The 114,474-nt window shown below is 60.4% G+C and carries 104 protein-coding genes, 6 tRNA genes and 3 pseudogenes (2 of these 113 only partly in view); 83 read left to right on the forward strand and 30 right to left on the reverse strand.

All coding sequences use genetic code 11. The annotated features are described in order from the left end of the window. Together G359_RS07270 and G359_RS07275 are read left to right on the forward strand one after the other, a co-directional pair. Window positions 1–649, forward strand: partial view of a TlyA family RNA methyltransferase gene (locus tag G359_RS07270; RefSeq protein ID WP_045835575.1) — the 3' portion only. 83 nt of this gene lie to the left of the window's left edge; 649 of the gene's 732 nt are visible here — the last part of the coding sequence; its start codon lies beyond the left edge, outside the window; its stop codon occupies window positions 647–649. Continuing rightward, window positions 642–1,874: a class I SAM-dependent RNA methyltransferase gene (locus G359_RS07275; RefSeq protein ID WP_045835576.1), complete on the forward strand. Its 1,233-nt coding sequence runs from the start codon at window positions 642–644 to the stop codon at window positions 1,872–1,874. Before G359_RS07270 ends, G359_RS07275 begins: the two co-directional genes overlap by 8 nt. Here the strand turns inward: G359_RS07275 and G359_RS07280 are convergent. The 11 genes from G359_RS07280 to G359_RS07330 form a co-directional block, all read right to left on the reverse strand. Continuing rightward, window positions 1,871–2,575, reverse strand: a complete 705-nt coding sequence (locus G359_RS07280; protein WP_045835577.1) for an NAD-dependent deacylase — start codon at window positions 2,573–2,575, stop codon at window positions 1,871–1,873. The genes G359_RS07275 and G359_RS07280 overlap by 4 nt on opposite strands. 15 nt (window positions 2,576–2,590) lie before the next feature. Continuing rightward, on the reverse strand, window positions 2,591–3,679 hold the full coding sequence (gene aroC / locus G359_RS07285; RefSeq protein ID WP_045835578.1) for a chorismate synthase: 1,089 nt from the start codon (window positions 3,677–3,679) through the stop codon (window positions 2,591–2,593). A 509-nt stretch (window positions 3,680–4,188) separates the two neighbouring features. Then, window positions 4,189–4,806, reverse strand: coding sequence for a histidine phosphatase family protein (locus tag G359_RS07290; RefSeq protein WP_045835579.1), 618 nt, complete (start codon window positions 4,804–4,806; stop codon window positions 4,189–4,191). Then, a complete protein-coding gene (gene fabI / locus G359_RS07295; protein ID WP_045835580.1) occupies window positions 4,803–5,654 on the reverse strand; it encodes an enoyl-ACP reductase FabI in 852 nt (283 codons plus the stop codon). The genes G359_RS07290 and fabI overlap by 4 nt, the downstream gene beginning before the upstream one ends. Before the next feature lie 165 nt (window positions 5,655–5,819). After that, window positions 5,820–6,560 (reverse strand): ABC transporter ATP-binding protein, encoded by a 741-nt coding sequence (locus G359_RS07300; protein WP_045835581.1) that lies wholly within the window; start codon window positions 6,558–6,560, stop codon window positions 5,820–5,822. A gap of 21 nt (window positions 6,561–6,581) precedes the next feature. After that, entirely contained in the window at window positions 6,582–7,796 is a 1,215-nt protein-coding gene (locus G359_RS07305) for an ABC transporter permease (RefSeq protein ID WP_052699245.1), read from the reverse strand. A gap of 108 nt (window positions 7,797–7,904) precedes the next feature. Continuing rightward, window positions 7,905–8,462 carry a hypothetical protein gene (locus tag G359_RS07310; protein ID WP_045835582.1) on the reverse strand — a complete coding sequence of 186 codons (558 nt, stop codon included), beginning with the start codon at window positions 8,460–8,462 and terminating at the stop codon, window positions 7,905–7,907. Window positions 8,463–8,647: 185 nt separating this feature from the next. Beyond that, window positions 8,648–9,070 carry a hypothetical protein gene (locus G359_RS07315; RefSeq protein ID WP_045835583.1) on the reverse strand — a complete coding sequence of 141 codons (423 nt, stop codon included), beginning with the start codon at window positions 9,068–9,070 and terminating at the stop codon, window positions 8,648–8,650. Between the two features lie 22 nt (window positions 9,071–9,092). Then, window positions 9,093–9,311: a hypothetical protein gene (locus tag G359_RS07320; protein ID WP_045835584.1), complete on the reverse strand. Its 219-nt coding sequence runs from the start codon at window positions 9,309–9,311 to the stop codon at window positions 9,093–9,095. 360 nt (window positions 9,312–9,671) lie between these two features. Further along, entirely contained in the window at window positions 9,672–10,754 is a 1,083-nt protein-coding gene (locus G359_RS07325) for an HlyD family secretion protein (RefSeq protein ID WP_045835585.1), read from the reverse strand. Between the two features lie 245 nt (window positions 10,755–10,999). After that, complete coding sequence (locus G359_RS07330; RefSeq protein WP_045835586.1) at window positions 11,000–11,275, reverse strand: hypothetical protein; 276 nt, start codon at window positions 11,273–11,275, stop codon at window positions 11,000–11,002. Window positions 11,276–11,468: 193 nt separating this feature from the next. Here G359_RS07330 and G359_RS07335 point away from each other — a divergent pair, with 193 nt between their 5' ends. Together G359_RS07335 and G359_RS07340 are read left to right on the forward strand one after the other, a co-directional pair. Continuing rightward, window positions 11,469–12,050: a glutathione peroxidase gene (locus G359_RS07335; protein ID WP_045835587.1), complete on the forward strand. Its 582-nt coding sequence runs from the start codon at window positions 11,469–11,471 to the stop codon at window positions 12,048–12,050. Window positions 12,051–12,134: 84 nt separating this feature from the next. Beyond that, on the forward strand, window positions 12,135–13,736 hold the full coding sequence (locus G359_RS07340; RefSeq protein ID WP_045835588.1) for an OpgD/OpgG family glucan biosynthesis protein: 1,602 nt from the start codon (window positions 12,135–12,137) through the stop codon (window positions 13,734–13,736). A 72-nt stretch (window positions 13,737–13,808) separates the two neighbouring features. Here the strand turns inward: G359_RS07340 and sseA are convergent, their stop codons facing one another. Continuing rightward, window positions 13,809–14,699 (reverse strand): 3-mercaptopyruvate sulfurtransferase, encoded by an 891-nt coding sequence (gene sseA, locus G359_RS07345; RefSeq protein WP_045837774.1) that lies wholly within the window; start codon window positions 14,697–14,699, stop codon window positions 13,809–13,811. 211 nt (window positions 14,700–14,910) lie between these two features. Between sseA and G359_RS07350 the strand changes: the two genes are divergently transcribed. From G359_RS07350 to G359_RS07400, 10 genes and pseudogenes are all read left to right on the forward strand, one after another. Continuing rightward, window positions 14,911–14,995 (forward strand) — tRNA-Leu (locus G359_RS07350). Window positions 14,996–15,188: 193 nt separating this feature from the next. Then, on the forward strand, window positions 15,189–16,493 hold the full coding sequence (locus tag G359_RS07355) for a protoporphyrinogen/coproporphyrinogen oxidase (protein ID WP_197077546.1): 1,305 nt from the start codon (window positions 15,189–15,191) through the stop codon (window positions 16,491–16,493). Between the two features lie 13 nt (window positions 16,494–16,506). Beyond that, window positions 16,507–17,355, forward strand: coding sequence for a hopanoid biosynthesis-associated protein HpnK (gene hpnK / locus G359_RS07360; protein ID WP_045837775.1), 849 nt, complete (start codon window positions 16,507–16,509; stop codon window positions 17,353–17,355). A gap of 95 nt (window positions 17,356–17,450) precedes the next feature. Then, window positions 17,451–18,662 carry a bacteriohopanetetrol glucosamine biosynthesis glycosyltransferase HpnI gene (gene hpnI, locus G359_RS07365; protein ID WP_045835590.1) on the forward strand — a complete coding sequence of 404 codons (1,212 nt, stop codon included), beginning with the start codon at window positions 17,451–17,453 and terminating at the stop codon, window positions 18,660–18,662. Continuing rightward, window positions 18,659–19,684, forward strand: coding sequence for a lysylphosphatidylglycerol synthase domain-containing protein (locus tag G359_RS07370; protein ID WP_045835591.1), 1,026 nt, complete (start codon window positions 18,659–18,661; stop codon window positions 19,682–19,684). Before hpnI ends, G359_RS07370 begins: the two co-directional genes overlap by 4 nt. Window positions 19,685–19,778: 94 nt before the next feature. Continuing rightward, window positions 19,779–20,069, forward strand: a complete 291-nt coding sequence (locus tag G359_RS07375; protein WP_045835592.1) for a hypothetical protein — start codon at window positions 19,779–19,781, stop codon at window positions 20,067–20,069. Window positions 20,070–20,254: 185 nt separating this feature from the next. Further along, on the forward strand, window positions 20,255–20,797 hold the full coding sequence (locus G359_RS07380) for a DsbA family protein (RefSeq protein ID WP_045835593.1): 543 nt from the start codon (window positions 20,255–20,257) through the stop codon (window positions 20,795–20,797). Window positions 20,798–20,843: 46 nt separating this feature from the next. After that, on the forward strand, window positions 20,844–22,277 hold the full coding sequence (gene selA, locus G359_RS07385) for an L-seryl-tRNA(Sec) selenium transferase (RefSeq protein WP_045835594.1): 1,434 nt from the start codon (window positions 20,844–20,846) through the stop codon (window positions 22,275–22,277). A gap of 7 nt (window positions 22,278–22,284) precedes the next feature. Further along, window positions 22,285–24,117 (forward strand): annotated as a pseudogene (gene selB / locus G359_RS19955) (selenocysteine-specific translation elongation factor); the annotation flags it as partial. 117 nt (window positions 24,118–24,234) lie between these two features. Continuing rightward, window positions 24,235–24,330, forward strand: a tRNA-Sec gene (locus G359_RS07400). Window positions 24,331–24,360: 30 nt separating this feature from the next. Here the strand turns inward: G359_RS07400 and selD are convergent. Next, the gene (gene selD / locus G359_RS07405) at window positions 24,361–25,407 is read right to left on the reverse strand and encodes a selenide, water dikinase SelD (protein ID WP_045835597.1); all 1,047 of its coding nucleotides are present in this window, start codon (window positions 25,405–25,407) and stop codon (window positions 24,361–24,363) included. A 148-nt stretch (window positions 25,408–25,555) separates the two neighbouring features. Between selD and G359_RS07410 the strand changes: the two genes are divergently transcribed. After that, window positions 25,556–26,623, forward strand: coding sequence for a permease (locus G359_RS07410; protein ID WP_045837776.1), 1,068 nt, complete (start codon window positions 25,556–25,558; stop codon window positions 26,621–26,623). Window positions 26,624–26,630: 7 nt separating this feature from the next. Here G359_RS07410 and fdhE read toward each other — a convergent pair whose 3' ends face one another. From fdhE to fdnG, 4 genes are read right to left on the reverse strand one after another with little or no spacing between them, the layout of a single operon-like run. Next, window positions 26,631–27,560: a formate dehydrogenase accessory protein FdhE gene (gene fdhE / locus G359_RS07415; RefSeq protein ID WP_045835598.1), complete on the reverse strand. Its 930-nt coding sequence runs from the start codon at window positions 27,558–27,560 to the stop codon at window positions 26,631–26,633. Between the two features lie 10 nt (window positions 27,561–27,570). Further along, window positions 27,571–28,245, reverse strand: a complete 675-nt coding sequence (locus G359_RS07420; RefSeq protein ID WP_045835599.1) for a formate dehydrogenase subunit gamma — start codon at window positions 28,243–28,245, stop codon at window positions 27,571–27,573. Next, window positions 28,242–29,174 (reverse strand): formate dehydrogenase subunit beta, encoded by a 933-nt coding sequence (gene fdxH, locus G359_RS07425; RefSeq protein ID WP_045835600.1) that lies wholly within the window; start codon window positions 29,172–29,174, stop codon window positions 28,242–28,244. Before fdxH ends, G359_RS07420 begins: the two co-directional genes overlap by 4 nt. Before the next feature lie 11 nt (window positions 29,175–29,185). After that, on the reverse strand, window positions 29,186–32,257 hold the full coding sequence (fdnG, locus tag G359_RS07430; protein ID WP_082072857.1) for a formate dehydrogenase-N subunit alpha: 3,072 nt from the start codon (window positions 32,255–32,257) through the stop codon (window positions 29,186–29,188). Window positions 32,258–32,743: 486 nt separating this feature from the next. Between fdnG and tig the strand changes: the two genes are divergently transcribed. The 8 genes from tig to G359_RS07475 all read left to right on the forward strand — a co-directional run bounded on the left by tig (window position 32,744) and on the right by G359_RS07475 (window position 40,826). Then, a complete protein-coding gene (gene tig / locus G359_RS07440) occupies window positions 32,744–34,102 on the forward strand; it encodes a trigger factor (protein ID WP_045835603.1) in 1,359 nt (452 codons plus the stop codon). Window positions 34,103–34,200: 98 nt separating this feature from the next. Continuing rightward, window positions 34,201–34,851, forward strand: coding sequence for an ATP-dependent Clp protease proteolytic subunit (locus tag G359_RS07445; RefSeq protein ID WP_045835604.1), 651 nt, complete (start codon window positions 34,201–34,203; stop codon window positions 34,849–34,851). 344 nt (window positions 34,852–35,195) lie between these two features. Continuing rightward, complete coding sequence (gene clpX, locus G359_RS07450) at window positions 35,196–36,446, forward strand: ATP-dependent Clp protease ATP-binding subunit ClpX (protein WP_045835605.1); 1,251 nt, start codon at window positions 35,196–35,198, stop codon at window positions 36,444–36,446. 277 nt (window positions 36,447–36,723) lie between these two features. Next, window positions 36,724–39,150: an endopeptidase La gene (gene lon, locus G359_RS07455; protein WP_045835606.1), complete on the forward strand. Its 2,427-nt coding sequence runs from the start codon at window positions 36,724–36,726 to the stop codon at window positions 39,148–39,150. Window positions 39,151–39,399: 249 nt separating this feature from the next. Continuing rightward, window positions 39,400–39,678, forward strand: coding sequence for an HU family DNA-binding protein (locus tag G359_RS07460; RefSeq protein WP_045835607.1), 279 nt, complete (start codon window positions 39,400–39,402; stop codon window positions 39,676–39,678). A 92-nt stretch (window positions 39,679–39,770) separates the two neighbouring features. Then, window positions 39,771–39,845, forward strand: a tRNA-Val gene (locus G359_RS07465). Window positions 39,846–40,113: 268 nt separating this feature from the next. Next, the gene (locus tag G359_RS07470) at window positions 40,114–40,620 is read left to right on the forward strand and encodes a DUF1993 domain-containing protein (RefSeq protein WP_045835608.1); all 507 of its coding nucleotides are present in this window, start codon (window positions 40,114–40,116) and stop codon (window positions 40,618–40,620) included. Window positions 40,621–40,749: 129 nt separating this feature from the next. Further along, window positions 40,750–40,826: transfer RNA gene (locus G359_RS07475), tRNA-Asp, on the forward strand. Between the two features lie 217 nt (window positions 40,827–41,043). Here G359_RS07475 and G359_RS07480 read toward each other — a convergent pair. Beyond that, the gene (locus G359_RS07480) at window positions 41,044–41,946 is read right to left on the reverse strand and encodes a MurR/RpiR family transcriptional regulator (RefSeq protein WP_045835609.1); all 903 of its coding nucleotides are present in this window, start codon (window positions 41,944–41,946) and stop codon (window positions 41,044–41,046) included. Between the two features lie 485 nt (window positions 41,947–42,431). Here G359_RS07480 and G359_RS07485 point away from each other — a divergent pair, with 485 nt between their 5' ends. From G359_RS07485 to G359_RS07495, 4 genes are all read left to right on the forward strand, one after another. Further along, the gene (locus G359_RS07485; RefSeq protein WP_052699247.1) at window positions 42,432–43,235 is read left to right on the forward strand and encodes a TorF family putative porin; all 804 of its coding nucleotides are present in this window, start codon (window positions 42,432–42,434) and stop codon (window positions 43,233–43,235) included. Window positions 43,236–43,396: 161 nt separating this feature from the next. Further along, the gene (locus tag G359_RS20715; RefSeq protein WP_197077547.1) at window positions 43,397–43,603 is read left to right on the forward strand and encodes a Rossmann-fold NAD(P)-binding domain-containing protein; all 207 of its coding nucleotides are present in this window, start codon (window positions 43,397–43,399) and stop codon (window positions 43,601–43,603) included. Further along, window positions 43,600–43,743, forward strand: a complete 144-nt coding sequence (locus G359_RS20720) for a hypothetical protein (protein WP_197077548.1) — start codon at window positions 43,600–43,602, stop codon at window positions 43,741–43,743. The genes G359_RS20715 and G359_RS20720 overlap by 4 nt, the downstream gene beginning before the upstream one ends. Window positions 43,744–43,868: 125 nt before the next feature. Then, entirely contained in the window at window positions 43,869–44,945 is a 1,077-nt protein-coding gene (locus G359_RS07495) for a hypothetical protein (protein ID WP_045835610.1), read from the forward strand. Window positions 44,946–44,953: 8 nt separating this feature from the next. Here the strand turns inward: G359_RS07495 and G359_RS07500 are convergent, their stop codons facing one another. After that, complete coding sequence (locus G359_RS07500) at window positions 44,954–46,018, reverse strand: DUF2778 domain-containing protein (protein ID WP_245279957.1); 1,065 nt, start codon at window positions 46,016–46,018, stop codon at window positions 44,954–44,956. 339 nt (window positions 46,019–46,357) lie between these two features. On the opposite strand from G359_RS07500, the gene G359_RS07505 reads away from it, so the two are divergent. Continuing rightward, window positions 46,358–46,807 carry a YaiI/YqxD family protein gene (locus tag G359_RS07505; RefSeq protein WP_045835611.1) on the forward strand — a complete coding sequence of 150 codons (450 nt, stop codon included), beginning with the start codon at window positions 46,358–46,360 and terminating at the stop codon, window positions 46,805–46,807. Window positions 46,808–46,898: 91 nt separating this feature from the next. Here G359_RS07505 and G359_RS20400 read toward each other — a convergent pair whose 3' ends face one another. Then, window positions 46,899–47,255 (reverse strand): hypothetical protein, encoded by a 357-nt coding sequence (locus tag G359_RS20400; protein ID WP_156150703.1) that lies wholly within the window; start codon window positions 47,253–47,255, stop codon window positions 46,899–46,901. Between the two features lie 781 nt (window positions 47,256–48,036). On the opposite strand from G359_RS20400, the gene G359_RS07515 reads away from it, so the two are divergent. From G359_RS07515 to lpxB, 42 genes and pseudogenes are all read left to right on the forward strand, one after another. Then, entirely contained in the window at window positions 48,037–48,402 is a 366-nt protein-coding gene (locus G359_RS07515; protein WP_045835613.1) for an NADH-quinone oxidoreductase subunit A, read from the forward strand. Further along, window positions 48,393–48,986 carry a NuoB/complex I 20 kDa subunit family protein gene (locus tag G359_RS07520; protein ID WP_156150704.1) on the forward strand — a complete coding sequence of 198 codons (594 nt, stop codon included), beginning with the start codon at window positions 48,393–48,395 and terminating at the stop codon, window positions 48,984–48,986. The genes G359_RS07515 and G359_RS07520 overlap by 10 nt, the downstream gene beginning before the upstream one ends. A gap of 29 nt (window positions 48,987–49,015) precedes the next feature. Then, window positions 49,016–49,621, forward strand: coding sequence for an NADH-quinone oxidoreductase subunit C (locus G359_RS07525; protein WP_045835614.1), 606 nt, complete (start codon window positions 49,016–49,018; stop codon window positions 49,619–49,621). Window positions 49,622–49,779: 158 nt separating this feature from the next. Next, the gene (locus G359_RS07530) at window positions 49,780–50,079 is read left to right on the forward strand and encodes a hypothetical protein (protein WP_045835615.1); all 300 of its coding nucleotides are present in this window, start codon (window positions 49,780–49,782) and stop codon (window positions 50,077–50,079) included. Window positions 50,080–50,091: 12 nt separating this feature from the next. Continuing rightward, a complete protein-coding gene (locus tag G359_RS07535) occupies window positions 50,092–50,541 on the forward strand; it encodes a thioesterase family protein (RefSeq protein ID WP_045835616.1) in 450 nt (149 codons plus the stop codon). Between the two features lie 2 nt (window positions 50,542–50,543). Further along, window positions 50,544–51,734, forward strand: a complete 1,191-nt coding sequence (locus tag G359_RS07540; protein WP_045835617.1) for an NADH-quinone oxidoreductase subunit D — start codon at window positions 50,544–50,546, stop codon at window positions 51,732–51,734. Beyond that, a complete protein-coding gene (locus tag G359_RS07545; RefSeq protein ID WP_197077549.1) occupies window positions 51,718–52,173 on the forward strand; it encodes an SRPBCC domain-containing protein in 456 nt (151 codons plus the stop codon). The genes G359_RS07540 and G359_RS07545 overlap by 17 nt, the downstream gene beginning before the upstream one ends. Window positions 52,174–52,268: 95 nt before the next feature. After that, complete coding sequence (locus G359_RS07550) at window positions 52,269–52,748, forward strand: hypothetical protein (protein ID WP_045835618.1); 480 nt, start codon at window positions 52,269–52,271, stop codon at window positions 52,746–52,748. Between the two features lie 233 nt (window positions 52,749–52,981). Then, window positions 52,982–54,145 (forward strand): NADH-quinone oxidoreductase subunit NuoE, encoded by a 1,164-nt coding sequence (gene nuoE, locus G359_RS07555; protein ID WP_045835619.1) that lies wholly within the window; start codon window positions 52,982–52,984, stop codon window positions 54,143–54,145. A 5-nt stretch (window positions 54,146–54,150) separates the two neighbouring features. Next, window positions 54,151–55,437 (forward strand): NADH-quinone oxidoreductase subunit NuoF, encoded by a 1,287-nt coding sequence (nuoF, locus tag G359_RS07560; RefSeq protein WP_045835620.1) that lies wholly within the window; start codon window positions 54,151–54,153, stop codon window positions 55,435–55,437. 15 nt (window positions 55,438–55,452) lie between these two features. After that, complete coding sequence (gene nuoG / locus G359_RS07565) at window positions 55,453–57,549, forward strand: NADH-quinone oxidoreductase subunit NuoG (RefSeq protein WP_045835621.1); 2,097 nt, start codon at window positions 55,453–55,455, stop codon at window positions 57,547–57,549. 6 nt (window positions 57,550–57,555) lie between these two features. Continuing rightward, window positions 57,556–58,626 (forward strand): NADH-quinone oxidoreductase subunit NuoH, encoded by a 1,071-nt coding sequence (nuoH, locus tag G359_RS07570; RefSeq protein WP_082072859.1) that lies wholly within the window; start codon window positions 57,556–57,558, stop codon window positions 58,624–58,626. Next, window positions 58,623–59,111 carry an NADH-quinone oxidoreductase subunit NuoI gene (gene nuoI / locus G359_RS07575; RefSeq protein ID WP_045835622.1) on the forward strand — a complete coding sequence of 163 codons (489 nt, stop codon included), beginning with the start codon at window positions 58,623–58,625 and terminating at the stop codon, window positions 59,109–59,111. The genes nuoH and nuoI overlap by 4 nt, the downstream gene beginning before the upstream one ends. 11 nt (window positions 59,112–59,122) lie before the next feature. Next, on the forward strand, window positions 59,123–59,761 hold the full coding sequence (locus G359_RS07580; protein WP_045835623.1) for an NADH-quinone oxidoreductase subunit J: 639 nt from the start codon (window positions 59,123–59,125) through the stop codon (window positions 59,759–59,761). Then, window positions 59,758–60,066 (forward strand): NADH-quinone oxidoreductase subunit NuoK, encoded by a 309-nt coding sequence (nuoK, locus tag G359_RS07585; protein WP_013948504.1) that lies wholly within the window; start codon window positions 59,758–59,760, stop codon window positions 60,064–60,066. The genes G359_RS07580 and nuoK overlap by 4 nt, the downstream gene beginning before the upstream one ends. A 7-nt stretch (window positions 60,067–60,073) precedes the next feature. Next, entirely contained in the window at window positions 60,074–62,032 is a 1,959-nt protein-coding gene (nuoL, locus tag G359_RS07590) for an NADH-quinone oxidoreductase subunit L (RefSeq protein WP_082072860.1), read from the forward strand. Continuing rightward, complete coding sequence (locus G359_RS07595) at window positions 62,029–63,528, forward strand: NADH-quinone oxidoreductase subunit M (RefSeq protein ID WP_045835624.1); 1,500 nt, start codon at window positions 62,029–62,031, stop codon at window positions 63,526–63,528. Before nuoL ends, G359_RS07595 begins: the two co-directional genes overlap by 4 nt. Next, entirely contained in the window at window positions 63,528–64,982 is a 1,455-nt protein-coding gene (gene nuoN / locus G359_RS07600) for an NADH-quinone oxidoreductase subunit NuoN (protein WP_045835625.1), read from the forward strand. The genes G359_RS07595 and nuoN overlap by 1 nt, the downstream gene beginning before the upstream one ends. Before the next feature lie 21 nt (window positions 64,983–65,003). Further along, the gene (locus G359_RS07605; RefSeq protein ID WP_245279958.1) at window positions 65,004–65,762 is read left to right on the forward strand and encodes a biotin--[acetyl-CoA-carboxylase] ligase; all 759 of its coding nucleotides are present in this window, start codon (window positions 65,004–65,006) and stop codon (window positions 65,760–65,762) included. After that, a complete protein-coding gene (locus G359_RS07610) occupies window positions 65,759–67,471 on the forward strand; it encodes a ribonuclease J (protein WP_045835626.1) in 1,713 nt (570 codons plus the stop codon). Before G359_RS07605 ends, G359_RS07610 begins: the two co-directional genes overlap by 4 nt. A gap of 46 nt (window positions 67,472–67,517) precedes the next feature. Beyond that, entirely contained in the window at window positions 67,518–67,922 is a 405-nt protein-coding gene (gene mce / locus G359_RS07615) for a methylmalonyl-CoA epimerase (protein WP_045835627.1), read from the forward strand. Between the two features lie 39 nt (window positions 67,923–67,961). After that, a complete protein-coding gene (locus tag G359_RS07620) occupies window positions 67,962–68,186 on the forward strand; it encodes a DUF1467 family protein (protein WP_045835628.1) in 225 nt (74 codons plus the stop codon). Window positions 68,187–68,533: 347 nt separating this feature from the next. Beyond that, the gene (gene proS / locus G359_RS07625; protein ID WP_045835629.1) at window positions 68,534–70,066 is read left to right on the forward strand and encodes a proline--tRNA ligase; all 1,533 of its coding nucleotides are present in this window, start codon (window positions 68,534–68,536) and stop codon (window positions 70,064–70,066) included. 180 nt (window positions 70,067–70,246) lie between these two features. Continuing rightward, complete coding sequence (locus G359_RS07630; protein ID WP_045835630.1) at window positions 70,247–71,470, forward strand: lipoprotein-releasing ABC transporter permease subunit; 1,224 nt, start codon at window positions 70,247–70,249, stop codon at window positions 71,468–71,470. A gap of 5 nt (window positions 71,471–71,475) precedes the next feature. Further along, window positions 71,476–72,186, forward strand: a complete 711-nt coding sequence (locus G359_RS07635; protein ID WP_045835631.1) for an ABC transporter ATP-binding protein — start codon at window positions 71,476–71,478, stop codon at window positions 72,184–72,186. 90 nt (window positions 72,187–72,276) lie between these two features. Beyond that, complete coding sequence (dnaE, locus tag G359_RS07640; protein WP_045835632.1) at window positions 72,277–75,822, forward strand: DNA polymerase III subunit alpha; 3,546 nt, start codon at window positions 72,277–72,279, stop codon at window positions 75,820–75,822. A 135-nt stretch (window positions 75,823–75,957) separates the two neighbouring features. Further along, a complete protein-coding gene (locus G359_RS07645) occupies window positions 75,958–76,206 on the forward strand; it encodes a hypothetical protein (protein WP_045835633.1) in 249 nt (82 codons plus the stop codon). A gap of 104 nt (window positions 76,207–76,310) precedes the next feature. Beyond that, window positions 76,311–76,655, forward strand: a complete 345-nt coding sequence (locus G359_RS07650) for a hypothetical protein (RefSeq protein ID WP_045835634.1) — start codon at window positions 76,311–76,313, stop codon at window positions 76,653–76,655. Window positions 76,656–77,031: 376 nt separating this feature from the next. Beyond that, entirely contained in the window at window positions 77,032–78,021 is a 990-nt protein-coding gene (locus G359_RS07660; protein ID WP_045835636.1) for a 30S ribosomal protein S2, read from the forward strand. Window positions 78,022–78,126: 105 nt separating this feature from the next. Next, window positions 78,127–79,050 carry a translation elongation factor Ts gene (gene tsf, locus G359_RS07665; RefSeq protein ID WP_045835637.1) on the forward strand — a complete coding sequence of 308 codons (924 nt, stop codon included), beginning with the start codon at window positions 78,127–78,129 and terminating at the stop codon, window positions 79,048–79,050. A gap of 136 nt (window positions 79,051–79,186) precedes the next feature. Beyond that, window positions 79,187–79,918, forward strand: a complete 732-nt coding sequence (pyrH, locus tag G359_RS07670) for a UMP kinase (RefSeq protein WP_045837784.1) — start codon at window positions 79,187–79,189, stop codon at window positions 79,916–79,918. An 82-nt stretch (window positions 79,919–80,000) separates the two neighbouring features. Next, window positions 80,001–80,564, forward strand: coding sequence for a ribosome recycling factor (gene frr / locus G359_RS07675; RefSeq protein ID WP_045835638.1), 564 nt, complete (start codon window positions 80,001–80,003; stop codon window positions 80,562–80,564). A 72-nt stretch (window positions 80,565–80,636) separates the two neighbouring features. Then, window positions 80,637–81,395 (forward strand): isoprenyl transferase, encoded by a 759-nt coding sequence (locus G359_RS07680; protein WP_045835639.1) that lies wholly within the window; start codon window positions 80,637–80,639, stop codon window positions 81,393–81,395. 11 nt (window positions 81,396–81,406) lie between these two features. After that, window positions 81,407–82,279 (forward strand): phosphatidate cytidylyltransferase, encoded by an 873-nt coding sequence (locus G359_RS07685; protein WP_052699250.1) that lies wholly within the window; start codon window positions 81,407–81,409, stop codon window positions 82,277–82,279. 4 nt (window positions 82,280–82,283) lie between these two features. Next, window positions 82,284–83,528: a 1-deoxy-D-xylulose-5-phosphate reductoisomerase gene (locus tag G359_RS07690; RefSeq protein WP_045835640.1), complete on the forward strand. Its 1,245-nt coding sequence runs from the start codon at window positions 82,284–82,286 to the stop codon at window positions 83,526–83,528. A 61-nt stretch (window positions 83,529–83,589) separates the two neighbouring features. Continuing rightward, window positions 83,590–84,732 carry an RIP metalloprotease RseP gene (gene rseP, locus G359_RS07695; protein ID WP_045835641.1) on the forward strand — a complete coding sequence of 381 codons (1,143 nt, stop codon included), beginning with the start codon at window positions 83,590–83,592 and terminating at the stop codon, window positions 84,730–84,732. A 283-nt stretch (window positions 84,733–85,015) separates the two neighbouring features. Next, window positions 85,016–87,400 carry an outer membrane protein assembly factor BamA gene (bamA, locus tag G359_RS07700; protein WP_045835642.1) on the forward strand — a complete coding sequence of 795 codons (2,385 nt, stop codon included), beginning with the start codon at window positions 85,016–85,018 and terminating at the stop codon, window positions 87,398–87,400. Window positions 87,401–87,588: 188 nt separating this feature from the next. After that, window positions 87,589–88,650: a UDP-3-O-(3-hydroxymyristoyl)glucosamine N-acyltransferase gene (gene lpxD / locus G359_RS07705; RefSeq protein ID WP_045835643.1), complete on the forward strand. Its 1,062-nt coding sequence runs from the start codon at window positions 87,589–87,591 to the stop codon at window positions 88,648–88,650. A 49-nt stretch (window positions 88,651–88,699) separates the two neighbouring features. Further along, window positions 88,700–89,203 (forward strand): 3-hydroxyacyl-ACP dehydratase FabZ, encoded by a 504-nt coding sequence (gene fabZ / locus G359_RS07710; protein WP_045835644.1) that lies wholly within the window; start codon window positions 88,700–88,702, stop codon window positions 89,201–89,203. Next, complete coding sequence (gene lpxA, locus G359_RS07715; RefSeq protein WP_045835645.1) at window positions 89,196–90,002, forward strand: acyl-ACP--UDP-N-acetylglucosamine O-acyltransferase; 807 nt, start codon at window positions 89,196–89,198, stop codon at window positions 90,000–90,002. The genes fabZ and lpxA overlap by 8 nt, the downstream gene beginning before the upstream one ends. 20 nt (window positions 90,003–90,022) lie before the next feature. Further along, a pseudogene (locus G359_RS20885) lies at window positions 90,023–90,820 on the forward strand (LpxI family protein); the annotation flags it as partial. A gap of 429 nt (window positions 90,821–91,249) precedes the next feature. After that, window positions 91,250–92,488 carry a lipid-A-disaccharide synthase gene (gene lpxB / locus G359_RS20730; protein WP_045837787.1) on the forward strand — a complete coding sequence of 413 codons (1,239 nt, stop codon included), beginning with the start codon at window positions 91,250–91,252 and terminating at the stop codon, window positions 92,486–92,488. Here the strand turns inward: lpxB and gltA are convergent. Together gltA and gltX are read right to left on the reverse strand one after the other, a co-directional pair. Next, entirely contained in the window at window positions 92,449–93,759 is a 1,311-nt protein-coding gene (gene gltA, locus G359_RS07730) for a citrate synthase (protein ID WP_045835646.1), read from the reverse strand. The two genes, lpxB and gltA, sit on opposite strands and share 40 nt — an antisense overlap. Before the next feature lie 185 nt (window positions 93,760–93,944). Further along, complete coding sequence (gene gltX, locus G359_RS07735; RefSeq protein ID WP_045835647.1) at window positions 93,945–95,486, reverse strand: glutamate--tRNA ligase; 1,542 nt, start codon at window positions 95,484–95,486, stop codon at window positions 93,945–93,947. 112 nt (window positions 95,487–95,598) lie between these two features. Between gltX and G359_RS07740 the strand changes: the two genes are divergently transcribed. After that, a complete protein-coding gene (locus G359_RS07740) occupies window positions 95,599–97,935 on the forward strand; it encodes a ComEC/Rec2 family competence protein (protein ID WP_045835648.1) in 2,337 nt (778 codons plus the stop codon). Window positions 97,936–97,943: 8 nt separating this feature from the next. Here G359_RS07740 and lexA read toward each other — a convergent pair whose 3' ends face one another. Continuing rightward, window positions 97,944–98,672 (reverse strand): transcriptional repressor LexA, encoded by a 729-nt coding sequence (gene lexA, locus G359_RS07745; RefSeq protein ID WP_045837788.1) that lies wholly within the window; start codon window positions 98,670–98,672, stop codon window positions 97,944–97,946. Window positions 98,673–99,326: 654 nt separating this feature from the next. Here lexA and G359_RS07750 point away from each other — a divergent pair. Together G359_RS07750 and G359_RS07755 are read left to right on the forward strand one after the other, a co-directional pair. After that, on the forward strand, window positions 99,327–99,632 hold the full coding sequence (locus G359_RS07750) for a hypothetical protein (protein ID WP_156150705.1): 306 nt from the start codon (window positions 99,327–99,329) through the stop codon (window positions 99,630–99,632). A 471-nt stretch (window positions 99,633–100,103) separates the two neighbouring features. Then, entirely contained in the window at window positions 100,104–101,054 is a 951-nt protein-coding gene (locus tag G359_RS07755) for a tetratricopeptide repeat protein (RefSeq protein ID WP_045835650.1), read from the forward strand. A gap of 607 nt (window positions 101,055–101,661) precedes the next feature. On the opposite strand, the gene G359_RS07765 is transcribed toward G359_RS07755, so the two are convergent. Continuing rightward, window positions 101,662–102,102, reverse strand: coding sequence for a hypothetical protein (locus G359_RS07765; protein WP_045837789.1), 441 nt, complete (start codon window positions 102,100–102,102; stop codon window positions 101,662–101,664). A gap of 195 nt (window positions 102,103–102,297) precedes the next feature. On the opposite strand from G359_RS07765, the gene pdxH reads away from it, so the two are divergent. Together pdxH and G359_RS20890 are read left to right on the forward strand one after the other, a co-directional pair. Beyond that, window positions 102,298–102,954 carry a pyridoxamine 5'-phosphate oxidase gene (gene pdxH, locus G359_RS07770; protein WP_045835652.1) on the forward strand — a complete coding sequence of 219 codons (657 nt, stop codon included), beginning with the start codon at window positions 102,298–102,300 and terminating at the stop codon, window positions 102,952–102,954. A gap of 432 nt (window positions 102,955–103,386) precedes the next feature. Further along, window positions 103,387–103,824: pseudogene (locus G359_RS20890) on the forward strand (DUF1499 domain-containing protein); the annotation flags it as partial. Window positions 103,825–103,912: 88 nt separating this feature from the next. On the opposite strand, the gene G359_RS07775 reads toward G359_RS20890, so the two are convergent. The 3 genes from G359_RS07775 to G359_RS07785 form a co-directional block, all read right to left on the reverse strand. Further along, window positions 103,913–104,821 carry an MBL fold metallo-hydrolase gene (locus tag G359_RS07775; RefSeq protein ID WP_045835653.1) on the reverse strand — a complete coding sequence of 303 codons (909 nt, stop codon included), beginning with the start codon at window positions 104,819–104,821 and terminating at the stop codon, window positions 103,913–103,915. Between the two features lie 80 nt (window positions 104,822–104,901). Next, the gene (locus tag G359_RS07780; RefSeq protein WP_245280118.1) at window positions 104,902–106,065 is read right to left on the reverse strand and encodes an FAD-dependent oxidoreductase; all 1,164 of its coding nucleotides are present in this window, start codon (window positions 106,063–106,065) and stop codon (window positions 104,902–104,904) included. A 116-nt stretch (window positions 106,066–106,181) separates the two neighbouring features. Then, on the reverse strand, window positions 106,182–107,084 hold the full coding sequence (locus tag G359_RS07785; RefSeq protein ID WP_045835654.1) for an AraC family transcriptional regulator: 903 nt from the start codon (window positions 107,082–107,084) through the stop codon (window positions 106,182–106,184). Between the two features lie 180 nt (window positions 107,085–107,264). On the opposite strand from G359_RS07785, the gene G359_RS07790 reads away from it, so the two are divergent. Continuing rightward, window positions 107,265–108,044 (forward strand): SDR family NAD(P)-dependent oxidoreductase, encoded by a 780-nt coding sequence (locus G359_RS07790; RefSeq protein ID WP_045835655.1) that lies wholly within the window; start codon window positions 107,265–107,267, stop codon window positions 108,042–108,044. Between the two features lie 55 nt (window positions 108,045–108,099). Here the strand turns inward: G359_RS07790 and G359_RS07795 are convergent, their stop codons facing one another. Beyond that, a complete protein-coding gene (locus G359_RS07795; protein WP_045835656.1) occupies window positions 108,100–109,107 on the reverse strand; it encodes an NAD-dependent epimerase in 1,008 nt (335 codons plus the stop codon). Between the two features lie 347 nt (window positions 109,108–109,454). Here G359_RS07795 and G359_RS20895 point away from each other — a divergent pair, with 347 nt between their 5' ends. The 3 genes from G359_RS20895 to G359_RS07810 are packed head-to-tail and all read left to right on the forward strand — an operon-like array spanning window position 109,455 to window position 111,911. Next, window positions 109,455–111,350, forward strand: a complete 1,896-nt coding sequence (locus tag G359_RS20895) for a DUF2793 domain-containing protein (RefSeq protein ID WP_052699251.1) — start codon at window positions 109,455–109,457, stop codon at window positions 111,348–111,350. After that, window positions 111,347–111,670 (forward strand): hypothetical protein, encoded by a 324-nt coding sequence (locus G359_RS07805; protein WP_045835657.1) that lies wholly within the window; start codon window positions 111,347–111,349, stop codon window positions 111,668–111,670. The genes G359_RS20895 and G359_RS07805 overlap by 4 nt, the downstream gene beginning before the upstream one ends. Before the next feature lie 25 nt (window positions 111,671–111,695). Then, window positions 111,696–111,911, forward strand: coding sequence for a hypothetical protein (locus G359_RS07810; protein ID WP_045835658.1), 216 nt, complete (start codon window positions 111,696–111,698; stop codon window positions 111,909–111,911). Window positions 111,912–112,212: 301 nt separating this feature from the next. Here the strand turns inward: G359_RS07810 and G359_RS07815 are convergent. After that, window positions 112,213–112,289 (reverse strand) — tRNA-Pro (locus G359_RS07815). Between the two features lie 397 nt (window positions 112,290–112,686). Here G359_RS07815 and G359_RS20900 point away from each other — a divergent pair. From G359_RS20900 to G359_RS07830, 4 genes are all read left to right on the forward strand, one after another. Then, window positions 112,687–112,833 carry a hypothetical protein gene (locus tag G359_RS20900; RefSeq protein WP_245280119.1) on the forward strand — a complete coding sequence of 49 codons (147 nt, stop codon included), beginning with the start codon at window positions 112,687–112,689 and terminating at the stop codon, window positions 112,831–112,833. A 188-nt stretch (window positions 112,834–113,021) separates the two neighbouring features. Then, the gene (locus G359_RS07820; RefSeq protein WP_045835659.1) at window positions 113,022–113,372 is read left to right on the forward strand and encodes a hypothetical protein; all 351 of its coding nucleotides are present in this window, start codon (window positions 113,022–113,024) and stop codon (window positions 113,370–113,372) included. Window positions 113,373–113,487: 115 nt separating this feature from the next. Then, a tRNA-Gln gene (locus G359_RS07825) sits at window positions 113,488–113,562 on the forward strand. A gap of 350 nt (window positions 113,563–113,912) precedes the next feature. Beyond that, window positions 113,913–114,203 (forward strand): hypothetical protein, encoded by a 291-nt coding sequence (locus G359_RS07830; RefSeq protein WP_045835660.1) that lies wholly within the window; start codon window positions 113,913–113,915, stop codon window positions 114,201–114,203. 50 nt (window positions 114,204–114,253) lie between these two features. Here the strand turns inward: G359_RS07830 and G359_RS07835 are convergent, their stop codons facing one another. Further along, window positions 114,254–114,474: the 3' end of a ParA family protein gene (locus tag G359_RS07835; RefSeq protein WP_045835661.1), read on the reverse strand. It continues 442 nt past the right edge of the window; only the last 221 of its 663 coding nucleotides appear in the window; its start codon lies off the right edge, out of view — the gene reads right to left on this strand; its stop codon occupies window positions 114,254–114,256.

Raw genomic sequence — 114,474 nt, forward strand, 5'->3', positions numbered from 1 at the left:
GCGGGTCGGCGGCAGCGTTTGCGATAAGCCGGCGCAGGATGTGAAAGGTTCTCTCGCTATCGAGATTTCTTCCGAAGCTCCCGCCTATGTTTCGCGCGGCGCAGAGAAACTTGTGGCCGCGCTCGCACACTTCGGCTTCGATCCTTCGAACAAAGTTTGCCTCGACGTCGGCGCTTCGACCGGTGGCTTCACGGAAGTTCTGCTCGAAGGCGGTGCCACCCGCGTCTATGCGGTCGATGTCGGCACCGCGCAGCTTCATCCGCGCATGAAAGATGATTCCCGCGTGGTCTCGCTCGAAAACTTCGACGCACGACGGCTGACGCGATCTGAAGTTCCTGAGCCCGTCGCGGCCATCACCGTCGATGTCAGCTTTATCTCCGTCACGAAACTGCTTGCTCCGGCACTACAACTCGCAAGCCCAGGTGCCTGGATGGTCGTGCTCGTGAAGCCGCAATTCGAAGTCGGACGAGACAACGTCGGCAGCGGGGGCATCGTGCGCGACGAGGCGGCGCGTCAGGGCGCACTGCAAAGCGTTCGCGCGTGGATCGAAAACCAGCCTGCGTGGACCGTCGTCGGCGACATGCCGTCGCCCATTCTCGGTGGCTCCGGCAATTCTGAATTCCTACTTGGAGCACGACGTAATGACTGACGCGCGCGAACTCTTGATCCGCCGCATCGGCGCGCAAGGTGACGGAGTGGCCGACCTCGATGGTGAGGCCGTCTTCGTACCGTTTACGCTGCCAGGAGAGTGCGTCGAAGCGGAAGTCGACGGCGAACGCGCGCGCCTGCTGCGCGTGCTTGAGCCGAGCCCGGAGCGCATCGCTCCCGTCTGCAAGCATTTCGGCAAGTGCGGCGGCTGCAGCGTTCAGCATATGGCGTCCGATACCTACGCCGAATGGAAGCGGAATCTCGTCGTCGACGCGTTTCGCTCGCGCGGCCTCGAACCGATCGTCGATCCCCTGCAAAGAACCGCAGGCAAACGCCGCCGCGCTGTGATGAAAGCGGTGCGCACGCCCGAAGGCGTCGCGCTGGGTTTCTACGAAGCAGCGTCGCATGACCTCGTCGCAATTGAGGAATGCCCGGTTCTTGAGCCCAAGATCGTCGCGGCGTTCCCCGCCATCGGCAATCTGATCGCGCCGCTTCTTTCAAAACGCGGAGAAGCACGCGTCGCCATCACGCTGACGAAATCCGGCCTCGACATCGAAATCACCGGCACCGAGCGTCAATTGACGCCGGAAGTTAGAAGCGTGCTCGCGGCGAAGGCCAGCGATATGCAACTCGCGCGCCTCATCGTCGGGAGCGAGCTCGTTGTCGAGACGTTGCACCCGTTCCTGACGTTTGGCTCGGCGGAGGTCGTCTTGCCGCCCGGCGTGTTCGTGCAAGCGGTCGAAGAGGCGGAGGCGGACATCGCACGTCGCGTCGTCGCTGCCGTCGGCAAGGCCAAGGCCGTGGCGGACCTGTTCTGCGGCTTGGGCGCGTTCACGTTTCCACTCGCGGCGCGCTCGCGCGTCTCGGCGTTCGATGGAGACAAGACAGCCATCGCCGCGCTTTCAGCAGCCGCGAAAAAAACGTCCGGTCTGAAGCCGATCACCGCAACCGTTCGTGATCTCTTCCGCGAACCGTTGTCACCGCTGGAACTCAACGAGCACGACGCTGTCGTATTCGATCCGCCGCGCGCAGGAGCCGAGGCTCAGTCACAGAGATTGGTGAGATCGAAAGTCAAAACCGTCGTCGCCGTATCCTGCAATCCGGCAACGCTCGCACGCGACGCGCGTCATCTCGTCGATGCCGGATACAAAATCGAATCCGTGACGCCGATCGATCAGTTCCTCTATTCCGCGCACGTCGAGGTCGTCGCGATTTTCCGCCGCTAGCCGTTGCGGAGAATGCGGTCGACGAAAGCCGGGACGATTTCCGTCGCGCGCCCATAGACCGCTTCGTCGAACAGGCTCGCGCCCTCTGAAGGTTCGAGATTGAGCTCGACCGTATGCGCCCCGCTCGCAGCTGCCTCGGCGACGAAACCGGCTGCCGGATACACATTCCCGCTTGTGCCGATCGAGACGAACAAATCGGCCTCGGAAAGCAGAGCATTGATGCGCCCCATTTCGTAGGGCATCTCGCCGAACCAGACGACGTCGGGCCGCATGCCGCCCGGCAACCCGCAAAACGGACAAGCCGTATCGACGCGAAGATCGTCTCGCCAAATCGTGCGATGAGAGCAAAACGTACAAAGCGCTTTAAACAGCTCGCCGTGCATGTGAATCAGCGACTTTGAACCCGCCGCCTCATGCAGCGCGTCGATGTTCTGCGTGACGACCGTCACGCCGCCGCGCTCAGCCTCGAGGCGGGCGAGCGCCAGATGCGCGGCATTGGGTTTGATGCCACGATGAGCACGCCGCCGCGCATTATAGAAATCATTGACGAGAAGCGGATTGCGCAGGAAGCCCTCAGGCGTTGCGACGTCCTCTAAATCGTACTTCGACCAGGTGCCGTCGGGATCGCGAAATGTCGGAACACCGCTTTCCGCAGAAAGTCCGGCGCCGGTGAGAACGATAATGTTCCGAAAACGCGCGATTGTCTCGCCTCCGGCTTAAACGCCGATCTGTCCCCGATGGCGCAAGAAATGATCGGCGAGCACGATCGCCATCATGGCCTCGCCAACCGGAACGGCGCGGATGCCGACGCACGGATCGTGCCGGCCCTTGGTGATGATCTCGGTCTCATGCCCCTGCCGATCGATCGTCCGGCGCGGTGCCAGGATCGACGAGGTGGGCTTCACGGCAAAACGGCAAACGATGGGCTGCCCGGTCGAGATGCCGCCGAGAACGCCGCCTGCGTTGTTCGATAGAAAGTCCGGAGCGCCGTCATTGCCGATGCGAATTTCGTCGGCGTTCTGCTCTCCGGTCAGTTCCGCAGCGGCCATGCCCGCGCCGATCTCGACGCCTTTGACCGCGTTGATCGACATCATCGCGCTCGCCAGATCCTGGTCGAGTTTACCGTAGAGCGGTGCGCCCCAACCTGCAGGCACGCCCTCGGCGACCACCTCGATGATCGCGCCGACGGACGAGCCGGATTTGCGAACCTTGTCGAGGTAATCGGCCCAGTGCTGAGCCGCCGTCGTGTCCGGCGAAAAGAACGGATTGTTGTTGACCTCGTCCCAATTCCAGTTGGCGCGATCGATCTTGATCTGACCGATCTGGATCAGGGCCGCGCGAATCCTGACGCCGGGAATGATCTTCCTGGCGACCGCGCCGGCCGCAACGCGCGACGCCGTCTCTCGCGCCGACGAACGCCCGCCGCCGCGATAATCGCGGATGCCATACTTCGCGTCGTAGGCGAAATCGGCGTGGCCGGGCCGATAGGCGTCTTTGATGTCGCCATAGTCCTTCGAGCGCTGATCGGTGTTTTCGATTTGGAGCGCGATCGGCGTGCCGGTCGTCACCTGCTTGCCCGACGCATCCGGAAAGACGCCGGACAGAATTTTGACGGCGTCCGCCTCCTGGCGCTGCGTCGTGAAGCGCGATTGGCCGGGCTTACGCTTATCGAGATAGGTCTGGATATCGGCAGCTTCGAGCGCGATGCCCGGCGGGCAGCCGTCTACGACGGCCCCAATGGCAGGGCCGTGGCTTTCGCCCCAGGTCGTCACGCGAAATAGATGGCCGAAGGTGTTGTGAGACATTGCCTGAAAATTCGGAGTGGTGCCCGAAGAGCAAAATTCGGTGGCTCTGCAACGATTGTTGCCGGGCTGCGTCACCGCTCTTCTTAGGAGCCGAAGCCGTAGGCGGCAAGACCACATCGCCCGCAAAGCCGCGTGACAAGTCCCGGCGACGCAGATTAACTCGAGCCAGTATGCGTTCGCCTGCACGTCCTTCAGCAGATGATGGGACGAGGCGAGACCCACGCATCCGTATTGGATCGACAACTCGGCCGAGCCCGCGTCCGCTGCCCGACCGCAGCTCGCGGCGCATCGAAAGATCGCAGGTGGCGGCTATGCGGATCACCCGTTCTCATCGAACGGCGGGCTCACGCCGCGTCGCAATGTTTCGCCAGAAGTCCGCTGCCGGCTCATAAAAGACCGTTCTTCCCGGATTGAGCGTCCGAGGTCGAGGGGCCTTTCATCATGCACTCATGATTGAGTGTCGAAGAGCCGGAGAGCCGCATCTCCGGCTCTTTTTCGTCGGGCTCAATTCAAATCCACTGCATCTTGCCGCCGGAGAGCTTCAGGATCTTGTCCTGAGGAACTTCGAGGAAAGGCACGATCGCCCGGTCGATTCCGAGCAGCGCCCCGCGGGCGACGCGGCTGACCCCGCCGTGGCTGACGGCGATGGTATTGGCGGAAAGGCTCGCCAGCCAATCCGATACGCGCCGCTCAAGGTCTCGGTAGCTTTCCCCGCCAAGGGGGCGCCAGCCGTAAGGATCAGCAGACTTGCCCGCGATGCCTTCGGGATCCTTCGCGGGAAGCTCCGCCGCGAGTTCGCCCTCCCAATGGCCGTAGCTCAATTCCTGGATCTCGGGAGCCCTGCGAAACGCGTCGGGGTCGAGCCCGAGGACCGTACGGGCGAGGCGCATCGTTTCGACGGCGCGTTGAAGCGGGCTCGATACGAAATCGAAGTCCGCGACGGAGGGCTCGATGTCTTTCAGGATCGCGCCGTGACGGCGCGCTTGCTCGCTTCCCCTTTCATTCAGAGGGATATCGCGCTGCCCTTGATAACGAGCTTCCCGATTCCAATCGGTCTCGCCGTGTCGAATGAGATAGAGCGTGAGTCCCGGCCTCAAAGAGACGGTGACCGACGCGTCCGCGCTCAAGCCTCGTCGCTCTTGACGACGGAGATGTCGGGAGCGTCCTCGTTCTTCATGCCCTGGATATGATAGCCGCTGTCGACGTGGTGAATTTCGCCGCTGACGCCGCGCGAAAGATCGGAAAGCAGGTAGAGACCAGCGTTGCCCACGTCGTCGATCGTGACATTCCGGCGAAGCGCCGAATTGTACTCATTCCACTTCAGGATGTACCGGAAGTCCGCAATGCCCGAGGCCGCGAGCGTCTTGATGGGGCCCGCCGAAATTGCGTTGACGCGGATACCCGTCCGGCCGAGATCGGCCGCCAGATACCGCACGCTCGCCTCGAGAGCAGCCTTCGCGACGCCCATGACGTTGTAGTGCGGCATGACCTTCTCGGCGCCGTAATAGGTGAGCGTCACGAGCGATCCGCCGTTCGGCATCAGCTTTTCAGCGCGCTGGGCGAGCGCCGTGAACGAAAAGCACGAGATCAGCAGGCTCTGCGTGAAGTTCTTTTCCGTGGTGTCGACGTAGCGGCCGTCGAGTTCGTTCTTGTCCGAAAAAGCGATGGCGTGGACCAGGAAGTCGAGGCTGCCCCAGGTCTTGCCGAGGTGGTCGAACAAGTTGTCCATGGACGCTGCATCGGTCACGTCGCAGTGCAGGACGTTTTTCGCACCAAGTTCGGCAGCCAGCGGCTCGACTCGCTTCTTGAGGGCATCCCCTTGATAGGTGAGCGCAATTTCCGCACCTTGCGCAGCGCAGGCCTTTGCGATGCCCCAGGCGATCGATCGGTTGTTCGCGACGCCCATGATGAGGCCCCGCTTGCCCGCCATGAGGTTGCCTGGAAGAATGGACGTGTTCACTTGAGGCCCCGCCATGGGCGCTAATTCCTTAATTATTCCAATTTGGGATTGGTAAGTTTGGCCGCATCCTACACAAATGCCCCTCCCGGTCCAGATGCCCGGTTGGCGCGAATGCGCGGCCATTGGCCCGAGGGCGGCCTTGTCCAGTGGGGTTTCTGTCCCGTAACGGAACTCGAAGGCCTAGTGGGCCGCCATCTCGACAGCGTTTCCGGAGACCTTGGGCCGTTCTGAACCCGCAATCCGCCCGTCGTCGATCGTTATGATGCGATCGGCATATTGGAGGGTGCGGTGGTCGTGCGTGACCGCCAGAACGGCTCGCCGCGTGTCCTGAGCGACTTTTGCGAGCAATTCCATGACCGCCATGCCGTTTTTCGCGTCGAGAGCCGCCGTCGGCTCGTCCGCGAGAATGACCGACGGTGATCCTGCAAGCGCACGGGCAATGGACACACGCTGCTTTTCGCCGCCCGACATTTTCGACGGCATGGCGTTGATGCGATGGCCAAGCCCGACGGACACGAGGGCCTCGGCGGCCTGCTCATAGGCGCCCGGGCCGTTGATGTCCCGAAGATCGAGCGCCAGCATGACGTTTTCGACGGCCGACAACGTCGGCACGAGATTATACGACTGAAACACGAACCCGACATGCGTCCGCCGAAGGTTGGCGAGCTGCTCCTTGCTCATGTTTTCCGTCCTGTGCCCCGCGATCGTAAGCTTCCCTTGCGTCGGCGAAAGGATGCAGCCGAGGATCGAAAGAAGCGTCGTCTTGCCGGAGCCCGACGGGCCCATCATCAGGGTCAACTCGCCCGTCTGAAGCTGCAGGTCGATGCCTTTGAGAACCTTGATCTCGTTCGGCGCCGTCCCGAGCACCTTCACGATGCCTTCGGCTTCGACGATCACTTTGCTGTTTCCCGGCTCGGTCATGTCACGTCTCCTGGAAATCGGTTAGCGGCTGAACACGACGGCCGGGTCGATACGGACGACCTTGATGATGGCGCTTGTCGCAGCGAAGATGCACATGCCGATCGTGATTGCAAAAAGCTGCACAGCGAGCGGCATCGTCATGATGATCGTTAGTTTTGTGTCCTGCGCGGCTTGAATGGCGATGAGTGCCAAGCTCATGCCAAGGGCGAAGCCGATGAGGCCCGATAAGATGGCCTGAATGAGAATGACTTTAACGATGTAGCCCGCTCCGGCACCGAGCGCACGCAACGTGGCAAACTCGTTGATGTGATCTTTCGTGCTCGAATAGAGTGTCTGAGCAACGATGACAATCCCAACGATTAGGCCGAGCAGTTTGCCAGCGTCGAGCGCCGCGCCCGCACCGGTCTGCTTGAGCCAGTAATCCTGGCTGCGCGTGCGGAACTGGGCCTGCGTCAAAACTTCTGTATCGGGAAGCCGCGTCTCGATTTCCTTACGCACTGTTTCGATATCGGCGCCCGGCAGAAGGGTCACCCGCTGATAGCTCGCCTGATCTTGATTTGCGCCAGCGAGACGGCGTGACTCTTCAAGCGATGTGAAGACGAAGGGCAGCGTGGTGAACGAGCGCACGCGCTTGGTGATAGCGACGAGCTTGACGGTCGAACCGTTGAGTTCGGCCACGTCATCGAGCTGGCTGACGCCGAGATCGTTGAAATAGCTCCGGTCGATCGCGACGGTATTCGGCGCTTCGAGCGCTTCGCGGCTGCCGTCGGTGATATTCAAAGGCAGCGCTTTCGGGCTGTCGCCGGAGGTGCCGATCAGCAGTACGGTCGTCTCGCCGCCAAGCGGCTTCCGCCAGCGTGCGAATGAAACGAGCATGTCTTCCGAGTCAGCAACGCCGGGCGCAGACAACGCCATGTAGCGCTCGCGGCCTGACAGGAATGACGGATCGTCGTAGCTCTTCGTCCCGAGGGGAACGACCCAAAGATCAGCAGGCGCCGCGTCGATAATGGCCGCGATCTTGTTCGCGGAGCCGAGATAAATGCCGGACTGCACCGCGACAAGCACGACCGAAAACATGATGCCGACGACGGTGACGAAGAAGCTCAAGCGGTCATGGAAGAGATTGCGGTATGCGAGCTTCACCACCATCGGCATTGTACGCTTGCCCGACCGGTGCTTCGGCGACGGTGCAAATCTCGTCTTCGCGAGTACGGGTGCTGAAGCTGCGAGTTCCATGACCTTTTCCCCTCCTTGAGGCAATGGTCGAGATTTCGACGATAGCGACTTGGTTTGAGCTTTCCCAGGGGCGAGCGTGCGGATGGCCCCACTGTTCAGTGCTAGGATTTATTCGCAGGGGACATCGACAAGCCCGGCGACGGCTGGCGAGTAGCGGCGGCAGACGTGTTTGGTTTCTGTCGTGACCGTCTTCGTTTCGGTAATAGACTTCGCTGGGGTGTCGGTCTTGTCCATGGTTGCCGAAGCCTGAGTGATCGAGCCGGTCGTCACATCCTTGGCTGGCGTCGTCGTCGTTTCGTTTGCGGCGGTGGGTGTCTTCTCGATCACCGTTGTCGTCGCCGGATCGGAAGAGAGCTTGTCCTCGAGCTTGGCTGTCTGAACGACCGGAGTTGCGCTGGGCTTCGCCGGAGCCTCGCTAACTTCAGTCTTGGGAGCGCGCTTGATCTTGGCGACTTTGCGAGCGGGGGCATCGTCCTGATAATCGCGGCGCACCGTGCGCGGACGTTCGCTGCGGCGATAGTCGCTGGCGTCATAATTCTCGTTCGAGTGCGCGATGAATGTTCCGAGCGGAAAGCCAAACCCGAGACGAACACCCGCGTTCGCAGCGTTTGTCATCGTGGTGCCGGCCAGTACGGCAGCGGCGAGGGCGAATGCGATCTTGGACATGTGATCCTCCAGCGGCAATTTTTGCTTCTATCTCGTCGCCGGTCCTCACCGGCTATGAGAGGAGAATGCTCCAGAAAATCTCCTCCCGCTGTTCCAGTCGGAACAGTGCCGTCGAAATCAAAATTTCTTGGTTTTTCGCTGTATTAACAGTAGGTTGTGTCGGGGTGCGAGATCGCGGAATCCCGTTACGCAGCGATCTGCAGCGTCAGGTCTTCCCTGACCTCGCGCGCCGTCGTGTTGGTCGCGGCATCAAGCGCCAGCAACAATTGCTGCGCGTTGAATCCGAAACGGATGTTCAGGGGACGCTGCGCCGCTTCGCGCACCGCCGATCGAAGAAGCCGAAAGCCGCGGTCGAGAAACAAAGCCTTGAGACGCCGGCTCGCGAAGACGTCGAGGAGTGCGCGAAAACGCAAGGCGATCGCCAGGCGAGCAGTGTCGGAACCTTCGAACTCGATCCAGAGACGATTTTCAAGGACGCGGATTTCTTCCTCCTTGAGACCGCGGAGTAACGCAAGTCCCTGACCGTTCTCGATCAGCATCTCCATCACGATGTGAAACTCTGAAGCGTCAACCACCGGCACGTCGGCAAGATTGATACACGCACGCATCACACTCTCTCCGGTACGCAGATCAAATGCCGATGCTGCCGAAAGCCGACCACGGCGATCCTGCAAGCACAATGATGTCTCGAGCCTTGAGCTCACCGAGCTGAAAATGGACTTCCTGGCCCTCGAGGTCTTCCAAGCGATTGCGAATGTCCGAGCCTTCGAAGCGATAAGCACGGCCGTCTTCCGCGCGGATCACGCCGACCCCGAGATCAGGTCGGAATTTTTTGATTTCTCCGTACATTTGTTCTCTCCCTGAGGTAGCCTGAGTGGTGGCGTCTTCCATAGCTGCATCATGCAAAAAACCTTGATTCTCCGCTGTTCCTGCAGGGACACGAAGCACGCGGATAATAATTTTGTGGACTCTGCTTCGCGTCTTCGTGAGCCTATGAAGAATTCGGAATGGCTGCCTAAAAATGCCGGCGGGGAGGAGCGCTGGACGGGACCGCATTCCCATCCAGCACTTGCCTCCCCGCCCCAGGACCGGCGACGGCTTCACTAAGGAGGAAGCGATCCGCCGCTGGCCTTTTCAAGTCTCCGTTTCAGAAGTCATCCGCCAACATCACGCGCCGGCGTTTTCCGTCGGGAGCATTCGGCTTTCCCGTCACTTGAAAAAAGCGTCGGCCCGCATTCCAGGCAGCAACGGAGGATTGCCATTGAGATCGACGGTGACTTCGAGGACTTCAATGTCGGTTGGACGGCGAGCGCCGCGAAGCGCGAACTGCGGTGAAGAAAGCGACGGGGCAAGCGCTGCGACCGTGCCTGCGAATTCTTTGCCGGGGTACGCGTTGCTCTTCACGGTCACCTTGCCGCCAACCTTGATCTTCGAGACATCGGTCTCGTCGACCTCGGCCTTGAGACGCACGACCGACATGTCGCCAAGAACCGCGAGAGCCTGGTCGGGCGAAGGCGCAACCATCTCGCCAGCCTTTGCGGGAAGCTGCAGAATGGTTCCGGCGACCGGCGCGCGAACGCGTGTTTTCTCGAGGAGAGCTTCGGCTACGGAGACATCCGAACGAGCCGCCTGCAATGCCGATTCAAGCCGATTGGGCGCGGGAATATCAGCCTTGGATTGTGCCGAAGCATAGTTCGCGCGTTCCTTTTGCAGTTTCGACTTCGCCTTCGCCAGGTAGTTGCGTGCATCTTTCACGCGGTCGGCGCTGCCATTGCCTTGGCGCTGCGCCTGCAGCTCATATTCAAGGCCGAACCGCGCATTCGTCAGCGCCCGCTCGGCGGTGAAGACGTTGTCTTCCGCGGTGCGGAGTTCGTCGCGCGCCTTGTCGAGAGGCTGAGCGTCACGCTCGCGTTTGCGGGACGCGGCCTCCGTCTCGGCCGCCTGCAGACGAGCGCGCGCCTCATCGTCGTCGAGGCGGATCAGCAGTTCGCCTTCCTCGACGGTGTCGTTGAGCTTCACATTGACTTCGGCGATGCGCCCGAGAAGCTGAGCGCCGACGCGCACAAGTCCGGACTTGGGCTCGATCCGGCCGGGCGCTGCGGCCACCCAGTCGATTTTCGGCGCTACTTCCTCGCTCTTGATCGTGTCGTTCTTGTCGGATTTCGTATCCAACAAATCGCTGCGTGAAATAGCGATTGCACCGAATGCGCCGGCGCTGACCGCAACGAGCAGAAAGAACAGCTTCGCGAGGAAGCCTCCTCTGCGCGGATGATAAGTTTCGTCAGTGCTCATGTGACAGTCCTCCTTAAAGATGCAGAGCCGGCCTGGGCGTCAGCTCCTGACCAGCATCACGAGCCACGCTAACGACCCTATTCCGCCTTCGCTGTTTCGGTTGGAACAGGTCTGAATGAAGTGAAGATCATTGTTGGAGTGCGGATGAATTTTTGTAATCCGGAATTGCTGTTCAAGACGAAAAAAAGCTCCGGAATTATCCAGAGCCTTTGATCGCGTCGTCAGTGAAAATTGTATTGGCGGGCCTACTGGCACATCTCGCGAAGTGTCCATCCGACGATCTTGCAGCTCTCCGAACCGTTGCCGTTCGTGATGCACTTGCGAGTCGGTAAGCGCTGATAGTCGCAGTAGTAATTGCCCGAGTGGCCCGAATAGCCGTGCATCGGCTTCGCGAACTGATAATCTTGCACGAAGAATTCCTTGGCGCCCCCGCCAGCGTTTGCGGCTGAGGTGTTGAGCGCCATCGCGCCAGCCAAAATGGCAAAAGCGCCCAGAGCAAACGTGAAGCTGAATTTCGTCATCGCCAATTCCTCCTTGGGTGAGCCTCGGGGCTCGTGAATTTGATGGAGGCAATCTAGACGTGGGTCGCGCTGGCGACTGTCACGAGCGGAACATGGGCTTCCCGTAAGCGTGCGGTTGATCGCAATGCGACACGGATAGTATAAATGCACCCTGACCGAACGTCAGTAAGCATCGGAAATTGCGAGGCAAAATTTGCGGAAACTTTTGAATGCTGCCACCAATATTTGGTCGATCTGGAAGGCGCCGCCGAGCGTGGCGCCCCAGGCAGACGTGAACGGCACAGCCTACGACTTTGAATTCGTCAGTATCGACGGCGCCCCGATGAAGCTTTCGGATTGGCGCGGCCACGCGCTGCTGATCGTGAATTCGGCCTCGCTCTGCGGCTTCACCAAGCAATATGCGGGATTGCAGGAACTGTGGACGCGCTATGAGAAATCGGGCCTCGTCGTCATCGCCGTGCCATCCAACGACTTTGGTGAGCAGGAACCTTCGCCCGATGGAGAGATCCAATCGTTCTGTCAGGGTGTGTTCGGCGTTTCTTTTCCGCTGACGTCGAAGCACTCCGTCGTCGGCCCGGAAGCGCATCCCTTTTACAAATGGGCAGCCGAAACAATGGGCCCGGCCGGTGTTCCGTCGTGGAATTTCCATAAATATCTTGTCGGCCGGGATGGGCGGCTCCTGCGCTCTTTTTCCACCAAGTTGGCGCCAACATCCCCTGAAATGATCACCTGGATCGAGAAGGCTTTGGAGAAATCTTCTTCGCCACCGCACTAAATCGATTCTCGCGCGTTCTGTTCAGGCCCGGTTCAAAGGGCCGAGGGACAAATGGCGCGGATAGATGATCAAAGAGGGCGAACGATGGATACAAACCGCCGTTTGCTTTTGAAGTCTGGTGGAAGTTTGGGGTTGGCGTGGCTGCTCGCTGCCCGCCCACTGAACGCGATTGCCGCAACCGGTATTCCACAAAACGAGTTCAAGGCGCCTCAGCCCTTCTCATTCGACAGTCTCGAGAAGGAGGCGCGGCGCCTTGCTCAGTATAGTTATGAGCCGCCGGTCAACCCGTCGCCGAATGTGCTCGCGGAAATAGATTACGATCAGACGCAGCGCATTCGTTATCGCACGGATCGAACCGTTCATGTCGGCAACGCGGACCGTTACCCGGTTCAGTTTTTCCATATGAACAAGTATGCGTCCGATCCCGTCCGCATCAGCCTCGTGGAAGGCGGCCAGGCGCGCGAGCTGATCTACAACCAGGATCTGTTCGAAATTCCCTCCGGTCATCCAGCCGAAGGACTTCGCTCCGGCGCGGGGTTTGCGGGCTTTCGCATCATGGCTGAAGATCTCAAGACCGATTGGTTCGCGGCCATCGGTGCTTCCTATTTTCGAAGTTCCGGCCCTTACAACCAATACGGACTATCGGCGCGCGGCATTGCGATCGATACGGCGATGTCGAAGCCGGAGGAATTTCCCCGCTTCAAACAGTATTGGCTCGAAGCCTCATCCGAGCCGGACGGCGGAATGATCGTCTATGCGTTGCTCGATGGACCGAGCATCGCGGGCGCCTACCGCATGCAGACAAAGCGAGTAATGCAGCCGGATGGCGTTTATCGCGTCGTCATGGAAATCGAGGCGCGGCTCCATATTCGAGCGGACATCGACCGCATCGGCATCGCGCCATTCTCGAGCATGTTCTGGTACGGCGAGGACACCCATCAGGAGCCGCGCGACTGGCGCCCGGAAATCCACGACAGCGACGGCCTGGCGGTTTTGACCGGCAACGGCGAACGCATCTGGCGGCCGATCCTCAATCCCCCGCACGCCATGACGAACGCATTTTCGGATCGCAATCCGAAGGGTTTTGGACTGCTTCAACGCGACCGCAACTTCGATCACTATCTGGACGATGGAATTTTTTACGAAAAGCGACCGTCAGTTTGGGTCGAGCCGCTCGACGCATGGGGCGAGGGCGCCGTGCATCTCATCGAACTTCGGACCGACACCGAGACCTGGGACAACATCGTCGCCTGTTGGGTGCCGAAGGAGAAAGCCAAGTCAGGCCAGCGCCGCGTGTTCCGCTATCGGCTCTCGTGGCTCGATGATATTCCGTTCCCTGCATCCCTCGGACGCACGATCGGAACGTGGTCCGGCATCGGCGGACCGCCGGGCCTGAGCTACAACGCCCGGCCCGCGGGCACGCGAAAGTTCGTCATCGACTTCGCTGGAGAGGTCTTCGAAGGCCTCGGACGCGATAGCGGCGTCGAACTGATCGTCAATTGTTCGCGGGGATCGATCTCGGGCATCGCCACCTATCCGGTGGTCGGTCAGCGCCATCGCTGGCGCGCGATGTTCGATCTGAAAGAGGCGGGGATCGAACCGATTGATCTTCGAGCCTATCTGCGGAAGGGCGACGCGGCTCTCACCGAGACGTGGCTCTATCAGTTCTTCCCCTCATCAGTCTGAGAGGTGAGAGGCGTCGCGCTTCTCACCAGCGCGACGCGAACCGGAGCCAGAGCGGCTCCGCTGCAGCTTTTGCTACTTGGCCGGACCCGTCTCGATGGGAAGTCCGTTCTCCTGGCCCCATTCGGCCCAGCTACCATCGTACACGGCGGCGTTCGTCTGCCCGACGACGGCAAGTGCCAGCGCCAGCATCGAAGCTGTGACGCCCGATCCGCACGTCGTCACGACCGGTTTGGTAATATCGATGCCGACAGCCTTGAAGAGCTGCGTGATCTCGGCAGGCGACTTATACGTGCCGTCCGCGTTCAAAAGCTGCTGCGAAGGAATGTTCTTCGAGCCGGGAATATGACCCTGACGCAATCCCGGACGCGGCTCGGGTTCGCTGCCTTCAAACCGCCCGGCGGGACGGGCATCCACGATCTGAACGCCGTTCTTCTTCAGCAGCGCCTTCATGTCGTCGAGGTCACGAATGATTTCGGTATTTTGCAGCGGTGAATAGTGCCGCTCCGAACGCTTCGGCGCAGGACCGTCCTCGAGCGCCCGGCCTTCGGCTTTCCATTTGCGAAGACCGCCGTTCAGAACAGCAACGTCGCGATGGCCCATGGCCCGGAACGTCCACCACACCCGCGCGGCCGAGAATATGCCCGTCGTGTCATAAACGACGATGCGGGCGCCATCGCCGATGCCCATCTTCTTCATGCGCGACGCGAATTTCACGGTCGACGGGAGCATGTGCGGCAGCGACGACTTTTCATCGGAAAGATCGTCGATGTCGAAGAAGAGCGCGCCGGGAATATGCTCCGCGAGATACTCCTTCTTGGCATCGCGGTTGGCGGTCGGTAGATGCCAACTGCCATCGAGGATGATCAAATCGGGCGATGAGAGGTGATCAGCGAGCCAATCCGTCTCGACGATCCAGTTCTTGGCTGTAACAGGCAAGGAATTTCCCACGGGTTTGCTGGTCATGGCTTTTTTGGCGGTCGAAAGCACATAGGCAAATCTTGTCGCGCCCGCAAGTTGAAGCGGCGAATTGGAGCAGGGAGCGCCCTTGGCGCATTTTGCGGCATCTCGGCCTTGGGACAGGGCTGTTTACGCGTTGTTTTCGAGCGCGCTTTTCAGTAAGAGACGCGCTTCGCGACCGGCTGGCGGGGCCAAATCCCGTTGGCCGGAAGCACGTGCGGGCGTGGCGGAACTGGTAGACGCACTGGATTTAGGTTCCAGCGGCGCAAGTCGTGGGGGTTCAAATCCCTCCGCCCGCACCACGCTTATCCGTAAAGCGCTGAAAACGCAGCCTTTGTCCGATTGCTTCAACCTAAGGGTTGCACGCTTGCTGTCTCACTGCCCCGCCTCCGGACGACGTGGCCGCCTCTGTCGGCCGATGATGCGAAAGTCGTCTTCGGTTTACGCCTTGCGTCAGCCCCATTCTCCAACCAACAAACTCGGATGCTGACGCAGATGTCGCGAAAATGGCTCGTCGCCGGGGGAGGGATCTCAGGCCTCTCGGCAGCACAATCCTTGCAGGCCAGCGGCCGCGATTACCTCCTGCTGGAGCGCTGCCCGGCGTTGGGCGGCCTGACGCGGACCACGCAGGTCGAGGACTTCTGCTTTGACTACACCGGCCATTTTCTCCATCTCCGCCGTTTTCCGAAGCCATCTCAAATCCCCTATGCGCATCTCAACGATGATGATTGGGAAACTGTCGAACGGAAGTCATACTTCTACGCCGGCGGCCGTCTGATCAACGCGCCGATCCAATATCACCTCGGCGAACTGCCTGATGAGCTGCGCAACGAATGCGAAGCCTCCTACGACTCGAGACCGGCGGCCCGGGGCGACATCAATGGCTTCCGCGAGTTCATCGTTTCGGGCTTCGGCCAAGCTGTGGCCGATAAGTTTCTCATTCCGCAAAATGAGAAGACGATGGCGACGCCGCTCAGCCGGCTCTCCATCGGTGCTGTCAAAAGATTTTTCCCGCCGCCCGACGAGCAGCGCATCCGTGCCGGCTTTGCCAACAAGGCGGTTGAAGTCGCAGAGTACAACAGCACGTTCTGGTATCCGAAGCGCGGCGGCATCGATGTTCTGACGCGCGGCCTCGCCCGTGGCCTCAAAAGCGTTGCGACCAACGAAGAAATCATCGGTATCGACCTCGATCGGCGCACCGTTTCGACGAGCGCGGGGCGCACCATCGCCTGGGAAAAGATGCTGCCGAGCATTCCTCTCAAGGCGCTCTGCAAGCTGACGGGCGACCCAAAACTAACTGCGGCTGCCAATCGGCTGAGCCACAGCTCGACAATCAGCTTCAATTTCGGTGTTCGCGGAAAATTGCCGAGCAAACTCAAGGATGCGCACTGGGTCTACGTGCCCGACCGCGCCATCCCGTTCTATCGCTTCGGCTGCTATTCGAACATCAGTCCGGCCATGGCGTCGAGCGGCTATAACGCGGTCTATGTCGAAGTCGGCGTGCCCGGTGATGATATCGACCGCACCGACATCGTCAGCAAGATCCAGCCCGGTGTCATCGCCGCACTCGAAAAACTCGGATGGGTGAAAAGCGAAGATATCGTTTGCACCGTCGCGCACGTCATCCGTTGCGCCTACGTCCATCACACGCCCGAGCGTGATCAGCTCGTACAGGGCATTCTCGCGCGGCTGAACGCGGCGGGCATTCATCCCATCGGCCGCTATGGGCTATGGGATTATGTGGGGATGGAAGATTCGATCAGCTCGGCGCTGACAACCGTCGAGTCACTGGTTGGATAGGGGAGGCCGCCGCGTGAAAACATTGATCGTGACCGCCGACGACTTCGGGATGTCGATCCCCGTCAATGAAGGCATCGAAGCTTCCCATAGCAATGGAATTCTCTCCGCAACGAGCTTGATGTGCGGGGGCGAGGCGTTTTCCGACGCCGTCGAACGCGCAAAGCGGTTGCCGAACCTCGGCGTCGGCCTGCACATACACTTGGTCGATAGCCGCCCGGTCCTGCCGCCTGAAAAAATCCCGCTGCTGGTCGGTCCCGACGGATGCTTCTCGAATAATCCCGAGCGCTTCGGCTTCAATCTGTTTTTCTCGGGCGAGATGCGGCGTCAGGCCGAAGCCGAGATCGAAGCACAGTTCCAGCGCTTCGAAGGAACCGGCCTCGTGATGGACCACATCAACGGCCATCATCACTTCCACATGCACCCCGCCGTGACGGATGCCATCGCGAAGTTCGCGCCGCGCTATGGATCGGCGCCCGTGAGATTTCCGGTCGAGCCGTTTTGGCCGTCCTGGCAAGCGGGCGCCGACAAACCCGTTCAACGCTTCTTCAATTGGGCATTCTATGCCGGCCTGACGTACCGGATGCGCCGGAAGCTCAGGGCTGCCGGGCTGGTGCTTAACGATCACGTATTCGGTGTAACCGACACGGGCGCTATGACCGAAAAGCGGATTCTCAGCTATCTCGAACACCTGCCCGATGGCGTGACAGAGCTTTATGCTCATCCCGCGATACGCGTCGAAAATCAGCCACAAACCTACGGCTCAGCCGAGGAATACCACGGTCTTGTCAGCCCGGTTGTCCGCGCCAAGGTTGCAGCCCTTGGGTTGCAACCTCTGACATTCAAAGCAGCCTTCGCGACCTGAGGTGTCGAAAGCTGCAGCATGTGGTACGCCGACCGGAAGTCATCGTAGCGGCGCGTTAGCCGCCTGATCTTATCGCCTAGGGGGACGTCCGCCGCATGCACTTGCCGATCCTGGTTCTCAATCCCTTTGTGATCGCCGGTATCATCCTGGGTCTTGCGGCTTTGGCCTATTTGGTACTCGCGCTCTATTTCACCGCGCGCTTCCGCGAGCGTCCGGCTGCTGTCGAAGGATGGCGCCCGCCCGTATCGGTGCTGAAGCCCGTCCATGGCGCGCAGCCGTTCCTCTACGATTGCCTTCGCACGTTCTGCGATCAGGATTGGCCTGAGTACGAGATCATTTTCGGCGCGCATTCGGAAAACGATCCGGCCGTCGCAATCGTCAAACGTCTGATCGCAGAATTTCCGGATCGCAATCTGCGATTGGTCGTTGACGCAAACCTCGTCGGCCCCAATCCGCGCGCTTCGAACCTTGCGAATATTTATAAAGCTGCGCGCTACGACATTTTGATCGTCGCCGATGCCGATCTGAAGGTTGACCGCAACTGCATCGCCTCGATGGCCGCACCGTTCGTCGATCCGAAAGTCGGGGCCGTGGCGTCGATCTACAAGGGCCTCCCCTACGGAGGAGCCGCTGCTGCCGATTTCGGCGCAATGAATATCAGTGACTGGTTCGCCCCCTCGGTTCTGGTCGACGTCGGACTTCGCGGAATTGATTTCGTATTCGCGATGTGCGGCGTCCGGCGCGAAGCGCTCGACTCGTTCGGCGGCTTCGATCACCTCGCCAACTTCTTCCCGGATGACTTCGCGCTCGGAAACCTCACGGCCCAGAAAGGCTATGAGGTGGTGCTCTCTTCCTACTGTTGCGACACCATCGTGGCGGAGAGGAGTTTCAGCGAACTGTTTCGCCATGAGATCCTGTGGCAGCGGATGGAGCGGTTCTGTCGGCCCGCCGACCACTTCATGTCGGTGATCACCTGGCCGTTGCCGTTGCTTCTCGTTCTGCTCTTGCCGTGGCCGTCAATCATCGGACTATCGATCGTCGGCCTGGAGATCCTGCTCCGTATCGCACTTCACTATCAGGTTCGCCGGAGCTTCCGGATGAATACGCCCGCTCGGGCTTGGTTGGTTCCGGTGCGGGAATGCGTATGCTTCTTCGCGTGGGCGTTCGGCCTTTTCGGCAACAAAGTGCGCTGGGGGAAGAACATCTTCACCTACGAAGCTTTCCGTAAGCTCATCGGGGACGGACGGAACGCCGCTGCCTCGAACAGTGACCGGCGCATGGCCGCGGCGGTCGGAGACAAGGGATGAGCGCCGAGCCGATCCCCTCTTCCTCCAATTCACGCACCGCGTTGTTCATTGCCGCGATGTCCGGAATAACGTTCGCGATTTGCCTCGTCGTCTATTTCGGCATCTCCGGCGTTTGGGATGCGATGGCGACCGCAGGTTGGCGCGGCATGAGCGCGATTCTCGGTGCCTATATGGCGTCGCTGTTCTTCTGCGCCTGGAGCTGGCGCGTGCTGCTCGTTGAAAGCCATCCGACGCATCGGGGCATGTTGTTTCTGTGGGCGCGCTGGGTTCGCGACAGCATCGGCAATCTGCTCGCCATCATCCCCGGCGCCGGCGAAGCCGCGGGAGCGCGCGAATTGAGCAAGCACGGCCTGAGAGTGAGCGTCGCGGCCGCGACGACGATCACCGACATGACGACGGAAATGCTGAGCCAGCTGCTCTATACGTTCATGGGGCTCGCCATACTCTTCGTCTATCATCCCGATGAACCGGCGGCCTGGTGGGCGGCCGGAGGACTCGGCATAGCGACCATCGCTGTCGTGGGCTTCCTCGTCGCGCAGAACAAGGGGCTGATCCTCTTTCTGGAGACGCTGCCGGCGAAGCTCGGCTTCACACGCGCTTGGGAAGGCCTATCCGACAGCGACAGCATTCATGCTGCCATTCAATCGATCTATCGCAAGAAGGGAGCCGTTATCGCTTCGACCTTCCTGCATCTTTTGGGCTGGCTCGCGGGCGCTGCCGAAACCTGGATCGCATTGTGGTTCATGAACCAAGCGCTTTCGGCGGGCGATGTGCTGTCTCTCGAAAGTCTCGTCTTCGCACTCCGCACGGCAGCGTTCATCGTCCCCTGGGCCGCAGGTGTTCAGGAGGGCGGCTACGTGGTGATCGGCGGCCTGTTCGGATTAGGCCCGGATGTGGCGCTGGCCCTCTCGTTGCTGAAACGCGCGCGCGAAATCATCTCTGGATTGCCCGGCCTCCTCGCGTGGCATTTCTCGGAAGGCAAACGCCTCTGGCAAAACCGCCTCGCGTCCTCACGCAAATAGCGGACGCGAGCAAAAGCAGTCCCAACATCGGCCTTTCATATGGGCCGCTTATTCCTCTAGGCTTCCGCCGGACTCGGTAATCGGGAGGCCATGAATGAAATCCCTTTGCGTTGCCTTTCTCTTCGCGATTGGTTTGGCAACTCCGGCGCTCGCCGTCCGCTGCGATGGAGACTTCCAGCTCGTTAAGGGCTCGTGGGTATCGACGCCCTATTGCCGAGCCGCGCAGATCGCAAGCGTGGCCCGTGAATCCGGCATTCGCGTTTCGCCAGCAGCAATCCTGGCAAATCCCGCTCGCGGCGACGAGCTGTGCCGCTTCCTCGGAGCCGACTACCGGGTACATCCCGCGTGTGAACAGCTGCACGCCGTGATCGAATTTGTCTGGTAGCCGCGAACTCCGGCGGGTTGCCTGCCTGATCGTGTCAATCGTTAACGGACGGCTCCGAATTGCTCCGGGCCGGTCAACGGCGCTTTAGGCGAGGATGCCGTTGTCTTGGGGCGCCTAAAGCGCTTTACTGCCACAAATACGGATACGGAAAGTTCGCATGAATTGCTTCACCCCGGAGGCAACAGATGAGCCAGTTATCTGTACCGGTTTCCGAAGACGACCACATTGAAGGTCCGATGAATGCGCCAATGACCTTGGTCGAATACGGCGATTTCGAGTGCCCCTACTGCGCGGAGGTCTTTCCGGTCATCAAGGGAGTACAAGAGAAGATGGGCGAGAATTTGCGGTTCGTCTTTCGGCATTTTCCGCTGACGCGGCTTCATCCCCACGCGGAGCATGCGGCGGAAATCTCCGAAGCTGCCAATACCATCGATCGCTTTTGGGACATGCACGATATGCTTTTCAAGAACCAGTCGGCGCTCGATGACGCGCACCTGATGATCGACGCAAGAGCTGTCGGGCTTGATGATGAAAGCGCTCGCTTGGCCTTCGCTGGCGGCTACGCCGATCATATCAAGAGAGATTTTCGCAGCGGCGTGCGCAGCGGCGTGAACGGAACGCCATGCCTCTTCGTTAATGGACAACGCTACGACGGCCCGCGCAACGTCGATACCATCGTGGCGGCGCTCAAGACCATCAGCCCCAACCCATCCGAGCTCGACGCTTGAACCGTGACGACGGCTCTGGTGTTGAGTGTTTTCCCTTGAGGCCTAAGTGGAAATTGCCAGAGCCGCTCTCCGTGATCTCCCCTCCGTCGATGCCGTTCTGAATAGCGCGACCGCCGCCGCGCTCTTGGAGCGGTTCGGACGTTCCGCTTCCACGGAAGCGATCCGAACCGTGCTTGCTGAAACACGTATCGCGCTCAAGTCGAGGATGTTGCCGCCCCCGACAGTCGAGCAGGTGGCGACGCTGGCGCTGTCTCGGCTCGCCGACGGCGATCGCACGGCTCTTCGCCCGTTGTTCAATCTCACAGGCACCGTTCTTCATACCAATCTCGGACGCGCGGTGCTCGCCGAGGTCGCGATCGAAGCCGCGGTGGCAGCCATGCGAGATCCCGTCGCGCTCGAATTCGATTTGGCGACCGGCCGGCGCGGCGAACGCGATGATCATGTCAGAGATCTTCTCTGCGCTTTGACGGGCGCGGAAGACGCGACCGTCGTAAACAACAACGCCGCCGCCGTTCTGCTTTCGCTCAACACACTCGCCGCCGGACGCGAAGCGATTGTTTCTCGTGGCGAGCTGATCGAGATCGGCGGGGCCTTCCGCATGCCCGATATCATGTCCCGCGCCGGGGCGAAGCTCGTCGAGGTCGGAACAACGAACCGAACCCATCCGAAAGATTATAAGTCCGCAATCAACGAAGCGACCGGGGTCATTCTGAAGGTTCATACCTCGAACTATCGCGTCCTTGGTTTCACATCCGATGTCGGCGGAGCCGAACTCGCGCGCATCTCAGCCGACAGAAATGTTCCGCTGATGAACGATCTCGGATCGGGCACCATCGTCGATTTGTCCCGATATGGACTGAAGAAAGAGCCGACCGTGCGGGAAGCCGTGGCGGAAGGCGCCGATGTGGTGACGTTCTCCGGTGACAAGCTTCTCGGCGGGCCACAGGCGGGCTTCATCGTCGGCAAGCGCGCTATAATCGATGCCATCAATCGCAATCCCATGAAACGCGCGCTGCGCGTCGACAAAATCCGCCTCGCCGCCATCGAAGCAACGTTGAAACTCTATCGCGACCCGGATCGCCTTGCCGAACGCCTGCCTACGCTGCGGTTGCTCGCGCGGCCACGTTCCGAAATCGAAGATCAGGCTCGCCGCCTCTCGCCCGCCGTGCAGCAGTCCGTCGGACGAGGCTTCACGGTGACCATTTGCGAATGCGAAAGCCAGATCGGCTCCGGTGCGCTGCCGCTCGATACGATCCCGAGCGCCGGCCTCCGCATCACGTCGAACACCGGTGGCATCGCACTCGAACGATTGGCGGCCGCGCTGCGCGGCTTGCGCCGGCCGGTCATCGGTCGTTTGGAAGATGGCGCCATTGTCCTCGATCTCAGATGCTTGACCGATGAAACCGAATTTCTATCTGTTCTGAACGCACTCGATAGCGACCCCTCGGCGCAATTCCAAAACGGCCAACCCAGCCGATAAAAGCAAAATGATCATCGGCACCGCCGGCCACATCGATCACGGCAAGACGGCTCTGGTCAAAGCATTGACGGGGGTCGATGGCGATCGACTGAAGGAAGAGAAGGCGCGCGGGATCACGATCGACCTTGGTTTTGCTTATCTGCCAACGGCCGATGGCCAAATCCTCGGGTTCATCGACGTACCGGGCCACGAACGGTTCGTCCACACGATGCTGGCGGGCGCGAGCGGCATCGACTTTGCGCTGCTGACGGTCGCTGCCGACGATGGGGTGAAGCCACAAACGCTCGAGCACCTCGCGATCCTCGATCTTCTCGGCATCGGCAATGGCGTCGTGGTCGTGACGAAGGCTGATCTCGTGAGCGACGAGCGCATCGGCGAAGTCACGAGCCAGATCAAAGAAGCAGCCTCGGGCACTGTGCTCGCGAACGCCGATATCTTGACCGTCTCAGCGATGACGGGGCGCGGCATCGGCGACCTCCGCGAATATCTCGTGGCCGCGGCGTCAGTCATCCACGCGCGATCCGCCGAAGGGCGCTTTCGCCTCGCCGTCGATCGGGTCTTCACGCTGTCTGGCGTCGGCGTCGTCGTAACCGGTACGGTTCTCTCAGGCTCTGTTCGCGTCGGTGATCAGGTGCTGCTGAGCCCATCCGGATTAGCCGCCCGCGTGCGCTCGATACACGCCCAAAACAAACCCGCCGATACCGGCCGCGCCGGCGACCGTTGCGCACTCAATCTCGCCGGCCCCGACATCTCGAAAGATGCGATCCACCGTGGCGATATCGTGCTCGATCCGGAGCTTCACGCGCCGGCCAATCGCATCGACGCCGTCTTGCGAATTTTGCCGTCGGAAGAAAAGCCGATCGGGCAATGGTTTCCCGTGCGCTTGCATTATGCATCCGCCGAAGTCGGCGCGCGCATCGCTCTGTTCGACGACAAATCGCTTCAGCCCGGCTCGTCTGCCGACGTACAACTTGTTCTTGATCAGCCGATTGCGGCAGGCGTGCCCGATCGTTTCGTTCTGCGGGACGTCTCGGCGCAACGCACGATCGGCGGCGGCAAATTTATCGATCTCCGCGCGCCAGCCCGAAAGCGGCGAACGCCGGAACGGCAAGCCCAACGCGCCGCAATGGCGATAGACGATCCGCACGCGGCGTTGTCGGCGTTGCTCGACGCGCCGCCTTTCACGGTCGATCTGACGGCGTTCGCACGCGACAGGACTCTCTCGGGTGCGCAAGCCGAGCGGCTTTCTTCCGAGCTTGGCCTGACCGTCTTGGAAGCCCGCGATACGCGTACGGCTTTGTCGTCGCAACGATGGAAGTCCTTCGCGGCGGGCCTCGGCGAGCGAGTCGCGGCGTATCACGAAACGAACCCCGATCTCCAAGGTATCGGACGTGAGCAACTGCGCCTGATGCTCGAGCCGCGTTTGACCAAGACGGCATTCTCCGCCGCCCTTCAAAAACTAGCGAATGACGGCGGCATCGCGCTCGATGGCGCTTTCGTTCGCCTAGCGTCCCATCAAGTGCGTCTGGCGGCTGATGATGAAGCCGCATGGAAGTCAATCACCGCGCTTCTCAGAGGCGAAGAGCGTTTTCGCCCTCCGCGAGTACGCGACATCGCGAGTACGACCGGGCGCGCCGAGCGCGAGGTCCGCCGACTGCTGAAACTTGCCGGCCGCCTCGGTTGGGTCGACGAAGTGGCCCAGGACCATTTCTTTCTCCGTGAAACCGTCCGTGAGATCGTCGCCATTGCGGCAGGCATTTCAGAACAGGCGAAGACCGGAACTTTCAACGCCGCCGAACTCCGCGATCGCCTCGACAATGGCCGCAAGGTTGCAATCCAGATTTTGGAGTTCTTGGATCGCCATGGCGTGACCCTGCGCAAGGGTGATCAGCGCCGCATGAATGAGCATCGGCTGGACTTGTTTGGAAGCCCTGTGCTTTCGTCAGTTGACGTGCACGGAGGTGAATCGTCCCCGGTGGGACGTTCGGACTTCAAATCCGAGTGGGGCAGCGAGCCTGTCCCAGGTGGGTTCGACTCCCATTCGCCTCCGCCAACTTTTCCGAAAACGCGCACCTGAAGCGCGTTAGAAGATATTGATCCGCCGCTCTCCGGTTCTGACGGAGCCGATGATGCGCGCGCTCGAATATCCCGCCGCCTCGATGGTGCTGCGCAAATCTTCCGCCTGGTCAGGAGCGCATGCGATCAGCAAGCCTCCCGACGTCTGCGGATCGGTCAAAAGCACCCGTCCCGTTTCCGGCAGGCTCTGAGGCAAGACGACGTCCTGGCCATAGCTCGCCCAGTTTCGCCCCGAGGCGCCCGTCGCAAATCCCGCCTCCGCCAAAGCTTGCGCGGATGAAAGAAATGGAACGCGGTCGTAGGCGATATCGATGCTGACGCCGCTCGCGCGGGCCATTTCGAGAGCGTGTCCGAGAAGGCCGAAGCCGGTGACGTCCGTCATGGCGTGAACGTACGAGCGCTCGCCCAATGTAGAGCCGATCCGGTTCAGCAATGTCGTTGACGCTATCATCTCGGCATAAGCGTCCTCCGGCAGGGAGCGTTTCTTGAACGCTGCCGAATAGATGCCGACACCTATACCTTTGGTCAGAATGAGAGCGTCGCCCGGCTGCGCGCCCGCATTCAGGCGGATGTTCTGCGGCTTTGCGAGCCCTATCACGGCCAGCCCGTAGATCGGTTCAGGCGAGTCGATCGAGTGGCCGCCCGCAACGGGAATTCCCGCTTCCGCGCAAATCGACGACCCGCCGGCGAGGATGTCGCGCACGGTGTCGATGGGCAGTTTGTCGAGCGGCATACCGAGGATCGCGAGTGCCATGATGGGCCGTCCGCCCATCGCGTAGACGTCGGAAATGGCGTTGGTCGCGGCAATGCGCCCGAAATCCCGAGCGTCATCTACCATCGGCATGAAGAAGTCGGTCGTGGCCACAACGCATTGATCGTTGTCGATGTGCCAGACCGCGGCATCGTCTCCGGTCTCCGTTCCGACCAGTAACTGCGCGAAGTGTCCGGCGCTCGGTTGCCCGGCAAGCAATTGCTGCAAAACAGAGGGAGCGAGTTTGCAGCCGCATCCGCCTCCATGCGCCAAATCGGTTAAACGAATAACAGGTCCGAGCATTTTACATGCCTCGTAAGCGGAATGATTACTGGGAATGAAGGATCAACAACAATGCAAATTTGCTGTTCTTTCATCTCAGGATAAAGATAGACTATCAGTATACTTCATTGCACAAAATGTTTTGCCTGAATTGCCGTTGGAGAATTGGATGAACGCCAGTCGCCAATCCGATATCACGCTCAGGTGGGTCGTCTTCTTGACGATAGCCGTCGTCGGGCTCTTCTACGTAAAATGGTTTCCATATTATAACCGCGCATTCGTTGCGGCAGACAATCATTCCATCGGCAATTCGATATTGATGGGCACTTCTGCAGCACCGCCTGCGCCTTCATGGGACGCGGCGCTCGGTTACGCTTTGGCCTACGGCAAAGCCATCTGGCAGGCGATGGTGCTCGGCTTGCTGTTAGGTGCGGGAATCCAGGCGCTTCTGCCGGCTGATTGGATCGCGCGCGTGCTGGGCAAGACGGGCTTCAGCACCGTCGCGGTTGCGGGCATCCTCTCCGTTCCGAGCATGATGTGCACATGCTGCGCAGCGCCCGTCGTCGTCGGCTTGCGCGAACGCCAAGCGTCCCCCGGCGCCGCTATCGCTTTCTGGCTGGGCAATACGGTGCTCAATCCCGCGACGCTCGTATTCATGGGGTTTGTCCTCGGTTGGAATTGGACCGCGCTACGCATCGTTTTGGGAATCCCCATGGTCTTTGGCCTCGGCTACCTCGTCAACCTGATGGTGACGCCGCAGGAAGCCGCAGCTGCCGAAGCCCACATCGCCGCGCTCACAAATAAATCGGAAACCACCGGTTCGAAGGCGACGAACGCATTCATCCGCTGGATCGAAATTTTCGTTCGCATGGCCGTGCGCCTCATCCCGGAATACATCATTCTCGTCTTGCTGCTTGGAGCTGCGCGCGCGTTCCTGTTTCCCGAAATCGGCCCCAGCCTCGACAACAACATCGGCTGGATCGTCGCCTTCGCGGTGGCCGGAATGCTGTTCGTCATCCCGACGGCAGGTGAGGTGCCGATCATTCAAGCCATGCTCGCACTCGGCATGGGCGGCGGGCCAGCCGCCGCACTGTTGATGACGCTGCCGCCCGTGAGCTTGCCATCCCTCGCAATGGTCAGCGGATCGTTCCGCATGAAGCTACTTCTCACGGTCGCGGGCGGGGTCGTGATCTTTGGCATCGTTGCGGGCCTGATCGCCGTCGGCCTCAAGATGTGAGGTTGTCCTAACCGATGAGCAGCATCGGATTGGGAGCGTGCCGCGCCCAGCCGGCTTCCCCGACCATGATGTCGAGGCCGAGCGTTGCGAGATCGTCGGCGTAGGGATCGGCCTTCGTATCCTTGACCTGATAAATCATCTTCGCATAGGTCTGACAGTCGTCGCAGGTCTCCGCCTTGACGATGCCCGGTCCGCCCTCGATCTCCTTCAGCGAAACGCGGCCTGAACTCTCGCACGTGATGCAAATCGCGCGCGTGTGGTTCCAGGCCGTAGAGCAGAGCGAACAATAGAGGTAGCGGACCCCCGGCACGTCCCCCGAAGCCGTGATCATTCCTGAGACCGCCGTCGAGCCACAACACGGACACAGCCCTCGCTGTGGAAGCAGACGCAATGCCGACGCATCAAGGGAACCGGCGAGGCGCGCAAAATAAACCTGAAGCGCCGCAGCTATGTAGAGAGTGACACCGACGTCGCCGCTGCCGACGGTATCTCGAAGAAAGCCATCCGCGAGATCTTCGATGTCGTCCGTCGACGCGCCGCGCAACTTGGCAGTGGCTTCGCGCGCGGGCGCGGGAAGAGCGCAATCCTCGATCTTATCGAGAATTGTGAAAAGGCCTTCGCGCCAAGCCGAATTGCGATGATGACCATCCGCCGCAAGCGGCGGCATCCGGGCGGCCACCGACCGATCGATAAAGGATCTATCGATTGCGGGGAGCGGCGGAAATGTGGTCGATGCCTCGTGTTGGGCTTTCGATACGGCGGCCATGAACAGCAGCCATTCCGACATGGGATGATCGGTGGCCAATGTTCTCAATCGAGAAGCGGTATCGGAAAAGCGTTTCGTGGGATTGGGCAGGATCAACGCTTCGGGGGTTTTGACGCCACCCTGCTGATTGCCGATCCATTTGCCGCTTGGCGGTGCGCCACCTTGCTTCATCCACGCGCTCTCATTTACGCGTCTCTTCTCTCACATCGTTGGGCCTTGGGCCGGCGGACCCCGTCGCCACGAGCGACCGGAACCACTTGCGATGATGTCGCCAAGCCCAACCGGGCGTCACGTACCCTTGCGTCATCGCCCGCATCGATCCCCGGACCCAGATCGCTGCATAAACGTGTATGATCCAGATGAGAATTGCACCGATCGCACACAAGGAATGAATGAGTAGCGCCGCGCGTTGGGTCGGAATGGAAGTCCACGTTCCAAAATAATATTCCCAAATCACGAGGCCGGTGACGAAAAGAACCGGGACCAGGATTGCCATCGACCAGAAGACGAACTTCTGCCCGGCGTTGAAGCGCGCGACTTCCGGAACGCCTTCTTCTTCGTTAACGAGCACCTTGTCTATCGCCATCATCCATCGGACGTCGTCTTTCGTCCAAAGATTGTCGCGCCAGAACTGAATCATCAAACCGCTATAGCTGATGAGCAGCACCACGCCGATCCATGGATGTGCTTGCCGCGCCCACTGACCGCTGCCGAACAAAGCCGAAAGCCAAAAAAGAAGCGGATCGAACATCGACAGACCAGAGATCATCAGCAGCACGAAGCAGGCCGCGGTGATCCAGTGATTGATCCGCGTCGTCGTACTGTTCCTGATCAACGTTCCGCGCGGACGTGTCATGTCGCGTGCTCCGGTGGCGATTTCGGTGCGTTCTTTCCTTCGATAAGGTGTTCGGCTGCCTCTTCGTCTTCCGGCTGAACCTCGTTCGGTCCGGCGATGACCCAATGCATGAAACCGGATATGGCGGCGGCCGCTATGCCCACAAGCGCCACCGGTTTGATGAGGCCCTTCCAGAATTCAACCGTCGCGCTGATCCTCGGATTTTCCGGCAGACCAGCATAGATCGACGGCGTATCGGCGTGATGCAGAACGTACATGACATGCGTGCCGCTAACTCCGGGCGGATCGTAAAGGCCGGCATTTTCGAACCCGCGCGATTTTAGCTCTTCGACGCGTTCGCCGGCCCAGTCCGTCATGTTCTTCTTCGACCCGAACAGGATCGCACCGGTCGGACATGCTTTCACACACGCGGGCTCCAGGTTGACGGCCACGCGATCCGAACACAGCGTGCATTTATACGACTTGTGATCGACCTGGCTGATGCGCGGGATGTTGAAAGGACATCCCTTCACGCAATAGCCGCACCCGATGCAATTCTCGCTGATGAAATCCACGATCCCGTTGCCGTACTGTACGATCGCGCCGGGGGCCGGGCAGGCCTTGAGACAACCGGGATCTTCGCAATGCATGCAGCCGTCCTTGCGGATCAGCCACTCGAGATCGCCCTTGTCGTTTTCATGTTCCGTGAACTTCATCAGCGTCCACGTATGCGGATCGAGGTCGAGCGGATTGTCGTAGGTGCCCTCGAACCAGCCGACCTCGCCACGGAGATTGTTCCACTCCATGCATGCCGCCTGGCACGCCTTGCAGCCGATGCAGCGCGTCACGTCGATGAGCTTCGCAACCTGCTCTTCATAGGAGCGCGCGGCAGGCGGCGTAATCGTAGTGGCCGAAATGCGGATGTAGTCCTGTGACTGAAGATTGGACATCGACCACTCCGCTAGACCAACGGTCCGTTGACACTTTCGACATTGACCAGAAACGCCTTGAATTCGGGCGTCTGCGTATTGGCGTCTCCCACGGACGGCGTCAGCGTGTTGGCGCCGTAACCTTTTCTCGCCTGACCCGTGAAGCCCCAGTGCAGCGGCACGCCGATGACGTGGGTTGGCTTCCCGTCGACCAGGAGCGGCTTGATCCGCTTCGTCACGTAAGCCTTGCACACGACGAAGCCTCGCTTGGAGGCAACGCGAACCCAGCTGTTGTTCGCGATGCCCTTTTCGTTCGCCAGGACTTCGCCGATTTCAACGAACTCCTGCGGCTGCAGGATCGCATTGATGCGTGCGTGCTTGGTCCAGAAGTGGAAGTGCTCAGTAAGCCGGTAGGTCGTTGCGACGTAGGGGTAATCGGCGGGTGTTCCGAAATCCGCGCGGTCATCGGCAAATACGCGCACAGCGGGATTTGACTGAACCTTCGGATGCAGCACGTTGGGCACCGGAGATTCGAGCGGCTCATAGTGCTCGGGGAACGGCCCTTCCACCATCTGATCGAGCGCGAACAAGCGGCCGACGCCTTCGGAGTTCATGATGAAGGGACCAACAGAGTCGGAGGGCTTGATCGTTGGCCCGTAATCGGGAACGTCGATGCCAACCCACTTGGCTCCGTTCCATTGAATGATCGGCTTCGCCGGGTTCCACGGATTGCCGAGAACGTCAGCACTGGCGCGATTATAGAGAATGCGCCGGTTGGCCGGCCACGCCCACGCCCAGTTCGGCGCGATGCCCTGATCGCGTGGATCGGACGCGTCGCGCCGGGCCATCTGATTGCCCTTCTCGGTGTAGCTGCCCGAGAAGATCCAGCAGCCCGACTCCGTGGTGCCGTCATCGCGCAACTGCCCGAAGCCATCGAGCAGCTGCCCGGCTTTCACCACAACGGCACCGGACGGATCTTTGAGGTCCGCACGCGCCCGGCCGTTCATGTCCTTCGCCAGCTCTTCGGGATCAGGATCGGTTGGGTTGGTATAATTCCAAGTGAGGTTCAGGATCGGGTCGGGGAAGGCGCCGCCCTCCTTGCGATAGAGTTCGCGTATCCGGTGGAAGAGTCCCGACATGATCCATATATCGGACTTCGCTTGCGCCGGCGCCTCAGCGGCTTTCCAGTGCCATTGTAGCCAGCGCGCCGAATTGACGAGAGAGCCTTGCTCTTCCGCGAAGCACGTTGTCGGCAGCTGGAAGACTTCCGTCTGGATCGCGGCGGAATCAGCAGGGTTTTGCGGGCCGAAATTCTCCCAGAACCGCGACGTCTCGGTATCGAGCGGATCCATCGTGACGAGGAACTTGAGCTTCGAAAGCCCACGGCGAATCTTGCCGCGATCCGGGAAGGCCTGCTGCGGATTGAAGCCCTGACAGATGTAGCCGTTGATCTCGCCTTTGTTCATCATCTCGAACGCGCGGATGATGTCATAGAGCGGAACGTTGAGCTTTGGCAGCCAGTCGTAAGCCCAGTTGTTCTCGGCCGTGGCAGCATCGCCGTAGATCGACTTCTGGAAGCTGACAAAGAACTTCCTGTAGTTTTGCCAGTAGCTCATCTGGCCCGGACGCACAGCTTTGAATTGCCGCGTCTTCATGTAGTCGTCGAAAGTCAGCTCCTGATCTTTCGGCAAGGTCATGTAGCCGGGCATCTGGTTCGACAGCAGCCCGACGTCGGTAAGTCCCTGAATGTTGGAATGGCCGCGCAGCGCATTCATACCGCCGCCTGCAACACCGATATTGCCGAGCAGAAGCTGCACCATCGCCATCGTGCGAATGTTCTGCGAACCAATGGAGTGTTGCGTCCATCCAAGCGCAAAAAGGCTCGTCATCGCCTTGTCGGGCACCGACGTCGCAGCGATCATGCTGCAAATGTGCAGATATTTATCCTGCGGCGTACCGCAGATGCGCGACACCATTTCAGGTGTGTACCGGTCAACGTGCTTGCGCAGCAGGTTGATCACGCAGCGCGGATTTTGCCACGTATCGTCGACCTTGGCGAAGCCTTGTTCGTCGACCTCGTAATTCCAGCTCGATTTGTCGTAGCTGTGCGTCTCTTGATTATAGCCGCTGAAAAGACCGTCCTCGAAGGCGAAGCCGTCTTTTACGATGAAGCTGGCGTTGGTGTAGGCGCGTACGTACTCGTGCTGGATTTGATCTTTCTCCAGCAGATACCGGATGACACCCGACAGGAACGCGATGTCGGTTCCGGGCCTGATCGGCGCATAATAATCGGCAACCGACGCCGTTCGCGTGAAACGCGGATCAACGACGACCAGCTTCGCGCCGTTCTCAATCTTCGCTTCGATGACCCACTTGAAACCGCACGGGTGCGCTTCGGCGGCGTTTCCGCCCATGACGATGACCAGGTTGGCATTCTTGATGTCCTGCCAAGTGTTGGTCATTGCACCGCGACCGAATGTTGGAGCCAGACTGGCCACCGTCGGTCCGTGTCAGACACGGGCTTGGTTATCGAAGACCAACATCCCGAATGACCGGGCGACTTTCCAGGTGAGGTAGGAGGTCTCGCTCGAAGAGGCCGACGCCGCCAGCATGCCGGTGGAGAGCCACCGGTTGACGGTCGTGCCCTGGTCGTTCTTCGCAATGAAATTCTTGTCGCGATCGTCTTTCATCAATCGCGCGATGCGGTCGAGCGCCCAATCCCAGGTGACCTCTTTGAACTCGCTGGTTCCTGGTGCGCGATATTTCGGGACTTGAAGCCGCGTTGGCGCGTGAACGATGTCGAGAAGAGCCGAACCCTTCGGGCAAAGCGTGCCGCGGTTCACCGGATGGTCCGGATCGCCCTCGATGTGCATGATGTTGGAGTGCGCGTTCTTCGCGCCGTCGCCCGTCGTGTAGATCAGGATGCCGCAAGCGACCGAACAGTAAGTGCAGGTATTGCGGGTCTCTTTGGCAGCGGCAAGTTTGAAGGGACGGACGGATTCGGCCAACGCCGCGCCACAGCCCCCAAATCCCATGGCCCCTAAGCTTGACGATGCGAGTGTCGCACCCGACAGCTTGATGAACCCTCTGCGTGTCAGTGACATCGGGCACTCCGTACTTTTTGCGCGAGCGAAGCAGCAGCACGTGAACAACATAGTGTAGGCTCTGATGGTTGCCTAGCGAACCTGCGTTAACCCTGAGAGTCACCTCACAAATCGGACATCTTCTCCAGCGGTCGGGCATCTGCAACTTGTAGCCAGATGCGGGGCGACGGTGCGGGGCGAGGTGGCCGCCTGTCCTATTTTGAAGCAATCGCGACAGCGTATTGCCAATCACGCGGAAAGGCTGTTTAAGGCCTCCTCATAGGCTTCCAGGCGCCCGATGTTGGCATCCCTTCAGGGATTGTTCCAGGTCGGCGACACGCGGTAGTTTAAAAACGTAGCAAATTCAACGCAATAGCTGCGAGGGCAACTTCTGTCCGCACCGGTATTGCGGCAGCCGGCGGCGTTAGCGCTTTGTAGACGCGCCGGCGTCTCCCCAAATAGTTGAGCGGCAAGGTGCAGAGTCAGCACCGGCAATAGGATACGGCGATGCAGGTCACGGAAACGGCAAGAGACGGATTGAAGCGCACTCTCGAGGTGGTTGTCGGCAAGGCAGAGCTCAATGAGCGCTTCGTGTCTCGCCTCGACGAGCTCAAGGATCGTGTGCAAATCAAAGGCTTTCGTCGTGGCAAGGTTCCGCTCGCGCATCTGAAGAAGATCTACGGCAAGTCGCTGATGCAGGAAGTGATGGAGCAGACGCTCAACGATACGAGCGCGCAGGCCATCAAGGATCGCAACGAGCGCCCGGCACAACAGCCGAAGGTCGAGCTTGTCGATTTCAACGAGCAGACCTTCGAGAAGATCGCCAACGGCGAGGGTGATCTTGCCTACAAGATGTCGTTCGAGGTTTTGCCGCCGATTCCGCTCTCAGACCTGAAAGCGCTGAAGCTTGAGCGCCTCGTCTCCGAAGTCGACGACGCCGCTATCGAGAAGGCCCTCACCAGCCTCGCTGAGCGCAACACGGCCTATGATCCGGAAGAGGGACGCGTCGCAGGCGAAGGCGACCTCGTGACGATGGATTTCGTCGGTCGCATCGATGGCGAAGCCTTCGAGGGCGGATCCGCCGAAGGCCAGAGCCTCGTGCTCGGGAAAAAGCAGTTTATTCCGGGCTTTGAAGAGGGCGTTGCGGGCATGAAGGCCGGCGACGAGAAGGTCGTCAGCGCGACGTTCCCGGAAGATTATCCGATGCAGGCGCTGGCTGGAAAAACGGCCCAGTTCGACGTGAAGGTTTCGGCGGTAGCAAAGCCCAGGACGCCGGCGATCGACGAAGACTTCGCCAAGGGGCTCGGTGCCGAAAATCTCGAGCAATTGCGCGGTTTCGTAACCGAGCAGATCAAGCGCGAGTATGACCAAGCGTCGCGGGCGAAGCTTAAGCGTGAGATTCTGGATGCGCTCGATAAGGCGCACACGTTCGAGCTTCCTGCCTCTCTTGTTGATTTCGAATTCAACAATATATGGACACAGCTCGAGAACAATCTCAAAGCCACGAACAAGACGTTCGCCGACGAAGGCAAGACCGAGGACGAGGCTCGCGCCGAGTACCGTGGTATCGCCGAGCGCCGGGTCCGCCTTGGCCTCGTGATCGGCGAGATCGGAGAGAAGAACAATCTGCAGGTTTCGCAGGATGAGTTGCGTCGCGCGCTTGTAGAGCAGGCTCGCCGCTACCCAGGCCGGGAAAAGCAGGTGTACGAATATTACGAGAAGACCCCCGGCGCCATTGCTGAGCTTCGCGCACCCATCTTCGAGGACAAGGTCATCGACCACGTGATCGAAGAAGCAAAGCCGGAAGAGAAGAAGGTCTCGCGTGACGAATTGTTGAAGGCCGTCGAAGAAGCGACCGAACGCTGATTGCCTTCATCTGCAGAGCAGTGAAAGCTAGAGACTGAAGCGTGCGAGTCAGGCCGGCGTGCTGAACGCGCCGGCCGAAATGAGGAAAGACGAGGGCGATGCGCGATCCGGTAAACACCCTGACGAACACATTCTGGCCGATGGTTGTCGAGCAGACGACGCGCGGCGAACGCGGTTACGATCTGCCGTCGCGCCTTTTGAAGGAGCGCATCATCTTCGTGACGGGTCCGGTCGAGGACCAAATGGCGGCATCGATCTGCATGCAGCTGTTGTTCCTCGAGTCCGAGAACCCGAAAAAAGAGATCTCGATGTACATCAACTCGCCGGGCGGCGTGGTGACGGCCGGCATGGCGATCTACGACACGATGCAGTTCGTGAAGCCGCAGGTCGCAACGTTGTGCATCGGCCAGGCTGCGTCGATGGGTTCGCTTCTTCTCTGCGCCGGCGCCAAGGGCATGCGGTACGCGCTCCCGAACGCACGCGTGATGGTGCACCAGCCGTCGGGTGGCTTCTCGGGCCAGGCGTCCGACATCGAGCGCCACGCCGAGGACATCATCAAGATGAAGCGCCGTCTCAATGAGACCTATGTGAAGCACACAGGTCAGACATACGAGATGATTGAGAAAACTCTGGATCGCGATTACTTCCTGACGGCCGACCAAGCCCGCGATTTCGGCCTTATCGATAAGGTTCTCGAAAGCCGCGACGAAGTTGACGCTGGCGTATTCGAGAGCAAATCGTCAGGCTGACGAGTGTAAGCGCAACAAAACCGCCGTTCGCCGCGTGGGAGCAGAAGCTATGCGCGCCCCGCGCGAACGTCGCAGAACAAACGCCGCACGTTGGCGTGCATTTAGGTAAATTATCGCAATAAAATCGCGGTGTTGCCGGGTCGTTTATCAACTGTGGCAATAGCGCCGCTTGCGACCCATGGCTGGCTGGGCTCCATTAATCCAATCTTGATCTGCTGAACGTTAGCGTGCTGAGATCGGTTATTGAGTTCACGTCGCCGCAGAATCGGCTCCGCGCCGGACGTGAACGGCGGGCCAAAGCAAGAACATCGCGTTGATGTGGCTTGCACGGAAGGTGAGAACACATGGCTCAAGAGAAGAACACTCTCTACTGCTCTTTCTGCGGCAAGAGCCAGCATGAGGTACGAAAGCTTATTGCTGGTCCGACTGTATTCATCTGCGATGAATGCGTCGAACTCTGCATGGATATCATCCGGGAAGAGAACAAGAACACTCTCGTGAAGTCTCGTGACGGCGTGCCGACGCCGCAGGAGATCTGCAACGTGCTCGACAGCTACGTCATCGGGCAGTTCCACGCGAAGCGCGTTCTCTCGGTGGCGGTCCACAACCACTACAAGCGTCTCAACCACGCTACGAAGAACAACGACGTCGAACTCGCGAAGTCGAACATCCTGCTGGTTGGCCCGACGGGCTCCGGCAAGACGCTGCTCGCGCAGACGTTGGCGCGCATCCTCGATGTGCCGTTCACGATGGCTGACGCCACGACGCTGACCGAAGCGGGCTACGTCGGCGAAGACGTCGAGAACATCATCCTGAAGCTCCTGCAGTCGGCAGACTACAACGTCGAGCGGGCGCAGCGCGGCATCGTCTATATCGACGAAGTCGATAAGATCAGCCGCAAGTCTGACAATCCTTCGATCACCCGCGATGTATCGGGCGAGGGCGTGCAGCAGGCGCTTCTGAAGATCATGGAAGGCACGGTTGCTTCCGTTCCGCCCCAGGGCGGCCGCAAGCATCCTCAACAGGAATTCCTGCAGGTCGACACGACGAACATCCTGTTCATCTGTGGCGGTGCGTTTGCGGGTCTCGAAAAGATCATCTCGCGCCGTGGCAAAGGTTCGTCGATCGGCTTCTCGGCGAAGGTCACAGGACCCGACGAGCGGCGCACGGGCGAAATCCTGCGCAACGTCGAGCCGGAAGATCTGCTGAAGTTCGGCCTCATCCCCGAATTCATTGGTCGTCTGCCTGTCATCGCGACGCTGGAAGACCTCGATGAAACCGCGCTCGTCCAGATCCTGACCGAGCCGAAGAACGCCATCGTCAAGCAGTATCAGCGCCTCTTCGAAATGGAGGACGTGAAGCTGACGATTACACTCGATGCGCTGAAGGCCATCTCGCGTAAGGCCATCGAGCGCAAGACGGGTGCTCGCGGTCTGCGGTCGATCATGGAAGGCATTCTGCTCGACACGATGTACGATCTCCCGACGCTGAAGGGCGTCGAAGAAGTCGTCATTGGGCCGGAGGTCGTGGAAGGTTCAGCTAAGCCGCTGAGAATCTACTCCGACCGCGCCGAGGAAAAGGGCTCGACGGCGTAACCCATCGCGACAATTACGGCCTTCCGGGGGCTTGGTCCCGGGACTTGTTTGCGGGACGCCGGTCCCCATTTGTTCGGAGGGAGTGGCGTCAAGCAGCCAGCCGAGGAAATCCGTAAAGCCGGTGTCTTGAGCTTGGGTCTCACCCCGCGCTCGCGCTCACGAGCATGTCGACCGTCGCCACAAAAAGGGGCGGGAAACGTGGCTCCTAAGTGGAACGAGTGTGGAATGCGCTGGTAGGCTGTGACAAGCTTCCAGTGCACGGCGAATAGGTAGTGAAATGAGCGAAGACAAAAAGACCAAAGAGAAAGCCGGCGGCAAGGAGCTGTTTCCGGTTCTGCCGCTTCGCGACATCGTTGTGTTCCCGTACATGGTCGTTCCCCTCTTCGTCGGTCGCGAGAAGTCGATCGCAGCGCTCGAAGAAGTGATGCGCGCCGACAAGCAGATCCTGCTTGCCGCGCAGAAGAACGCCGGTGACGACGATCCGGCGCCGGACGCCATTTACGAGATCGGCACGCTTGCATCCGTGCTCCAGCTTTTGAAGCTGCCCGATGGTACCGTGAAGGTGCTCGTCGAAGGCAACGCGCGCGCCAAGATCGTCCGCTACACCACGAACGCCAATTACTTCGAGGCCGAGGTCGAACGCGTTGCGGAAGTTCCGGGCGCCAAGGACGAGCTCGAAGCGCTCGCGCGTTCCGTCGTGACGCAGTTCGAAAGCTACGTGAAGCTCAATAAGAAGGTCTCGCCAGAGGTCCTGAGCAACGTCGGCCAGATCGAGGACTATGCGAAGCTCGCAGACACGATCGCCTCGCACCTCGCCGTGAAGATCTCCGAGAAGCAGGACGTGCTGGAAACCGCCAGCATCTCCGAGCGGCTTGAGCGCGTCTACACGCTCATGGAGAGCGAGATCTCCGTTCTGCAGGTCGAAAGAAAGATCCGCTCGCGCGTCAAGCGCCAGATGGAGAAGACGCAGCGCGAGTACTATCTGAATGAGCAGATGAAGGCCATTCAGAAGGAGCTTGGCGATTCCGACGAACGCGATGACATCGCCGAATTCGAGGAAAAGATCGAGAACACCAAGCTGTCGAAGGAAGCCAAGGACAAGGCGCTGGCTGAGCTGAAGAAGCTCAAACAGATGTCGCCGATGTCGGCCGAAGCGACGGTCGTTCGCAACTATCTCGATTGGCTCTTGTCGATCCCGTGGGGGATCAAGGGCAAGGTCAAGAAGGATATTGCCGAAGCGCAGACGATTCTCGATCAGGAGCACTATGGCCTCGAGAAGGTCAAGGAACGCATCCTCGAGTATCTCGCCGTGCAGGCGCGTACCAATAAGCTGAAGGGCCCGATCCTCTGCCTCGTCGGACCTCCGGGCGTCGGTAAGACGTCGCTTGGTAAGTCGATCGCGAACGCGACCGGCCGTGAGTTCGTGCGCATGTCGCTCGGCGGCGTTCGCGACGAAGCGGAAATCCGTGGCCATCGCCGGACCTATATCGGCTCGATGCCGGGCAAGGTCATCCAGTCCATGAAGAAGGCGAAGCGGACAAACCCGCTCTTCCTTTTGGACGAGATCGACAAGATGGGTCAGGACTTCCGCGGCGATCCGGCTGCGGCGCTGCTCGAAGTCTTGGACCCCGAGCAGAACGGCACGTTCAACGATCACTATCTTGAGGTCGACTACGATCTCTCGAACGTGATGTTCGTTACGACCGCCAACACGCTGAACATCCCGCCGGCCCTGATGGACCGTATGGAGATCATTCGTCTCGCGGGTTACACCGAAGACGAGAAGCTGGAAATCGCCAAGCGCCACTTGATCCCCGAGCAGTATTCGGCTCACGGGCTCGAGCAGGGTGAGTGGTCGGTCGAAGATGGCGCTTTGAAAGAGGTCATTCGCCGTTATACGCGCGAAGCCGGCGTTCGCTCTCTTGAGCGCGAAATCGCCAAGCTTGCCCGTAAGGCAGTGAAGGAAATCTTGACGTCGTCGAAGACCTCGATCGTCGTCACGGCCGAGAACGTCCACGACTTCCTCGGCGTGCCGAAGTATCGCTACGGCGAAGCTGAGCTCGAAGATCAGGTCGGCATCGTTACAGGCCTCGCCTGGACCGAGGTCGGCGGCGAGTTGCTGACGATCGAAGGCGTCATGATGCCGGGCAAAGGCAGAATGAGCGTCACGGGCAACCTGCGCGATGTGATGAAGGAATCGATCCAGGCCGCGAACGCCTACGTTCGCTCGCACTCGATCGATTTCGGAATTCATCCCACGCTGTTCGAGAAGCGCGACATCCACGTGCACGTGCCGGAAGGCGCGACGCCGAAGGATGGACCTTCTGCGGGTATCGCGATGACGACGGCGATCATCTCGGTTCTGACCGGCATTCCCGTCCGCAAGGACGTGGCGATGACGGGCGAGATTACGCTCCGTGGTCGCGTGCTTCCGATCGGCGGCCTCAAGGAAAAGCTCCTTGCAGCCCTGCGCGGTGGCATCAAGACGGTCATCATTCCGGAAGAGAACGCCAAGGACTTGGCGGAAATTCCGGCCGAGGTGCAGACCAAGATCGATATCATCCCGGTCTCGCGTCTCGATGAAGTCTTGAAGATCGCGCTCGTCCGCGTTCCCGAACCCATCACCTGGGACGAGGCAGCTGAAGCCGAGGCCCTTGAGGCAAAAGAGTCCGGAAAGGCCAGTGCGCGGATAACCGCTCACTAAGCTTGCTGAACGGAAAAATTTAGCGAAATAAGTGCCCCTGTGCAGTAACTGTGCAGGGGCATTTTCTTTTGTATGCGTTGAGCACATCGGGGTGCTTTTGTCCGGAAATACGGGCTTTTTCCGCTTGACGGAAGGGGCGATTGGGCGCTTCTAACCAAGCATGCGCGGCTGGCTACTCCCCCGATGTGGCCGCCTCGGGCGTTTACGCCCTGAGCTGAAACCCATCTCCCACATTAGAGGAAAGACGAGATGAGCAAGAAAGATTTGATTGATGCCGTTGCCAGAGATTGCGAGCTGACGAAGGAGAAGGCGAGTGGCGTGGTTGATGCCGTTCTCGCTCACATTCGCGCCGCGATGAAGGACGGCCACGAAGTCCGCATCCCCGATTTCGGTACCTTCAAGGTCGCTGCCCGCAAGGCGCGCGAAGGCCGCAACCCCGCCACCGGCAAAACCATTCAGATCCCGGCCTCGCGCGTGCCGAAGTTCACGCCGGCTAAGGGTCTCAAGGACGCACTGAACTTGAACTAAGCCGATTTCATCTATTTTTCACGCGCGTCGCGAGAGCGGCGCGCGTCTTTGTTTTTGACAGCCCTTCCGAGACCGATTAGCAAGGGCGCTTCGGGCGGTTAGCTCAGTGGTAGAGCGCCTCGTTTACACCGAGGATGTCGGGAGTTCGACCCTCTCACCGCCCACCATTTTTCAAATGATTGAGCTCTGGGCTTCGATGGGCCCCGCATTTGCGGGCACCATTTGTGTTCCGCCGCGCAACTAGACGTCTTTAGGCCGGTTGGCGGATGTTCGTTCAAGCAGATTAGGTCGATAACCGTGGCTCAACGGAACGGGCCAAGGCCCTGCTTCGACGATTCCCGTCACCACGCGTCTTTTAATTCGCACCGAACCTCCCAAGTGAAGCGGCGACGCTCGTATGCCGTCCTTCCAAGCCCATCGAAGAAAGAAAATCCCATGGCCGTTTCAATGTACGACATCGCGATCCCGACCTTCCAGAAGCAGCTAGGCGCGCTCGACGCGATCCTCGATAAGGCCGATGCCTACGCCACGGCCAAAAAAATCGATATCGCGGTGCTGCTGGCCGCGCGCCTTTATCCCGATATGTTCAACCTCACCCGCCAGGTTCAGCTGGCGACGGACTTCGCCAAGGCGGCACCGGCGCGACTGGCGGGTCTCGAGGTGCCGAGTTTGCCCGACACTGAAACCACGCTCCCTGAACTCAAGGCGCGCGTCGCAAAGGTTCAAACGATGCTGGCAGCCTATAAGCCGGAGCAGTTTGAAGGCTCAGAAGCCAAGCAATTGACGCTCAAGCTCGGCGGGAAAGATGTGACGTTGAGCGGGCGCGAATATCTGCTGCACGTGGCGTTGCCGAATTTCTATTTCCACTGCGCAACGGCCTACAACATCCTGCGACACAACGGCCTTGAAATCGGCAAGCGGGATTTTCTTGCCAAGTCCTAAGCATAGCGCGGCGACAGCGCGCGATTTTGTTGTCTTTCTCGTGCGATCTCTGGCTTGACGACTGCACGGTCATCACGTATTCCCAGCGTCGTGACGGCGGGCGCTTCGGCGCCCGTCACTTTCTGGATTGCGGGAGTAGCTCAGTTGGTTAGAGCGCCGCCCTGTCACGGCGGAGGCCGCGGGTTCAAGTCCCGTCTCTCGCGCCATTTCCTTGAAAAGTAACGACGGCCTTCTAGGCTGATGTTCCTGATCGGAAATGGCGCCAAGATCCAAGCGTCTCGCTCCGTTGGAGAGGCGCCCCCAAGCTAGCAATCCTCGAAGCCGCCGACCGTCACATCCCGCTGAAATCTCCGGACCCCCTTTGTGCGGCTCCATGATCGCCTAGCGGGGGCTGACAACTCCAGACGCGCGCCCGTTAGTCGTTCACCTATCGCGTTCGCTCCAGTACAGCCCGGCTTCATCCGGATTCTGCCGCCGAACGGTGATGCTGCTCATAGTCTCCTGTCCGGCTGCCGCAATCACGAACGCAATGATCGCCTCGAGGAGCGACATCAGCGCGACGCTCGACGCAAGCACGAACGGCGTGCGCATAGGCACCACGAACCGGTGACCGGCCCCAGACATGATGGGGGAGGCAGGACTATCCGAGATGCCTATCACCTTGATCCCTCGCGACACCGCCAACGTCACGGCGTCGACGACTTCGTGCTGGTAGGGCTTGAATGCCATGGCGAGGAGAACGTCATTTCCCTCTGCCCGTACAAGCCCGTCGACGGGCCGTAGGCCATCTCGTGGGATAGCCGCGACCCGGCCGATCGCCATCCCAGCGAGATACGCGAAATATGCGGCGATTGAATTGCCCATGCCCGTCCCCAGCACATAGGTCGTCGGAGCTTGGACGATATCATCCGCTGCGGCCTTGATTGCGAGGGAGGTCGTCCCGGAAAACATTCGTTCGATGTTGCCGATCGAGGCAGTCGCCAGCTCGGTATATAGCCCTGAAAACTCACCGTCATCCGATAGTGACTGGAGCCCGCTGATCCTGTCGGGGAAGTCGTCCTGCCCCCTGATGACCCGTTCCCGGAATGGCCTCCTGAAATCCTCGTAACCCTCGAAGCCGATGGCACGAGCCATCCTCACAAGCGTATTCGGTTTGACAGCGGCCTGTTGAGCCATCTCTCGAACAGAGGTCACGCTGACGAGGTTCGAATTCTCGAGAACGTGCGCCGCGGCTTTTCTCAACTCGGGCGTCAGGCGACCAAGGCTCGCGGTCAGCAGGTCGAGGACCTCGGCGGCAGTATCTGGTCGAATGAATGAATTGCCCATCTGATCTCTTGAAAATACGTGAGAGCCAATGTGGAGGCGCCACGCGCGTGCGCGCAGAGCCGGGAAATGACCGGATTACGGGCGAACGAATATGCAAAATGGAAGTATAGAGAAGCGCCCCCGGGACCCGAATTAATCAGTATGCAGTGCATCATATTGGCGCCCGGTCATCAAGCCCATCCCGGGGTGGCGCCCGACGCGTTCGATTCGCATCTTTCTCCAAAAACGAACTTCGAAAGCACGGTTTCGCGCTCTTATTCTCGGGCAAACCGAACAGTATTTGGGCAAAAAAGCCCTTTTTGTTGCGCGATCGTCACACAGTGTTCCCTGAGAAATGATCACCGGTACTATTTGATTGAATGGGACGGCCGTACCATTACAAAAAAGTATGCCGGATTGGAGCAGCGACGAAGTCGCCTCGGATCCTGAGCGGCGGACGGGGACAGAGGGCGCGGGGATGCCCTTCTGCAAAATAGGGGATTTAGATGTTCGGACGTAAAGTTACGGGTGGGCTTTTTGCTGCGGGCCTCGCAATGCTCGCGACTGCAAACGTCGCATCAGCAGAAGAGAGACAGTTCGGCTATTCGCTGACCATCACGGGCGCTTCGGATTACTTGTTCCGTGGCATCTCGTACACGAACAATAGCCCGACGGCCAACGTCTACCAGGAAGTGACCTATGGCATCGCGTATCTCGGGCTGTGGACCTCAACGATCAACTACAAGAACTCTGACACCGGGTACGAAAGTGGTTTGGGTCCCTGGGAGCAAGATATCTATCTCGGCATTCGGCCGACAACTGGTCCTGTAAGCTGGGACCTAGCCGCGTTTTATTATCTCTACGGCAATCACGCCCCCACGAAAAACTCCGTGTTCGACACTTCCTATCTCGAATTCAAGATCGGCGCGACAACGACGCTCCGCCAGGGGCTGACGGTGGGTGCAACGGTTTGGCTGACCCCGGATCAGGGCTATGCTGCTACCGACAACATCTCGGTTGAGGGCACGGTTGCCTACGATCTTCCGAAGTATGGCGTGTTCGCTCCTCAGTTCACCGCCTTGGTCGGCTGGTCGAATTCGGGAACCAACAGCACCTACACCGACGGGTACTGGCTTGGTCAACAGGAATACGCGTACTGGAACGCCGGCGTGAAGGTCAACGTCGACAAGTACTTCATGGACTTCCGCTACTCGGGCACGTCAATCGACGAAAACAACGCGGGTGGACTATATAAAGGACTTGCTGACGATCGCTTCGTGTTCTCGGCAGGTGTAAACCTCCTTCCATAAAAAGCTTTCGACCGTGCTCTCACGCGGTCGAAGACGGCTGGAGTTTGATCTCTCTCAACGCCCAGCTCAGTGGCCGCTGCACGCCCCCGTGCGGCGGCTTTTCTTTTGCGCACGCGCAAGTGGTTCGGTCCTTCCTCCAACCGCTCGATAAACCTTTTCCGATGATCGCGACAGCCGATGTCGGCCGACTGGCGGCGCAACTGCTCCAGGAGAAGTATCAGGGCAGACGCGTCGTCGAACTGGAAGCCGCCCGGCGCTATACGCCCAATGACGTTGGGGCGACGTTCGCGAAAATCCTCGGTCGTCCCGTTCAAACGAAAGCCGTGCCGCGCGAGACCTGGGGTGCTCTCTTCAAATCTCAGGGATGAAAGATCCGATCCCGCGCATCCAGATGCTCGATGGCTTCAACGAGGGATGGATCGAGTTCGAAGGAGCGCCAGCAACGCGCTTAAAAGGGCAAACGGAGCTGGAAGTCGTGTTAAAGGGCTTGGTTCAAGCGGCGCAGTAACATCTTATTGGCGGGGCTGCTTTGAGGGATCGGAAGGTCTCTTCACAGCGGCCACGTGCCCGCGATCCTGAGCACCAACTCCCTCGCCAACGCAATCTGCGCTGACGCAAATACGGATGAAATGAATGCAAACCGGCCTGAAGCGCGAAGACGTACGCGGCGACACGAGCCTGCGATGCCTTGGCTGGGAAGGCTATGCGAGCGGCACCTTTTCGTCGGCGTTTCTTCGCACGAGCGGCTTCACTCTAACGGGAGAGGATCATCTCTCTGACGACGCCGCAAGCCGGAAGATCCTCGCCGAACGCGGCAGCTGGGACATCGTCAACATCAACACGCCGTTTGTGCGCGACGTCCTGCACCCGGCCGGCGTCATTCGTCCTCTCTCGCGTCGCTTCAGCGATCGCATAAACGGTTTAAAGCCGCCCTTTAGTCGCTTTGAAGCCGCCGTTCGCGACACCGACAATCAGCTCATCGGTCTTCCGCAGCGCTTCGGACCGTTCAATCTTGTCGTCAATCAAAAAGGATTGTCGGTCGCAACGGCCCGGGACGAAGGCTTTCGCCTTGCGATGGAGCCGAGCCTCAAGAACCGGTTCGGCGTCCTCAAGTACGACGATTTCAACGTCATGCACATCGCCATTGCGGCGGGACTGAATCCGTTTGTGCGAATGGATGAGGCTTCGCTGTCGGTGTTTTGCGCCGCCGCCCGGACCATTCTTCAATCGGCACGGCTCATCACCGGCGATCATCATCGGATGAACGCTGCACTTGCCGCCGGAGAGATCGATTTCTACATCAGCGGCGGAACCTACACGGCATCTCCCGCGCGCCTCGCAGGGCTTCTCCAGGTGCAAGCCGTCACTCCGGAACGAGGACCCATCGACGGAAAAGGCGCTGTGGCCTTTGTTGAGGTCAATGCTCTTCTCAAGGACGGCCGCGCGGTGCCTGGCGCCGCTGAGGCCTTTCTGGATTTCATCGCGAGTGCTGTAGGCGCGAAAGCCGCAGCGTTAGCCGCGGGAGCATGCAACCCTGTTGTCCAAATGAGCGATCCTGCCGTGCGCGATCTTTTCTCGCGCTCTGAGCTGAAAGCGATGCAGTGGGACGACCTGGAAGAGGATCTCTCCTACTGCGCCGATTACGCAATAATGCCGGACTACGCGAATTTGCTGGCGATCGTGCATTCGGTCAGCCCGCCAACAACATGATCCCGAAATCACTTGAACAGCGACGTGAGCGAGAAAGAAGAAGCAACGACGATTGGCGGGTTTTCAGCGACCTGCGGATAAGGCTCGTCGATATAAACGCTGACGCCCGTGGCGCGCTGCTCCTTGATGAGGGAGGCGACGTAAGCCCAGCCCTTCGGCTCGAGCCCAAGACACGCTTCAGACATTTCGCCCTTCAGACGCTCATGGATGGCAATGTTCCCGCGCGCCAGGATGGCCGCGGTTTGCTGAGGCGTGAACTTGTCTCTGTTCCAGAGCTTCCGGAGATAGATTCCAGCGACGTTTCGCTTTGTTTTCGGCCCCCAGGTGATGCGAGGACCGCTATCTGATCCGAAGGAATATTCGCCGGGCGGCAGCGGTCCGACGGCGCGCGCGGCGAGGCAGTCGGGCTCTGGATTATTCCGGCACACGTCTCGGCCGGAGATCGCCCAGGCAATCGTCTGGCCGCGCGCCGACGGGTCATCGGCAATGACGAAAAGGCGACCCGTCCGTATCGTGTAACCGAGGCGGAAATTCGGGATGGTCGGCGGAACTTCGTGGACGACATCGTCGAACGGATTGCAAATTTCGCCGCCCGTCAGTTTTCGCGGAAAGCCGTTGAGCTGAATGGTGACGTAATCGACGCCCGGTGCGCAGTCCCATTGTGGCAAGGTCTTCTTGGCCGCCAGAACGACCGGTGAGGGCAAAGCTTTCGGCTGCGGCGCTGGGCCAACGGCGATTGTAGGCTTTTCGACAATGGGCGGCGGAACGTGCGAGGTCGGGGCGACAACCTTTGGCAGATGCCTGATCTGCTCGCATTTGGCGGAGACCTTCGGCGGTTGAATTTGCTTCACCGCCAGCCGACGGGCAACCGAAGCATTGGCGCCCGCTTTGATGTAGGCAAGAATGAGCGCCTGCTGAACCTCGATCTGTTCCTGCGATAATTCGAAGATGCAGTCTTCGTAGATCTGATCGCCGACCTGACTGAAGAAATCGGCAATCTGACCGGCCGCCACGCCTGCGGCGGCTTTCGCGTCGGCTTTCACCGGCTGCTGCGCATGACCGTGATTCGTCATGAGCAGGAAACCCGTAAGGGCAAAGAGGAATGCCGCTTTGATTTGATTCATCGGTTCAGTAGAGGTGCGGCGGCGGGATTGAGCCGGCAATGTATGGATCGGTGTTAGGTCGCGCCCAGGCATGTCTTTGCACGGCCTGTACATCCTTTGGTTCACGGTGGCGCAGCGATGATTCATGAGTCATTCCTAGCCCAAAAGTCTGGGCAAGAGAGTGGCTTTCCTCACGGATCAGCTCATTTCATCAACCAGCATCCGCTCAGAGCGAGCCAAACTCGCCTCGTGAATAAAACGATCCCACGCACGCGTCGAGAGCGACGGTGCCTAGAGAGATGATGCGAAATGCAAATCTACGTCGACGCGGACGCGTGCCCGGTGAAAGCCGAAGTGGTGCGCGTTGCTGCCCGGCACGATATTCCCGTTCACATGGTGGCGAACAGCTGGATGCGGATCGAGGCGAGCCCGCTGGTCAAGCTTGTCGTCGTCAAAGACGGTCCCGACGCGGCAGACGATTGGATCGCCGAGCGAATTGGCGCTCCCGACATCGCGATAACCGCGGACATTTTACTCGCCGCTCGGTGCCTTAAGGCAGGAGCGCAATGCATCGGTCCAACGGGCAAGACATTTAGCGACGCGAATATCGGCATGGCGGTTGCGATGCGCGATATGCAGCGGCATTTGCGCGAAACGGGAGAAAGCCGGGGGTTCAATCCCACGTTCACACCGCGTGATCGCTCGCAATTCTTGCAGGCGCTCGAAAATGCGGTCCAGGCCGTAAAGAGAAGAGGGTAGGAACCGCTGTTCTCCCGCAATCTCGATGCCGCCCGCGATCGGCATCGAGAGAGCGCAGGGATTTGTTTAGATCATGATTTTTCGAAGCGGATCATCGCCAGCCACGGTGACCGCCGAAGCGATGGCCGTACCCGCCTCCTCCATGCCAGCCGCGCCGGCCATACCAACCGCGTCCGCCGTACCAGCGAGGTCCCCAGCCATAGGGATAATATCCGGCGTAGTAGGGGTACGGCCTATAAAATCGGGGGCCGTAGAAGGCCGGGCCATAATAATTGGTGCCATAAAAAACCGGGCCGTCGAAGCAACACTCACGCGTAACCGGCGGACCTTCGACGACAGCGCCTCGTCCTTCGCAGCATTCGTCGCCTCCGAAATCCGCTGCTGTCGCTGCGTGAGGCGTAAAGCTCGTCAATGCGAGAACCGGAAGCGCATAAATCAGATTTCTCATGAAAATGCTCCCTGCAGACCGCATTCAAAAGACGCCCGGACCTGTGAATGATTGCTGAACAATCGTCGTTAGTTGATGGTCTGGTCCGTATGAAGAATATTGCTCAAAACATGTGTAATGGTGCGGATATATCCGGGACCATTACAAGTTAGTGCAACACACATTTCTCACAGCAATTAGCCGTTTCTAAATAGGCGAAAACAATTCGAGAAGGAGCCATTGCTTCGGGGCGCGCGAATAAAGCGCTCGCGGCGCGATCGCCAATCCTCCGCTAGCGTTGCAATTTTATATGCGCGAAATTGGCGAACGGAATTGCCGTTTCCCGCGAGGCTAATCTCTCCCACTTTGGGAAGGACACTTTCCGAAAGAAAGATCTTTCGACCTCTGCTGCGAGGGATTGGTTGGAACGCGACAGCAGAGCTGATGCGCATCGCGATCGACGCGGCGGCGTTCCCGAACTCGCCATAGCAACACGCGCTCGCCGCAAGTCCACCGCCGCGCGAAACCGCAGTGCGCGCCAAGCTCAGACAACTTGGCCGAGCCCAGACAGCTGAAACGACATGGTGGGTGGAATTGGTTCGCTCGGCAGCCACCTCACGCGCGCCGGCTCACCCCATGTGACAGATTGCCGTGGCGGTGACGAAAAAGGCATCGGCGTAACGGTTTCCCAGCCTCGCAAAACCGGAGCGGGTGCAGGGGTGTTGCACCTGAGAACGCCGTAGGTTAACACCGGCCCAGGGCGAAAGCCCTGAGACTCGGCCGTGTTACCGGATTGACGGCGATGATAGATCTGACCTCGCAATACCTGCCGATCGCGATTTTTATCGGCGTCGCGCTCTTCATCGGCGCCTCGCTGATGGTCGCTCCCTTCCTGGTTGCCGTCCGCAACCCCGACCCCGAAAAGGTCTCCGCCTACGAGTGCGGCTTCAGCGCCTTTGACGACGCCCGCATGAAATTCGACGTGCGGTTCTATCTCGTGTCGATCCTCTTCATCATCTTTGATCTTGAGATCGCGTTCCTGTTTCCGTGGGCTGCCGCCTTCAGAGAAATTGGCGTTTACGGTTTCTGGTCGATGATGATCTTTCTGGGCGTGCTGACCGTCGGCTTCATTTACGAATGGAAGAAGGGCGCGCTGGAATGGGATTGATCCTCAAAGACGAGCGTCCAAGCGGCCTTATCTTCGATCGCGTTTTTGAGCGGGCGCAGGAAGGCTCTCCTGGTGCGGTGTCACCCGCAGCCGATCCGTTCTTCACCGAAGTTTCAAACGAGCTTGCGGACAAGGGCTTTCTCGTCACGAGCGTCGACGACTTGATCAATTGGGCCCGCACGGGCTCACTGATGTGGATGACGTTCGGCCTCGCCTGCTGCGCTGTCGAGATGATGCAGGCGTCGATGCCGCGCTACGACGTCGAGCGATTCGGCTTTGCTCCGCGCGCCTCGCCCCGGCAGTCGGACGTCATGATCGTTGCCGGTACGTTGACCAACAAGATGGCCCCGGCGCTCCGCAAGGTCTACGACCAGATGCCGGAGCCGCGCTACGTCATCTCGATGGGAAGCTGCGCCAACGGCGGCGGCTACTATCATTATTCATATGCCGTCGTCCGCGGCTGTGATCGCATCGTGCCGGTCGATGTCTATGTGCCTGGCTGCCCACCGACGGCCGAGGCGCTCCTTTACGGAATTTTGTTGCTGCAGCGGAAGATACGCCGCACCGGCACAATCGAACGCTAATCAAAGCCGACTTTGGAGATCGTCACGCAATGACGGAGTTGATCGCGCTGCAGGAGACCGCTCAAGCGGCCGCGGGCGACGCCCTGCAACAGGCTATCATTGCCTATGATGAACTCACGATCACCGTTGCTCGTGACCACATCGTCGAAGTCTTGACCAAGCTTCGCGACGATCCGAAATGCCAGTTTGAAGTCCTGATCGACATCTGCGGCGTCGACTATCCCGAGCGCGCCGAGCGGTTTGACGTCGTCTATCATCTGCTGTCGGCGCGCCTCAATCAGCGGCTGCGAGTCAAGATATCGACGGACGAGACGACGCCCATCGCAAGCGTCAACGACGTTTATCCGGCCGCCAATTGGTACGAGCGGGAAGCCTACGACCTTTACGGTATCCGGTTCACGGGCCACCCCGATCTTCGCCGTATTCTCACCGATTACGGCTTCCAGGGGCATCCGCTCCGCAAGGATTTTCCGCTCACCGGTTACGTTGAAGTTCGCTACGACGACGAAAAGAAGCGCGTCGTCTACGAGCCGGTGAAGCTCACGCAGGAATTCCGCGATTTCGATTTCGAGAGTCCTTGGGAAGGCCCAAGCCACGTTCTCCCGGGCGACGAGAAAGCCGGCCCGAAATCGTGAATCACGCGACACGCCATCTGCAGCGCTATCTTCCCGGTGCTGTTGCCATCGTCCTCGAATTCCACACGTTCGGGCGGTCCTTTGCTTCCCATCGGACTGATCACGTTCGATAGTCGTTCGGCCGGGAGACCGGAGTGATTGGTGAGGCCAGGATCGGAATGCAATTCGAGGTCAGTGTCGCGCTAGCGGCAGCTCTCATGATCGGGGCTTTCATACTAGATTGGCCACGGGCCGTTGCCGGGCTCGTGCTCGGCGTGATCTGCCGTTACCTGCCCTATGGAACGCTCACGATTCCGGCCGGCGTCATCCTCGTCTCAGGCGCCGCGGAATTGCTTTATCCTTGGTTCGGCCGCACGACGGAGCCGCACTTCTGGGGCTTTTTCTTTGGGCTCTTTGCGGTCGCAGGAACTGCGTCGAGCCTCTATATTACTATACGCAACCTAAAAGACCGGCTGTAAGGACTGAGGACCGTGAAAGACACGCTTCACGCCGGAGCCAAGACGCAATTTTCGTTTCGCGTGCCCGCCACGAAAACGGTGCCGCATCTCTATCCCGAGGCGCACGAGTTCCAACTCATGCCAACCGTTTTCGCGACCGGCTTCATGGTCGGACTGATGGAATGGTCCTGCCTTAACATTATCGGGCCCCATCTCGACGAGGGAGAGGGCTCGCTCGGCATTCATATCAATGTTTCGCACCTCGCCGCGACTGTGCCGGGACAGACGGTGACGGTCGATGCCGAGTGCACGAAAGTCGCAGGCCGACAGCTATTCTTTCATGTGAAAGCGCATGACGGGATTGATTTAATCGGCGAGGGCGAGCATCAGCGTATGGTCGTGAACTGGCAGAAGTTCGAGCAACGAGTGAACGACAAGGCGAAGCTCGCCAGACTAGCACCGATTACCCGCGGGACCGTTTGAACATGGCCGAGACTGAGATCCGTAACTTCAACATCAATTTCGGGCCGCAGCACCCTGCGGCGCACGGCGTGCTTCGCCTCGTGCTCGAACTCGACGGCGAGGTTGTGGAGCGCGTCGATCCGCACATCGGTCTTCTCCATCGCGGCACCGAGAAGCTCATCGAGCACAAGACGTACATGCAGGCGATCGGCTATTTCGATCGTCTCGATTACGTCGCCCCGATGAATCAGGAGCACTCGTTCTGCCTTGCTGCAGAAAAGCTTTTGGGGCTCGAGGTCCCCTACCGCGCCCAGCTGATCCGCGTGCTTTTCTCCGAAATCGGCCGACAGCTGTCGCATCTCTTGAACGTCACGACCCAGGCGATGGACGTCGGCGCGCTGACCCCGCCGCTCTGGGGCTTCGAAGAGCGCGAAAAGCTGATGGTGTTCTACGAGCGCGCATCCGGCTCGCGCATGCACGCGAAATACTTCCGCATGGGCGGCGTCCATCAGGACCTGCCGGAGCAGCTGATCGACGATATCTACGCCTGGTGCGACCCGTTCCTGAAAGTCGTCGATGATATCGACGGCCTTTTGACCGAAAACCGCATCTTCAAGCAGCGGAACGTCGACATCGGCGTCGTGACGCTTGATGAAGCTTTCGCGTGGGGCTTTTCGGGCGTGATGGTCCGCGGTTCTGGCGCGGCTTGGGACTTGCGCAAGTCGCAGCCTTACGAATGCTACGCCGACCTCGAGTTCGATATCCCGATCGGCAAGAACGGTGACTGCTACGACCGCTACCTGATCCGCATGCAGGAAATGCGGGAAGCGACCAAAATCATGAAGCAGTGCTGTGAGCTGCTGAAGTCGCCGCGCGGCAAGGGTCCGCACGTCGCCGAGAACAAGAAGGTCGTGCCGCCGAAGCGCGGTGAGATGAAGCGCTCGATGGAAGCGCTGATCCACCACTTCAAGCTCTATACCGAAGGCTTCCACGTGCCTCCCGGCGAAGTCTACGCCGCGGTCGAGGCGCCCAAAGGCGAGTTCGGCGTCTATCTCGTCTCCGACGGCTCCAACAAGCCCTATCGCTGCAAGATCCGCGCTCCTGGATTCCCGCATCTCGCGGCGATGGATTTTATAAACCGCGGTCACATGTTGGCGGACGTCTCCGCGATCCTCGGTTCACTCGATATCGTCTTCGGTGAAATCGATCGCTGAAGACGCCATGGCCCGCGCGATCGAGACATCGATTTTGATCGCGGCACCGGCTTCACGTGTCTGGTCCGTGTTAATGGATTTCGGCGGCTACCCCGCATGGAACCCGTTCATCCGCACTATCGAAGGCGAACGGCGAATAGGCGCTAGGCTCGAAGTCCAGATCGAGGCACCGGGGCTCAAAGCCCAGACGTTTCGCCCTGTCGTCGTCGAAGTCGAGCCCGAGCGGATTTTCTCCTGGCGTGGATCGCTTCCGATGCCAGGTCTATTTACCGGCCACCACAGGTTCGTGCTCAGTGCCGAAAGCTCAGGCACCCGCTTCGAGCATTCGGAACAGTTTTCAGGGCTGCTTATCCCCTTTGTCGGGAGTGTCCTCGATGCAACGGAGCGCGGATTTCGAGCCATGAACGAAGCGCTGAAGGCAAAGTCCGAGGCTCGGTAACACCGGGACCAAGCCGCCGCGATACACGCTGGCGCTTGTCACAAAGCCCTGGCAAATTGGGGGAAGGGCCCGAGTAGCCTGAAAAGGAACAGCGTATGATCCCCGTTGCTGCCCCAATGGTCGATAATCTGTTTCTGCTCGCCGTAGCCGCTGTTGGATGGGGCTTGAGCCTCTCGACTTACCGCCTTTTCGCCCGCCCGCGAAGCTGGCCCATGGGCGCGTTGCAGTCCGATCTCCCATTCATTCCCGTTCTAATCGGGCTTGGTGGCCTGTTCGCCGGCTTGCTGTTTGCGACGGCGCGCGGCGCCGATGATGGCGGGTGGATGATCATCGCGCTCGGCCTGTTGTTCGCGGCGCTTTGGACCGGCTTCCTACGCGTCGGTTCGCAGCTCTCGCTCTTTCTCGCGCCAATCGCGACGTTTCTTCTACTGCTAGGCTGGCTCGCCGTGCCGCTTGGATTCTCTGAACGTCGATGGGCGACGGAGCGTCCAGCAGAGACACTTCAACGTCGCGGAATTCTCGCTCCGGACGCGCCCATCACCGCGCCGACGGCTTCGCCGAATTCGGCTCCATAGCTGCGAGCTTTTCGTCGCACCCGAATATCCGCGAATATCGTTGCTTCCCCACCCGGATGGATAGGCAAATGCTTGCCTTGTCGTCGCATTCCTCGTAACTGGACCGCCTTGGTGGCTGAGGGTTAATGTCACTCTGAGAGTCGACATTGAGGCGTGACGGGCCAAATCACTGTTGTGACTTTGGACACGTTGGGTAATTCGGCGCCATACGACTGACGTTCGAGGAGCCATGGATGGCCGTTCGCCGACTGAATCCAGTGCAGCCTGCGCAGTTCGCCTTCACGCCTGAGAATTTGGCGTGGGCGAGCGAGACGATCGCAAAGTATCCCGAAGGCAAGCAGGCATCGGCGATCATCCCCTTGCTTTGGCGCGCGCAGGAGCAAGCCGGCTGGTTGCCCGAACCCGCCATCAGGCTCGTCTGCGATATGTTGGGCATGGCCCACATCCGCGGCCTGGAAGTCGCTACCTTCTACACGATGTTCCAGCTTTCGCCGGTGGGAACGAAAGCCCATATACAGGTCTGCGGCACGACGCCGTGCATGCTCCGCGGGTCGGGTGATCTCATCGCGGTCTGCAAGAGCCGCATCGACGGCCATTCGCACACGCTCAACGCTGACGGCACGCTATCGTGGGAAGAGGTCGAATGCATCGGCGTCTGCGCGAACGCCCCGGTCGTCCAGGTCGGCAAAGACACCTACGAAGATCTGACGCCCGAGCAGCTGACGAAGATTATCGACGCCTTTGTGGCCAGCAGACAGCCAAAGCCCGGGTCCCAGACTGGCCGCGTGGCATCCTGCCCGGTAACCGGCCCGACGACATTGACCGATCCGGCGCTTTTCGATGGCTCCACAGTGGGCGCCTGGAAGAAGCGCTTCGAAGAGACGTCGGACGGAAAGGCTGGGGTGGCCGAGGCCGCACCGCCGTCGTCACCGGGAGGCGCGGCCCCAAAGCCCGCGCAGCTTCATCCGGCAGCGCTGACCGCCATGGCCAACGCCGGTCTCGTAAAGGAGCTCGAGGAGCGCAGTGGCGGCAAGGCGCTTTCCGCCGATGAACTCAGCAAGATCAAGGCTGACATGGTCCGCGACAGGGCGATTGCTGGCGCCGGCGCGAGCCGGAACGTCGAGCCCGATCTTTTAAAGGAGCCGCGCGGAGGCAAGGCCGATGATCTGTCGCTCATCCCAGGCGTCGGCGCCGACGTGGTCGATAAGCTTCACGCAATCGGCATCTGGCATTTCGATCAGATCGCCAAGTGGACGCCTCAGAACGTCGCGTGGTTTGAAGTTCAGTTGGATGGCTTTATGGGCCGCGTGACGCGTGACAAATGGATCGAGCAGGCGCAGAAGCTCGCATCCGGTTGGCGTCCGGAAACTAAAGCCGGCAAAAGGCCGAAAGGGTAGCGCGCATGCTGCATGATCGCGACCGCATATTCCGCAATCTCTACGGCTTCCACGACGTCGGTCTTAAGGGCGCGATGAGCCGTGGCGCGTGGGATGGCACGAAGTTCTTCATCGACAAGGGCCACGACTACATCATCGACGAGGTGAAGAAGTCGGGACTTCGCGGCCGAGGCGGCGCGGGCTTCCCGACTGGCCTCAAGTGGTCGTTCATGCCGAAGGCCGACGCCCGGCCGAGCTATCTCGTCATCAATGCCGACGAGTCGGAGCCCGGCTCCTGCAAGGATCGCGAGATCCTTCGCCATGACCCGCATCTGATGGTCGAAGGCGCGCTGCTCGCATCCTTCGCGATGCGCGCGCACACCTGCTACGTTTATGTGCGCGGCGAATATATCCGCGAGCGCGAGGCGCTCCAGCGCGCCATCGATGAAGCCTACGCAGCCAAGCTCGTCGGCAAGAACAATGTCCATGGCTGGGACTTCGACATCTACGTCCACCACGGCGCCGGCGCCTACATCTGCGGCGAAGAAACGGCGATGCTCGAAAGCATCGAAGGCAAAAAGGGTCAGCCGCGTCTGAAGCCGCCATTTCCGGCGAACGTCGGACTCTATGGCGCGCCGACGACGGTCAACAACGTCGAAAGCATTGCCGTCGCTGGCGAAATCCTGCGTCGCGGATCGGCGTGGTTTGCAGCCCTCGGCAAGCCGAACAATACCGGCACCAAGCTCTTCCAGATCTCCGGCCACGTCGAGCGCCCGTGCGTCGTCGAAGAAGAGATGGGCATTCCGCTCAAAGAGCTGATCGATAAGCATTGCGGCGGCATTCGCGGCGGCTGGGATAATCTGCTCGCCGTCATTCCCGGCGGGTCTTCCGTTCGCTGCATCACGGCGCAAGAGGCCGAGGCCGTGACGATGGATTTCGACGCGCTCGGCAAGCTCGGCTCCGGTCTCGGCACCGCTGCCGTGATCGTGATGGACAAGTCGACGGACATCATCGCCGCGATCCGGCGCATCGCCTACTTCTACAAGCACGAGAGCTGCGGCCAGTGCACGCCGTGTCGCGAAGGCACCGGCTGGATGTGGCGCGTGCTCGAACGCATGGAGCGCGGCGAAGCGGAAAAACGCGAAATCGATCTGTTGTTCGATGTCACGAAGCAAGTCGAAGGCCATACCATTTGCGCGCTCGGCGACGCGGCGGCATGGCCTGTTCAAGGTTTGATCAAAAACTTCCGTCCGGTGATCGAGGCGCGTATCGACGATTACACGGCGAAACACGCCCGCGTGGCGGCAGAGTAGGCTGCGGAAAACACAATGCCCAAGCAACTGATTGTCGACGGCATACCGATTGAAGTCGAAGACGGCACGACGCTGATGCACGCCTGCGAATTGGCGGGCTCGGTCATTCCGCGCTTCTGCTATCACGAGCGGCTGTCGATCGCCGGCAACTGCCGCATGTGTCTGGTCGAGGTCGAGGGATCGCCGAAGCCGGTCGCGTCCTGCGCCATGCTCGTCAACGATTTGCCGCCGAACCGGGACGGCTCGCCGAAGGTCGTCAACACCGCCTCGCCGATGGTGAAGAAGGCGCGTGAGGGCGTGATGGAGTTCCTGCTCATCAATCACCCGCTCGACTGTCCGATCTGCGACCAGGGCGGCGAATGCGATCTGCAAGATCAGGCGATGGCCTTCGGTATGGGCGGAACGCGCTATCACGAGAACAAGCGCGCCGTCGAAGAAAAGCACATCGGCCCGCTTATCAAGACGATGATGACGCGCTGCATCCATTGCACGCGCTGCGTCCGCTACATGACGGAAGTCGCAGGCGTCGAAGAGCTTGGCCTGATCGGCCGTGGAGAAGACGCGGAAATCACGACCTATCTCGAGCGCGGCATTCTCTCCGAGATGAGCGCTAACGCCGTTGACCTCTGCCCGGTCGGCGCCCTTACGCATCGTCCGTGGGCCTTCGCCGCTCGGCCGTGGGAAATGGAAACCTTCGAGACGATCGACGTCATGGATGCCGTTGGCTCATCGATCAGCGCCGACGTGCGCGGCGCCGCCGTCATGCGCATCCTTCCGCGCAACAACGACGCCGTGAACGAGGAATGGATTTCCGACAAGACGCGTCACGTCGCCGACGGTTTGAAAACGCAGCGCCTTGACCAGCCCTACATTCGCAAGAATGGCCGCTTCGAGCCCGCAACCTGGGATGATGCTCTGAACCTCGTCGCCGCGAAATTGAAGTCGGCGTCGGCCGCGAAGATCGGCGCCATTGCGGGCGATCTCGTAGCCGCCGAGGAAATGTTCGCGCTGAAGGATCTTCTGACCAAGCTCGGCGCGACGTCGCTCGATTGCCGGCAGGCCGGAGACAAGCTCGATCCGAAGCTCGGCCGTGCGAGTTATCTCTTCAACTCAGGCATCGAAGGCATCGAGGAGGCTGACGCGATCCTCATCGTGGGCGCCAATCCGCGCCTTGAAGCAGCAGTCCTCAATGCCCGGATCCGCAAGCGCTGGCGTACCGCGCCGACCAAAATTGCCGTTATCGGCGCGAAGGTCGATCTTGCGTATCCGTACGAATATCTGGGCGCCGGCCCCGAGACCCTGGCGGAGATCGCGAACGGCAAGCATCCATTCGCCGAAGTGTTGAAATCAGCGGCGAAGCCGATGGTCATCGTCGGACAGGGCGCCTTCGCCCGCGCTGACGGTCTCGCCTCGCTGTCGCTCGCCGCGCGCATCCTTCTCGCGGCATCGGCCGGCAAAGACGCCGCGTGGAACGGCTTCAACGTCCTTCACACCGCTGCGGCCCGCGTCGCGGGTCTCGATCTCGGCTTCGTGCCAGGGAAGGGCGGCAAGGACGTCGCCGGAATTCTCGGCCCCGACACCGAGTTCGTCTATCTGCTCGGCGCCGACGAGTGCGATGTCTCGAAACTCAGCCCATCCGCGTTCGTTGTCTACCAGGGCACGCACGGCGACAAGGGCACTGAACGTGCCGACGTCATTCTTCCGGGCGCCGCTTACACCGAGAAAAACGCAACCTACGTGAACACCGAGGGCCGCACGCAGCAGACGCTCAAAGCTGTGTTCCCGCCGGGTGACGCCAAGGAAGACTGGACGATCATCCGGGCGCTCTCGGAACGCGCCGGCGCAAAGCTCCCCTACGACAACATAAACGAGCTTCGCGCAGCGATGTACCGGACGAGCCCGCAGCTCGCTGCCCTCGACACGATCGAAGCGCGCGCCGTATCCGGGCTTGAAACGCTCGCGAAGCTGACGGCGCAACCATCGTCGGAGCCATACGCTCCGGTGATTGCCGACTTCTATATGACGAACCCGATCGCGCGAGCGTCAGCCGTCATGGCGGGCATGAGCGCGCTTCGGGCTTCCCATGAACAGAAACTCAACGCAGCGGAATAGGGACACATGCTCGACTCGCTGCAGACATTCATGAACGACTACGGCTGGAACGTGCTGGTGCTCATCGGCTTTTCGCTGCTGATGCTCGTCGTGCTCCTGGTCATCATCGCCTTCCTGCTGCTGATGGACCGCAAGGTGTGGGCGGCCGTACAGATGCGCCGCGGCCCGAACGTCGTCGGGCCCTTCGGCCTCTTGCAGTCGTTCGCTGACCTTTTGAAGTTCGTCCTGAAGGAACCGATCATCCCGTCGGGCTCCGACAAGGTCGTCTTCCTGCTCGCGCCACTCGCAACAGCAACGTGCGCCTTGGCATCGTGGGCGGTCATTCCCGTCAACGAGAACATCTGGGGCAAGTGGGTGATCTCCGACATGAACGTCGGAATTCTCTACCTGCTCGCGATCTCCTCGCTCGGTGTGTATGGCATCATCATGGGCGGCTGGGCGTCGAACTCGAAATACCCGTTCATGGGCGCGCTCCGCTCCGCTGCGCAGATGGTTTCCTATGAGGTCTCGATCGGCTTCGTCATCATCAGCGTGTTGCTCTGCGTCGGCTCGCTCAACGTGACGGATGTCGTCAACTCGCAGAGGACAGGCGTCGGCACCACGCTCGGCATGACGAGCTCGCTGCTCGACTGGCACTGGCTGCCGCTCTTCCCGATGTTCATCATCTTCTTCATCTCGGCGCTGGCCGAAACGAACCGGCCGCCGTTCGATCTTGTTGAAGCCGAATCGGAACTCGTCGCCGGCTTCATGGTCGAATATTCCTCGACGCCGTATCTGCTCTACATGCTCGGTGAGTACGTCTCGATCGTCGCCATGTGCGCGATGACGACGATCCTCTTCCTCGGAGGCTGGTTGCCGCCGCTGGATATCTGGCCGCTCAACGCCGTGCCGGGGCTCTTCTGGTTCCTGATCAAAGTCGTGTTCGTCTTCTTCATGTTCGCGATGGTGAAGGCGATGGTGCCGCGGTACCGCTACGATCAATTGATGCGACTTGGCTGGAAGGTGTTCCTGCCGCTGTCGCTCGTTATGGTCGTCATCACGGCCGCCGTGCTGCAATTCGGAGGCTTCCTCTCATGAGCGTAGCGCGCGCTGCAAAATCGCTTTTCCTCTTGGAGTTCGTCTCGGCGTTCTTCCTGACAATGCGCTACTTCTTCTCGCCGAAGAAGACGCTGAACTATCCCTACGAGAAAGGCCCGCTGTCGCCCCGCTTCCGCGGTGAGCACGCGCTCCGCCGTTATCCGAACGGTGAAGAGCGCTGCATCGCCTGCAAGCTCTGCGAAGCGATCTGCCCGGCCCAAGCGATCACGATCGAAGCTGGTCCGCGCCGCAACGACGGCACGCGCCGCACGACGCGCTACGACATCGACATGACGAAGTGCATCTATTGCGGCCTCTGCCAGGAAGCCTGCCCGGTTGATGCGATCGTCGAAGGCCCGAACTTCGAGTTCGCGACCGAGACGCGCGAAGAACTTTTCTACGACAAGGACCGGCTGCTCGCGAACGGCGACCGCTGGGAACGCGAAATCGCAAAGAACATCGCGCTCGACGCGAAGTATCGATAGAAGGCAAGGCGATGGCATCGGCGCTCTTTTTCTATCTCTTTGCAGTACTCGCGGTGGTATCGGGCGCTTCCGTCATTTTGACGAAGAACCCCGTCCACGCCGTTCTGTTTCTGATCCTGGCGTTCTTCAACGCGGCAGGACTTTTCGTTCTGCTCCAGGCCGAGTTCCTGGCGATGCTGCTTGTCATCGTCTACGTCGGCGCGGTTTCCGTGCTCTTCCTGTTCGTCGTCATGATGCTCGACGTTGACTTTGCCGAGCTGAAAGCTGGCTTCATCAAGAATGCAAAAGTCGGCGCGCTGATTGGCGGCATCGTGCTGACGGAGCTTGTCGCGCTCGTCGGTTACCGGGGCCTCGCGGTCGCGCCGGTGATGACCCCATCTGCGCCTATCCCCACGGGCGTCACCAACACCCGGGCGCTCGGTGAAATCCTCTATACGCAATACGTCTACTACTTCCAGGGAGCCGGCCTCATCCTGCTCGTCGCGATGATCGGCGCCATCGTGCTGACGCTCAAGCATCGACAGGGCGTCAAGCGTCAATCGATCGCCGCGCAGGTCGCACGCGGACCGGCGACGGGCCTCGAAGTCATCAAGGTTCCGAGCGGTGGTTCGGTCATCCCGCCCGCCAAACATCCGGAGGCAGCCGAATGACCATAGGTCTCGGACATTATCTCGTTGTTGCCGCGTGCCTCTTCACGCTCGGCATCTTCGGCATCTTCCTGAACAGAAAGAACGTCATCGTCATCCTGCTCTCGATCGAGCTGATGCTGCTGGCGGTCAACATCAACCTCGTCGCGTTTTCTCATTTCAATGGCGACCTCGTCGGTCAGGTCTTCGCGCTCTTCGTGCTGACCGTCGCCGCGGCCGAATCCGCCATTGGCCTCGCGATCATGGTCGTCTACTTCCGCAACCGCGGCTCCATCGCGGTCGAAGACATCAACATGATGAAGGGGTGAGGCGGGAATGATTTACGCCGCCATCGTTTTTCTGCCGCTTGCGGGCGCGCTGATCGCAGGTCTCTTTGGCCGCGCCATCGGCGCCCGGCCGAGCGAGGTCGTCACGACAGCGTTCCTGATGACCGCTGCCGTGCTGTCGTGGGTCGCGTTTTTCCAGGTCGCGCTTGGACATGAAACGCACGACGTGACGCTGATGCGCTGGATCACATCAGGCGAACTCGACGTGTCATGGTCGCTGAAGATCGACACGCTGACGGCCGTCATGCTCGTCGTCGTAACGACCGTCTCATCGCTCGTGCATCTCTATTCCATCGGGTACATGCACGAAGATCCGTCGCGGCCACGCTTCTTCGCCTATCTCTCGCTCTTCACCTTCGCGATGCTGATGCTGGTGACCAGCGGCAACCTCGTGCAGATGTTCTTCGGCTGGGAAGGCGTAGGCCTCGCGTCCTATCTTCTCATCGGCTTCTGGTATCAGAAGCCCTCCGCCAATGCCGCCGCGATAAAGGCCTTCATCGTCAACCGCGTCGGCGATTTCGGCTTCTCGCTCGGCATCTTCGGACTGTTCTTCGTCTTCCACACGGTCAATCTCGACGCGCTGTTCGCGGCCGCACCGAGCGCCGTCGGCAAGACGTTCAGTTTTGCGGGTCACCAAGTCGATATCCTGACGACGCTCTCGCTGCTGCTGTTCGTCGGAGCGATGGGCAAGTCAGCCCAGTTCCTGCTGCACACATGGTTGCCGGACGCCATGGAAGGCCCGACACCCGTCTCCGCGCTCATTCATGCAGCGACGATGGTGACAGCCGGTGTGTTCATGGTCGCCCGCCTGTCGCCGATCTTTGAACTGGCGCCGAATGCGCTCATTGTCGTGACGCTCATCGGCGCGATCACGGCCTTCTTCGCGGCGACCGTCGGCCTCGTCCAGAACGACATCAAGCGCGTCATCGCCTATTCGACGTGCTCGCAGCTCGGCTACATGTTCGTTGCATGCGGTATCGGTGCGTATGGCGCCGGCATCTTCCACCTCTTCACGCACGCCTTCTTCAAGGCGCTGTTGTTCCTGGGCGCCGGCTCCGTCATCCACGCCATGCATCACGAGCAGGATATGCGCGCGATGGGCGGCCTCCGAAAGAAAATCCCGTGGACGTTCGCGGCGATGATGATCGGCACGCTCGCGTTGACCGGCGTCGGCATTCCGCATCTCGCGGGCTTTGCGGGCTTCTACTCGAAAGACGCCATCATCGAGGCTGCGTACGCTGCTGATACGCCGAACAACTACGCGTTCTGGCTCCTCGTCATCGCAGCGCTGATGACGTCGTTCTACTCTTGGCGCCTCATCTTCATGACCTTCTATGGCGAGACGCGCGCCGACCATCATACGTATGATCACGCGCACGAAAGCCCGCCGACAATGATGCTGCCGCTCGCCGTTCTCTCGCTTGGCGCGGTGCTGGCCGGCATCCTTTTCGTTCCGTACTTCATCGGTCATGACGAGACCGCGTTCTGGGGCGCCGCGCTCTTCCGCGGTGAGCACAATCACATCCTGCACGAGATGCACGAAGTGCCGGGTTGGGTGTCCTATTCCTCATTGATCGCGATGCTCGCGGGCTTTGCGATCGCCTGGGTCTACTACATCGGAGCGCCGTGGCTACCGGCGGCAACGGCGCGGACCTTCCGCCCGCTCTACCTGTTCCTGCTGAACAAGTGGTACTTCGACGAACTCTACAATTTCATCTTCGTGCGACCCGCATTCGCGATTGGCCGCTTCCTCTGGAAGGATGGCGACGGCGTCGTAATCGACGGTGCGATCGATGGCACCGCAGCGGGCGTCGTCCGGATCACCGACCGCGTCGTCAAGCTGCAGACGGGCTACATGTACCACTATGCCTTCGCGATGCTGATCGGCGTTGCGGCCATCCTGACATGGCTCACCTACAACGGGCTCTTTGGCGGGGTGCTCAAATGAGCAACATTCTCTCGGTCGTAACCTTCCTGCCGCTTGTCGGCGCGCTGCTGATCGCAACGCTCAACTCTGAAGCGAAAGGCAACGCGCGCTGGATCGCGCTCTGGACCACGCTCGTCACCTTCGCGGTTTCGCTGCTGATCTGGATCAACTTCGACACGAACACCGCGGGCTTCCAGTTCGTTGAGGAGCACCCTTGGCTCGGGCCGTTGAAGTACAAGATGGGTGTCGATGGCATCTCGATGCTGTTCGTCATTCTGACGACGTTCCTGATGCCGCTCTGCATCCTCGCGAGCTGGGTGTCGGTCCAGGAGCGCGTCAAGGAATACATGATCGCGTTCCTCGTCTTGGAAACGCTGATGCTCGGCGTCTTCTCGGCGCTCGATATGGTTCTTTTCTACCTCTTCTTCGAGGGCGGCCTAATCCCGATGTTCATCATCATCGGCGTCTGGGGCGGCAAGCGGCGCGTCTACGCGAGCTTCAAGTTCTTCCTCTATACCTTGCTCGGCTCAGTGCTGATGCTGCTCGCCATGATGGCGATGTATTGGCACGCAGGCACGACCGACATCCCGACCTTGCTGCAAACGAAGTTCCCCGCGGACATGCAGTGGTGGCTCTGGATCGCGTTCTTCGCGTCCTTCGCCGTGAAGATGCCGATGTGGCCCGTCCACACCTGGCTTCCCGACGCGCACGTCGAAGCGCCGACGGCCGGATCGGTCATCCTCGCCGGCATTCTCTTGAAGATGGGAGGCTACGGCTTCCTGCGCTTCTCGCTGCCGATGTTCCCGAACGCTTCGGCTGATCTCGCGCCGCTCGTCTTTACGCTCTCGATCGTTGCAATCATCTACACCTCGCTCGTCGCGCTCGTGCAGGAAGACATCAAGAAGCTCATCGCTTATTCGTCCGTTGCTCACATGGGCTACGTGACGATGGGCATCTTCACCGCATCCCAGCAGGGCATCGACGGCGCCATCTTCCAGATGCTGTCCCACGGCATCGTTTCATCCGCGCTCTTCCTCTGCGTCGGCGTCATCTATGACCGGACGCACACGCGCGAGATTGCGGCCTACGGCGGCCTCGTCGAACGGATGCCGAAATACGCCGTCGCCTTCATGGTATTCACGATGGCGAACGTCGGCCTGCCCGGAACGAGCGGCTTCATCGGCGAATTCCTGACGCTGCTGTCGGCCTTCAAGGCCAACACGTGGGTCGCGATCCTGGCGACGACCGGCGTTGTCCTGTCGGCGGCCTACGCGCTCTATCTCTATCGCCGCGTGATCTTCGGCGTGCTTGAAAAGGCGAGCCTGAAGAAGCTTCTCGATCTCTCTCCGCGTGAGATCGCGATCCTCGCGCCGCTCGTGATCCTCACCATTTTCTACGGTGTCTATCCCGCACCCGTCCTCGACGTGACGGCGACATCGGTGAAGAACCTCGTGCAAAACTATCAATCCGCTCAGGGGATGGCGGCCGCATCGGCGGCGCCTCAAGGAACCCAATAATGGATAGCTCGGTCCTCCACGTCATTTTGCCGGAGTTGATACTCGCGATCGGCGCCATTGCGCTTTTGATGATCGGTGTCTTTTCACCGAATGGCGAAACGTCGGGCCGCAACGTCACTTGGCTTGCGATTGCGGTATTGATCGCGGCTGCTATTGCCGTATTCGAAGGCAGCGGCTCTTCAACGATTTTTGGCGGAGCGTTCGTTTCCGACGCGTTTACCCGCTTCCTGAAGATCGTCATTCTCGTCGGCGCCGCTTTGACGCTGCTGATGACCTTCGACAACTTTGGCCGCGCCAAGCTTCTGCTGTTTGAATATCCGGTGCTCGTGCTTCTCGCGACCCTCGGCATGCTGATGATGGTCTCGGCGAATGACCTCATCGCGCTTTATCTCGGCCTCGAGCTGCAATCGCTCGCGCTCTACGTCGTCGCTGCGTTCAAGCGCGATGATGTGCAATCCAGCGAAGCCGGCCTGAAGTATTTCGTCCTCGGCGCGTTGTCGTCGGGCATGCTTCTCTACGGCGCCTCGATGCTCTACGGCGTGACGGGCTCGACGAGCTACGCGACGATCGCAGCCGCAGCGAACATGCCGGAAATGGCCACGAACATCGGCCTGACCGTCGGCCTCGTGTTCGTACTGGTCGGTCTGGCCTTCAAGGTTGCCGCCGTGCCGTTCCACATGTGGACGCCGGACGTCTATCAAGGCGCGCCGACGCCGGTCACAGCATTCTTCGCCGGTGCGCCGAAGATCGCCGCCATGGCGCTGCTGCTGCGGTTCACCCAGGCGGCTCTCCCAGGCATTTCATCGCAATGGGAGCAGATCATTATCTTCATTTCGATCGCCTCGATGGCGCTCGGCTCCTTTGCTGCAATCGGCCAGACCAACGTCAAACGGCTGCTCGCATACTCCTCGATCGGCAACATCGGCTTCGCATTGATAGGCCTTGCGGCGAACAACACCGAAGGCACCGCCGGCGTTCTGATTTATCTCGTAATTTACGTGGCGATGACGCTCGGCGCGTTCGCCTGTGTCCTCTCGATGCAGCGTAATGGCCGCAACGTCGAAAGCATCTCCGACCTTTCTGGTCTCGCGAAAACCGACCTGACGTTCGCGACCATCCTGGCCGTCCTGATGTTTTCCCTTGCAGGTATTCCGCCGCTCGCCGGGTTCTGGGCGAAATGGTACGTCTTCCTGCCGGCGATCAAGGCTGGGCTTTATCCGCTGTCGGTCATCGGCGTCGTCACGAGCGTTGTCGGCGCCTACTACTATCTGCGGGTCGTGAAGATCATGTTCTTCGACGAGTCGGTCGAGGGCTTTTCGCCGACCGAAGGCCGGACCTTCGCGGTCATGGCGCTTTCGGCTGCTTTCGTGGTGGCATTTGTTTTGCCCTTCGTCGGCGGAGCCGTGGTAGATGCAGCAACGGCCGCAGCTTCGGTGCTGGTGCCGCCCCGCTAGCTCTTTTTGAACGGCAAATCCGTGCCTCGTATCATCCATCTCGCCGAGACGGGATCGACGAACGCTGACGCCATGCGTCTTGCCCTGGGCGGCGAAGAGCTTCCCCTATGGGTCCTCGCCGACAGCCAGACGGGCGGCCGGGGCCGCTCCGGCCGGACGTGGGTTTCCCAGCCAGGTAACCTTCACGCCAGCGTGGCATTCCGGTGCAATGCGCCCATGGAGAAGGCGGGCCAATTGTCACTATTGGCCGGAATCGCGGTGATAGACGCCGTTCGAGCCACAATGGATCTTGCGCCGGGAACCGATCTTCGCCTCAAATGGCCGAACGACATTTTAATAGGAAGTGCCAAGGCCGGAGGAATCCTGGTCGAGAGCACGTCCGCTCGCGTGGGCTCCGGCTTTTTAGCGATTTTAGGTTTTGGATTGAATTTGATCACCTCACCCGACACGCTTGGCCGTGCAGTCGCGGCCTTCCGCCATCATGGCAAAGTTCCCGAGCCGCTCGCCTTCACCGAGACGCTGTCAGAAAAGATCTTTTTCTGGCTCGACCGTTGGCAAGAGGGGGAGGGATTCCCCGCGATCCGTGAGGCCTGGGTCGAGCGCGCGGGCCCAATGGGTGAACCCATCGTCCTCAATACGGTCGCTGGACCTTTATCTGCAACTTATCAGGGGCTTTCAGAAACGGGCGCCCTGCGTGCGGACATAGACGGCGATATCAAAGAGATCAGCTACGGCGACGTCATGCTCGTCAGCCAGGTTGCACGCGATGGAACTCCATGAGCGATCGCGACCAGCCTTCGCGATCGGGAAGTTCGCGACCCGACGAACTCGTATTCGCCGCGCTCGGCGGCCTCGGCGAGATCGGCATGAACGTCTATCTCTACGGCTTCGGCCCGCCGAGAGCGCGTTCCTGGTTGATGGTCGATCTCGGCGTCACGTTCCCTCATGAGAGCGAACCCGGCGCCGACGTCGTGCTGCCGGACCTTCGCTATATCGTAGCTGAGCGGAAAAACCTCGCCGGCCTCGTGTTGACCCACGCGCACGAAGATCACATCGGCGCCGTCATCGACCTTTGGCCGTCACTCGAATGTCCGATCTTTGCAACGCCGTTCACGGCGGGAATGTTGAAGACGAAGGTCGGCGAATTCGGCGGAACGCTCACTCTGCCGATCAAGGAAGTGCCGCTCGGCGGCCGCTTCAACGCCGGTCCTTTCGACGTCGAGTTCGTGAGCCTTACGCATTCGATCCCGGAGCCGAACGGTCTGGCGATCCGAACGCCAGCAGGGCTCGTCTTCCACACCGGCGACTGGAAGCTCGATCCGACGCCCGTCGTCGGCAGGCCGCATGATGCCGCACGGCTCGAGGCGCTGGGCACGGAAGGCGTTCTGGCCTTGGTTGGCGACTCGACAAACGCGCTTCGCGAAGGCCGATCAGCGTCGGAAACCGACGTGGCGAAGACGTTGCAAAAGATAATCGCCGACGCGCCCCGTTGCGTTGCCGTAACGCTCTTCGCGTCGAATGTCGCCCGCGTCGCCTCGATCGTGGCTGCTTGCCATGCGGCGGGCCGTACGCTCGTCGTTGCCGGACGCGCGCTTCATCGCATTATCGAAGTCGCGATCGAGACGGGTTATCTCCCGAAAGGCTTCACCTATCTCGATCAGCAGCGCTTTTCGGATCTGCCGCGAGACAAGATCGTCGTTCTTTGCACCGGCAGTCAGGGTGAGCCGCGCGCAGCGATGGCGCGTATCGCCGAAGACGAGCATCCCGACATCTCGCTCGACAAGGGCGATCTCGTCATCTTTTCCTCGCGCACCATTCCCGGAAACGAGAAAGCTGTCTCGCGCATCCAGAATGGCTTGGCCCGGCTCGGCGTCGACATCGTCACCGACGCCGAAGCGCTCGTGCATGTAACGGGTCATCCGCGTCGCGACGAACTCAAGGACATGTACGCCTGGATCCGTCCGAAGATCGCCATTCCAATGCATGGCGAAGCACGGCATCTGAGGGCGCACGCCAAGCTCGCACGCGAATGCGGAGCGAGCGAAACATTCACGATGGGCGACGGCGATCTTTTGAAGCTGTGGCCAGGGCCTGCGGGCGTCGTCGATCAACTGCCGGTCGGACGCCTGTTCCGCGACGGCAATCTGATCGTTCCGGACATCGAAGGCCCCGTTAAGAGCCGCCGGAAACTATCCTTCGTCGGCATAGCGGTGGTGTCGATGGCCCTATCACGGCGCGGCGAGATCATCGGTGAGCCCGGGGTCGTGCTCGAGGGCGTGCCTGCCGCCGATCGTGACGGAGAATCGATGCGCGAGATCGTGCTCGACGCCATCGACGGAACGCTCCGCTCGATTCCGCCGAAGCGGCGCGGAGACCACGCCATGGTTCAGGACGCGGTGCTTCGCTCGGTGCGTGCCGCCATTAACGAGGCATGGGGCAAGAAGCCAGTTGTCAAAGTGCTGGTCTCCGTGGTGGATGGCAGAAGCTAAAACGCTGTAACATTTCGCTCGCCTTTGCCATGCCGGAGACCCAAGCATGATCGGACGCCTTAACCACGTCGCCATAGCTGTCAAAGATCTCGCAAAGGCTTCAGCTGTTTACAAAAATGCCCTGGGAGCGCAGGTCGGTCCGCCGCTCGTGCAACCGGAGCACGGCGTTACCGTCGTTTTCATCGAGCTTCCAAACACCAAGATTGAGCTGCTCGAGCCGCTCGGCGAAGGTTCGCCGATTGCGAAATTTCTCGAAAAGTCTCCCGACGGCGGAATTCACCATGTATGCTACGAGGTGGATGATATCATTGCGGCGCGCGACCAGTTGAAGTCTCAGGGGGCTCGCGTACTCGGCGATGGCACTCCAAAGATCGGCGCACACGGTAAGCCCGTGCTGTTTCTGCATCCGAAGGATTTCTGCGGCACTCTCGTCGAGCTGGAGCAGGTCTGAAGCGGCCTCGGTGCAGCCAAGAGAATAAAGGTCAGTGCGATGCGTACGTCAGTAGCGGTGGCAACATTCCTTTGCCTGTGGTTCATCACGCTATTTGCGGTGCTACCCTTCTTCGCGAAAACTCAGGGCGAGGCTGGCGAGGTTGTTCCAGGCACCTCTGAAAGCGCCCCCCACAAAATGAACGTCCTCAGGCTTTTTTGGGTCAATACGATCGTTGCGGCGATCACCTTCGCGGGCGTCTACGCCGTGATCGCGAACATCTGAGACTTACCGCTCCAATCCCGATTTGGCAGTCAATCAAAGCTCATAGTGTCGTGGATTATCGCCACGCCGCCGATTGCCAGCGGGGCGGTCCCCCGCTATTGCGCGCTATCTCGGTCTCGCCGTCTGACGCGCGCGTCTCCGCGACGTTGAACCTTTGGGCAGCCAGCTTTGCATCGTTGCAACGCCAGCATGAAAAGGCTATTCGGCTGAGGCTCAATTCCTGAATTCCAAGAGACTACGGCGCGGCTCGCCCGCGCGGATTTAACGAGCGAGCCCGCAATGCGCATGTCCAAGATCTTGTCCTGCCGTCCATCCCGTTCGCACACTGGCGCGCCGGAGGCCGCACGATGAGCAAGCGCGCCCTTTCCGTCACCCGCGAGCAGAACTTTCCGGAATGGTACCAGGCGGTCGTCCGCGACGGCGACATGGCAGAGACGAGCCCTGTCCGCGGCTGCATGATCATCAAGCCATGGGGCTGGGGCGTCTGGGAACGCATCCAGGCCGACCTCGACGCCCGCATCAAGGATACGGGTCACGACAACTGCTATTTCCCGCTTTTCATTCCGATGAGCTTTCTCGCCAAAGAGGCGGAGCACGTCGAAGGTTTCGCCAAGGAAATGGCGGTCGTCACGCACCACCGCCTGAAAAACGAGGGCGGCAAGCTGGTGGTCGATCCCGACGCCAAGCTCGAAGAGCCGCTGATCGTCCGCCCGACGTCCGAGACGATCATCGGGGATGCATTTCAACGCTGGATCAAAAGCTATCGCGACCTGCCGCTGCTCATAAATCAGTGGGCGAACGTCGTGCGCTGGGAAATGCGTACGCGTCTCTTCCTGCGCACCGCGGAGTTCCTCTGGCAGGAAGGCCACACGGCGCACGCGGATCGGGAAGACGCAGTCGCCGAGACGCTGAAGATGCTCGAGGTCTACCGCACGTTTGCGGAAGACGTGCTCGCGATGCCGGTTGTCGCGGGCGAAAAACCGGCGAACGAGCGTTTCCCCGGCGCCGATAACACCTATTCGATCGAAGCGATGATGCAGGACGGCAAGGCCCTTCAGGCCGGCACGTCGCATTACCTCGGCACGCACTTCGCCGAAGCGCAGAACATCCAGTTCCAGAATGCGAAGGGTGAGCTCACCTATTGCCACACGACGAGCTGGGGCGTCTCCACGCGCCTGATCGGCGGCGTGATCATGACCCACGGCGACGACGACGGTTTGCGCCTGCCGCCCATGATCGCTCCGCGTCAGATCGTTCTTGTCCCGATGCTGCGTGAAAAGCCCGAGGACGCCGAACTCATCGAATATTGCGCTAGCCTCGAGAAAGAGCTGAAGGCTGCCGGCATTCGCACGCTCGTCGATGTGAAGCCGATCAAGTCCGCCGAGAAGCGCTGGAACTGGGTACGCCGCGGCGCGCCCGTCATCGTCGAAATCGGCGGCCGCGATGCAAGCGGCGGCAACGTCACGTTCATGCGCCGTGATCGTCTGCGCGACGGCGATAAGATCATCTCGCACACGATGCCGCGCGCCGATTTCGTCGCCGGTGCCCCCGCGCTCCTGAAGGAGATCCAGGCAAACCTCTACAACGAGGCGAAGGCGCGGCTCGATGGCAACATCATCTCGAACATCAAGTCGTTCGAAGAGCTTGAAGCCTACTTCGGACCGGGCGAGGGCGACGACGAGGCAGGCGCTTTCAAAGGCTGGGTGCGGGTGCCCTGGTCGCGTCCCGAAGGGGCAGCGCTCGAAAGCATCGCGGACCGCTTGAAAGCGCTGAAGCTTACGATCCGCAACGCACCGCTCGAGCAAGAGAAAGCCACGGGGCCGTGCTTCTTCACGGGGGAACCGGCGAAGGAGTACGTGCTGATAGCACGCGCATACTAAAACGGCTGGAATACGGTCTACGGCCTTAACTGCGACACAGGGAGCTGCGATGCGGCGCGCGATTGGGGTAACGGCGGTGAGGCCACAATGACTGTTTCAGGGCACAGTGAAGCCGCGGCTGGATTGGGTGGGGAACGGGTCGCCTCCAGCGGCACCGCGCCATTCTCCGCCTTCGAGTGGATGATTGCAGGCCGCTATTTGCGCGCACGGCGCAAGGAAGGCTTCATCTCGGTCATCGCCGGCTTTTCGTTTCTCGGCATCATGCTCGGCGTCGCGACGCTGATCATCGTCATGGCCGTGATGAACGGCTTCCGGCACGATCTGTTCGGCAAGATCATGGGCCTCAACGGCCACGTCATCGTCCAGAAGATCGGCGATCCGTTCACCGACTACACCGATATTTCGAGTGCGATTTCGAAAGTTCCCGGCGTCGTCATGGCCATGCCCGTGATCGAAGGCCAGGTGATGGTCTCCTCGAGCACGCAGGCGCTCGGCGGTCTCGTTCGAGGCGTGCGCGAGACCGATTTGAAATCGCTGAAACTCGTTTCAGACAACATTCGCGCCGGCACGCTCGATGGTTTCGATAAGCAGACCGGCATCGCGATGGGCGTGCGCTTGGCGAACCAGCTGCGCGTCGGCCTTGGCGATACGGTGACGCTCGTGTCGCCGCGCGGAGCAGCAACTCCGTTCGGCACCGCGCCCCGTTCGAAGCCCTATCAGATCACGTCGATCTTTGAATTGGGCATGTCCGAATACGACCGCATGATGATCTTCATGCCGCTCCCCGAAGCACAGAAATATTTCTCGAAGAACGGCGAGGTCGATGTCGTAGAAGTCGTTGTCGATCGCCCCGAAGACGTCGATCACTACAACAATCTGATCAAGGATGCAGGCGGGCCATCGGTAACCATCAACGATTGGCGCCAGCGCAACGAAACGTTCTTTAACGTGCTCGCAGTCGAGCGAAACGTGATGTTCATCATCCTCTCGCTCATCGTGCTCGTCGCGGCGCTGAATATCATCTCCGGTCTGATGATGCTCGTGAAGGACAAAGGCCGCGATATCGCGATCTTGAGAACCATGGGCGCGACCAAGGGCGCCGTGATGCGAATATTCCTGATTACCGGCGCGTCGATCGGCGTTGTCGGTACGCTCGCGGGCCTCATCCTCGGTGTCGTGTTCTGCTGGAATATCGAGAACATCAAGAACTTCGTGTCGTGGGTCACCGGCACGACAGTCTTCGATCCGAGCGTCTACTACCTGACGAAGTTGCCCGCCGAGATCGATATCCACGAAACGGGAGGCATTGTCCTGATGGCGCTTCTGCTGTCCGTCCTTGCGACGCTCTATCCATCGTGGAAGGCGTCGAAGCTCGATCCGGTTGAAGCGTTGCGGTACGAGTGAGACCCATGGACACCACATCTGTTGCGCCGATTTTGCAGCTCCAGAACGTCACGCGGTCATTCCGCCAAGGCGAAAAGGAGATCACGGTTCTGACGGGCGTCGACGCCGTTCTGTGGCCCGGTCAAGCCGTGGCTCTAGTCGGACCCTCCGGCGCCGGTAAATCGACTCTTCTGCACATCACGGGATTGCTTGAATCTCCGACCAGCGGCCGCGTGATCATCAACGGTCGCGACTGCGCAACGCTCTCCGAAGCCGAGCGCACGAAACTGCGTAGAAAAGAGATCGGCTTCGTCTATCAGTTTCATCAGCTGTTGCCGGAATTCAGCGCGATTGAAAACGTCGTCATTCCGCAGCTCATCTTAGGGACCAACCGGAAGGCTGCCGAGGCGCACGCGCGCGAGCTTCTGGCGAGTGTCGGTCTTGCAGGACGGGGAGAGCATCGTCCCGCCGAGCTATCGGGCGGCGAACAGCAGCGCACCGCCATTTGCCGCGGGCTTGCCAACAGCCCAAGGCTTCTGCTCGCGGACGAGCCGACCGGAAACCTCGATCCGCATACTTCCGAGCATGTGTTCCGTCAGCTGATCGATGTTATCCGCCGCCAGGGCGTCGCAGCGCTGATCGCGACCCACAATATGGAACTTGCGAGCCGCATGGACCGCGTTCTGCAGGTTCATGAGGGCCGGCTCGTCGAGATCTCGCTGGCGCAAGCGCGCTGAAATTGGCTTGGCCGTACGCCTTATGCTCGTAGCTGTGCGGCATCGGCGCGTTTAGCTTGCGACCGGCCGACGGGTACATAACCTAGCGACATGGAACACGCGATTCGCCCACCCGCACGAAACCCGAAGTTCATCCACCTCAAGGTGCATTCGGCTTACTCGCTGCTCGAGGGCGCGCTTCCGATAACGAAGCTCGCCAAGCTCGCGACCGCGATGAACCTTCCCGCGCTTGGCTTGACCGATACGAACAATCTCTTCGGCGCGCTCGAATTTTCCGAGAAGCTTTGGGGCGCGGGCGTGCAGCCGATTTCCGGCACGACGCTCGATATCGATTTCGGCGACAATCGCGATAACGGTACGGTCACGCTCAAGGCGATGAGCAACGAGCCGCGCGTGAAACCCGCCGGAAAGCTTGCGCTTCTCGCCATGAACGCTGAGGGTTTCGCCAACCTCATGCGGCTTTCGAAATCCTTGAATTTCGAACCGTCGGCCGACGAGCCCGCGCACGTCAAAGTCGCGCGCCTTGAAGAACTGTCGGCGGGACTGATCGCGCTGACGGGCGGCCCGCAAGGTCCGATCGATGCCGCCCTTCGCGATGGCCAGCACGAGCAGGCCGTCGAGCGGCTGAAGACGCTGGAGAAGATTTTCGGCAACCGGCTCTACGTTGAGCTTCAGCGTCACGGTCTTCCAGAAGAAGCCGAGGTCGAGCCGCAGCTGCTCGAACTCGCCTACGCGCGCGGTCTGCCGATCGTTGCCACGAACGAATGCTACTTCGCAGTCCGCGGCGACTATGAAGCGCACGACGCGCTGCTCTGCATCGCCGATGGCCGCTACGTCGTCGAAGACAATCGCCGCCGTGCCAGCCCCGAGCACTATCTCAAAACCGAAGATGAGATGGCGGCGCTGTTCGCTGATCTGCCCGAAGCGCTCGAAAACACCGTCGAAATCGCCATTCGCTGTGCCTATCGGCCCGAAGGCCGCAAGCCCATTCTCCCGCGCTTCGTCGCAGCCGACGATAGCCTGAGCGAAACCGAGAACCTCAGCCTCGAAGCGGCAGAACTGAAGAGACAGGCGATAGAAGGCCTCCAGCGTCGCCTCGACGCGCATGGACCCGCGGAAGGCTTCACGACCGAGGATTATGAGAAGCGCCTCGCCTACGAGGTGGACGTCATCACGCAGATGAAGTTCCCCGGCTACTTTCTGATCGTTGCCGACTTCATCAAATGGTCGAAAGCCAACGGCGTGCCCGTCGGTCCGGGCCGCGGCTCGGGTGCCGGTTCTCTCGTCGCTTACGCGCTGACGATCACCGATCTCGATCCGCTGCGCTTCGGCCTGTTGTTCGAGCGCTTTCTCAATCCTGAACGCGTTTCGATGCCCGACTTCGACATCGACTTCTGTCAGGAAAAGCGCGATCGCACCATCGATTACGTGCAGAAGAAATACGGTGACGATCGCGTCGCGCAGATCATAACGCACGGTAAGCTGCAAGCGCGCGCCGTGCTGCGCGACGTCGGCCGCGTGTTGCAAATGCCGTACGGTCAGGTCGACCGGCTCTGCAAGCTCGTGCCGAACAATCCTGCAAATCCGGTAACTCTGCGCGAGGCGATCGACGGCGAACCCAAGCTTCAGGAAGAGCGCGACAGCGAACCGCTCGTTGCGCGGTTGCTCGAGATCGCCGAAAAGCTCGAAGGCCTTTATCGCCACGCCTCGACTCACGCAGCCGGTATCGTGATCGGCGACAGGCCGCTCGAAGAACTCGTGCCGCTTTATCGCGATCCGAAATCTCACTTCCCGATCACGCAATACAACTGGAAAATGGTCGAGGCGGCTGGCCTCGTGAAATTCGACTTCCTCGGCCTCAAAACGCTGACCGTTCTCGCGAAGGCGCTCGAGTTGATCAAGCGCGGCCGCGGCATCGATATCGATCTAGCGGCGCTGCCACTCGACGATAAGCCGGCCTACGAAATGCTTGCTAAAGCCGATACGGCGGGCGTGTTCCAGCTCGAAAGTACGGGCATGCGCGAAAGCTTGAAGCGCCTGAAGCCCGACCGCTTCGAAGACATCATCGCCATGGTGGCGCTCTATCGCCCCGGCCCGATGGATAACATCCCGACGTACATCAACCGCAAGCACGGCGAAGAGCCGGTCGACTGCCTGCATCCGATGCTCGAAGGCATCCTGAAGGAGACGTACGGCGTCATCATCTATCAGGAGCAGGTCATTCAGATCGCTCAGGTGATGGGCGGCTATACGCTCGGACAAGCTGACTTGCTGCGCCGGGCGATGGGCAAGAAAGACAAGGCCGAAATGGCCAAGCAGCAAGCGCGCTTCGTCGAAGGTGCGCTCGCTAATGGCGTCAAAAAAGAAGACGCTATTTATATCTTCGAGCTGGTCGATAAGTTCGCAGGCTACGGCTTCAACAAATCGCACGCGGCGGCTTACGCGCTCGTCAGCTATCACACCGCCTATTTGAAGGCGAACTTCCGCGAGGAATTCTTTGCGGCATCGATGACGCTCGATATGGGCAACACCGACAAGCTCGCTATGTTTGCATCCGAAGCGCGAAAGTCCGGCATTAAAATGCTGCCGCCGTGCGTCAATCAATCGGGTGTCGATTTCGGCGTCGAGCGGCCAACGGGCGATTCCAAATTGGGAGCAATCCGCTATTCGCTTGCGGCGCTGAAGAACATCGGTTCGGGCGCCGTTGAAACCATCGTCAGTGAGCGGAGCACCAGCGGACTCTACAGTTCGCTCGGCGATTTCGCGGGCCGTGTCGATGCCAAGGCGCTGAATAAGCGCGCCGTCGAAACGATGGCCAAAGCCGGAGCTTTCGATTCTCTGAATTCCAATCGCGCACTCGTTGCGGCCAACGCCGATACGATCCTCGCATCAGCGCAGCGGCGAACGTCTGATGCAGCGCAGGGCATCACGGACCTCTTTGGTTCAGGCGGTAAGCCGGCTGATCTCGTGTTACGCGCTACGCCCGCATGGACCAGCATGGAGAAACTCTCCGCTGAATTCGAGGCCATAGGCTTTTATCTTTCCGGCCATCCGCTCGATCAGTACGACCGCGTTCTAGGAAAGCTCGGCGTCAAGCGGGTGAGCGAGTTCGAAGCGCTGGTGATGCGCGGAGCAACTGCGGGACGTCTCGCCGGCATCGTCATCGCTGCCCGCGAGCGACGCTCTCAGAAGGGCAACAAGTTCGCGTTCGCAACATTTTCCGATGCGACCGGACAATTCGAAGCGATCATTTTCTCCGACACCCTGGCCGCGAGCCGTCATCTTCTCGAACCGGGAACGCCGGTCATCGTCTCAGTCGAAGCCGAGCGCGACGGCGAGACGATGAAATTGCGCGTGCAGTCGATTGAAGAATTGGACAAAGCCGCAGCCAGCGTTCCGCGCAATCTGAAGCTCGTTCTCGATCGCAAGTCCGTGGTCGCAAAAGCTGCACCCGTTTCCGATGTCGGCAAATTTTTGAAGCCGAATGCGCGAGGAGGAGAAATTCGCCTCGTGCTCGCGTTGGATGACCGCAACCGCGAAATGGAATTCCTATTGCCGGGCCGATACGACGTTTCCCCGCGCGAGGCACTTCGCATTGAGGCACTGCCGATTGTGTCGGAAATCATTGAAATTTAAACCGGCGGTTGCGGGTCGGATTTAATGCTCCGTACAGCAAATATTTTATTGTAATTATCGACGGCTTTTTCCTCGAATGGACGTTATGTGCTCAGACGTGAGAGACGCGTCTAATATTCGATAGGAGCCTATCCAATGAAAAAGAGCTTGATTGCTGCAGCGACCTTCGCAGCCATCGCCCTCGGTGCTGCTGGCGGCGCGAATGCCGGTGTGGCCGGCGCTGGCCTGAACGGCATCGGCGTCCACGCCGATAAGACCGTTGCAGAACACGTCGACTACAGAAGGGACCATAGACGCCCGCACCACTTCAACCGTCACCACCGTCATGGCAAGAAGTGGATCTGCCGCTATCGTCACGGCCATCGTCACTGCTTCTGGCGCTAAGCCCTGAGAACTAAAGCGAAGGTAGCGCGTTAGCGCTGCCTTCTTCTGACACAGTTTGCGTACATAGCTCCGCTCGTTTGAGCTAGCCAATTAAGAGGCAAAACATGTCGAAGTTCTACGCCGCTCTGGTCGCTGGTTTGCTGCTCGCTACTGGCGCATACGCCGCCGACCAGAAAATTGCCGCGCCCGATATTAAGAAGAACCTCGAAGCAGCCGCGTCTGACCCCGCGAAGGTCACGGCCTATTGCGCGATGTCGAAGAAGATGGACGAGATCGGCGACGATGAGAAGAAGGCCGAAGCTGCTGGCGATCAAATCGACGGCTACTTCAAGGTGCTAGGCGACGATTTCGAGAACGCCTGGGACGCTGGCCAGGACGCCGCGGATGGATCGCCTGAAGCGACCGCGATGGATCAGGCCGTGGCGACCCTCGACGCCAAATGCAAGTAAATCGAACAAACGTCGATGCTGCATCCGGCCAAGCGCTGGACCGGACCCAATAGCTTATAAATTGCGTGAAATCAGTCGCGCACTGCGAGCCGTGGCAAATGCCGTCGGTCGCGGTGCGTTTTTTTGTGCCCATTCAAGATGAATGGCTAGGGGACTTCGCTTCGGCATACCCGCGCAGGGTGATCAAACGTCGCCCGTGGGTTGCACAATCGGACGATCCCCCGTATAAGGCCGCCATCTCACACGCGAGACGCTCGCGCAATGCGGATGAAAAGCCCCGTATCGCGCTCCGGTGGAGAAGCGCTAAGCCTATGAAACGGCTGGCAATTCTCTTCTCAAGTCTCGCGGAGGTCTAACCGGAAAAAGGAACGTTACGATGGCACTTCCTGCCTTCAACATGCGTCAGCTATTGGAAGCTGGCGTTCACTTCGGCCACCAGGCTCACCGCTGGAACCCCAAGATGGCACCGTTCATCTATGGGTCGCGCAACAAAATCCACATTCTCGATCTGACGCAGACGGTGCCGCTCTTGCACCAGGCGCTGCTCAAGGTCTCCGACACGGTCGCCGGCGGCGGTCGCGTGCTGTTCGTCGCGACGAAGCGTCAGGCTTCCGATGGCATCGCTGAAGCCGCAAAGCGCAGCGCCCAGTACTTCATCAACCACCGTTGGCTCGGCGGTACGCTGACCAACTGGAAGACCGTTTCTCAGTCGATCCGCCGTCTTCGCCAGCTTGACGAGATCCTTGCCGATCCGCAGGGCCGCACGAAGAAGGAAGTCCTGAACCTCACGCGTGAACGCGACAAGCTCAACCAGTCGCTCGGCGGCATCAAGGACATGGGCGGCACGCCCGATCTCCTCGTTGTCATCGACACGAACAAGGAAGCGATCGCCATTCAGGAAGCGCGCAAGCTCGGCATCCCGATCGTCGCGATCGTCGATACTAACTGCGATCCGGACGGCGTTGATTATCCGGTTCCGGGCAACGACGACGCTGGTCGTGCGATCACGCTTTATTGCGATCTGATGGCACGCGCCGCTCTCGATGGTCTCGAGCGTTCGCAGGGCTCTGCTGGCGTCGACATCGGTGCGTCCGAAACGCCGCCGGCTGAAGATCTGCCGAAGGTCGTGTTCAAGGGCATCGAAGCACCGCGCGGCGAAGCTGATGACCTGAAGCGCATCACCGGCATCAATCCGAAGGTCGAGCAGCGCCTCAACGATGCGGGCGTCTACCACTTCTGGCAGATCGCCGATCTTACCCCGGACTACGCTGAATCGCTCGATCGTCAGCTGAAGCTCAGGGGCCAGATCGCCAAGGAAGACTGGGTCGCCCAGGCCAAGAAGCTTGTCGAGGCAGCCACCGTTTAATCGGCGTTGGCGCCTGACATCGAACTGACGTGCTGCTGAAGCACGACTGTGAATGAACTGATATGAGGCGCCCATCGTGGCGCCTCGAACCTCATAGGTGACAGAATGACGACGATCACCGCCGCAGATGTGAAAAAGCTGCGCGATATGACCGGCGCCGGCATGATGGATTGCAAAACGGCGTTGACCGAGACCAACGGCGATATCGAAGCCGCCGTCGATTGGCTCCGCAAGAAGGGCCTGTCGAAAGCTGCAAAGAAGTCCGGCCGCGTCGCCGCCGATGGCCTCATCGGTATCGTTGCGAAGGGTCGCGAGGGTGCCGTCGTCGAGGTGAACTCCGAGACGGACTTCGTTGCCCGTAACGAGCAGTTCCAGACGCTTGTCCGCGAGATCACCGCGTTGGCTCCGGCCGCCAAGGGCGATCTCAAGGCGCTTTTGGCTGCAACCTATCCCGGCAGCAAGAACACCGTCGAAACGACGATTCAGGAAGCAGTCGCAACGATCGGCGAGAACATGACCGTTCGCCGGACCGCAGCGGTTGCAGTCAAGGAAGGCGTCGTCGCCGACTACGTCCACAACCGCGTGGCTGACGGTCTCGGCAAGATCGGCGTGCTCGTCGCGCTCGAAAGCGCAGGCGATGAGCCGTCGCTGTTCGAACTCGCTCGCATGATCGCAATGCACGTCGCGGCGGCAAGCCCCGTTGCACTCGACATTTCCGAGGTGCCTGCCGAAGTGATCGAGCGCGAGAAGGCAATTCTCGCCGACAAGAACCAGGGCAAGAAGCCGGACGTTCTCGAGAAGATCATCTCGGGCGGCATCAAGGCCTTCGCTAAGGAGAACTGCCTGCTCGAGCAGCAGTACATCCACGACACCTCCAAAACGGTCGCGCAGGCCGTCAAGGAAGCCGAAGGCAAGGCCGGAGCACCGATCAAGGTCGCAGGCTTCGTTCGCTTCGCGCTCGGTGAAGGCATCGACAAGAAGGAAGAGGACTTCGGCGAGGAAGTCCGCAAGCTCGCGAGCGGCGGCTAAGTTTTTGCCCGGTCGAATGGCCGGGTAAGACGCTGGCCGGAATCGCTCGAGCGCGTTAGGTATCAGCCGGCCGGTCCTCGCGACCGGCCGGTTTTTCATGGCTATTCAGATTGTCGTGCCGAAGGGAGTGAAACGGATGCCGGGAGCGCAGGGTCTCAAATACAAGCGGCTGCTGGTGAAGCTCTCCGGCGAAGCTCTGATGGGCTCGAAACCCTACGGCATCGACATGGCCGTCGCCGACCGTCTGTCGAACGATATCGCCGCCGCCGTTGCCGAGGGTGCCGAGATCGCGATTGTCGTGGGCGGAGGTAACATCTTCCGGGGCTTGAGCGGTGCGGCCAAGGGAATGGACCGCGCCACCGCCGACTACATGGGCATGCTCGCGACCGTGATGAATGCGCTGGCCCTCCAGAATTCGCTCGATCATCGTGGCGTCCAGGCGCGCGTTTTGTCGGCCATTCCGATGCCGACGGTCTGCGAGAGCTATGTCCGACCGAAAGCCCTGTCGTATCTTGCCCGGGGCAACGTCGTCATATTTGCGGCGGGCACGGGAAACCCCTTTTTCACGACCGACACGGCGGCTGTCCTGCGCGGCATCGAGATGAACTGCGACGCGGTTCTGAAGGCGACCCAGGTCGATGGCGTCTATTCGGCCGACCCGAAGACGCACAAGGACGCGGTCCGCTACGACAAGCTGACCTACTCGGAAGTTTTGGCCAATGATCTCAAAGTGATGGATGGTGCGGCCATTGCCCTTGCCCGCGATAACGGACTTCCGCTAATTGTGGTCTCGATCGAAGAACCGGGAAATCTCTTGAAAGCTCTGCGCGGAGAAGCTCGCCAGACCCTTATCGAGGGAGCCGGCTGACGGCCGCTGAAAGCCCGTCTTCGCGCCGCCCTTTCGCGGCGGCGAAGATTTCGCGGTTTCGCGCGCTTGGAGGAATAGGAAAATGGCACTAGCAGTTCACGACATCAAAGAAATCGAAACGCGCATGCGCGCCTCGATCGACGCTCTGAAGCGCGAGTTCTCGGGGCTTCGCACCGGCCGCGCCAGCGCCAACCTTCTCGATCCTGTACAAGTGATGGTCTACGGTTCGCGTATGCCCTTGAACCAGGTCGCGACCGTTTCCGTGCCCGAGCCGCGAATGATTACGGTTCAGGTTTGGGATCGCAGCAACGTCATCGCCGTCGATAAGGCGATCCGCGAAGCCAACCTCGGCCTCAATCCCATCACCGATGGCCAAATTCTCCGCCTTCCGATTCCCGCGCTGACCGCCGACCGCAGACAGGAGCTGGTCAAACTCGCGCATAAGTATGCCGAGCAGGCCAAGATTTCGATCCGCAACGTCCGGCGCGAAGCGATGGACGTTCTCAAGAAGCTTGAGAAAGACGGCAAAATGAGCCAGGACGACCATCGGGGCAATTCCGATAAGGTGCAGGAGTTGACAGATCGCCTCATCAAGGAGATCGACGCGACTCTCGTCACAAAAGAAGCTGAAATTCAGAAGGTTTGATGTCCCGGCCCTTATGGGGGCGGGAAGTCGTGTAACCGATTTTGAGATCTTGATCCCAGAGGCCATTCGACCGTGGCGGCAGCAGCGAAGCCTATCGACGATGGGTCCGGAGTTTTGGTCCCGCCGCGTCACGTCGCTATAATCATGGACGGGAACGGGCGGTGGGCGCGCGAGCGCGGACTGCCGCGGGCGCTGGGCCATCGCCAGGGGGTCGAAGCCGTCCGCCGCGCCGTACGGGCTGCGATCGAACTCAAAATCACTTATCTGACGATCTTCAGCTTCTCGTCCGAGAACTGGAAGCGCCCAGTCGAAGAGATCGACGACCTCATGGGCTTGATGAAGCGCTTCATCCGCCGCGATCTCGCCGAGCTGCACGAGGCCGGCGTCTGCATTCGGGTGATCGGACAGCGTCAGCACGTCGACAACGAGTTGGCCGCGCTGATCGACGAAGCGGTCGAGCTGACCCGCGGCAACGATGTGCTGACCCTAGTCATCGCCTTCAATTACGGCTCGCGCTCCGAGATTGCCGGTGCAGCGCGGAAACTCGCCGAGCAAGTGGTAGCGGGCGAGTTGCGGCCCTCGGAGATCACTGTCGAGCGCATCGCCAATGCACTCGACACCTCCGGCATCCCCGATCCCGATCTGTTGATCCGGACATCGGGTGAGATGCGGCTGTCGAATTTTCTGCTTTGGCAAACGGCCTATTCGGAATTTGTTTTTCTGGACTGCTACTGGCCGGACTTCGATAAGGCTGCCTTCGAAGTCGCCATCGAAGAATTTCGTTCGCGCGAACGCCGCTTCGGCGGCTTGTCCAAACGCTCGACCGCTTGAGGGCCAGGAAAATGCCGGCCGAAGGTCCCGATAATCAACGGCCGTTCCTTTCGGGCGCGCTTGATTTTATCCCGCAAGAGCTGAGGCTTCGTATCGCGTCGGGTATCGCCATCGCCGTCGTTGCGTTCACGATGCTTTACTGGAGCCCGACTGCGTTCACGCTGCTGACGTTTCTCGTCGCGGCAGCGATGAGTTGGGAGTGGGGACGCATCGTCAGGGATACCATGCCGGATCGTGCCCTGATCGCGCATATCGCGACCGTCTTCATCGCCGCAATCTTTGTGGTCAACGACATGGCCGGCTGGGGCGTCGCTGCGGCAATCGTTGGCGCAGGCGTGGTTGCCGCGTTGGCGATTGGATCTGGCAGGACGCGGCTGTCCGGCGCCGGCGTGTTCTACACGGCGTTGCCGGTCGTGGCGCTCGGATGGCTACGCTCGGATGAGCCTCTCGGATTTCTCGCAACGCTCTTCGTCGTGCTTGCCGTCGCCGTGACGGATATCGCGGCCTACGTATCCGGACGAACCATCGGAGGGCCGAAGCTCTGGCCCGAGATTTCCCCCAACAAGACGTGGTCAGGTCTCTTGGGCGGCATTACTGCGGCCGCCGTGGCAGGTTTTCTTTTTGCGTTTTTCACCGGTACAGGAAGCCCCGGCTGGCTTGCGAGCCTCGGTCTTGCCATAGGTTTGGTAGCCCAATGGGGCGATCTGGCAGAATCGGCATTGAAGCGGCATTTCGGATTGAAGGACTCAGGCGACTTGATACCGGGGCACGGCGGGTTCATGGATCGCATGGATGGCCTCGTAACCGCGAGCATCCTGGCAGCCTTGATTGGCTTCGGCATCGACGCTTTTGCGCCCGCCCGCGCACTTCTCTACGGATCATAGAAGAATGGCAGTGACAGCGAGCGTTCCTTCTCAGTTGACTGGGCGAGCGTCTGCTGCGCGCCCTGGACCTGCGGACGCATCCCGGCCGATGCGCCTCACCGTTCTCGGCGCGACGGGCTCTATCGGAACGAGCACGCTTGATCTCGTCTCGCGCAGCCCGGGCCGCTTCGAGATCGTCGCGGTGACGGCACAATCGAACGCTCAGGATCTCGCCGCCATTGCTCGCAAGCATAAGGCGAAGCTGGCTGTGATTGGCGACGAGAGCCGCTTGAGCGAGCTCAGGGAAGCGCTGGCCGGAACTGGCATCAGAACAGCTGGCGGCGCCTCGGCGCTCGTCGAAGCGGCGCTCGAGCCGGCCGATTGCGTCATGGCGGCAATCGTCGGCGCGGCCGGGCTTCGGCCGACATTCGCAGCGGCGTCCCAGGGATCCCGCGTAGCCCTCGCGAACAAGGAGTGCCTCGTCTCGGCCGGACACGTCTTCACGGCCGCGATCGCTCAATCCGGTGCCGAGCTGCTGCCCGTGGACAGCGAGCATTCTGCAGCTTTCCAGGCGTTGGCAGGCGCCGACCCAGTGTCCATCGAAAAGATCGTCCTGACGGCGTCGGGCGGCCCGTTCCGCACCTGGACCTACGAGCAAATCCAGGCCGCAACGCCCGAACAGGCGCTGAAGCACCCGAACTGGTCGATGGGCGCAAAGATCACGATCGACAGCGCCAGCCTGATGAACAAAGGTCTCGAGCTGATCGAGGCATTTCACCTCTTCCCGATTTCGGTGGATGCGCTCGACTGCATCGTCCACCCCCAATCGATCGTCCATTGCCTCGTAAGCTACGTCGATGGCTCGGTGCTGGCCCAGTTGGCGGCACCCGACATGCGCACGCCCATCGCCGTCGCGCTCGCCTGGCCCGATCGCATGGTCGCGCCGACCGAGAAGCTCGATCTTGCCCGGCTCGCAACGCTGTCCTTCGAGCCGCCCGACGAAACCCGTTTTCCGGCGTTGCGCGTCGCCCGGGCGGCGATGCGACGAGGCGACACGGCCCCGGCCGTTTTGAACGCCGCCAACGAAATCGCGGTTAAGGCCTTCCTTGAGCGGAGGATCAAGTTTTTGGACATTGCCGCCCTCGTCGAAGAAACGCTCGACGCGGCTGAGCGGAAGGGCGCGATTTGCCCTGCCGAAACCCTGGACGATATACTGGCGGTCGACGAGTTGGCTCGCTATCTGTCGGAAGACAAACTCAGTGGTTATTAGGGTCGCCCGCGCTTAAGGTCGGGCTTCCTGCTGTTCGAATCAGCACGCAAGGGATTTTCAAATGGATTTTCTGACGTCGGTCGCAGGTGGGATCTGGCAATACGGGATCATGTTCCTGCTCGTACTGACGCTCGTCGTATTCATCCACGAGCTGGGCCATTTTCTCGTCGCGCGCTGGTGCGGCGTTACCGTCAAGGCCTTCTCGATCGGCTTCGGCCCTGAAATATATGGGTTTTACGACAAGCACGGCACGCGCTGGCGCTTTGCCTGGATACCGCTCGGCGGCTACGTCAAATTCATCGACGACGAAAACCCGTCCTCATTCGGCGGCGAGAAGAAGCTGACGCCAGCCGAGCAGGATGGAGCGTTCCACTCGAAGTCGGTCGGCAAGCGCGCGGCTGTCGTCGCGGCCGGACCGATCGCCAACTTCCTCCTCGCGATTGTGCTGTACTCCGCACTTAACGCCACTGTCGGCCTGCATATTTTGCCGCCGCTCGTCGATGCGGTCGTCGCCAATTCTCCGGCCGAGAAGGCAGGCTTCAAGTCGGGCGACATGATCCTCGCCATCGACGGCACGAAGATCGCCAAATTCGACGACCTCCAGCGCATCGTCGGCTCGAGCGCCGGAGAGGAACTCAAATTTACCGTACAACGCGGCAGCGAGACCCTTGTACTCAATGCAACCCCAAGTGTTGACGAGCAGAAGGACGCGATGGGCCGGACGTTCCGGCGCGGCCTGATCGGCATCCAGCGGGCGATATCCCCAGATAAGGTAAAAACTGTTCAGGTCAGCCTGCCGGAAGCGGTAATGCTCGGTGTATCTGAAACCTATGGCAATTTAACGCAGACGCTCGCCGGACTTCGGGACATCGTCACGCGCCGCCAGTCGGCGGAGCAGATGGGCGGCCCGATCATGATGGCCGAGGTGACGGCCAAGGTCGCCGAGCTCGGCATCGAGCCAATGCTGCGCTGGATCGCCTTCATTTCGGCAAACATTGGCTTTCTGAATCTCTTGCCGATTCCCGTTCTCGATGGCGGACACCTAATGTTCTACGCCTTCGAAGCAATCCGCAGGAAGCCGGCGAGTGAACGCCTTCAGCAAATGGGCTTTCAAGTCGGTTTGGCGCTCTTGATGATGTTGATGGTTTTCGTGAATTTCAACGACATTTTGAACGTTTGGCGACGATTGACGGGAACTGGCTGACACCACGCCGAATCCTCCGTGAGTGACGTAAACTTACCACTTCCCGGAGCCTTTCTGAATCGTTAAAAGCGGTATGGTGCGCAGCATGTTAGGGCGACGAATCGGGGGGCCGAGTTGAAGTCCTGAGTATGACTGCCGGGGAACTAAGAGCCTTCACGACCATAAGAAACGACCGAAAAGCCTATAAAAACACGACGAATAACAATACGCATGAGTGTGACGCTGCCGCCGACAGCTCGCATGTGAATTTGGGGGTCGGCGGCACACGGGGGCAATTCCGCGTATGCAGAAATTTAGGATCATCTTGGCGGGACTGCGCCTCGTTCTGGCGCTTTTAGTTCTCTCGCCGGTGGTCGCGATGGGGGATGCAGCCTGGGTATCGGGCCCTGCATCAGCTCAAGGCGTGATCAAAAACATCGAAGTCGTCGGTAACCGGCGCGTCGAACCTGAAACTGTGCGTTCGTACCTGCAGTTCGGGGCGGGCGATGCATACAACGCCTCCAAGATCGATGCGTCGATCAAAGCCCTGTTCGGAACCGGCCTCTTCGCCGACGTTTCGATGGACTTCAAGGGCTCGACCGTCGTCATCACGGTCAAAGAAAACCCGGTCATCAATCAGGTTGCCTTCGAAGGCAACAGCGAGGTCGATACGGCGACCCTGACCGGCGAAGTCCAGTTGAAGCCGCGCTCGGTCTTCACGCGCGCCAAGGCTCAAGGGGACGTTCAGCGCATTCTCGACGTCTATCGCAGGCAGGGCCGCTTTGCCGCCAGCGTCGAACCGAAAATCATTCAGCTCGAGCAAGATCGCGTCAACCTCGTCTTCGAAATCGACGAAGGCGCAGCGACGAAGGTCAAGGGCATCAACTTCGTGGGCAACCACGCATTCTCTGACAGCCAGCTTCGCGACATCATCTCGACGACGCAGGCCGGCTGGTTCGACTTCCTTAAGGGCACGTCAGTTTACGACCCTGACCGTATGAACCTCGATCGCGAGCTCATCCGTCAGTACTATCTCAAGAACGGCTATCCCGACGCGTCCGTCACGGCAGCGAACGCTGAGATCGATCCCGATGGTTCGGGCTTCCTCATCACGTTCGCGATCGACGAGGGCCAGCCCTATACCTTTGGCGCGATCAACATCGAAAGCTCACTGCCGGGCGTAGATGGCAGCTCGTTCACGGGCGATCTGCTGACGCAGGCCGGCACGACGTATGACGCTTCGCAAATCGACAAGACGGCAGAGAGGCTGACACTCACCATCGCCGACCAGGGTTATGCGTTCGCCCGCGTTCGCCCGCGCCCGATCCCGGATGCTGCAAGCCGCACGATCGCCATCACCTACGTCGTCGACGAAGGCCCGCGCGTTTACATCGAGCGCATCAACATCATCGGCAACACGCGTACCAAGGACTTCGTGATCCGTCGCGAATTCCGCTTGGCTGAAGGCGACGCCTTCAACACGCTGATGGTCGATCGCGCCAAAAAGCGCCTGCAGGGACTGGGTCTCTTCAAGAACGTCGACATCAAGCGGCGTCCTGGATCGGCACCTGATCGCGTCGTGCTCGACGTGGTTGTTGAAGAACAGTCGACGGGTGAACTCTCGTTCGGCGCCGGCTACTCGACGAGTGAAGGCGTGATCGGCGACGTGTCGATCACCGAGCGCAACCTGTTCGGTAACGGCCAGTTCGTTCGACTGAAACTCGCAGGCTCGTTCGAGCGCATGCAGGTGGACTTCTCGTTCACCGAACCGCGCTTCCTCGACCGCAACTTGGCGGCTGGTTTCGACCTCTTCTACAAGCAGCTCGACTACACGCAACAATCGGGTTTCGAACAGAAGAAGATGGGCGGTCAGGTCCGTCTCGGCTTCCCGATCGCCGAAAACCTCTGGATGCAGACGGCGTACTCGATCTCGCGTGACGAAATCTTCAACGTCCAGGACGATGCTTCGCTTGCGATCAAGGAAGCTTGCGGCAACACCAATCCCGATCCGAGCAAAGTGACTTGCAGTAATTCAGGTTACTGGACGTCGCTGGTCGGCACCACGATCAGCTACGACAAGCGCAACAATGCGCAGAACCCGAACAAGGGCTATTACATCGAAGTCGCCAACGACTTCGCGGGCCTTGGCGGCGACGCTCAATACTGGCGCGTCAATGCGGAAGGTCGCTTCTACTACCCGATCACCGACAAGATCACCTTCGTCGCCCGTGGCGTCGGCGGTATGATCCAGGGTTGGGGCGGTGAGGATGTTCGACTGCTCGACGCCTACTTCAAGGGTGGCGAAACGGTCCGCGGCTTCGACCGCTCGGGTTATGGTCCGCGCGACTTGAGCTCGGCTAACAAAGACGCGCTGGGTGGCCAGAAGTACTGGGCGGCGACTGCCGAAGTCCGCTTCCCGATCCCCTACGTGCCTGACGACCTGGGCATCAGCGCCGCTGTCTTCGCCGACGCCGGTTCGCTGTGGGATGCAACGGGTGGCGCAAAGAAAGCGTTGGGCAACGATCCGAGTATCTTGGGCGACAGCGACTCTGTCCGTTCGTCGGTCGGCGGCAGCTTGATGTGGAACTCGCCGGTCGGTCCGCTGCGCATGGACTTCGCGAAGGTCCTGACGAAGCAGGCCTACGACGAGACTCAGTTCTTCCGCTTCGGCGCACAGACGAAGTTCTAAGTCTGAGCCGATCGGCCTGACGGTTTGAAAAATCAAAGAGCGGCGCCCCAAGCGCCGCTCTTTTTCATTGGGTTATCACCTGTTGGAATGGTCTATTTCCGTCAGGCACTTGCCAACGTCCTTCCCGTCGTTCATTCAACCCCTTAAACACCGTTAGATCTGAAACCGCGGCGACCGGAGGCGGCGTAATGGAGCATCCCGGATTCTTTGAACGCGCCGGGCCTTATGCACTCTCTGAAGTGGCAGTGGCGGCAGGCGCGGAGATCCTGAGCGGCGCTGACGCGACCGTCAAAATCGATGACGTGCGTCCACTGCACGAAGCGGGTCCAAGTCACATCTCATTCATCGACAACCGGAAATATCTTTCGCAGCTCGATGCGACGAAGGCCGGTGCCTGCCTTGTCGTCCCCACACTCGCGGACCGCGTTCCGGCCGGAACGACCGCGCTCATCACCAAGCAGCCCTATCACGGCTTCGCCCGCGCCCTGGCGCTGTTCTATCCCGATGCCATGCAGCCGATGGTGGCGAGCGCAGGCGCCGCGCCGATCGATCCAACGGCCAAGCTCGAGCCGGGAGTACTGATCGAACCCGGCGCGATTATCGGCCGGGAGGCGCAAATCGGCGCCGGAACCCGTATTGCCGCAGGCGCCGTCGTCGGCGCGCGCGTAACGATCGGACGCGATTGCTTTATCGGTGCCCTCGCAACCGTAACCCACGCACTTGTGGGCGATCGGGTCATCATCCATTCCGGTGTCCGGATCGGTCAGGATGGCTTCGGCTTCGCCATGGGCCGGTCAGGGCACCTGAAAGTGCCTCAAATCGGCCGGGTGGTTATCCAAGATGACGTCGAAATTGGAGCAAATACAACCATAGATCGGGGTGCCCTTAAGGATACGCTTATCGGCGAGGGCACTAAAATTGATAATCTCGTCCAGATCGGGCACAACGTCATCATCGGTCGCCACTGCGTGATCGTTTCGATGTGCGGCATCTCAGGCTCGACCGAACTAGGCGATTTCGTCGTCATGGGCGGCCAATCCGGAACTGTCGGCCACATCAAGATCGGCAGCGGCGCACAAGTCGGCGGGGCGTCCCATCCGACGCATGACGTGCCGCCGGGCGCCCGCTATTTCGGCACCCCGGCGAAACCCCTGCGTGAATCCGCACGTGAACAAGCCATGATCAAGCGGCTCGTCGCGCGCGATAAAGACAGCTATGAGGACGGGGCGCCGGAGCCTGAGGAAGGCTGACAGCCGGCGGGCTCTTCTTTCGAGCGTAATTTTTTTGGAGCACACGACTATGGAAGGCAAGGCTACGGCGGTTAAAACTCTCGGCACCGCGGACATCAACCGCGTGATGAAGCTGCTGCCGCATCGCTATCCGTTCCTTCTGGTCGATCGGATGTACGATATGGACGCGGACGAGAGCTGCGTCGGCGTGAAGAACGTCACCATCAACGAGCCGTTCTTCCAGGGACACTTTCCCCAGTTTCCCGTGATGCCGGGCGTGCTCATCATCGAAGGTCTCGCCCAGACGGCGGGCGCGCTTTGCGTCTCGAACGTCGGCCACGACTACAAGGCCGAGCTCGTCTATTTCATGGGCATCGACAACGCCAAGTTCCGCAAGCCGGTGCTGCCGGGCGACCAGCTCCACTACCACGTGCGCAAGGTCCGCAACCGCGGCCGCGTCTGGCGCTTCAAGTGCGAAGCGAAGGTCAACGGCAAGACCGTGGCCGAGGCCGAAATCAGCGCCATGCTGGCGGACACGGCCGATGCGCGCGCATTTGCGAGCCAAAATGGCTGAAGTGGAAGTCCATCCGACGGCCGTCGTCGAAGACGGGGCTAAGCTGGCCGCCGGCGTAAAAGTCGGACCCTTCTGCGTCGTCGGTCGCGACGTGACGCTCGGCGAGCGCGTCGAACTGGTGAGCCATGTCGTCGTCGCCGGAACGACTGACATCGGCGCCGGCACGCGCATTTTTCCGTTCGCGTCGATCGGCCACCAACCGCAGGATCTGAAATACAAGGGCGAGCCTTGCTCGCTCTCGATCGGCTCGGATTGCATCATCCGCGAAGGCGTGACGATGAATCCCGGCACCGCAGGCGGCGGCTCGGTGACGGTTGTTGGCGACGGCTGCGCCTTTCTGGCGAACAGCCACGTCGGCCACGATTGCCGCGTCGGCAACGGCGTGATCTTCTCCAACAACGTCATGCTCGCCGGTCATTGCAACGTCGGTGATTTCGCGATCATCGGCGGCGGCGCTGCCGTCATTCAGTATGCGCGCGTTGGCCATCACGCTTTCGTCGGCGGCATGTCGGGCCTCGAAAACGATCTCATTCCGTACGGCATGGCGCTCGGCAATCGCGCCTACCTCTCGGGCCTCAACATCGTCGGCCTGCAGCGGCGCGGCTTTTCCCGCACCGACATTCACGATCTCCGCCGCGCCTACCGGCTGCTCTTCGCTGCTGAAGGTACGCTCGTCGAGCGCATGGAAGATGTCGCTGAAGAGTTCGCCGGTCACGCGTCCGTGCAGGAAATCCTCGCGTTCATCCGCCAGGGCGGCAAGCGTTCGCTGTGCACGCCGAAGAACGGCGAAGAGAGCTGAAACCGCCCATGGACGGTCCGATGAAGCGCATCGGGATCATCGCTGGAGCCGGCTCGCTTCCTCTTGAAGTCGCGGAAAGTGTCACGCGCCGCGGCGGCGAAGTTCACGTCGTCATGGTCGAGGGCGCGGCCGATCCCGCGCTCGCGAAGTTCCAGCATACGCTCGTCAATTGGGCTCAGCCCGGACGCGCGATGGCGGCATTCCGGCGTGCAGGCATCAGTCACGCGCTGCTGCTCGGCGGCTATCGGCGCCCATCGTTTCGGACCGCGCGTCCAGATCTCGCATTTCTGCGGCTCGCCCCGGCGGTCGTGAAATTGTTGAAAGCAGGCGGCGACGACGCCGTGCTGCGCGGCGTCCTCGCGCAATTCGAAGCGCTCGGCCTGCACATCGTCGGCGTCGAGGACGTGGCACCCGAACTGCTCGTCGGCGAAGGCAACCTGACGAGAGCCGCGGCCTCGCCGGAGAATGCCGCGGACATTGCGCGCGGCTTCGATCTCGTTGCCGCGCTTGGACGCTACGACATCGGCCAGGCGGCCGTCGTCAGCCGCGGCCACATCGAAGCGATCGAAGGCGCCGAAGGCACGGATCGCATGCTGAAGCGCGTCGCTGAAGCGCGCCGGGCGCGAGGCGACAACGAACGCTACGGTGTGCTCGTCAAGCGCCCGAAGCCCGGTCAGGATCTTCGCGTCGATCTCCCGGCCATTGGCCCGAACACGATCGTGGGTGTCGAAGCTGCTGGCCTCAGCGGCATCGCCGTGATGGCCGATCACGTGCTCGCCGCGAACCGCTCAGAGATGATCGCGCGCGCCGACGAGCGAGGCCTCTTCATCACGGGCATAAAAGCGGGAGAGGGGAAACGCGATACGACAGGCATCCCAGATATCCGAACGCACGCTCTGGGCGATCTCCCGGTCAATCCTTCCGCCGAAAAGGACATCGCACGCGCCGCTGGCGTTCTTTCCGCCTTGTCATCGTTTGGCGACAGCTCGGCTGTCGTCATTGACGGCGGACGCATCCTCGCCGTCGGCAACTCAGAAGACCCCGCATCGGTCGTCGAACGCGTGAGAATCCTGCGCGGCAAGAAAAAGCGCCGTCGCGGCATCCTGGTCGTCGGCGAAAAGTACCCGCTCGACGAAGCGCTCATTCGCGCAGGCGAGAACGCCGACCTCAGCGGTATTGCGATCACCGGCGACGCGGCGGGTCTCGAGACATCTTCAAGTGTCATCCGGTTGGCAAACAGTTCCGCGATGTTCGTCGCCTCTTCACAACCGGGATCAGGACCGAAGCCGTTGAAAATATTCCTCATCGCCGGTGAACACTCAGGCGATGCGCTCGGCGCCAAGCTGATCGGCGCGCTGAAGAAGCAGCATCCCGACCCGATCGCCTTCTCGGGTGTCGGCGGAGAGGAAATGGAGGAGCAGGGGTTCCGTTCGCTTTTCCCCATCGAAGACGTGGCCGTCATGGGGCCAATGTCCATACTGCCGAAGCTGCCGCGCATCGTCCGCCGCGTCTATCAGACCGTCGATGCGGCGATCGCGTTTGCGCCCGATGTTGTGGTCATCATCGACAGCCCCGAGTTCACCCACCCGATCGCGAAGCGCATCAGGAAGCGCGCGCCGAACATCACAATCGTCGATTATGTGAGCCCCAGCGTTTGGGCTTGGCGTCCTGGCCGCGCCAAGAAAATGCGGCCTTACGTCGATCACATCCTGGCGCTGCTGCCGTTCGAGCCGGAAGCGCATGCGCGTCTCGGCGGACCGCCGTGCACGTATGTCGGTCATCCGCTGATCGAAAAGCTCGACGACATTCAGAATGCCGACGCGAACGGCCTGGCGTCTCGCCTCGGTATCGCACCTGACCGCCCGGTCTTGCTCGTTCTCCCTGGCAGCCGCACTTCAGAAGTCGAACGACTAATCGACGTGTTCGGCGAAGCGGTCGCGCGCGTTGCGTCGTCGAAGGGACCGATTGAAGTCATCATCCCGGCCGTCCGCCATCTGCGCGATCGCGTCGCCGCGAAAACAGAAGCATGGACGCCTAAGCCGCACATCATCGATGCATCGGCGACGAACGACAAATACGCCGCCATGCGTCTCGCACGAGCCGCGCTCGCGGCATCTGGCACCGTGACCCTCGAACTTGCACTCGCCGGAACGCCCTCGGTCGTTGCCTACAAGGTCGATAAGGTGATGGCGAACTTGCGCTTCCTGCTGAAGGTGCCGAGCGTCGTCTTGGCGAACCTCGTCATCGGCAAGAACGTCTATCCGGAATATTTGCAGGAAGCCTGCACGGCCGAAAATCTGGCAAACGCCATCGCGCCGCTTCTGAGCGATACCGTTGCCCGCTCCGCGCAACTCGCCGGCTTGAGCCTAGCGCCAGAAAAGCTTCGCCTCGCCGCCTCGAGTCCAAGCGAGGCGGCGGCAGCTGTCGTGTTGTCGGTTGTTGCGGATCAGCCTGCCGGGAAATCGCGGCGCGCCGGCCCGATGTAGAGCTGCCTCGGACGGCCGATGCGCTGCTCCGGATCCTCGATCATTTCCTTCCACTGCGCGATCCAGCCGACCGTGCGCGCGACCGCGAACAGCACGGTGAACATGTCGACGGGGAAGCCCATCGCCCGAAGCGTGATGCCGGAATAGAAGTCGATGTTCGGATAAAGCTTCTTCTCGATGAAGTACTCGTCCTGAAGCGCGATGCGCTCGAGCTCCAACGCGACCTTGAGCAAAGGATCGTCGCCGTGGCCGAGTGCATCGAGAACCTCGTGACAGGTCTTCTGCATCACCTTGGCGCGCGGATCGTAGTTCTTGTACACGCGATGGCCGAAGCCCATCAGCCGGAAGCCGGACGACTTGTCCTTCGCCTTCTTCACGAATTCGGGGACGCGATCGACCGTGCCGATCTCTTTCAGCATGTTGAGCGCAGCTTCGTTGGCGCCGCCATGCGCGGGGCCCCATAGGCAGGCGATGCCGGCCGAGATGCACGCGAACGGATTGGCACCCGACGAACCCGCCAGACGCACCGTCGAGGTGGAGGCGTTCTGCTCGTGATCGGCATGCAGGATGAAAATGCGATCCAACGCACGCGAGATGATCGGATTGACGATGTAGGGCTCGCACGGCACCGCAAAGCACATCTGCAGGAAGTTCGATGTGTAATCGAGATCGTTGCGCGGATAGATGAAGGGCTGCCCCATCGAATATTTGTAGGCCATTGCCGCGATCGTCGGCATCTTGGCGATCATGCGCTGGCTCGCGACCTCGCGCTGCGTCGTATCGTTGATGTCGGTCGAGTCGTGATAGAACGACGACAATGCGCCGACCGTCCCGACCATGACCGCCATCGGATGCGCGTCACGCCGGTAGCCCGTGAAAAAGCGCGTCATCTGCTCGTGAACCATCGTGTGGTTCGTGATCGTCTTCCGGAAATTGATGAACTCGCCGTTCGTCGGCAGCTCGCCGTAAAGCAGCAGGTAGCAGACCGCCAAGAAATTCGTATTTTCCGCGAGCTGATCGATCGGATATCCGCGATACAGCAATTCGCCCTTATCACCATCGATATAGGTGATCGAACTCTTGCAGTTCGCCGTCGACGTGAAGCCCGGATCGTACGTGAAGCAGCCGGTTTCTTTATACAGGCTGGCGACGTCGATGACGTCAGGCCCGATGGTGCCGGAACGCACCGAAAGCTGAACCTGCTTGTTATCGACAGTCAACGTCGCACTGGGCTTCGTCGCGCCCTTTGCAGCTTTGTCGTAAATGTTCATGCTCGCCACCTCGCCCCGGAAGACACGACCGATGCCTGAAGTAACTTATCGCACTCTCCGGTTAACGGCCGGATGTCGGCGGCCCGGAGAACGTTTGGCGGCCTTCACAAAAGCAATCGGCTATTGAAGGATTTAACGGATATTTTGCGGTGCGGCAAGAGACCGTTAAGACGCCAATTGCCCAGCTATCCGGCAGCATCCGCAATCCGGCCCAGGCTTTCCTCGCGTCCTAGCACCTCGAGCACGTTGAACACGGGTGGCGAAACCGCGCGCCCCGTGAGCGCCGCGCGAAGCGGCTGTGCGACGTTGCCGAGCTTCAAACCCTTCTCTTCGGCAAAGGCTTTGACTTTGGCCTCCAAGAACGCCGCGGACCATTCAGTCTCCGGAACCTCCGACAAGAGTTTGAGAACATCGGAGTTCGACGCGCGGCCTTCCGGCCCGAGCAGTTTTGCGGCCTTGTCCTCGAGCTTCAGCGGCCGCTCGGCAACGATGAACAATGCGCCGCCAACGAGTTCCGCGAGAGTCTTCGACCGCTCTTTGAGCGACGGAATTGCCGCTGTGAAATTCCCCCATCCCTTGGCGGCGAAGAGATCCGCGAGAAGCTTGCCTGACAAGACCGCAGGCAGCTGCCGCAGCACTTCGCGCGCGAGCGCAATGTCCGGACGCGGCGGCGCTTTCGGATCAGGAGGCAGCTCAGCCAGCGCCTGAAAATTCAGATGAGGCAACATTCCGCGCACGTGCGCTTCGAGTTCCTCGTCTTGAGCGGCGCGAATGTAGTGCCCGTTCAAATCATCGAGCTTCTTGAAGTCGAGCCGCGCCGGGCTCTTGTTGATGCCGTCGATGTCGAACCAGCGGATGAGATCGTCCGTCGAAATGATCTCGTCGTCGCCGTGGCTCCAGCCGAGGCGCACGAGATAATTGCGCAGAGCGACCGGCAAATAGCCCATGTCGCGATATTCTTCGACGCCCTGCGCGCCGTGACGCTTCGAAAGCTTCGCGCCGTCCGCGCCATGAATGAGCGGCACGTGCGCAAATTCCGGAACGTGCCAACCCATGCCCTGATAGATCTGCGTCTGCCGCGCCGCGTTCGTCAGATGATCGGCGCCGCGGATGACGTGCGTGATCTCCATGTCATGATCGTCGACGACGACGGCGAGATTGTACGTGGGATTGCCGTCGGATCTCAGAATGATCAGATCGTCGAGATCCTTGTTCGGGAATGCGACGCGCCCCTGCACATGATCGTTGACGATCGTCTCGCCCTCGCGCGGCGCCTTGAGGCGAACCGCTGGCTTCAAGTCTTTCGGCGCATCCTTCGGATCGCGGTCGCGCCAGGGCGAAAGGAAGATCTGCGGACGCCCCTCGGCCTTTGCCTTCTCGCGCGCGGCATCGATCTCGGCGGGCGACGAATAGCAGTAATAGGCGGCGCCGCGGGCGAGCAGTTCGTTTGCAACCTCGCGATGGCGATCCGCGCGCGAAAACTGCGAGACGACGTCGCCGTCCCAGTCGAGCCCGAGCCATTTGATGCCGTCGAGGATGGCCGCGACCGCCGCCTCGTTGTTGCGCTCGCGATCCGTATCTTCAATACGCAGCAGAAAGCGTCCACCGCGGCCGCGCGCGTAAAGCCAGTTGAAGAGCGCCGTGCGCGCGCCTCCGATATGCAGATACCCTGTCGGAGAGGGTGCAAATCGCACGATGGGCGCACTCGGTGTAACGGTCTCGGACATTGACCTTTTTGCTCGCCTGCCATTGAGGGAATGAGGCTCCGCTCGTAGCATGTGAGGTGGGACAAGTTAAGAGGGCGGAAATTCCGGCCTTGGCTTGCAACGGGCAGGGGGCATGTCGGTCGAAGCGGCTGGGCTAGAGATCGGATTTCCGGCGCAACCGGAGCGTGGCCTCAGCCGCGCCGCGCTTCTGTTCGACGCCGAACGGGAAAGCTTTTTTCTTTGGGCTCCGGTTTGCCTCGGCGCCGGGATTGCGGCCTATTTCTCACTTTCCGTCGAACCGCCGACGATCATGGCATTCGCGCCCCTCCTGCTGGCGCTCATCCTGCGTTTGACGGTCCGAGCGGGAACACTGGCCGCAGCCATGACGACCGCTTTTGTATTGGCGGGAGCGGGCTTTGCAATTGCAAAGCTGCGTGTCGAAGCCGTCCGCGCCCCAGTCCTGACCAAGGCCCTGCATGGCGTCGAGATCACCGGCACCGTGACGATGGTCGAAGCAAAGATCCCGCGCGGCCAACGGCTCACAATCAGGAAGCCGACCATCGCAGGCCTGACAGCCGATCAAACGCCGGCCGTCATTCGCATCCGGACGATGTCCGCGCGTTCGCCCGCGGCGCCCGGAGATCGCATTCGCATCAAAGCGAACCTGTCGCCGCCTGCGAAGCCTCCGCTTCCGGGTGGCTTCGATTATGCCCGCACCGCTTGGTTCGATTCTGTCGGCGCGGTCGGATACGCATTCGCCGCGCCCGTCATCGAGGGGCATGAAGAGTCCGGCTCGCTTTCGCAGTGGTATCGTCAGACGATCGAAAGCGTCCGCCAGGGAATTGCCGCGCGCATTCGCCAAGCGTTGCCGGGAGAAACCGGCGAGATCGCGCTTGCGCTGATAACCGGAGAACGCGGCGGCATCACCGCTGCGACGAACAACGCCTTCAAGAATTCCGGCCTCTTTCACATCCTGTCGATTTCCGGCCTGCACATGGTGATTGCAGCTGGCGCCGTGTTCTATTCGGTCCGTCTCATGCTCGCCGCCGTCCCGCTGATCGCATTGACGCTGCCGATCAAGAAGATCGCCGCCGCATTGGGAATACTGAGTGCCATCGCCTATCTTGCAATTTCCGGCGGACAGTTCGCGACCGTCCGTTCGGCGCTGATGATCCTGATCATATTCGGAGCCGTGCTTCTCGATCGCCCCGCGTTGGCATTGCGAAACGTCGCGCTCGCGGCTTTTCTGATCCTCATCGTTTATCCCGAAAGCCTGCTGGACGCTGGCTTCCAAATGTCGTTTGCCGCCGTCACGGCGCTGATCGCATCGCACGAAACCTTGAGCAATTTCCTCGGACGTCAGTCGCGCCCGCATCCGGTGCTGAAGGTCGTGAAGTTCTTCGGCGAGATTATTGCCTCGACCCTCATCGCGAGCGTGGCCGTCGCGCCGTTCGCCGCCTACAACTTCCACCAGAGCCAGCAATATGCCGTGCTCGGCAATATGATCGCCATTCCGATCTGCAACATCATCGTCATGCCGTCGGCGCTGCTGGCGATGGTGCTGATACCGTTCGGGCTTGAATGGCTTGGACTGAAGCCGATGGGCTGGGGCATTGAAGGCATGGCCTGGTGCGCGAACAAGGTTGGCGCATTGCCGGGCGCCGTCGGCCACATTCCGGAAATTCCGGCGCTCGCCTTCGCCCTGATGCTCGCTGGCGGAATCTGGCTTTCGCTTTGGCAGACGCGCATTCGGCTTTTAGGCGCGGCTCTCGTGGTTCTTGGTCTGCTCCTCGCGCCGTGGATGCCGCGGCCCGATATCCTGATCGGCCAGAAAGGTCTGATCGCCGTGCGCGACACCTCCGGAAAGCTCTCCGCGCTGCCGAACAAAGGCTCGAAATACGATCTCGACCGCTGGCTCGAATATGACGGCGATGGCCGGACCGCGCGCGATGCGCAAAGCGGTGACGCATTCACCTGCGATGCGGCTGGATGTATCGCCCATGTCAAAGGCGCAACCGTCGCCGTTGCGAACCATCCCGCGGCCATCACCGACGATTGTCTGAATGCCGACGTGCTGGTCATCAATGACCCGAAGCCGGAGGACTGCAGCGTCCCGCGAACCATCATCGATGTCTTCGACCGGTGGCGAAACGGCGCTTATGCGCTCTACGTCGACCGGACCGATGATAGCCCGGAACCGCGCGTGCGCCTCGAAACGGTCGCCGCCCATCGCGGCGAGCGGCCGTGGAGCGTGATGCCGGAGCGCAAGTCGCTTGGATTGCCGAAGCCGCGCATCGTGGAGACGCCGGGGGGAGGGGCACCCCCGCCCGCAGTGGCACGCGCGACCGAAAACCCGGAATCAGATCCCCGAACCCTGGCCGAAGACGACCCGGGCGAGGGGCCCGAACCCGCGAACGACTGGCTCGACGACGCGTCCGCTGACGCGTCTGCCGCCAGCGACGCCCAGTAGCGCCAGCCTCAGTAACGCCTGAGCAGCCCGACGAGCCGCCCCTGAATGTCGATCTGATCCGGCCCGAAAATGCGCGTCTTGAATTCCGGATTGGCCGCCTCGAGCGCGATCGTCGACCCCTTCTTGCGCAGCCGCTTCAGCGTCGCTTCCTCGCCCTCGACGAGCGCGACGATGATGTCGCCGTTCTCCGCGTTGTTGCAGCGGCGGATGATGACGGTATCGCCGTCATGGATACCCGCCTCGATCATCGAATCGCCCTTCACTTCCAGGGCGAAATGCTCGCCGTTCGTTAAAATGTCGGGCGGCACGGCGATGTCGTGGGTGTGGTTCTGAATGGCGCTGATCGGCGTACCGGCCGCGATCCGGCCCATGACCGGGATCGAGACCGTCCGCGCGTCGATGACGTGCGACGGCGGCGGTGGCGAAACGCTCGCACGCGGCCCGGAGCCTTCGATCACGCTCGGCTGGAAACCGCGCTGCGGCGCGATCGAGGAAACGGAGGCGCCTGCCCCCGCGCTTTGATTGTCCGGAAGCTTGATGACTTCGATGGCCCGCGCCCGGTGCGGCAGACGGCGGATGAACCCGCGCTCCACGAGAGCCGTGATGAGCCGGTGAATGCCGGACTTCGACCTCAGATCCAGCGCGTCCTTCATTTCATCGAACGAGGGGGGCACGCCGCGTTCTTGCATGCGCGCGTGGATGAAAAGCAGGAGGTCTTTCTGTTTCTCGGTGAGCATCGCGTTTCGTCTCAAGCCTTCCATGGCTGTGCGAGCGCCGCTGGCCGAAACGCTGACCACCGAACGGCCACCCGCAGGATGACGGTACAAATCGTGTATGTACGCTACACGTTCTTGTCTCGTTCTGCAACCTCGCCCCAACTTATGCAACCCATCGTCGTGCGAATGAAGGGAGGAGTGGCACGAATGTCTCGGCCTCCACTGCGTCCAGCACGGGAACGACAAGTTCGGGCGGACAGCAGCAACTCTCGTCATCCCGGCGCAGGCTGGGATCCAGGCAACGTGAAGCGCACTCGCATGTGCTGTCCCCACGGAGCGACCCGCGTCTGACGTTTTGTTGAGGCTTGTCTGGGTGCCGGCCTTCGCCGGCATGACGGCGGTGGGGGAGAGCAAGCGCTCGCCCGGGATGACAGCAGGAAGCCCATCTCCGTAACAATTCTCGTCATCCCGGCGCAGGCCGGGATCCAGGCAACGTGCAGCGCACTCGCATGTGCTGTCCCCACGGAACGGCCCGCCTCTGACGTTTTGTTGAGGCTTGTCTGGGTGCCGGCCTTCGCCGGCATGACGGCGGTGGGCGGGGCTCGCTGCAGCCATAGCCATCCCTGCCGGCTGGGTCCCGGGTCTCGCAAGCGCTCGCCCGGGATGACAAGCGGGGTGTCGCGGGCGACGTATGAGGCGAACGCTCCAGTTCGAGCGCCTGAATTCCGCCGCCTCGCAGCCGTGCAAAAGCGCCGGAAGCCGTGCGACGGAAAGATGGTCGCCGCCGGTCCAACACCGGCGCAGCAATTCGATTTTCGGCCGTTTGGAGCGGGGCATCGTCGGGCCATGCAGGGTTGGTTCTCGCAGATCGTCATAGGCGTCATCGTCACCGTTTTGGGCACCGTCATCGCGAACGCAGTCACTGGCGGCCGCGCCGGCCATCACTTCGTCCCGAGCTTCCACGCCTCGTCTCGCCACTGATCTCTTCCGCACCGGCGGCCGGCTCCGCGAAAGCGGAGCCGTGTGCGCAATCAATAAGCACGAAGCGGACGGGTTCCGCGGCTGGGTCGTGCAGCAATGAAGTCTCGGAACCGATCCGCTCCGTGACAGACCGAGAACAGGGTCTCGAGCAGGGTCACTTTACGTCAGCGGGATGCTCCGCACACAGGCTTCTCACCCTGTGCGAACCTTGCCGATCGCCTTGTCCGGAAGCGCGCGTCACGCCCCGGGTCGGGCTGCCCCACCCGAGCCCGACGCAACGCCTTGCGCACGAACCCTTCGCCGGATGGGCGACGCGATTATGCGTGAGGAGGCGAGAGCGGGGATAAGTTTTTTTGAGTGGGGGGAATTGCAATTTGGAAAAGGAGGAATGGGGGCTGTACAGATGATCTGCTCTGAGAGAAGTTAACGGAATTGGGTGGGGTCGCGTTGTTGCGTTTGGGGGGCGTAAATATGTTCGAGGAACTTTTGCATTCGGTTTTTGAGCAATGGTCGCACGTCGCGGAGACGTTTTTTCAAGGAATTCAGGCCCCCAAAATATTGAGCTTTCTCATTCCGATCTTTCCGGCGGCCTACGGAGTGTTCATTAAATGGCGCAGCTCGGGATATCGTCTCTTGGACAGGATGGACGAATTCTTGGGGCGGCAAGAGAAGCGCTTGCAGGAGTCGAGAGAGTCCGTTGCGGGTCTGTTTCGTTGTCCTTCACCGGCTAGGGCGCTCGACGAGCCCACTTTTGACTCTCGCTCTGTCAGCAGATCGCTTCGCAAAATGAGTTGGGGCTTCGGAGCTGCGGCTGTCAACGACTTGCACGGAGCTATCGTCATCAGTTCCAATCAAGCTCGCCTTGCGCAGAAGCAACTGGAAGAATTCAAAAGTCGGCAAGCGCTTGCTCACCTCTTGCTGGGCGCAAAGGAAGCCTCAAGAAACTTACAAGATCCGGAAGGACGACGCGCTTCGCGAGAGGCAGCGCTTGAGCATTTTAATTCAGCAATTGAGATCAATAGTGGTGATGTTGATGCAATCGAATACGCCGGGATGATGCTGCTCGAACTAGCAAATCCCGCAGGCGCGCTGTCACGCTTCAATGAGCTGATTGCATTGCGCCAAGCGGACGGTGGGGTTTCGCTTGCCCGTGCATACCGTTTGCAGGCTACCGCTTTCGAAACTCTACCTTCGCCAGCGAATGCCAATGCAAACGCTGCGCTCGGGAATGCACTTGCGGTACTTCCCCCGTCAGAAGCATTGGAACGCGCTCTCACTTTTGAGCATCGGGGAAATGTTAGAGTGAAGCTCGGGTTTCTACCCGCAGCGAATACCTGCTTTCAAAACGCCTTGACCATCTATCAAAGCTTTAGGTCAATGCCCGCAGGTCGCGAAGGCTTGGACGAGTCAATGCTGCGATAGCAAAGATAAATCGCTCGCAGAGCGCCTCCGTTGACACCCCGTCGCAGCAGGATGAGGTGCCACCACCCGTAGGCCCCTCTAATAATTGGCTAACTAGATTTGCAAAGCCCAACGGCTAGCAAAGCCTATTGCAAACGCCGCTCCGCTCGCCAATACCGCATGCCCTGCACTTTGCCAGTGGGCCATCGTCAGCATTTGCGATAGGCCGAGGTTCGTAAACCGAGCTGCGAATTTGCGCTGCTCACGGAGCGAAACTGAAAAGAGAGCCGCGGCTCCAAGCAGCGCTGCCCATATCGGTGCGCCAGCGAACGCAGCGAATGCCGTGAATAGTATCGATGTGAATGCCAGCATTGGTATCCCCCAATTTGGGGTAATGAGCCGTGATTCCCGAAATCCATGCAGCTTCGCGCTGTGAGCGAACTGGAATAACCTGTTGATAACAAGCCAACGCCCAAGCTCCGCTTAAGTTGCGAGCACCAACGCCACCCCAAGCCCGCGCCGGCGGCCGGCTCCGCGCAGCGGAGTCGCCGGCGCAATTAAAAAAGGCAGCTTGCGCCGCCTTTTTCTTTCTCGTTTGGGAGGATCGGTATTCGAAGTTTGGGGAAATTCAGGATTCAAGTTGCCAGATGCCCGTCGGCAAACGGCAGGCGACGATTTCGGTCTCCTTCGTCGTGTCGACGCCGGTCAGCGAGACGACCGCATGGCGGCAGACGCTGCCGCGCGTGTCCTTGAACGATGAGACGGGCTTGACGATGCCGGAGAGGCGTCCGTGCGCGCGGTGCCAGACATAGCTCGAGCCGTCGGCAACTTCCGTCAGGGCGAATTGCACGCTTTCGAGCGCCGCATATTCGTCATCCCGGTCAAGCGCGACCTTGACGCTGGTGAGTTTCGTTTTGTCGTCGAGGGCGCTGGGTTTCGGGCAGGCGGCCGATGCGAGGGGCTGGTCCGCACCCCAGGCAAACCCGTAAGGTAAGAAAATCGCCGCAACCAGCGCGAATGCCGTTGCGCCGGCCGCGGCAGTCGAGAATAGGGACGCATTTGAGGACATGACGCTTACTTTCAACTCAGGCGGAACGCGACGCTCGCCCAACAAGACGATGGGGGGAGTCTGCCTCAGTATGGTTAAAAGGGACTGAACATATGTCGCGGCGTGTGCTGTAACGGGGCGCGCCGCCATCTTGGCAAACCGATTTGAACGCGCGATCTGCAATTGAGACTGAAAATCCAGCGTTGAGCACGCAACATGAGTGACACCGGAACTTCCCAGACCTCGGCTCCCGAAAGGGCACCTGATTTCTCGACCGCCGAAGATCCTTTTCTGCTGTTCGAGACCTGGATGTCGGAGGCAGAAAAGTCCGAGCCGAACGATCCGAACGCGATGGCGCTCGCGACCGTCGATGCGGGCGGAATGCCGAACGTGAGGACGGTGCTGCTGAAGGGACTGGATGGGCCAGGCAGCGCCGATCGCGGCTTCGTCTTCTACACGAACTTCGAAAGCGCGAAGGGCCGCGAGCTGCTCGCAAACCCGAAGGCCGGTCTGCTGTTCCATTGGAAGAGCCTCGAACGGCAGGTGCGCATTCGCGGTCCCGTGTCGCTGGTCTCGCATGGCGAGGCGGATGCCTATTACGCCTCGCGGCCACGGCTGAGCCGCATCGGCGCCTGGGCTTCGCATCAGTCGCGGCCGCTATCGTCGCGCGACGTGCTCGAAGCCAAGGTCCATCATTACGAAGCCAAGTTTCCGGAAGAAGCCATTCCGCGCCCGGCCCACTGGTCGGGGTTCCGCGTTCTCCCGGTCGAAATCGAATTCTGGATGAGCCGTCCGTTCAGGCTTCACGACCGCATCGTCTTCCGCCGCGACGCGCCGCGCGACTCCTGGCAGAAAACCCGTCTCTATCCCTGAGCGACCACAAAAAGCGCGGCTTGTGGCACAATGAAGCTAAGGCGTGAGGATTGACTTGAGGCGCGAATGGTAACGGACCGCATCGACGAACGCCGCCCGAAACGGCGGCTCCGCGACCGTTATCAATCGACGCGGATCTATTACGCAGCCGGCCAGCCGCCGTCTTTTCTCGCGAAGTGGACGAGCCGCATCGCGCTCTTCTCAGCCGTCGCCGCGCTGGTGACGGCGGGCCTGCACCGATTGCATTTGCTGCCCACGCCCGTCGCGTTGACGATCGCCTACATCGTCATTTTCTGCGCGGGCCTTTCGCTGCTGATGGCATTCGTCGCCGGGCTCGATATCTGGGTGACGGGACGGCAGGGCGCGGCGCGCGTGTTCTGCGGGGCGATCGTCGCGCTGGGGCTGCTCGCCATTCCCGCCGGCGTCTGGGCCATGAGTTTCAAGTGGCCGCCGATCAACGACGTCTCGACCGATCTCGACGAGCCGCCGGAGTTCACAGAGGCCAAGGACGAGCGGCCGGCCGACGCCAATCTGACGGACTATCCGGGCGATGCGTTCGCAACGATCCAGCGCGCGCATTATCCCGACCTGAAGAGTCTGGTCCTCCCGCGGCCGACCGAGGAAAGCTACGAGCTGGTGCTGCAAGCGCTCGCCAAGCTCAAGCTGAAAACGACGCTCGAAGTGCCGCCGGAAGATGAGCAGGACGCGCCGGGCTTCATCGAGCTTTCCGACCAGTCGCAGATTTTAGGGCTTGTCGACGACATCATCATTCGCGTGCTGGGCGAGGATGGCTCATCCCGCATCGACGTGAGATCAGCGTCGCGCTATGGCGATATCGATTTCGGCCGTAACGCCGCCCACGTGCGCGCGATCCTGAAGGAAACCGCGAGCCGCTTCGAAGCCTCCGTCCCCGACGTCGACAAGGATACGCGCGCCGCCGTCGACAAGCGCAACAAGCTCAAAGCGGAGAAAGGTCGCGGTCCGGCGTCAAAGGCAGATCGGAAGCGACCAAACCCTTCTCGATTAGATACTCGACGTGCGCCTGGACAGAAAGCGTCGCAGCCGGGATCAGCTGGGGGGCAAGGCCGCGGTAAACAGCGGGGACAATTTGACGAATAGTCGTCGCGCCACCAGTGAGCGCGTCGAGCACGGATTTCTCGCGCCACGTCCGGTGCAGAAGATAGGCTTTCACCGTGCGCTGGGGATCGTTGAGGCGATCGCCGTGACCCGGCAGAAAAACATCGTCCGTGCGATCGAGCAGAATTTCGAGCGATGAGACGTAATCGGCCATGCGCCCTTCCGGCGGCGCGATGACCGTCGTGTTCCACGCCATCACATGATCGCCGGAGAAGACCACCCTGCGGCCTTCGAGCGCGAAGCAGAGATGATCCGGCGCGTGGCCGGGCGTGTGGATCGCGGTCAGCGCCCAGTCGGCGCCAATAATCGTGTCGCCGCCGTTGAGCGCGATGTCGGGCACGAAATCATAGTCGACGAAGTAGCTTCCCGACGGACTGTTCTCGAGCGCCATCTTTCCCGCACCCGGATCGCGCGCATAGGCAGCCGTCACGGCACCCGTTTTCGCCTTGAGCTTGGCGATGCCGTCGACGTGATCGCGATGCGCGTGCGTCGAGAAGATGTGCGTGATCGGCCGACCGGCTGCGGCTTTCAGAATCGCTGCGCGATGCTCCGCGCTGTCAGGCCCCGCATCGATGACAGCGAGAGACGTTGAGCCGACGAGATACGTATTCGTACCCTTGAAGGTGAACGGGCTCGGATTATCCGCGACGAGCCGAATGACGCCCGGTCCCATCGGAGACGGCACGCCATAGGTGAACGCCATCTCTGTTTTGAAATTGAGTGAATCCAAACCCCGTGGGCCCTCGTTGAAACGTGACGCGCTTATAGGGAACTCGGTCGAACTACGAATACCCTGAAATTCGACGCAGGTTAACGTGGCGCGCGATTTCGCACATGCTCCGGCCGGAAACCGAGACCGATGAGACGGCCCGCAAGATGCGCGAGTACGGGCCATTTGGCGATGCCCAGAATAAAACCCGGCGGACCTGATCGCGTCGGCTCAACGGCTTCGCGTTTTCGCCGGTCGCTGCGCATCATGAGCTGCAGCTTTTGCGTGGCCTTCGTCGGAAACGTGCGGCGCGTTTCGACCGCCGCAAGATGCGCGTTGGAAAGACGGCCTTCTTTCAACGGCTTCGTCAAAATGTTCGCGCTCGCAACGGCATCCTGTATCGCGAGGTTAACGCCGACGCCGCCGATGGGCGACATCGCATGCGCCGCATCGCCGATGCAGAGAAGCCCCTCGCGCCACCAGTGCTTCAGGCGATCGATCCTGACGCTCAAGAGATGCACATCGTCGAAGGACCGGATTTCCTGCAACCGTTCTGGCGGCAGCGGCGAAACGGCAGCGACCATCTCCCGGAAGGCTTCGATCCCACCCGCCTTGATCTCGGCATATGTGCCTTTACGGACGACATATCCGCATTGCCAATAATCACCGCGATCGATCATAACGAAACCTTGCCGCGGACCTGCATGACCCATGGTCTGCTCGGGATCGCTCGCCGCATGCGAAAGTTTCATCCAGAGTACTTCGCTTGGGTTCCCGAAGCTCTCGACTTCAAGTCCCGCAAGCTTGCGTGTCACCGAATTCCGGCCATCAGCGCCGACGATGAGGGATGTGGAGAGCGTTAGCGGTCCGTCGGCTGTCAACGCGCGAAGCCCGGTAACCCGATCGCCTTGAATGATGAGATCCGTGACTTCGCTCCGCATCAGCAGGCGAAAGTTCGGATAGCGCTTTGCCTCGCGCGCGAGGAAATCCAAAAAATCCCATTGCGGCATGAAGGCGATGAAACGGTTCTTCGTCGGCAGCCAGGAAAAGTCTGCGATGGTGATGTTTTTCCCGCCGACCTCCGCATTGAGCGTGCGCGCTTGCGTATGCGGAAGTTTCAAAAGCTCATCAGCAAGCCCGAGTTCCTCCATCACCTGCAAAGTCGAAGGATGGATCGTATCGCCGCGAAAATCGCGCAGGAAGTCGCCATGCTTTTCGACGACGGTCACGTCGACGCCGGCACGCGCCAGCAAGAGGCCGAGCATAAGGCCCGCAGGCCCCGCGCCTACGATGGCGCACGTCGTGTTGATTTCGCGTTTCGCGGCAATGTCCTTTTCGATCTCTGAGCTTTCCGAAATAGGTACAGCGCGGGTCTCAACAATCATATCGGACTCCCGAGCGCCATCGATTTGAGATCGATGACGTCGCGTTTGGGTGGCGTGCCGAACATGCGCGCATATTCGCGGCTGAACTGTGAAGCACTCTCATAGCCGACTTGATAGGCCGCGCCCGCCACGTTGATGTCGCCGGCTGCCATCAGGCGGCGCGCTTCCAGAAGGCGCAGCTGCTTTTGATATTGCAGCGGGGTCATCGATGTCAGCGCTTTGAAATGCGCATGAAAGGACGACGGGCTCATCCGCGCGACGGACGCGAGCTGCTCGATGCGGACGGGGCGCGCGAAATCCTCGCGCAAAACTTGGATCGCCTCGGCGAGGCGCCGCGTGCGGCTGTTCGGCAAAACGAGCTTGCAGAACTCGCCGCCGTACTCTCCCGTCAGTAGCCAGAACGAAATTTCGCGCATGATCGTGGGATAGAGCACGGGAATGGCGTTCGGCTTCGAAAGCAACTGTGCAAGCCGCACTGTGCAATCGGCGAGTGGTCCTTGGAGATTGCCGACGAACACGCCGACGCCGCCATCGTCATTGGGAAGAGGCGGCGCCTCCAGCTCTTCCATCACCTCCCGCATGATGCGGAGGTCGAGTTCGAGGATGAGTCCAAGCAGCGGCTTCTCAACACTCGCCTTCGATACCCACCCGAGCGCCGGAATTTCGACGCTGAAGACCAGCGCCTGCAACTCGCCGTAAGTGAGCGTATCATCGTCGAACAGCACCTGCTTTTCGCCCTGCGCGACGATGCACAGAGACGGCCGGTAGACCATGTGACGCGGGAGAGTGGGGCGGCTCGTACGCATGAAGGTGAAGCCCGGGATCGGCGTCTCGAAAACGCCTTCGCCTCCGCCATTCTCATCGGCATAGGTGCCAAGCGCGGTCTTCAAATCGAGCATCTCGAACCTTTCGTTTTGCGGACATTTTCTCGATGATCCGAGCCTTATCATAGGACGAGAGGGCGTGACGCCCAAGCCTGTTAGAGGATTAGGCAAGAAATTCGAGAGTTCCGGCATTCAAGAGGCGACCGTCGAAGCCTAGATGTTCCGCACGCAAACACTCGCTTTGAGGAGAACACAATGGCACAGGCAAAAAGCGGTTCGGGTCCCAAGATCGCCATCGTCACAGGCGGCAGCCGCGGGCTTGGACAGAACACAGTTTTGAGCCTCGCCGAGCGGGGCATCGATGTGATCTTCACCTATCGCTCCAATCGAGCGGAAGCCGAGAAGACCGTCTCGGCGATCGAAAAGCATGGCCGCAAAGCCGTCGCGCTCCAACTCGACACGGGCGACGTCGCCTCGTTCGATGCCTTCGCCGCCGAGGTCAGGAAAATCCTCAAGGACAAGTGGGGTCGCGACACGTTCGACTATCTCGTGAACAATGCCGGCATCGGTTTGATGGCGCCCATCGCCGATATGAAGGAAGCCGACTTCGATCAGCTCTACAACATCCACTTCAAGGGCGTGTTCTTCCTGACGCAGAAGCTGCTGCCGCTGATCGCTGACGGGGGCCGCATCGTGAACCTATCATCCGGCCTCGCGCGCTTCACGATGCCTGGGTTCGCAGCCTACGGCGCCATGAAGGGCGCGATCGAGGTGTTGACGCGCTTCATGGCGAAAGAGTTCGGACCGCGCGGCATTGCCGTCAACGTTGTTGCGCCTGGTGCGATCGAGACCGATTTCGGCGGTGGCCTTGTGCGCGACAACGCCGAGATCAACAAACACATCGCATCCGCGACGGCGATGGGACGCGTGGGCGTTCCCGACGATATTGGGCCGATGATCGCTGTGCTGCTTGCAGACGAAAATCGCTGGATGACGGCGCAGCGCCTCGAGGTCTCGGGCGGCGTGAACCTCTGAGCTTGTCTGGGTGCCGACCTCCGTCGGCATGACGGTGAGGAGGCGAGAGTGCGGCTCACACGCCGTAGTACGACCGGTACCAATCGACGAAGCGGCCGATGCCCTCGGCAAGCGGCGTCGAAGGCCGGAAGCCGACGTCGCGCGCAAGATCGTCGATATCCGCGTACGTTTTCGCGACATCGCCGGGCTGCGGGGGAAGAAAGATTTTCTTTGCCTCGCGGCCCGTCGCCTTTTCGATCGTCGCGATGAAGTCCATCAGCTCGATCGAATTGTTGTTGCCGATATTGTAGATTCGGAAAGGCGCGTTCGAGGTTGCGGGATCCGGCGCGTCGCTGTTCCAGTTGGGATCAGGCTCGGCGATCTTGTCAGCCGTGCGAACGACACCTTCGACGATGTCGTCGATGTACGTAAAGTCGCGCGCATGGTGGCCGTTGCTGAAAACTTCGATCGGCTCGCCCGCGAGAATTTTCCGCGTGAAGCTGAAATAAGCCATGTCCGGGCGTCCGAACGGCCCATAGACGGTGAAGAAGCGGAGGCCCGTGACGGGAAGGCGGTAGAGATGGGCATATGCATGCGCCGAAAGCTCGTTGGCTTTCTTCGTCGCGGCGTAAAGGCTCAGTGGATGATCGACGTTGTCGTGCGTGCTGAACGGCATCTTCGTGTTGGCGCCGTAGACCGAACTCGATGACGCGAAGACGAGATGCTGCACGCCGTAATGGCGGCACCCTTCCAGAACGTTCTGCGTGCCGACGATATTGGAATCGATATAGGCGCCCGGATTCTCGCTGCCATAACGCACGCCCGCCTGCGCCGCGAGGTGAATGACCTTGTCGAAACGCTGCACGCGGAACAGCTCGTTCATCGGCGCGCGATCGGCGATATCGAGATGCAGAAACGAAAATCCTTGTCGCCCGCCGAGCTTTGCGAGCCGCGCCTTCTTGAGTGCGGGATCGTAGTAGCCGTTGACGTTGTCGATGCCGACGACCTCGTCGCCGCGATCAAGAAGTCGGGCCGCCGTGTAATAGCCGATGAAGCCGGCAACGCCAGTGACCAGAAACTTCATCTGTTAACAGTCCTCGTCTGATTTCTGGCCTGGGGGATAAGCGACGGCCCGGTTTAGTAGGTCCGTTGGGAGTGTCAATCACGCCCAATGGCCGACCCGCAGAAGGGCAGGTACCGACCCTGAAGGGGCCGCGGAAGGCGCCCCAAGGCCGCGCCGGCGGCCGGCTCCCCGTAGGGGAGTCGCCGGCGCCATCAAAAACTCTAACCCGCACCGGCGGCGCCTGCGAGCTGCTTCCCGTAGGGGAGTCGCCAGCGCCATCAAAAACTCTCCCTAAAAAACTTATCCCCGCCCTTAGGCCGGGTCTTATCTTTGCGCGTGGGAGCCTCGTTGCAGACATTAGCGTGAACATGAACGATACGCCGAACCTCGCACTACCCTACATCCTGGCCGCTCAGGCGCAGAAGCATGTCACGCATAACGAGGCGATACGCGCCCTCGATTGCCTTGTGCAGCTTTCCGTCGAAAGCCGGACGCTGACGGCGCCGCCCGCCTCTCCGGCGGAAGGCGCGAGATATGTCGTAGCAGCGTCCCCGACAGGCGCATGGTCCGGAAACGCAGGTCGGATCGCGGCATTCCAGGACGGCGCGTGGACTTTTTATGCACCGAAAGACGGTTGGGTCGCGTGGGTCGCAGCTGAAAGCGCGCTCGTCATCTACGCTGCGGGAGCGTGGTCGCTGTTCGCGGGGTCAGGTGGCGGCGGGGAAGGCGGGGGTCTATCCGCACCTGTTGCGAACTCCAGTCTCGCCAACATGGCGAACGGCACGATTAAGGGCCGCTCCTCATCCGGAAGTGGCGCACCCGAAGACCTGACCGGAGCGCAGGCGACTGCGCTTCTCGATGCCTTCACGGGCTCGGGCGCGAGCCACAAGAAGGGCCTCGTCCCCGATCCGGGCGCGACGGCTGGGACCGCCAAATATCTGCGCGAGGATGGCTCGTGGAGTGACGTGAGCAACGTCCCGCTCGTTGGCGTTAACACGACCGCGGACGCGACGAACAAATTTGCAGTCAAGAGCGCGGCAACTCTCTTCGACAACGCCGGCAACGGCCATCAGCAGAAGATCAATAAGGCGGCCGCGAGCGACACGGCAAGCCAGCTCTACCAGACGAACTATTCGGGCCGCGCCGAAATGGGCCTGACGGGCGATGAGGATTTTCACTTCAAGGTCAGCGCGGATGGCGCGACGTGGCGCGAAGCGATAAAGATCGATCGCAACACCGGGTTCGTTTCGTTTCCTCAATCTGGCGGCCCGCGTGAAGTCCTGACCGCCAACCGAACCTACTACGTCCGATCCGATGGCAGCGATAGCAATAACGGGCTGACGAACACGTCCGGCGGGGCGTTCGCTACCATTGGCAGAGCGCTCACTGTCGCGGCGGCGCTGGATTGTTCGACTTTCAATTGCACCGTCTCTGTGGGAGCGGGAACGTTCGCTCAGAACGTGGTGCTGCCGCGAATGTTCGGGTCCGGAACTTTCACGCTCCAAGGGGCCGGCCCCACAACGATCATACAGCCCGCAAGCGGCATCCCGATTAGCGTTAGCTACAACGGCACCAGATGGTTTCTCACGTCCGTTAAACTCGCATCGACGAATGCGAACCTCATCGAATGCCGCGGAGCCGGTTCAGTCGTGACGATCACGACTGTGGAATTCGGAAACGCAGGCACGGCCGCGCATGTCTTCTTCGCGCTTGGTGCTATTGTTAATACCAACGGCAACTACTCGATTTCAGGCAATGCAGTTTACCATTTCAACAGTAGCTCCGTGGCGTCGTCCACCACATTTGGCCGGACCATAACATTCATAGGGGCCCCCAGATTTTCCAGTTACTTCGCATATGCCACCAGCGGCTCTGTACAGCTATGGGGCAGCGTCACATTCAACTATCCCACGGCCACAATATCCATCGCCTCTCCCGGAGTGGTCACGTACGCGGGGCACAATTTGTCGGCGAACCAACCGCTAGCCTTTGCGACCACAGGGGCGTTACCAACCGGACTTACGGCGGGGACGACCTATTACGTGAAGACGGTTATTGATGCGGATACGTTCACCGTTTCCGCGACAGCGGGCGGCACGGAGATCAACACTTCCGGGTCGCAGAGCGGCACACATTCGATCATACCCACGGGGACGAGATACCTGGCAACGCAGGCTTCTGTCGTCGACACAAGCGGCGGCGGGGCGTCCTACCTTCCCGGCAATGCAGCCGGATCGACCGCAACCGGAGGGCAATACACATGAGCGATTTTCCGAAGAATTGGTTTTGGATCGTTGGTGGCGACGAGAGCAAGGCGTGGTCAAGCGCGGCTTGTGCTTATGTGGCCGAGTACCCGTCCGATCGCGCCACGCGCATTGCAAATGAGATTGAACTCTACGACGTGCTTGCAAAAAATGGCGCCGTGTCGAGGGCGCCGCCCGGACCCTTTTCGGTCGAGCAAATTCGGGAAGCGCTTTTGAGGATTGACGCGAGTGCGACCGGAGAGGCGGGAAACTATGAGGAGCTTGCCGAGGTCGCAGCCGAAATCGAGTTTATTCTACCTAGCTCGGCGTCCGATCCCTGATTGCTTCCTGGCGGGCCTTGTTGAGTTGCGCCACACGGCCACGCCGGCATCAGTCGGGTTTTCCATCCCCAATGCGCAGTTGGACGAGATGATGACGTTGGTGACGTTCTTGCCGCTGTTCTTCGAGAAGAGCTTCAGCGAGTTTTGCACGTTCCTGAGAGCGCTCGGCAGCGTCGTCGAGAACTTGCACTTTTCGGGCCACTTCGTGCGAGGGATATGTGGCGGCCAGGACAGGGGGTAAGCACTCGTCATTCGTCCACCCCATCGGTTGAGACGCGAAAGATCGACCAGCGGTGCTCAGCCATCCACTTACGACCGAACCAATCGCGGAAAACGTAGACGGGCTTGGGAGCGCCCCAAAAGCTCGAGACATCAAAGCCTGCGGAACACACGCGCTCCATCGGCCGACCCGCCGGTAAGCTCCATCAGGACGCGCTTGGCGAGCGAAGGTCTCCTCATGCGGCACCTCGGAAACCGGCCGTTTCTTGGGCGGTTTCTTGGGCGGATGTTGAGGGGGGTATTTGCTAAGCTATTGGAATGACTGGTCGGAGCGAGAGGATTCGAACCTCCGACCCCTTGCTCCCGAAGCAAGTGCGCTACCAGGCTGCGCTACGCTCCGCCCGACCGTCAGCCTGAAAAAGGCTTTCCGCGGCGCCGGGTAGGCACCGAAGAGAGGGGGGTTATAACGACCTCGATCACGTACCGCAAGCGCCTCTTAGCGAGAATGTGAAGGGTGCCGCATGCAACGATACCGAATGCCTTTTGTCGAGGAAGGAGGGCTCGGTCCGTGCGTCGGGACCCGGGGACTAGTACTCGGCTCCAAGGGCGGGGGCCTTCCACGTCCGTCTGGGGCTCAGAATGGCGTCGTGGCCAAGCGTGAGTGCTCCAGGCGCATTGCACTTCGGTCGTCGTTCTTCACAACCAGCCGGCGACGCTCCAAGTGGGTGACCAGGTTCCCCGTATCGACCATCTCGCAGCGGCGCATCACCAGCACGATCGCCTTGCAAAGCGGCCAGATGGTGGTTCTTGGCGGCCTTATCGGCGAGCAGTCGGATCAGCAAAAAAGCCGAACTCCGGTTATCGACAAGATCCGTATCTCGGTGACGTTTTGGGCGGGACCACGGAAAGGGCACGCTCCAGAACCGAGCTCGTCGTATTCCTGAGGCCGAGTGTGATCCGCAATCCCGGTGACGCAAGCAATGTCGCCGAGGCGGTGCGCGCTTCAATGCAATCACGGCAGAGCGCGCCTCGAGGGCACGTCTTGTGCGGCCCCCGGCAGCGACAGCCCGCAAGAGCTTGGCGCTCGCCGCCATCGGACTGGCATCCGCTCTTTTGATTCGCTTGCCAGGTAATGGCCCCGCTTTGGCCGCCGTCCACATCGAAGGCGACGACCAGAGCAAGATCGAGCTCAAACATCGAGGCTGAAGCCTTATCCGTCACAATCGAGTCGCTGGCGACGGAATACGGCATCGAGGTCGAAGGCGCCGAACATGCCTCCAAGGCGAAGCCCGTGAGCGCAACCATCCAAGGGAGCCTGAAGGAGATCCTCGCTCGCCTCCTGAAGAACTGGAATCACATCATCGTCTCGGACCCCGACGACCCGGACCGTATGGAAAAAATTATCATCTTGAATGATGACCAAGTTTCGCGATCGCCCGCGGCCAAGGCTCCGCCGCCGCCCGCGTCACCTGAAATTCCATAGGTTCCGGGAGCCGCTTTTGTGGGCTGCAATCCTCGCCCCCGTCGTGCATCAAATGGCCGCCCGCAAGTGTACCTTGATACCCGGCGTAAACACTGCTAACTCGCCGGTCTCCCATTGGGATGTCGCCAAGTGGTAAGGCAGAGGATTTTGATTCCTCCATTCCCAGGTTCGAATCCTGGCATCCCAGCCAATAATTTCGCTAGGCGTTAGCCGCTTCAGTTCTCTCACCCTTTTGGGCCGAGCGCGTGTTGAAGTGCCCGATGCGACAGGGCAGCCCTTGGCGCATTGATTCAGTCGCCCTGATGTCCGTCCTTAAGGCTGAACACGGGATAACACCGGGTCGAGCGGCGCCGCAAAACATCGCGTCTTTGCAGATGCCCTCGGCCCGCCCGCGTTGGGTTTCAATTTTTAAGGCTATTCAGGAAATTGCTGCAATGCGGAGCAAGTTCTTTGCTTCTGTACGCTGACGGATCCGGCGCAGCGCTTGCGACTCAGTGAAACTTCCGGCTTGCTGTTGCTGGCTTACTGAGGAGAATTTCCATGGATCTCACCTCACTAATCATCCAACTCATCAGCGGTGCCATCGGTGGTAACGCCGCGGGTGCGCTTTCCGACAAAACGAGCCTGGGCACTCTCGGCAATTCGATCGTTGGAGCCCTCGGTGGCGGCATCGGCGGTCAGATCTTGAGTTCCCTCCTTGGCATCGGTGGCGCGGCAGCAACCTCGGGCCTGGATATCGGCACGATTGTATCCGGCTTCGCCACTGGCGGTCTCAGCGGTGGTGTGACCGCGCTCGTCATCGGCTTGCTGAAGTCACGGTTTGCACACTGAGCAAATGCGATCTGCACTGCTGCGGCCGCGCGCGAGCAACTGCAGCGGCGTCAGTCGCCCTTCCCATTTTGCATTCCGGCTGATTGTCCCGCGATTTTTCTGAGTAGACTCTCTATGAGCAGATCCGCGGACTCATTCTCCGATCCATCAATCGTTTCGGTGATCGCTTGTCCGCGGTTCTGCGCGCTCCGATAGTTTGCGCGTTCCGGGACGAACCCCGGCAATAATTCGTAACCGGCGGCATCGATGTAATCCCTCGCGATTTTCTCCT

Origin of the sequence: Hyphomicrobium sp. 99, from assembly GCF_000384335.2 — a bacterium.
Lineage (GTDB): Bacteria > Pseudomonadota > Alphaproteobacteria > Rhizobiales > Hyphomicrobiaceae > Hyphomicrobium_B.

Excerpts from the sequence above, each read along its gene's own strand:
- G359_RS07275 (WP_045835576.1), top strand. The coding sequence starts at position 642 with ATGACTGACGCGCGCGAACTCTTGATCCGCCGCATCGGCGCGCAAGGT.
- aroC (WP_045835578.1), bottom strand. The coding sequence starts at position 3,679 with ATGTCTCACAACACCTTCGGCCATCTATTTCGCGTGACGACCTGGGGC.
- fabI (WP_045835580.1), bottom strand. The coding sequence starts at position 5,654 with ATGGCGGGGCCTCAAGTGAACACGTCCATTCTTCCAGGCAACCTCATG.
- G359_RS07300 (WP_045835581.1), bottom strand. The coding sequence starts at position 6,560 with ATGACCGAGCCGGGAAACAGCAAAGTGATCGTCGAAGCCGAAGGCATC.
- G359_RS07305 (WP_052699245.1), bottom strand. The coding sequence starts at position 7,796 with ATGGAACTCGCAGCTTCAGCACCCGTACTCGCGAAGACGAGATTTGCA.
- G359_RS07310 (WP_045835582.1), bottom strand. The coding sequence starts at position 8,462 with ATGTCCAAGATCGCATTCGCCCTCGCCGCTGCCGTACTGGCCGGCACC.
- G359_RS07315 (WP_045835583.1), bottom strand. The coding sequence starts at position 9,070 with ATGCGTGCGTGTATCAATCTTGCCGACGTGCCGGTGGTTGACGCTTCA.
- G359_RS07320 (WP_045835584.1), bottom strand. The coding sequence starts at position 9,311 with ATGTACGGAGAAATCAAAAAATTCCGACCTGATCTCGGGGTCGGCGTG.
- G359_RS07325 (WP_045835585.1), bottom strand. The coding sequence starts at position 10,754 with ATGAGCACTGACGAAACTTATCATCCGCGCAGAGGAGGCTTCCTCGCG.
- G359_RS07330 (WP_045835586.1), bottom strand. The coding sequence starts at position 11,275 with ATGACGAAATTCAGCTTCACGTTTGCTCTGGGCGCTTTTGCCATTTTG.
- G359_RS07340 (WP_045835588.1), top strand. The coding sequence starts at position 12,135 with ATGGATACAAACCGCCGTTTGCTTTTGAAGTCTGGTGGAAGTTTGGGG.
- sseA (WP_045837774.1), bottom strand. The coding sequence starts at position 14,699 with ATGACCAGCAAACCCGTGGGAAATTCCTTGCCTGTTACAGCCAAGAAC.
- G359_RS07355 (WP_197077546.1), top strand. The coding sequence starts at position 15,189 with ATGTCGCGAAAATGGCTCGTCGCCGGGGGAGGGATCTCAGGCCTCTCG.
- hpnI (WP_045835590.1), top strand. The coding sequence starts at position 17,451 with ATGCACTTGCCGATCCTGGTTCTCAATCCCTTTGTGATCGCCGGTATC.
- G359_RS07370 (WP_045835591.1), top strand. The coding sequence starts at position 18,659 with ATGAGCGCCGAGCCGATCCCCTCTTCCTCCAATTCACGCACCGCGTTG.
- G359_RS07375 (WP_045835592.1), top strand. The coding sequence starts at position 19,779 with ATGAAATCCCTTTGCGTTGCCTTTCTCTTCGCGATTGGTTTGGCAACT.
- G359_RS07380 (WP_045835593.1), top strand. The coding sequence starts at position 20,255 with ATGAGCCAGTTATCTGTACCGGTTTCCGAAGACGACCACATTGAAGGT.
- selD (WP_045835597.1), bottom strand. The coding sequence starts at position 25,407 with ATGCTCGGACCTGTTATTCGTTTAACCGATTTGGCGCATGGAGGCGGA.
- G359_RS07410 (WP_045837776.1), top strand. The coding sequence starts at position 25,556 with ATGAACGCCAGTCGCCAATCCGATATCACGCTCAGGTGGGTCGTCTTC.
- fdhE (WP_045835598.1), bottom strand. The coding sequence starts at position 27,560 with ATGAAGCAAGGTGGCGCACCGCCAAGCGGCAAATGGATCGGCAATCAG.
- G359_RS07420 (WP_045835599.1), bottom strand. The coding sequence starts at position 28,245 with ATGACACGTCCGCGCGGAACGTTGATCAGGAACAGTACGACGACGCGG.
- fdxH (WP_045835600.1), bottom strand. The coding sequence starts at position 29,174 with ATGTCCAATCTTCAGTCACAGGACTACATCCGCATTTCGGCCACTACG.
- tig (WP_045835603.1), top strand. The coding sequence starts at position 32,744 with ATGCAGGTCACGGAAACGGCAAGAGACGGATTGAAGCGCACTCTCGAG.
- G359_RS07445 (WP_045835604.1), top strand. The coding sequence starts at position 34,201 with ATGCGCGATCCGGTAAACACCCTGACGAACACATTCTGGCCGATGGTT.
- clpX (WP_045835605.1), top strand. The coding sequence starts at position 35,196 with ATGGCTCAAGAGAAGAACACTCTCTACTGCTCTTTCTGCGGCAAGAGC.
- lon (WP_045835606.1), top strand. The coding sequence starts at position 36,724 with ATGAGCGAAGACAAAAAGACCAAAGAGAAAGCCGGCGGCAAGGAGCTG.
- G359_RS07460 (WP_045835607.1), top strand. The coding sequence starts at position 39,400 with ATGAGCAAGAAAGATTTGATTGATGCCGTTGCCAGAGATTGCGAGCTG.
- G359_RS07470 (WP_045835608.1), top strand. The coding sequence starts at position 40,114 with ATGGCCGTTTCAATGTACGACATCGCGATCCCGACCTTCCAGAAGCAG.
- G359_RS07480 (WP_045835609.1), bottom strand. The coding sequence starts at position 41,946 with ATGGGCAATTCATTCATTCGACCAGATACTGCCGCCGAGGTCCTCGAC.
- G359_RS07485 (WP_052699247.1), top strand. The coding sequence starts at position 42,432 with ATGTTCGGACGTAAAGTTACGGGTGGGCTTTTTGCTGCGGGCCTCGCA.
- G359_RS20715 (WP_197077547.1), top strand. The coding sequence starts at position 43,397 with ATGATCGCGACAGCCGATGTCGGCCGACTGGCGGCGCAACTGCTCCAG.
- G359_RS20720 (WP_197077548.1), top strand. The coding sequence starts at position 43,600 with ATGAAAGATCCGATCCCGCGCATCCAGATGCTCGATGGCTTCAACGAG.
- G359_RS07495 (WP_045835610.1), top strand. The coding sequence starts at position 43,869 with ATGCAAACCGGCCTGAAGCGCGAAGACGTACGCGGCGACACGAGCCTG.
- G359_RS07500 (WP_245279957.1), bottom strand. The coding sequence starts at position 46,018 with ATGACGAATCACGGTCATGCGCAGCAGCCGGTGAAAGCCGACGCGAAA.
- G359_RS07505 (WP_045835611.1), top strand. The coding sequence starts at position 46,358 with ATGCAAATCTACGTCGACGCGGACGCGTGCCCGGTGAAAGCCGAAGTG.
- G359_RS20400 (WP_156150703.1), bottom strand. The coding sequence starts at position 47,255 with ATGAGAAATCTGATTTATGCGCTTCCGGTTCTCGCATTGACGAGCTTT.
- G359_RS07515 (WP_045835613.1), top strand. The coding sequence starts at position 48,037 with ATGATAGATCTGACCTCGCAATACCTGCCGATCGCGATTTTTATCGGC.
- G359_RS07520 (WP_156150704.1), top strand. The coding sequence starts at position 48,393 with ATGGGATTGATCCTCAAAGACGAGCGTCCAAGCGGCCTTATCTTCGAT.
- G359_RS07525 (WP_045835614.1), top strand. The coding sequence starts at position 49,016 with ATGACGGAGTTGATCGCGCTGCAGGAGACCGCTCAAGCGGCCGCGGGC.
- G359_RS07530 (WP_045835615.1), top strand. The coding sequence starts at position 49,780 with ATGCAATTCGAGGTCAGTGTCGCGCTAGCGGCAGCTCTCATGATCGGG.
- G359_RS07540 (WP_045835617.1), top strand. The coding sequence starts at position 50,544 with ATGGCCGAGACTGAGATCCGTAACTTCAACATCAATTTCGGGCCGCAG.
- G359_RS07550 (WP_045835618.1), top strand. The coding sequence starts at position 52,269 with ATGATCCCCGTTGCTGCCCCAATGGTCGATAATCTGTTTCTGCTCGCC.
- nuoE (WP_045835619.1), top strand. The coding sequence starts at position 52,982 with ATGGCCGTTCGCCGACTGAATCCAGTGCAGCCTGCGCAGTTCGCCTTC.
- nuoF (WP_045835620.1), top strand. The coding sequence starts at position 54,151 with ATGCTGCATGATCGCGACCGCATATTCCGCAATCTCTACGGCTTCCAC.
- nuoG (WP_045835621.1), top strand. The coding sequence starts at position 55,453 with ATGCCCAAGCAACTGATTGTCGACGGCATACCGATTGAAGTCGAAGAC.
- nuoH (WP_082072859.1), top strand. The coding sequence starts at position 57,556 with ATGCTCGACTCGCTGCAGACATTCATGAACGACTACGGCTGGAACGTG.
- nuoI (WP_045835622.1), top strand. The coding sequence starts at position 58,623 with ATGAGCGTAGCGCGCGCTGCAAAATCGCTTTTCCTCTTGGAGTTCGTC.
- G359_RS07580 (WP_045835623.1), top strand. The coding sequence starts at position 59,123 with ATGGCATCGGCGCTCTTTTTCTATCTCTTTGCAGTACTCGCGGTGGTA.
- nuoK (WP_013948504.1), top strand. The coding sequence starts at position 59,758 with ATGACCATAGGTCTCGGACATTATCTCGTTGTTGCCGCGTGCCTCTTC.
- nuoL (WP_082072860.1), top strand. The coding sequence starts at position 60,074 with ATGATTTACGCCGCCATCGTTTTTCTGCCGCTTGCGGGCGCGCTGATC.
- G359_RS07595 (WP_045835624.1), top strand. The coding sequence starts at position 62,029 with ATGAGCAACATTCTCTCGGTCGTAACCTTCCTGCCGCTTGTCGGCGCG.
- nuoN (WP_045835625.1), top strand. The coding sequence starts at position 63,528 with ATGGATAGCTCGGTCCTCCACGTCATTTTGCCGGAGTTGATACTCGCG.
- G359_RS07610 (WP_045835626.1), top strand. The coding sequence starts at position 65,759 with ATGAGCGATCGCGACCAGCCTTCGCGATCGGGAAGTTCGCGACCCGAC.
- mce (WP_045835627.1), top strand. The coding sequence starts at position 67,518 with ATGATCGGACGCCTTAACCACGTCGCCATAGCTGTCAAAGATCTCGCA.
- G359_RS07620 (WP_045835628.1), top strand. The coding sequence starts at position 67,962 with ATGCGTACGTCAGTAGCGGTGGCAACATTCCTTTGCCTGTGGTTCATC.
- proS (WP_045835629.1), top strand. The coding sequence starts at position 68,534 with ATGAGCAAGCGCGCCCTTTCCGTCACCCGCGAGCAGAACTTTCCGGAA.
- G359_RS07630 (WP_045835630.1), top strand. The coding sequence starts at position 70,247 with ATGATTGCAGGCCGCTATTTGCGCGCACGGCGCAAGGAAGGCTTCATC.
- G359_RS07635 (WP_045835631.1), top strand. The coding sequence starts at position 71,476 with ATGGACACCACATCTGTTGCGCCGATTTTGCAGCTCCAGAACGTCACG.
- dnaE (WP_045835632.1), top strand. The coding sequence starts at position 72,277 with ATGGAACACGCGATTCGCCCACCCGCACGAAACCCGAAGTTCATCCAC.
- G359_RS07645 (WP_045835633.1), top strand. The coding sequence starts at position 75,958 with ATGAAAAAGAGCTTGATTGCTGCAGCGACCTTCGCAGCCATCGCCCTC.
- G359_RS07650 (WP_045835634.1), top strand. The coding sequence starts at position 76,311 with ATGTCGAAGTTCTACGCCGCTCTGGTCGCTGGTTTGCTGCTCGCTACT.
- G359_RS07660 (WP_045835636.1), top strand. The coding sequence starts at position 77,032 with ATGGCACTTCCTGCCTTCAACATGCGTCAGCTATTGGAAGCTGGCGTT.
- tsf (WP_045835637.1), top strand. The coding sequence starts at position 78,127 with ATGACGACGATCACCGCCGCAGATGTGAAAAAGCTGCGCGATATGACC.
- pyrH (WP_045837784.1), top strand. The coding sequence starts at position 79,187 with ATGCCGGGAGCGCAGGGTCTCAAATACAAGCGGCTGCTGGTGAAGCTC.
- frr (WP_045835638.1), top strand. The coding sequence starts at position 80,001 with ATGGCACTAGCAGTTCACGACATCAAAGAAATCGAAACGCGCATGCGC.
- G359_RS07685 (WP_052699250.1), top strand. The coding sequence starts at position 81,407 with ATGCCGGCCGAAGGTCCCGATAATCAACGGCCGTTCCTTTCGGGCGCG.
- G359_RS07690 (WP_045835640.1), top strand. The coding sequence starts at position 82,284 with ATGGCAGTGACAGCGAGCGTTCCTTCTCAGTTGACTGGGCGAGCGTCT.
- rseP (WP_045835641.1), top strand. The coding sequence starts at position 83,590 with ATGGATTTTCTGACGTCGGTCGCAGGTGGGATCTGGCAATACGGGATC.
- bamA (WP_045835642.1), top strand. The coding sequence starts at position 85,016 with ATGCAGAAATTTAGGATCATCTTGGCGGGACTGCGCCTCGTTCTGGCG.
- lpxD (WP_045835643.1), top strand. The coding sequence starts at position 87,589 with ATGGAGCATCCCGGATTCTTTGAACGCGCCGGGCCTTATGCACTCTCT.
- fabZ (WP_045835644.1), top strand. The coding sequence starts at position 88,700 with ATGGAAGGCAAGGCTACGGCGGTTAAAACTCTCGGCACCGCGGACATC.
- lpxA (WP_045835645.1), top strand. The coding sequence starts at position 89,196 with ATGGCTGAAGTGGAAGTCCATCCGACGGCCGTCGTCGAAGACGGGGCT.
- lpxB (WP_045837787.1), top strand. The coding sequence starts at position 91,250 with ATGTTCGTCGCCTCTTCACAACCGGGATCAGGACCGAAGCCGTTGAAA.
- gltA (WP_045835646.1), bottom strand. The coding sequence starts at position 93,759 with ATGAACATTTACGACAAAGCTGCAAAGGGCGCGACGAAGCCCAGTGCG.
- gltX (WP_045835647.1), bottom strand. The coding sequence starts at position 95,486 with ATGTCCGAGACCGTTACACCGAGTGCGCCCATCGTGCGATTTGCACCC.
- G359_RS07740 (WP_045835648.1), top strand. The coding sequence starts at position 95,599 with ATGTCGGTCGAAGCGGCTGGGCTAGAGATCGGATTTCCGGCGCAACCG.
- lexA (WP_045837788.1), bottom strand. The coding sequence starts at position 98,672 with ATGCTCACCGAGAAACAGAAAGACCTCCTGCTTTTCATCCACGCGCGC.
- G359_RS07755 (WP_045835650.1), top strand. The coding sequence starts at position 100,104 with ATGTTCGAGGAACTTTTGCATTCGGTTTTTGAGCAATGGTCGCACGTC.
- G359_RS07765 (WP_045837789.1), bottom strand. The coding sequence starts at position 102,102 with ATGTCCTCAAATGCGTCCCTATTCTCGACTGCCGCGGCCGGCGCAACG.
- pdxH (WP_045835652.1), top strand. The coding sequence starts at position 102,298 with ATGAGTGACACCGGAACTTCCCAGACCTCGGCTCCCGAAAGGGCACCT.
- G359_RS07780 (WP_245280118.1), bottom strand. The coding sequence starts at position 106,065 with ATGCTCGGCCTCTTGCTGGCGCGTGCCGGCGTCGACGTGACCGTCGTC.
- G359_RS07785 (WP_045835654.1), bottom strand. The coding sequence starts at position 107,084 with ATGCTCGATTTGAAGACCGCGCTTGGCACCTATGCCGATGAGAATGGC.
- G359_RS07790 (WP_045835655.1), top strand. The coding sequence starts at position 107,265 with ATGGCACAGGCAAAAAGCGGTTCGGGTCCCAAGATCGCCATCGTCACA.
- G359_RS07795 (WP_045835656.1), bottom strand. The coding sequence starts at position 109,107 with ATGAAGTTTCTGGTCACTGGCGTTGCCGGCTTCATCGGCTATTACACG.
- G359_RS20895 (WP_052699251.1), top strand. The coding sequence starts at position 109,455 with ATGAACGATACGCCGAACCTCGCACTACCCTACATCCTGGCCGCTCAG.
- G359_RS07805 (WP_045835657.1), top strand. The coding sequence starts at position 111,347 with ATGAGCGATTTTCCGAAGAATTGGTTTTGGATCGTTGGTGGCGACGAG.
- G359_RS20900 (WP_245280119.1), top strand. The coding sequence starts at position 112,687 with ATGGTGGTTCTTGGCGGCCTTATCGGCGAGCAGTCGGATCAGCAAAAA.
- G359_RS07820 (WP_045835659.1), top strand. The coding sequence starts at position 113,022 with ATGGCCCCGCTTTGGCCGCCGTCCACATCGAAGGCGACGACCAGAGCA.
- G359_RS07830 (WP_045835660.1), top strand. The coding sequence starts at position 113,913 with ATGGATCTCACCTCACTAATCATCCAACTCATCAGCGGTGCCATCGGT.